Source organism: Nonomuraea sp. NPDC049158 (assembly GCF_040648335.1).
GTDB lineage: Bacteria > Actinomycetota > Actinomycetes > Streptosporangiales > Streptosporangiaceae > Nonomuraea.
In genome coordinates, this window is the sequence record NZ_JBEZDM010000029.1 from 1 (window position 1) to 114,977 (window position 114,977).

Sequence of the window (114,977 nt, forward strand, 5' to 3'; positions counted from 1 at the left end):
CCCCGGCGCCTGAAGCCGCCGCGCCCGCCCCCGCCGAGGTGCCCGCCGCCCGTCCGGTGCGCTGGCGCATCACCGAGCGCGGCGCGGAGCACGAGATCGAGGGATACGCCGACCGCGTCAGCGTGCTGCCCGGCGAGCGGTTCCGGATGCGCGTCTCCACGACCGCGCCACGCTTCACCGCGCGCGCCTTCCGCGTGGGCGCCCACCCGGCGGAGGTGTGGCACTCCGGCCCGCTCCCCGGGGTGCGTCAGGCGCCGCCCCAGACGGTGGAGGGCATGGTCACGGCCGCCCACTGGAAGCCCTCGCTCACCGTCGACACGACCGGCTGGCGGGAGGGCGCCTACCTGGTACGCCTGGACGCCTCCAGCGGCGGCCAGCGCTACGTCCCGATCACCGTGCGCTCGGCCTCGACACAGGGGCGGGTGGTGCTGGTCAACGCGGTGACCACCTGGCAGGCGTACAACCTGTGGGGCGGCCGCAGCCTCTACCAGGGTCCGGCCGGGTTCGACGACCGCTCCCGCAAGGTGACCTTCGACCGGCCCTACGACACCTCGGGCGCGCGGCTCTTCCTCGACTTCGAACTGTCCGCGATCGAGCTGGCCGAGCGGAGCGGGGTGCCGCTGGCCTACCTGACCAGCCTGGACCTGCGGCCCGGCGTGCTCGACGGCGCCAAAGCCGTGGTGTCCCTGGGGCATGACGAGTACTGGTCGCCGGGCATGCGCGCCGCCGTCACCAAGGCCCGCGACGCCGGCACGAACCTGGCCTTCCTCGGCGCCAACGCCGTCTACTGGCGCATCGGGCTGTACGGCCGGATGGTCATGTGCGACAAGGAGAGCCAGTGCCCGCTCTGGCGCGCGTCCGCGCCGGAGAGCGCGCTGGTCGGGCAGGAGTACGACTGCTTCCCCGCGGAGGCGGCCTACGTGCTGCGCAGGCCCGGCCACTGGATCTTCGAGGGCACCCGGGGCAGGCGCTTCCCCGGCCTGGCCGGCGTCGAGACCGACAAGGTGTCCGCCGGCTCGCCCGAGAACATCAAGGTGCTGGCCCATTCGCCGGTCGACTGCGGCGGCCGGGCGACGTCCTCCGACAGCACCTACTACACCGCCCCGGGAGGGGCCGGGGTGTTCGCCTCCGGAACGATGCGCTGGGTGTGCGGGATGCGGGGAAGGCAGTGCGGCCACGGGGTCACCAAGGCCGCCGCCGCCTTCACCCGCCGCGCGACGCGCAACATCCTGACCAGGTTCGCCCAGGGCCCGGCGGGGCGCCCTAAGCCTTCCCCTGGCGCCTGAGCAGGATCTCGGCGAGCATCCGCTGGATCTCGGGCTCGGCGCCCTCCTTGGTCACGCCGAGCCCGTCGAGCGCGGCCACGGCCGTCCCCTCGCCGAGCGACAGCACGCCGAGCAGGATGTGCTCGGTGCCGATGAAGTTGTGGCCGAGTCGCAGGGCCTCGCGCAGCGTCAGCTCCAGGGCCTTCTTGCTCTGCGGGGCGTAGGGCGGCTTGTCGGGCGCGTTCTCGCTCGGCGGGGCGAGCATGGCCGTCATGATCTCCTCGACCCGCTCCAGCGGCGCGCCGAGCGTCACCATGGCCTTGGCCGCCAGCGCCTCCGGCTCGCTCAGCAGCCCGAGCACGAGATGTTCTGGCTCGATGTACTCGCTGCCCGCGCTTATGGCCGCCTGCTCGGACCGCACGATGACCGAGCGCGCCCGGTCGGTGTAGCGGGCGTAGGCGCGGAGCTCTTCGGCCAGCCCGCCCTCCTTGGGGACGAACCGTTTCTGGGCGGCCTGCTTGGTGACGCCCATGCTGCGGCCGATGTCGGTCCAGGAGGCGCCTGAGTGCCGGGCCCGGTCGACGAAGTGGCCGATGAGGTGGTCGGCCACCTCGCCCAGGTGCTCGCCCAGCGTCACCGCGTCGGAGAGCTGGCCCAGGGGGTCGCCGTCGGGGTGACGGCTCTTGATCGCGTTGATGAGGTCGTCGAGACGCACGGTCTGATCCATGAGTCAACCATAGGTTGACGATGCATGGCCGTCAACCCAAGGTTGACGATGGGGGATCCCGCGAAATCGCCTCCCTGAAAGGGGTTTCGCTCGCTACGCTCGCGTTTGGTCTAGACCACTGGCCGCGTGGACGGGCAGAATTACGGTCCAGGTCGTGAAACCGTTCGGAGAATCTTAGTGATCCTCGTGCCGGCTCCATCGGCATGCGCCTCGATCGCCGGGGACATGCGCCGCCTCACGCTGCCTCGAAGGCGGCCCGGAGCGCGGCCCTGGCCCTGCGGGCGGCCGAGCGCCGGCCGTACAACCGGGCGCACAGCGAGGTGAGGACCTCCGCCATGTCGCGCAACAGCTCGTCGTCGACCCGGGCGCCGGCGACGGCGCCGGACTCGGCGGCCTCCGTGTCGTCGGTGACCACGATCCGGCGGCCGGTGGCCTCCAGCGCGGCCGACAACTGCTCCAGCCCGAACCGGGCGAGCCGGTCGCGGCGCTCGACCACGATCACGCCCACGGACGCGTCGCGCAGCAGGCGGGCCAGCTTCGGCCGGTCGCCGTCCATGCCCGAGCCGACCTCGCCGACGACCTCGGTGACCGTCAGGCCCATCGCGGTGGCCGCGCGGACCACGCGGGCCGCCTGCCGATCGAGCTCGGCCAGCTGGTCGGTGCCGGACACCCTGCAGTACGCGACCGTCCGGCCCGTGACCTCGGCCGTCCGATCGAGGACCATGTACCTACCGGTGGCGGTCTTGACCACCGGGACGGGCATCTTCCCGTCCCGCGCCCACTGCCAGGCGGTCTGGTAATGCACGCCGTTCCGCCGCGCCCACTCCGAGAGCTTCACATATCGACAATCTCAGACGAAGACTGAGAAGAGCTGATGTTTTCACTAACGGCAAGAAACCCATAGGAGGAACCCGTCATGCGAATCGGAGTGCTCACCGGGGGCGGCGACTGTCCCGGACTCAACGCGGTGATCAGGGCGGTCGTGCGTAAGGGGGTGAGCGTCTACGGCCACGAGTTCGTCGGGTTCCGTGACGGCTGGCGCGGCCCGCTCGAAGGCGACACGATGCCGCTGGACATCCAGGCCGTACGGGGCATCCTTCCGCGGGGTGGCACGATTCTCGGCTCCTCGCGTACCAACCCCATCAAGATCGAGGGGGGCGTCGACCGCATCAAGGAGAACCTGGCGGCCACCGGCGTCGACGCGCTGATCGCCATCGGCGGCGAGGACACCCTCGGTGTCGCCAGCCAGCTCCACGAGCGCGACGTCAAGGTCGTCGGCGTGCCCAAGACGATCGACAACGACCTGTCGGGCACCGACTACACCTTCGGCTTCGACACCGCCGTCAACATCGCGACGGAGGCCATCGACCGCCTGCACACCACCGCCGAGTCCCACCACCGGGCGCTCATCTGCGAGGTCATGGGCCGGCACGCGGGCTGGATCGCGCTGCACGCGGGCATGGCGGGCGGCGCCAACGTCATCCTGATCCCCGAGCGGCCGTTCGACATCGACCGCGTCTGCGAGTACGTCGAGTCGCGCTTCCGCACCCGCTACTCGCCGATCCTCGTGGTCGCCGAGGGCGCGCACCCGATCGAGGGCCAGATCGCGCTGCAGGCCGGCGAGCTCGACGCGTTCGGCCACGTACGGCTCGGCGGCATCGGCGAGGTGCTGGCCAAGGAGATCGAGAAGCGCACCGGCAAGGAGGCCCGCACCACCGTGCTCGGCCACATCCAGCGCGGCGGCACCCCGACGGCCTACGACCGGGTCCTGGCCACCAGGTTCGGGCTGCAGGCGATCGACGCGGTGCACGAGGGCGACTACGGCAAGATGGTGGCGCTGCGCGGCACCGACATGGTCCGCGTCGGGCTCGACGTGGCGACGGCCGAGCTCAAGACGGTGCCGGTGTCGCGCTACGCGGAGGCCGAGGTGTTCTTCGGCTGATTGAAAGCGGCTTGCAAGCGGGCGGCCGTAGCTTCTGTATCAGCGGGGTTACCGCTACAACCCCCTCAGGGTACGGCTTGCGCCGCGGCGAGTCGGCGGCCCACCACGCGCCGCAAGCCGTACCTATGACATAGCTCAAGAACGGGGCGTGCCGAAGAGATCCACATCCGGCGCGCCCCCGTTTTGTGTCGCCCGGGCACCACCCTGTGGCCGCGGCGGGACGCGTCCCTCCAGCCGGGCGCGGAACTCCGCCTCCCGGTGCAGCTCCTTCTCCGAGGGCGAGAGCATGACGGTGAGCAGCAGGCCCATGGTGATCACGCTGAGCCCCACGATCAGCGGCAGCAGGAAGTCGATGGCCTTCGCGCCGGTGACCGGCCCCGCCGGGCTGTGCGCGTGCACCGACATCCCGTACATCCCCGTGTAATGCATACCGGTCACCGCGACGCCCATGACCAGCGCCGCGCCGCCGATCTTGAGCGCGCCGCGGACCCGCAGGGTGAACCAGAGCGCGACGGTGGCCGCGACGATCGCGATGAGCACCGACAGCGCCACGAACAGCGGGTCGTAGGCGACGTCCCCCGCCATGTTCATCGCGGACATGCCCAGGTAGTGCATGCCGGCCACGCCGATGCCCGTCAGGACGCCGCCGCCGAGCAGGTACGACAGGCGCTCGCCGCCGCTCCAGACCACGAACAGCCCGGCGCCGACCACCACGACCGCGAGCACCGCGGAGGCCGCGGTGAGCGGCATGTCGTAGCGGATCACCGTGCCCCGCACCGCGAAGCCCAGCATGGCGATGAAGTGCATCGTCCAGATGCCGGTGCCGCCGATGGCCACCGCCGCGCCCGCCAGCCAGTACCTGGCCTCCTTGGCGCTGACCAGGCGGGCCCGCGAGGTCAGCAGCAGGCCGAGCATGGACCCGATGCTGGACATGCCGTAGGCGACAAGGAGGGTCAGGGGCCCATACGAGAAGTGGTCAATAGGCGACATACGCACACACGTCCCTTAGAGGTGAATAAGGGAGTATGAGCAGGGCTCAGGTGATTTTGCAACTACCTTCGGCGAGTTTTGGAACGTGGCGAATCTTGCGGGAACCCCTGCTGCCGCGGGGATGTAGGCGCGCCCAAGATCGGTTGCGGCTCGGGGACGGGGGCGCCGAAGACGGGTTGCGGTCGCCGTGCGGGTTGCGGCTGAACGGGCCGTTGCTGGGCGGGCTGCTGTTGGGCGGGCCGCGGGCGAAGGGGAGTGGGGGCGGGGTAGGGCTGCGGCTGCTCGCTGGCGCGCCGGCGCAGCTCCAGCCGGGCGACCAGCTCGGCGTCCTCGGACAGCTCCTCCTCCGACGGCGACAGGATGACCATGAGCAGCATGGTCAGCGTGATCAGGCTGATCACGGTCATGAGCGGCACGAGGAAGTCGAGGGCGTCGGCGCCCGGCACGGCGCTGGGCTCGGCGTCGACCGTGACGAGCATCGCGTACATGCCGGTGTAGTGCATGCCCGAGACGGCCACGCCCATGACCAGCGCCGCGCCGGCGATCCAGATCGCGCGCTTGACCCGCATCGTGAACCACAGGGCCACGGTCGCGGCGATCACGGCGATCGCGACGGAGGCGGCCACCACCTTGCGGTCATAGGAGACGTGCGCGGACATGTTCATCGCGTACATGCCGAGGTAGTGCATGCTGGCCACGCCCAGGCCGGTCAGCAGGCCGCCGCCGAGCAGGGCGAGCAGCCGGCCACCGCCGTACGAGACCAGGAACAGGCCGGTGCCGACGACCACGATGGCCACGACGGCGGAGGCGACCGTCAGCGGCACGTCGTACTTGATCTGGGTGCCCTCGACCTCGAAGCCCATCATGCCGATGAAGTGCATGACCCAGATGCCGGTGCCGCCGATGGAGATGGCCGCTCCGATCAGCCACCGAATCCGCGAGGCGCCTCGTGAGGCGTGCGCCTGAGCGGTCAGCCGCAGTCCGAGCATCGACCCTATGCACGACATCACGTACGCGAGGAGCGGCGTGAGCGGGCCGTGGGTGAAATGGTTAACAGCGGACATTAAGTCAGTTTCCTTGCATTAGGGGTCACCGGATTGTGCCAGCTGGCCTGTCCGAATCACATGGATATCTCGACTATCTGTCAACCTGTAATGTCGGAACGTGAGAAGGGCTCATGGGTATCGAGAGGCCGTTCTGGCGTGCGATCGCGGTCTTCCGCGTCGTTTCGCTGCTGTACGCGGCGGTGTTGATGGCGCAGCACCGGGGCTACGCGGAGCCGCTCACGGGGTGGCTGGTGATCGGCGTCATGGGGCTGTGGACGGCCGCGGCGATCTTCGCGTACTCCGTCGAGGCGCTGCGCCGGTGGCCGCTGCTCGTGCTCGACCTCCTGGTGGCCGTGGCCTGCCTGCTGGCCTCGCCGTACGCGCAGGGCGCCCAGCAGCCCGGTGAGGGCACCATGCCGGTCCCGGCCACCTGGATCGCGGGCCCGGTGCTGGCCTGGGCGGTGCACGGCGGCCGGCGGCTCGGCACGGTGGCCGCGGCCGTCGTGGCGGCGGCGGACCTGTGGCTGCGGATCCACGGGCCCGACGCGCCCGTCCTGATCAACGGCGCGGTGCTGCTGTTCATGACGGGCGTGGTGGTCGGCCACGTGGCGCGGCTGGCCAAGCGGGCGGAGGAACGCATGCAGCGGGCCGTCGAGATGGAGGCGGCGCAGCGCGAACGCGATCGGCTGGCGCGGGACGTGCACGACTCGGTCCTGCAGGTCCTGGCGCTGGTCCGGCGCCGCGGCCAGGAGCTGGGCGGCGAGGCGGCGGAGCTGGGCCGGCTCGCCGGAGAGCAGGAATCGGCCCTGCGCTCGCTGTTCATCCGGCCCGCCTCCCCGCCCGCTGGGGTGGCGGATCTGCGGGCGCTGCTCATGCGGTACGGCTCGGAGTGTGTGACGATCTCGACCCCGGCGACGCCCCTGGCGCTGCCGGGGCCGGTGGCGGAGCAGACGGCGGCGGCCGTGGGGGCGGCCCTGGACAACGTGCGCGCGCACTGTGGGCCGGCGGCGCGGGCGTGGGTGTTCGCCGAGTCGGGGGACGGCACGGTTACGGTCAGCGTCCGCGACGAGGGGCCGGGGATTCCGGTCGGCCGGTTGGAGGAGGTCGCGGCGGCCGGCCGGTTAGGCGTCTCGCAGTCCATCCGCGGGCGTGTCGAGGGTCTCGGCGGGAAGGTCTCGATCACCAGCGTTCCGGGGGAGGGCACGGAGATCGAGCTGACGGTGCCCGCCTAGGACCCCCTCCCGGGGAGCGGAAGAGGACGGTCTGTGGTCGTTGGGTCCTTCGGGAGGATGCCCTCCAGGGAGCGGGAGGAGACGGGTCGTCGTCGCGACCTTAGAGTGGCGGCCATGGTGCGGGTGATGGTGGTGGACGACCATCCGATGTGGCGCGACGGGGTCGCCAGGGATCTGGCCGAGGCGGGCTACGAGGTGGTCGCCGCCGTGGGCGAGGGGCGTCAGGCGCTTCGCGTGGCCGGGGCGGTGCTGGCCGAGGTGGTGGTGCTCGATCTGCGGTTGCCCGACATGTCGGGGGCGGAGGTGGCCGAAGGGCTGGCCGGGATGCCGGTGCCGCCGAAGGTGCTGGTGCTGTCGGCCAGCGCCGAGCAGGACGACGTGCTGGACGCGGTCAAGGCCGGCGCTTCCGGATATCTGGTGAAGTCGGCGAGCCGGGAGGAGTTCCTCGACGCCGTCCGGCGGACCGCGGACGGCGACGCGGTGTTCACGCCCGGTCTGGCCGGGCTCGTGCTGGGGGAGTACCGGCGGCTCGCCGTCCAGTCCGCGCCGGCCGAGGGGCCCCGGCTGACCGAGCGGGAGACCGAGGTGCTGCGGCTGGTCGCCAAGGGCCTGTCCTACCGGCAGATCGCCGACCGGCTCGTGCTCTCGCACCGGACCGTACAGAACCACGTCCAGAACACCCTCCAGAAGCTCCAGCTCCACAACCGGGTAGAACTGGTGCGATATGCGATCGAGCAGGGGCTCGACGCGGACTAAACTCGGTGGGTCGGGGCGTTGGCCTCGGCGCGTCCCCATCACTCCCGGAGGTTCTGCCATGTCGATGTCCGCCCTGGGCGAGCCATGCGTTCTGCTCAAGCTGGGCGAGATCGTCCTCAAAGGTAAGAACCGCGACATTTTCGAACGCCGCCTGGTCGACAACATCCGCGAAGCCGTCAAGGAGCTCGGTCTCAAGCTCGACGTGCGCAAGCGGCACGGCGTCATCGCGATCTTCCTGCCCGACGGCGCCACGGCCGAGCAGTCGGAGACCGTGGCCAAGCGGGTCGCCGACGTGCCGGGGCTGGTCTGGATCCACTCGGCCTGGCGGGTCGCCAAGGACCCCGACGCCGTGCTCAAGGCCAGCCTGGAGCTGGTGTCCGAGCGCGAGGAGGTCAAGCGCGGTGCCACGTTCGCGGTGCGCTCCCGCCGCCGCGACAAGCGCTTCCCGCTGCGCTCCAACGAGCTCGACCGGCTCGTCGGCGGCGCCATCAACGACGAGTACGGCCTGCCCGTCAACCTGAAGAACCCGGAGCTGACGATCTCCATCGAGGTCGACAAGGACGAGGTGTTCGTCTTCACCGGCGGCATCCCCGGCCAGGGCGGCCTGCCGGTCGGCAGCAGCGGCCGGGCGCTGGTGCTCATGTCGGGCGGCATCGACTCGCCGGTGGCCGCCTACCGGATGATGCGCCGCGGCCTGCACGTCGACTTCCTGCACTTCTCGGGCATCCCGTTCACCACGTCCGAGTCGATCTACAAGGCGTACGCGCTGGTCAGGAAGCTCGACCGGTTCCAGGGCCGGTCGCGGCTGTGGGTGGTGCCGTTCGGCAAGGCCCAGCAGTCGATCCGCTCGTCCGGCCAGGACCGGCTCGCGGTGATCGCCCAGCGCCGGCTCATGCTCAAGACGGCCGAGGAGGTCGCGCACCGCATCCGCGCCGCCGCGCTGATCACCGGCGACGCCCTCGGCCAGGTCTCCTCCCAGACCCTGACCAACATCACGGCCCAGGACCACGCGGTCGAGCTGCCGATCCTGCGCCCGCTGGTGGGCTGGGACAAGACGGAGATCATGGCCGAGGCCCGGCGCATCGGCACGCTGGAGATCTCCGAGCTGCCCGACGAGGACTGCTGCACGCTGCTGGCTCCCAAGCGGGCCGAGACGCGCGCGAAGATCGAGGATCTCAAGCAGATCGAGAAGCGGCTGGACGCCGAGGAGCTGGCCGTCCAGCTCGCCGACTCGATCCAGGAATACAAGCTCTGAGCCTGGGCTGAGGCCGGGCCGCCCGTGGGGGACCATTCCGTTGGGCGACCCGGTCTCAGGCTTGTGAGAGCGCCTGCCGCGTCAGGACATGTCAGGACGCGTCCACCCTGAACGGGTCGTGCTCGGCGAGCAGCTTGTCCAGGCGGGCCTGGTCGACGCGGGTGCTGACCCCCGACAGCTCCTGACGGTCGCGGACGACCTTGCTGAGCGTGATGGTCGAGGTGATGACGTACAGGACGCCCAGTGCGAGGAAGGCCCTGATCCACCCGGAGGCCGGGAGGTAGACCAGGGCGAGCACCACGGACGACACGGAGACGCCGAACGACAGGATGGCCTGGACGTAGTAGGCGGTGGTCTGAGTGGGTTGGATGGGCTTCGTCATGTCGACCATCTTCATGCTGGGCGACATGTCGGCACATGGGGTCACGTACTCAAGTTACTCATGAGTACGGCCGACCGGGCGCGGGGTGCCGGCCGTACTCATCCCACGCGGATCAGACCGTCAGCGCGGCGGCGGCGGTCTTGCCGAGCAGCGGCGGGAAGTCCCGCATGATCTGGGCCAGCTCGCCCAGGTCGGTGTCGACCAGCGCCTGCGGCCCGTCAACGATGGCCTGCTCGGGATGCGGGTGCACGTCGATGATGACGCCGTCGGCGCCCACGGCGATCGCCGCCCGCGTCAGCGGCAGCACCAGGTCGCGCCGCCCGCCCGAGTGCGACGGGTCGACGATCACCGGCAAGTGCGACAGCCGCTGCGCCACCGGCACGGCCGAGACGTCGAGGGTGTTGCGCGTGGCGGTCTCGAACGTCCGGATACCGCGCTCACACAGCACGATGTCGAGGTTGCCGCGCTGCGCGATGTACTCGGCGGCCATCAGCCACTCCTCGATCGTCGAGCTCATGCCGCGCTTGAGCATGACCGGCCGGCCCGCCGCGCCGACCGCCTGCAGCAGCGCGAAGTTCTGTGCGTTGCGGGTGCCGACCTGCAGCATGTCCGCGTACGAGGCGACCAGGGCGACGTCCTGCGCGTCGACCACCTCGGTGACGATCGGCAACCCGGTCTCCTCGCGGACGTCGGCGAGGATGCGCAGGCCCTGCTCGCCCAGCCCCTGGAAGGCGTACGGCGAGGTGCGGGGCTTGAAGGCGCCGCCGCGCAGCAGGGTCGCGCCCGCCGCCATCGCCATCCTGGCCGCCTCCAGCGTCTGCTGGGGCGTCTCCACCGCGCACGGCCCCGCGATCAGTGTCACGGTGCCGGGGCCGATCGGCACGCCGCCCACGTGGACCGTGGAGCGTTCGGGATGGTTCTCCCTGCTCACCAGCTTGTAGGGGGTGCTCACCCGCATCACCTCGCGTACCCCCGGCATGCCGCGCAGGCTCGCCTCGTCGAGCTGGGTCACATCGCCCACCAGCCCGACGATCGTGCGCCGTACGCCCCTGCTCACGAATGCCTCTACCCCGGCCGCCTGGACGACCGCGACGATCGACGCGATGTCATCACCGGTTGCCTCCTGGCCCATCACGATCACCATCTGCTGCTCCTTCGATCAAGCGCGGAAAAGCCCTGGAAACGCCGAAAGGCCCCGGGTCCATGAGGACCCGGGGCCTTTCGTTCGCCTGTCTGCTAGCGCAGCGTCAGGTGGCGAACGGACACGGGTCCGTCGCCATACCAAAACACGAACGCTTTACGCATAGTCGCCATCGTAGCGCACCGCACCCGCGCGCAAGGCAGACACGGGCCGATGGCAGGATGGCCCAAGACCACGGAAACCGGCGAGGGGAGTGTACGTGGAGGAATCGCGGCTGCCTCCGGGCCAGTACGTCCCGCGCGGCCGGCCGGTGATCCACTACGGCAGGGTGCCGCAGTTCCGGCCCGAGAGCTGGGACTTCCGCGTCTTCGGAGCCACCGCCTCGGGCGAGGAACACTGCTTCACCTGGCCGGAGTTCGAGAGCCTGCCCCGCACCGGCGTCATCGCGGATTTCCACTGCGTCACCAAGTTCTCGATCATGGGCAACGAGTGGCGGGGCGTCAGCCCGGCGACGATCGTCGCGGCGGCCCCGCCCGACCCGGGCGTGCGACACGTGATGATCTGGGCCGAGTACGGCTACAGCGCCAATCTTCGGATGTCCGACTTCACCGCCTCGGACACGCTGTTCGCCATGGAACTGGACGACAAGCCGATCAGCGCCGACCGGGGCTTCCCCGTACGTGCCGTCGTGCCCCATCTGTACGCCTGGAAGAGCGTCAAATGGGTGCGGGCCATCGAGTATCTCCTCGAAGATCGGCGAGGCTTCTGGGAGGAACGCGGCTACCACAACGTGGCTGACCCCTGGCGCGAGCAACGCTACTCCTACCAGGAAGAACCCGGCGAGGGCCCTCCGTAGGGTTTCCGCCCGAACACGGTCCGTTGTTGGCTACGGTTGCCCGCATGTCGACCACCGCGTGCGTGGTGCTGTCCTGCCTGACCTTCGTCCTCGGCTACGCCGTCGCCCTGGTGTCGCGGGGACGTCGGGAGCCGCGCGAGCCGTCCGATCCGGCCGTTCCTCCCCGGGGTGACTGGAAGGACGAGGCGACGTACACGGCGCTGCACATCGCGGCCCTGGCCGCCCCCTCGCTGCGCGCCGGGCTGAACCGCGACTCGGCCCGCAAGGCCGTACGCCATCTGCACGCCCTGCTCGGCACCTACGCTGTCGCGATCACCTCGACCGAGGCGGCGCTGGCCTGGGACGGCCCGTGCACCGACGAGGTGCTCACCTACGCCCGCACCACGCTGGCCTCCGGGCGGCCGCAGGTGTTCGCCGGGGAGCCGTACGGCGCGGTCGTGGTGCCACTGCTCGTCGACGGCAAGCTCACCGGCACGCTGGCGGCCTTCGACCAGGAGGTGAGCGCGGCGCTGGTGCGTACCGTCACCGAGGTCGGCCGGTGGGTGTCGGGCCAGCTGGAGCTGGCCGAGCTCGACACCTCGCGGCGGCGCGCGCTGGAGGCGGAGATGCGCGCCCTGCGAGCGCAGATCTCGCCGCACTTCATCTACAACGCGCTGACCACGATCGCCTCCTTCGTCCGCACCGATCCGGCGCGGGCCAGGGAGCTGCTGCTGGACTTCGCCGACTTCGCCCGTTACGCGCTGCGCCGGGCGCACGACTTCACCACCCTGGCCGACGAGCTGACCTGCGTCGACCGCTACCTGCTGCTGGAGCGGGCGCGCTTCGGCGACAGGCTGCGCTTCAGCGTGCAGGTGGCGCCGGAGGTGCTGCCGGTGCCGGTGCCGTTCCTGTGCCTGCAACCGCTGGTGGAGAACGCGATCAAGCACGGCATGGGCAGCCGCGGCGGCATCGGCCAGGTCCGCGTGGTGGCCCGCGACGCCGGGCCGGAGGCGCACATCACGGTCGAGGACGACGGCACCGGCATGGATCCCGAGCACGTCAGGCGGGTGCTCGACGACGACCCGAGGCGCGAGGGCAACGGCATCGGCCTGGCCAACGTGGACGTGCGGATGCGCCAGATCTACGGCGACGGCTACGGGCTGGTGGTGGAGACGGCGCTGGGCTCGGGCACCACCGTGCGGCTCCGGGTGCCCAAGACGCGCCTCAGCTCTCTGTAGCCAATTATTCGCGCTGCGTGCTCAAGTGGCTTGTGACCTAGCCGTTATTAAGGCAGCGTGGTGGTCATGCTGCGTGTGCTGGCCGTCGACGATGAGCTGCCCGCTTTGGAAGAACTGGCCTACTTGCTCCGCAAGGACGCCAGGGTGGAGCGGGTCACGACCGCGAGCGATGGCGTCGCGGCCCTGCAGGACATGGTCCAGATGATCGGGACCGGCGAGCGGCTCGACGGGGTGTTCCTCGACATCCGGATGCCCGGCATCGACGGGCTCGACCTGGCCAAGCTCGTCGGCGGTTTCCCCAGCCCGCCCCGGCTGGTGTTCGTCACGGCGCACGAGGACTGCGCCGTGCGGGCGTTCGAGCTGGAGGCCGTCGACTACCTGCTGAAACCGGTCCGGGCCGAGCGGCTGGCCGAGGCGGTGCGCCGGCTGGAGGTGGCCGTGGCGCCGGTCGCCGAGCCGGCCCTCGACGACGTGATCCCGGTTGAGCTGAGCGGGATCACCAGGTTCGTGCCGCAGCAGGCGGTCTGGTACGCCGAGGCGAAAGGCGACTACGTGCGCCTGCACACGGTCGACGGCAGCTACCTCGTACGCATGTCCCTGGCGGCGCTGGAGCGGCGCTGGGCCGACGCCGGGTTCATCCGGGTGCACCGCAGCACTCTCGTCTCCGCCAGGCACGTGAGCGAGCTCAGATTCGAGGGCGGCAGGGTGATGCTGACCGTCGGCACGCAGACGCTCCAGGTGAGCAGGCGGCACAGCCGCCAGGTGCGCGAGCAGCTGGTCCGCCAGCATCGCGGCGCCATCTCCTGACCCGTCGCCGACCCGTTGTGCCGCCCGTTTCCCGGGCGGGGTGGGCGTGAACGCGGGGAGTGTGAACGGCCCCCCGCGCGGTTCGCCGCGCCGGGCGTTTTCTCCGTGATGGTGGCGAGTTCCCTGGTCACACCGGGTCGGGTGTCTCTGTGGCGGCCCGGCGGCCGTCGTGTTGGAGATCGCGGGGCCGCGGAAGCGACCGTTCGTCGTGCTGGAACCGCCGCTCGTCGCATCCGTACGCTCCGTATGGCGATGACTACAGACCGTTCGACGAGCTGTCCGTAAACGGGGGTTCGCCCGCAAGATCGCGACCGTAGTGTTTGCGCATCGGAAGCCACCCGGCGCATCGGGGGGGACGAGCCGAAAGGCTCGCTGATTAGTCTGATGCGTCGGATCCTCCGGTGACCACGCAGGTCACCACGGCTGTCGGGCCCTCTACCGGGGGGCAGGGCCCGCCTGCCGAGCACGTGTGGGACGCCCGCTGTGGCCGCGGAAGGACCGCGATCCGGCCTTACGGGGGTGGCCGGATCGCGAGAGCGGGCGTCCCGACACGTGTGCCAAGGCCGGCCGTTACGGCTCGTCGCGGAGCTTCTTGAGGGTGGCGATGTCCTCGCGGTGCTTGTCGGCCTTGCCCGGCGTCTCGATGCAGATGGGGACGCCCGCCACGGCCGGGTGCCGCATGAGCTCGGCGAACGGCTGTGCGCCGATGTGCCCCGCCCCGATGTTCTCGTGGCGGTCCTTCTTCGAGCCGCACACGTCCTTGGAGTCGTTGGCGTGGATCAGCTTCAGCCGCCCCGGCGCGATCGCGTGCAGCGCGTCGAACGTCTCCTTGACCCCGCTCGCCGCGACCAGGTCGTGCCCGGCCGAGAACGCGTGGCAGGTGTCGAGGCAGATGTTGGCCCGCGGGTGCCAGTCGAGCGCCGCCAGGTAGGGCTCCAGATCCTGCACCGTGGCGCAGAGCATCGCGCCCTGGCCCGCCATCGGCTCCAGCAGCAGGTCGGGGCCGCCCTCGGGGATCTCCTCGAGCAGCGGCAGCAGGTGCTCGCGCAGCTGACTCATCGCGTCGTCGCGCGGCTGCGTCACCGCCGAGCCCGTGTGCACCACGACTCCCTTGGCGCCGACCTCGGCGCCGCGGCGCAGCGTGTAGCGGACGAGCGCGATGGTGCCGGCCACCGTCTCGGGGTTGGGCGAGCCGAAGTTGGCCAGATAGGGGACGTGCACGAAGGTATCGACACCCGACGCGGCCAGCGCGGCGTCCTCTTCGGGCTTGCCCGGCGTCAGCGCCCAGGCGCGCGGGTTGGTGACGAACACCTGGATCATCTCGGCGCCGATCTCGGCCATGTACGCCAGACCGCCCGTCGCCAGGCCGCCCGCGACGGAGACGTGCCCGCCGATGAGAGAGGTTGGGGTCATGATGCCTATCAGTTTAGGCGGGTGGCGGAGCGGACCGGCCGGGCGGGATATGCGGCGAGCTTGGAGCATGACACGAAAAGTCCTAGCCAACCGCTGGGCCACTTGAGAGTTCTTGCGGATGGACCGGGCACCAGGCGGGTGTGTGTACTGCTGCTATGCCCAACACGCTCACCGGTCTGGCCGGGTTCAACGCCCTGGAGGACGCCGAGGCGGAGCTGCTCGCCTGCTGCGCCTCCCGCGCCTTCGCCAGGTCCGTCGCGGCCCGGCGCCCCTACCGTGACCCGGACCAGCTCGCCGCCGCCGCCGACGCGGCCGTGCGCGGCCTGGCCTGGCCCGACGTCCTCGAAGCGCTCAGCGCCCACCCCAGGATCGGGGAGCGCGCCGAGAGCGCCTGGTCCAGGCAGGAGCAGTCGGGCGTCGAGGACGACACGCGCGCCGAGCTGGCCGAGGGCAACCGGGCGTACGAAGACCGTTTCGGCCACGTCTACCTGATCTGCGCCACCGGCCTGACGGGCGCCGAGATGCTGGCCAGGTTGCGCGAACGCCTGCTCCACGACGAGGAGAGCGAACGCGCCACCGTCCGCGACGAGCTGGCCAAGATCACCAGACTGCGGCTGGTCAAGCTGCTGGAGGGGTCCTGATGAGCTTCTCCACGCACGTCCTGAACGCCGTCACCGGCCGCCCCGCCGCCGGAGTGGCCGTACGGCTGGAGTACGAGGGCGAGGTCGTGGCCGACGGCCGCACCGACGCCGACGGCCGGATCAAGGGCTGGAACCCCGGCGCCGGCGTCCACCGGGTGGTCTTCGACACCGGGGCGTACCTGGCCGACACGTTCTACCCCGAGGTCGTCATCACCTTCACCGTGACGGACCCGGCCGCGCACTATCACGTGCCGCTGCTGCTCAGCCCGTACGCCTACTCCACCTACCGAGGGAGCTAGAACGTGCCCGACGTCATCCTGGGCCCCAACCGCTACGGCAAGGCGGAGACCAGGCTCGTCCGCGTCGTCCGGGAGGGCGACGTCCACCACCTCAAGGACCTGAGCGTCAGCTCCTCGCTCTCCGGCGACATGGAGGCCGTCCACCTGACCGGCGACAACGCCACCGTCCTGCCGACCGACTCGCAGAAGAACACCGTCTACGCCTTCGCCAAGAAGCACGGCGTCGACCAGATCGAGGACTTCGCGCTGCTGCTGGCCAGGCACTACGTCGCGTCTCAACCCCCGATCCACCACGCCAGGGTGGAGATCGAGGAGTACGCCTGGGAGCGGATCGGCGGCGACCGGCCGCACTCGTTCGCGCGCAAGGGCGGCGAGGTGCGCACCTGCGTCGTCCACCACGACCGCGACGGCCGCACCACCGTGGTCTCCGGGCTGAAGGACCTGGTCGTGCTCAACTCGACGGGGTCGGAGTTCCACGGCTACATCCAGGACGAGTACACCACGCTGCCGCCGACCACCGACCGCGTCCTTGCCACGGCCGTCGCCGCCCGGTGGCGCCACGCTTCAGAAGGGTCGGCGTACGGCAAGTCGTACGCGGAGGTACGGCGCTGCCTGCTCGAGGCGTTCGCCGACACGCACAGCCTGTCGCTGCAGCAGACGCTGTACGCGATGGGAAAACGGGTACTGGACAGCCGAGGCGAGATCTGCGAGATCAGGTTCGCGATGCCGAACAAGCACCACTTCCTGGTGGACCTCTCGCCGTTCGGCCTGGACAACGACAACGAGGTCTACTTCGCGGCCGACCGCCCCTATGGCCTGATCGAGGGCGGCGTGCTGCGCGAGGACGCCCCTGACGCCGCATTCGCCTGGGAGTAGAGCGATGGAATTCCTGCGCCCCACGACATGGGACGAGGCGCTGGCCGCCAAGGCGGACCGGCCCGGGGCCGTGCCCATCCAGGGCGGCACCGACGTGATGGTCGAGATCAACTTCGACGTGCGACGGCCGGAGGCGCTGCTGGACCTGACCCGCGTGCCCGAGCTGCGTGCCTGGTCCCTGGAGGACGGCCACTACCGGGTCGGCGCCGCCGTGCCGTACACCACGATCATCGAGGAGCTCGGTGGCCCGCTGCCGGGGCTCGCGCAGGCGTCGCGGACGGTCGGCTCGCCGCAGATCCGCAACCGCGGCTCCGTCGGCGGGAACCTCGGCGCGGCCTCGCCCGCCGGGGACAGCCACCCGCCGCTGCTCGCCGCCGGGGCGGTGATCGAGGTGGAGTCGCGCGACGGGGGCGTCAGGATGATCCCCGCGCACGAGTTCTACCTGGGCGTCAAGCGGTCCGCGCTGCGGCCGGACGAGCTGATCAGAGCCGTCCACCTCGAACCCGCCACCGGGCCTCAATACTTCTCCAAGGTCGGCACCCGCAACGCCATGGTCATCGCGGTGTGCTCGTTCGCGGTCGCGCTGCATCCGGAAGAGGGGCGGGTCGGCACCGGCCTCGGCTCGGCCGCGCCCACGCCGCGCAGGGCGCTGGAGGCCGAGGAGTTCCTGGGCCGCGAGCTCGACTGGGGCGCCCGGCTCGACCCCGCCGTGCTCAATCGGTTCGGCGAGCTGTGCGCCCAGGCCGCCTCGCCGATCGACGACGTGCGCGGCACCGCCGACTACCGCAGGCACGCCATCGCCGTGATGGCCCGCCGCACGCTGACCTGGGCCTGGAACGACTACCGAGGAAGGAGGGCCGCCTGATGCGCGTCACCTTCACCGTCAACGGCCGCGAGGAGTGCGCCGACGACGTGTGGGAGGGCGAGAGCCTCCTGTACGTGCTGCGCGAGCGGGTCGGCCTGCCCGGCTCCAAGAACGCCTGCGAGCAGGGCGAATGCGGATCGTGCACGGTCTATCTCGACGGTACGCCGGTCTGCGCCTGCCTGGTCGCCGCCGGGCAGGCCGAGGGCCGTCAGGTGCGTACCGTCGAGGGCCTGGCCGACGGCGACCGGCTCGACCCCGTGCAGGAGGCGTTCGTCGAGAGCGGCGCGGTGCAGTGCGGCTTCTGCACGCCCGGTCTGATCGTGCAGACGCACGACCTGCTCGACCGCGTCGACCGGCCGTCCGACGCGGAGATCCGCGAGGCCCTCGCGGGCAACCTGTGCCGCTGCACCGGCTACGAGAAGATCCTGGACGCGGTACGGCTGGCGGCCGAGCGAAAGGCGGCGACCAGGTGACCTCTCCTACGCAGCCCGGCCCCGGACAGCCCGGCCCCGGACAGCCCGGCCCCGGACAGACCGGCCACGGGCAGAGTGGCCGCGCGCCGTCCGGATCCGCGCAGTCGGGCTCTGCGCAGATCGACAACGTCTACATCGCGCCTGTCGCCGGGCCGGAGATCGAGTCCGGATATATCCGTATCGAGGGTGATCTGATCACTGGCCTCGGCCCCATGGCCGAAGCGCCCGCCACCCCGCCGACCACCCGGATCGACGGCACCGGCTGCCTGGCCACGCCCGGCCTGGTCAACACCCACCACCACCTCTACCAGTGGGCCTCGCAGGGCCTGGCCCAGGACGCGACGCTGTTCGAGTGGCTGGTGGCCCTCTACCCCGTGTGGGCCGCCATGGACGCCGAGGTCGTCAGGGGCGCGGCCGGCGCGGGGCTCGGCCACCTGGCCCTGTCCGGCTGCACCACCTCCAGCGACCACCACTACGTCTTCCCCAAGGGGCGCGGTGACCTGCTCGCCGCCGAGATCGACGCGGCGCGCGAGCTGGGCATCCGCTTCCACCCGGCGCGCGGCTCCATGGACAGGGGCGAGTCGCAGGGCGGCCTGCCCCCGGACGTCGTCGTCGAGCGGCTCGACGAGATCCTCGCCGCCACCGCCGAGGCCATCGACGTCCACCACGACCCGTCGTTCTCCTCGAAGCTGCGGATCGCGGTGGCGCCCTGCTCGCCGTTCTCGGTGAGCGGTGAGCTGATGACCGAGGCCGCCGCCCTCGCCAGGGACCGGGGAGTGCGCCTGCACACCCACCTGGCCGAGACGCTGGACGAGGAGGAGCACTGCCGCGCCCAGTTCGGCATGCGGCCCGTCGAGTACATGGACAAGCTCGGCTGGCTCGGCCCCGACGTGTGGTTCGCGCACGCGGTGCACCTCAGCGACGCCGACATCGGCAAGCTCGCCGCCACCGGCACCGGCTCCGCGCACTGCCCCTCCTCGAACGGCCGGCTCGGCGCCGGAATCGCCAGGGTGTCGGAGATGCTGCGCCGCGGCGCGAACGTCGGCCTCGGCGTGGACGGCAGCGCCTCCTCGGAGCTGACCACGCTGTCCGGCGAGATGCGGCAGGCACTGCTGTTCCAGCGGGCCGTGCACGGTCCCGGCGCGCTGACCGCCCGGCAGGCCCTCGAGCTCGCCACGCTCGGCGGGGCCCGCAACCTCGGCCGTGAGAACGAGCTGGGCACGCTGGAGGTGGGCAAGCTCGCGGACATCGCGCTGTGGCGGGTGGACGAGCCGTTCGCCACGGCGGTGAGCGACCCGGTCTGCCGCCTGGTCTTCGCCACCCGCCAGCCGCCGCTGGCCCGGCTGCTGGTCGGCGGCGAGACGGTCGTCGAGGACGACGAGCTCAGGACCGTCGCCCATGACGCCGTCGGCCGCGCGGGCGCCGAGGCCCACCGCCGCCTGACCCGGCTGGCCGACAAGCACGGCATCACCGCCACGAAGGAGATCCACCGGTGACCACGCCCTTCTGCCGTGAAGCACGCGGCGGGCGCGTGCGTCAGGCGTGGTCGCGCTTGCGCTCGCGATAGGCGCGGACCTTGGCGATGCTGCCGCAGCCGCGTCCGTCCGGGCCGCCCGCGCTCATCGCGCACCATCTGCGGCCGCCGTTCCTGCTGTGGTCGTAAAAGACCCAGGCGCAGTCGGGACACGCCTTCAGCCGCGCCCACTGCCCGGCCCTGACCGCCTCCGCGACCAGCGCCAGGAGGTGCCCTACCGCACTGCCGTCCACCGGACGCAAAATCAGTGCGGGGGCCTCGGGGTCGGCCGAGATCTCGGCCCGCAGAGGGTGGCGGCGGAGCCACCGTTCCAGCGCCACCGGCCGCTCCACGCCGAGTGACTCCCGCAGCGCCGTACGCAACTCCACGAACTCGGCCAGCCCGCCCGAGTCGGCTGCTTGTGCCGGGGGCCGCGGGGTGGGCACGTCGGGGAGGGCGGCGGTCCAGGCTGTGGGTACGGCGATCAGCTCGGGCAGGCGATCCTCGGGCAAGCGCGTGTCGTTGGGCAGGCGCCACGTATTGACGAACTCTCTGACCTGCTCCAGCCCCCCAGGGGCCACACTCTCGACCATGTAACCAGTTTACCTGTTAGCCGGTAACTGTTACCGTCTAAGCGTATGACCGGTAAACACTATTTAGCCGTGTTGCGGGCGCCGGGGATCGGCGTGTGGTTCGCTGTTCTGGTCTGTCAGCGCTTTCCGGTGGCCATGGCGCCGCTGGCGCTGGTCTTCCTCGGGCACGCCGTCACGGGCTCGTACGCGATCGGCGCCCTGCTCGGCGGCGGCCACGCGCTGGCCGAGGCGGTGGCCGCCGGGCCGCTGGGCAGGAGGTTCGACGTCAGACCGCCTGGCAGGGAGGCCGCTCTGGTGCTCGCCGTGGAGGCCGCCGCGTTCGCCGCCCTCGCCATCGTGGCCACGGTCCTCACGGCCGCCCCGGCGCTCGCCGTCGCCTCTTCCGGCGCGGTGGCCACGGTTGCGCTGCTCGGGCTCGCCGCGGTGGGGGGCGGGGTCTCGTCCGGGGCGCACGGTGGTCTCAGGGCGCTGCTGGTACGGCTGGCACCGGCCGAACACCGTGTCGCCGCCCTCAGCCTCGAGTCGGCGGCCAGTACCACGGTGTGGACGGTCGCCCCGGCCCTGGTGGGCGGGCTGGCTCTGCTGGATGCCCGGATACCGGTCCTGGCCATGGCGGCATTGGCGGCGGCCGGTGCCGTCGTGGGGCGGCGGCTGCGCGATCCGGGACAGCCTCCGGCGGTAGCGGCGGCCGGGTGGTGGCGGGCGAGTTGGCCGGCCATGGTGTACGACGGGGGGCTGATGTTCGCGTTCGGCGCCGTCAGCCTGGCGCTGCCGGTGCTGCTGACCGACCTCGGGGCCGGGGCCGGGCTGTCGGGGCCGGTACTGACCGCGTTCGCGCTCGCGGGCGCCGGGGGAGGGCTCGCCTATGGGTCGCGAGCCTGGCGGGGTTCGCCGCTCGGGCACGCGGCGCTGCTGGCGGGCGGTATCGGCCTGGCGCTCGGAGCCGCCGCGCTGGTGCCGGCGCTGGGGGCGGTCGTGGCGCTGTTCGCGGTGGCGGGGCTGCTGGAGACGCCCGCGCTGACGGCCAGGGCGGTGGCGCTTCAGGACCGGTTGCCGCCCTCGCAGTGGGCGGCGGGGTTCTCGGGCATGTACGCGGCGGCCGGGCTCGGCTACGGCGCGGCGGGACTCGCGGTGGCGTGGCTGGTGGACCGGGTGGGCGCGCAGGCCGCGATCGGGTTGTGCGTGCTGATGGGCACCGCACTCACCCTGGGCTCCTCGGCCGCCGAGGCCGCCGGCACCGGACGCCAGTTCGAGGCGCCGTCCGCCGAGATGTGATGATGAATCGTCGCGTCTCCCCGGAGGCGGGGCCGTTCGCCGTTCGTCATCGTGTGGGAGTTCGTAGTGGTTGAGCATGTGCTCGTTGCCCCCGACAAGTTCAAGGGGTCGCTGACCGCCGCCGAGGTGGCGGCCCATGTGTCGGCGGGGCTGGGCGTCCCGGCGGTAGAGCTGCCTGTCGCCGACGGGGGAGACGGCACCGTGGACGCGGTCGTGGCCTGCGGCTTCGCCCGCGTCTCCCGCCAGGTCACCGGGCCCACGGGCGAGCCCGTCCAGGCTTCGTACGCGCGGCGCGGCGAGACCGCCGTGGTCGAGCTCGCCGAGGCGTCCGGCCTGCGCCGCCTTCCCGGCGGGCTCGAGCCGCTCACCGCCACGAGCTACGGCACCGGCGAGCTCGTCGCCGACGCGATCCGCCAGGGCGCCAAGCGCATCGTGCTGGGCCTGGGCGGCAGCGCCTGCACCGACGGGGGCGCGGGCATGGCGCAGGCGCTCGGCGCCCGCTTCCTCGACGCTCAGGGCGACGAGCTCGAGTACGGCGGAGCCGCCCTGGGCAGGCTCGACCGCATCGACATCACCGGTTTCACGGACATGACGGGTATCGAGGTGGTGGTGGCCAGCGACGTCGACAACCCGCTCCTCGGCCCGCACGGCGCCGCGGCGGTCTACGGCCCGCAGAAGGGCGCGACCCTGGAGGAGGTGCCGGTCCTGGACCGGGCGCTCGCCCGCCTCGCCGCCGTCGCCACCCGCACGCACGGTCTCGCGGGCGCCGTCGAGCACGACGACGTACCCCGCCCGATGGGCGTCGCCGGGGCTCCGGGCGCGGGGGCCGCGGGTGGCGTGGGGTTCGCCGCGCTGGCGTTCCTGCACGCCGAGGTCCAGCCGGGCATCGACTACCTGCTCGACCTGCTCGGGTTCGGTGAGCACGTCAAGGGGGCCCGCCTGGTGATCACCGGTGAGGGCTCGCTGGACGAGCAGTCGCTGCGCGGCAAGGCCCCTGTCGGCGTCGCCCAGGCGGCTGCCCGGGCGGGCGTGCCGGTGGTCGCCGTGTGCGGCCGCCGTACCCTGTCCGACGCCGAGCTCCGGGCGGCCGGCATCGAGGCCGCCTACGCCCTCACCGACCTGGAGCCCGACCCGGCCCGCTGCATGGCCGACGCCGCCGCGCTCCTCGAACGCCTGGCCGCCGAGCTCGCCGCCGACCGCCTTTGACCGAACGTACGGCCTTGGAGTGGATATGACCGGCTACGACCTGGTGGTCCGATCGCGCAGGACCGTCACTCCCGACGGCGAGCGGGCCGCCTCGGTGGCCGTGCGCGACGGCCGGATCGCCGCGATCGGCGCGTACGGTGACGCGGTCGAGGCGGCAGAGGACGTCGACCTGCGCGACCTCGCGCTGCTGCCCGGCCTGGTCGACACCCACGTGCACGTCAACGAGCCGGGCCGCACCCACTGGGAGGGGTTCGCCTCGGCCACCAGGGCGGCTGCCGCGGGCGGGGTCACCACGATCGTGGACATGCCGCTCAACTCGCTCCCGCCCACCGTCACCGTGGACGCGCTCGACGCGAAGCTGCGCGCCGCCGCCGGGCAGTGCCACGTGGACGTCGGTTTCTGGGGCGGCGCGATCCCTGGCAACGTCAAGGACCTGCGCCCCCTGCACGACCGCGGTGTCCACGGCTTCAAGTGCTTCCTGTCGCCGTCGGGTGTGGAGGAGTTCCCGCCGCTCAGCCCTTCGGAGGTACGCCAGGCGCTCACGGAGCTCGCCGGGTTCGACGGCTTGATGGTCGTTCATGCCGAGGACCCGGCGCTGCTCGCCGAGCCGACCGGTCCCACGTACCGCGAGTTCGTGGACTCCCGGCCGGGCACGGCCGAGCGCAGCGCGGTCGAGCAGGTGATCCGGCTGGCCAGGGAGACCGGCGCCCGGGTGCACATCCTGCACGTCTCCAGCGCTGACTGCCTGGAGCCGCTGGCCGCCGCCCAGGCCGAAGGGGTGCGCATCACAGCCGAGACCTGTCCCCACTACCTGACCCTGGCCGCCGAACAGGTGCCCGAGGGCGAGACCGCCTACAAGTGCTGCCCGCCGATCCGCTCCGCCGCCAACCGCGACCTGCTCTGGGAAGGGCTGGCGAGCGGCGTGCTGAGCTGCGTCGTCTCCGACCATTCGCCATCGCCGGCCGACCTCAAGGTGCCCTCGTTCGCGGCGGCCTGGGGTGGCATCGCCTCGCTCCAGCTCGGCCTGCCCGCCGTGTGGACCGAGGCGTCGCGCCGCGGTCACGGGCTGGCCGACGTGGTGCGCTGGATGTCCACCCAACCAGCAGCAATGGCCAATATTTCCGGAAAAGGCGCGATAAAGGTGGGCAATGATGCTGATCTGGTGGCTTTCGATGCCACAGCGGTCAGCCCGGTCGACGCGGCCCGGCTCCACCACAAGAACCCGGTGACGCCCTACCACGGCCACCTCCTCAAGGGCGCCGTCCTCACCACCTGGCTTCGCGGCCGGCCCACCGACGGCGTACCGCACGGAACCTTCCTGTTGGGAGAGCAGTAGATGCCCGGCTTCACCGCCCTGCCCGACCTCGCGCTGCGTACCCTCGGCGGCTCCGTGGTCGCCGCCAGCGACGAGTCCTTCGCCGAGAAGGAGAGCCTGATCCGGCCGGGACGCCCCGGCTTCCAGGCGGAGACGTTCGGCAACAAGGGCCAGGTGTACGACGGCTGGGAGACCCGGCGCCGACGCGAGCCCGGCCACGACTGGGCGATCGTCCGGCTCGGCCTGCCGGGCGTCGTACGCGGTGTGGTGATCGACACGGCCTGGTTCAAAGGCAACTACCCGCCCCACGCCTCGGTCGAGGCCGCGGCCGTGGACGGCTACCCGTCGCCCGCCGAGCTCGCCGACGCCGACTGGGTGGAGATCGTGCCGAGGAGCGACCTCAAGGGGGACGCCGAGCACGCTTTCGAGGTGACCGACGAATCCCGTTACACACACGTCCGGCTGAACATGTATCCCGACGGTGGGATCGCCCGGCTGCGCGTGCACGGCGAGGTCCGGCCGGATCTGTCCCTCTACGACGGGCTCAGCCTCGACCTGGCCGCCCTGGCGAACGGGGGGCGGGTCATCGCCTGCTCCAACGAGTTCTACTCGGCGCCCGACAACGTCCTGGCCCCCGGGTCGGCCCGCCACCAGGCGGAGGGCTGGGAGACCGCGCGGCGGCGCGAGGCCGGGAACGAGTGGCTGGTCATCCGGCTCGCCGCGCGCGGCGTCATCCGGCTGGCCGAGATCGACACCACGAACCTGCTGTTCAACGCGCCCGGATGGGTGTCACTGACCGGGTACGACGGTGACCGAGAGGTCGAGCTGCTGGCCAGGACGCGGTTGCAGCCCGACACGCCGCACCGGTTCCGCCTGGAGCACGCCGAGCCGGTCACGCGGGTGCGCGTCGACATCTATCCCGATGGAGGGCTGGCGAGGGTCCGGCTGTACGGCAACCTCGCCTGACAACCGGGTCACTGTGAGAGCCCGACGGTCGGGTTACTGCCAGAGGACCACAACCGCGCCGGGCGGACGTTCGCTGTTGCCCGCCGGGCGCTGGAACCGTACGACTCCATCGCCCGACAGCTTGCGGACCTGCACCCTGAAGCCGAGACGCTGTAACTCGTTCCTGGCGTCGCCGGCGTTCTTGCCCACCACCGACGGGACGAGCTGGAACTCCTGGTCGTCACGCGCCTCGTTGTCCTGATTGTCGCCGCGGAACCAGTCCCAGAAGTCGGTCTGGCACCGGGCCACCGTGATCATGGCCTGGGCGCCCTTGTCGACCTCGGCCTTGGCCTTGGGCGCCTGCGCGATCACCGTGCACGGCTCGGCCCTGTCGTCGACCTCGTTGACCTGCACCTGGAAGCCCTGGGTGCCGAGGTAGTTGGCCGCCTCGTCCTTGGGCATGCCGCCGACGTCGGGCATCACGAGCCCCGCGCTGACGTAGAGGTTGACCTTCGCGTTCTCCTTGACCTTCTCGCCCACGTCGGGCGAGGTGCGGATCACCTTGCCGCGCTCGATCTCCTGGTTGGCCTGCCGGCTGACGCGGTTGACGTCGAGCCCGGCCTTGCCGATCGCGGTGCGGGCCTCGGGCTCGGACATGCCCTCGACGTTGGGCACCAGCACCCGCTTCGGGCCCAGCGAGGGCACCAGCGTGAGGGCCGCGCCCCGCTCGACCTCGACGTTGCGCCCCGGGTCGGTCCTCAGTACGAGGCCCTCGGCCACCTTCTCGTCGTGCTGGCCGGGCGCCGTCTTCACCTGGAAGCCCTGGGCGGAGGCGGCCCTCTGGGCAGCCGCCAGATCCGTGCCGACCAGGTTGGGCACCGGCACGTACGTGGTCTGCGAGAAGTACCAGCCCGTCAGCGCCACCGCCACCACCATGACTGCGGCGAGCGCGACCAGGAACCAGTTGGGCTTGAAACCGGCGCGCCGCGCGGGGAACTCCTCGCGCGGCTGGATCATCGTATGGTTCGGCACCACCTGCGTCATCGCGTGCGGCGCGGTGACGGGTCTGGAGCTCGGCATCGAGTACGGCATGGAGCGCGCCCCGGACGCCCCCGCATGCGGGGGCGGCGTCGTCGTACGGGGCAGCATGCGGTGCGCGTCCACGGCCGCCACCAGCATCGCGGTCGCGTCGGCGGGACGGTCGTCGGGGGAGCGGGCCGTGGCGTGCGTCACCAGCGTGTCGATCAGCGGCGGCACCTCCGGCACCACGGAGGACGGCGGCGGCACGGTGTCGTGGACGTGCCGGTAGGCCACCGACATCGGCGTCTCGCCGTCGTAGGGCTGCTCGCCGGTCACCAGCTCGAACAGCATGATGCCCGCCGCGTAGACGTCGCTGCGCACGTCGGCGCCGCCGGTCATGACCTGCTCGGGCGACATGTAGCCGATCGTGCCGATCATCACGCCGGTGCGGGTCTGGTTGGTCGCCTCGATGGCCCGGGCCAGGCCGAAGTCCACCACCTTGACCCGGCCGTCGTCGGTGAGCAGGACGTTCTCGGGCTTGACGTCGCGGTGCACCATGCCGGCCTGATGGGCCGCGCCCAAGGCCGCGAGCACCGGGATCATGATCTCCAGCGCCTCGCGGGCGGGCAGCCTGCCCCGGTCGCGCAGGGTGTCGCGGAGTGTCCTGCCGGGGACGTACTCCATCGACAGATAGACCACGTCCCCGTCGGTGCCCTGGTCGAAGACGTGCACCACGTTGGGGTGGGAGAGGCTGGCCACAGACTTGGCCTCGCCGATGAACCGCCGCACGAACGCCGGGTCCTCGGCGAGCGAGCGATGCATGACCTTCAGCGCGACCGTGCGGTCAAGCCGGACGTCTAGCGCCAGGTAGACGGTCGCCATACCGCCCCGCGCGATCCGGGACTCGATGCGGTAACGCCCATCGAGCAGCCGTCCGACGAGAGGGTCCGCTGTCGTCGTGTCCACCCCGCTGAGTTTACGGGCGTTTTGCCACTGGCAAGGCCTGACCATCCGAAACCGATGCCGAGCCGTGCTCGTTGGAACGCGCCTATCTGGAACATAACCGGACATATCCCGTCTCGTCCGCTCCGCGTGGCGCTGGTGGCTACGGACCCGTCGGGGCCTCCGCGCGGCTACGGACCCATCCGGGGCCTCTGTACGGCTATGGGCCTGTCGGGGAGGAGGCCTCCGCGTAGCGGCGGCGGGGGATGCGGCCCGCCTGGTGGGCGAACCGGCCCGCCTGGACGGCCGCTCTCATGGCCGTCGCCATCAGCTCCGGCCGCTGCGCCCTGGTGACGGCCGTGGCCAGGAGTACGGCGTCGCAGCCCAGCTCCATCGCCAGGGCGGCGTCGCTGGCCGTACCGATGCCCGCGTCGAGGATCACCGGCACCGAGGCCGCCTCCACGATGAGCTCGATGTTGTGCGGGTTGCGGATGCCGAGGCCCGAGCCGATCGGCGCGCCGAGCGGCATCACCGCCGCACACCCGGCCAGCTCCAGGCGACGCGCCAGCGCCGGGTCGTCCCCGATGTACGGCAGCACCACGAACCCGTCGGCCACCAGCCGTTCGGCCGCGTCGAACGTCTCGATCGGGTCCGGCAGCAGCGTCCGCTCGTCGGCGATGACCTCGAGCTTGACCCAGTTCGTACCGAGCGCCTCCCTGGCCAGGCGGGCGGTCAGCACGGCGTCGCCCGCCGTGAAGCAGCCGGCGGTGTTGGGCAGGACCTTGATGCCGCGTTCGCGCAGCACGTCGAGCACCGAGCCGGGCGCGCCGGGGTCGAGCCGCCGCATGGCGACGGTCGTCAGTTCGGTGCCGGACGCGACCAGCGCCTGATCGAGCACCTCCAGCGACGGCGCGCCGCCGGTGCCCATGATGAGCCGGGAGGAGAACTTCTCTCCGGCTATGAGCAGATCATCCACCTTGCACCGCCGTCAGCACTTCCATCCGGTCGCTGTCGCCGAGCGCCGTCGTCTCCCAGGCGCTCCGCGTCACCACCTCGTCGTTCACGGCCACGGCCACGCCGGTCGTGGCCGTGGTGAGCGTGAGTACGGCCTGCGCCACGGTGGTGCCGTCGGGCACCTCGTGTGGCGCCCCATTGATGGTCACATTCATGAAATATCCCGATACCTCAGCGGCGAGCACAGCTCCGCGAGCTCGCTCTCCTCGCCCAGCAAGATGGCCGCCGTGAGCGGGGCCAGCAGCACCCCGCCCCGGTGATGCCCGGTGGCCAGCACCAGCCCGGGCGTCCCGCTGGGCCCGATGAGCGGGACGTTGTCCGGTGTGCCCGGACGCAGCCCCGCCACCACGTCGGCGATCTCCAGCTCGGTGACGCCCGGCACCAGCTCGTGGGCGTCCCGCAGCAGCTCGTACAGTCCGCCCGCCGTCACCCTCGTGTCGAACCCCAGCTCTTCCTGCGTCGCCCCGACCACCAGCTCACCGTCACCCCTCGGCACCAGGTACACGGGTTTCCCGTGCACCGTCCCGCGTACACACCTGCCGAGCAGGGGCTGGGGGGAACGCAGCCGCATGATCTGCCCCTTGACCGGCCGCACCGGGACATCGGCCAGCCCGGCACTCCACGCCCCAGCCGCCAGCACGACCCGCTCGCCCCGGATCTCGGCGGGGATGTCCGCCTGCGGGAGGCCCTGGTCCGGGGTGGCTGTCCTGTCCGGGGTGGTTGTCCTGTCCGGGGTGGCCGTCTGGTTCGGGGTGGCCGTCTGGTCCGGGGGTGCGAGGCGTACGCCCACGACCTGGTCGCCCATGTCGCCGTCCCGGAGTAGTTCGCTGACGCGAGCCCGGACGATGGGGACGCCCAGGCGGTCGAGTGCGGCTAGGAGCGCGGCGGTGACACGGCGCGGGTCCACCCACGCGTCTCCACGGGCCAGCAGCCCACCGCGTACGGAGGGCGCCAGCATGGGCTCCAGCCGACGGCACTCGCGCCCGGTCAGCCGCTCGACCGGTAGCCCCAGCTTCTCCATGAACGCGGCCAGCTCACCGAGCGCCGCCAGATCGTCGGCCCCGAACGCCACGGCCAGCGTCCCGTCGACCCGGAAGTCCAGCCCGGCCCGCGCAGCCTCGCTGAGCCCGCTCACGACCGCTTCAGGCGCCCTGGCCTCGTCAACTTCAGACGCTCCAGCCTCGTCAAGGCGGGTGGCGGCGGGTCCCGTACCGGCGTCGAGGCCGGCGTCGGTGGCGAGTTCGGAGGCGAAGGACGGCCAGCGGCGCAGTGCGGCGAGGCCCAGTCGGAGCAGCGGCTCCTCCGTGTACGTGACCTCGCTCACCGGCGCCAGCATGCCCGCCGCCGCGTGCGAGGCCCCAGTGGCCGGAGCCGGGTCGACCACGGTGACCGGCCGCCCCGAGCGGGACAGGCGCCAGGCGATGGACAGCCCGACGATCCCGCCGCCTACGACGATGTCCACGTCCGCTCCCTTCGCCGGCATGATCCGGATCAGGTGTCTTGCGGTCGAAGGCCCGGTGCAGCCTTCCTCTCAGCCCGGTAAACGGCCGGACTCCCGCGCGTCTTACGCCTCCACCCTACGGCCTCGGCGCGACGCCCAGGCACGGGCCCCGTTATGGTCTTGAACGTGAATCATGTGGTGGTGGCAGGCGCCGGTCTGGCCGGCGTACGGAGTGTCGAGGCGCTGCGCGCGAAAGGGTTCGACGGCAGGATCACGCTGATCGGGCAGGAGCGGCACCGGCCATATGACCGGCCACCGCTGTCGAAGGCGGTCCTGTCGGGCAGCAGTGACTCCAGCTTCGTCGACGCCGACCTCGCCGTGCTGGAGGTGGACTTCTGGCCGGGCGTCTCGGCCAAGGCGCTGCGTCCCGGCGTCGTCGAGACCACCGAGGGCGAGCTCGCCTACGACGGCCTGGTGATCGCCACCGGAGCCGAGCCGATCACGCTGCCCGGCGACGGCCGCCAGCACGTGCTGCGCACCCTCGACGACGCGCTGGAGCTGCGCGCCCGGCTGGTCAAGGGCGCCGGCGTGGTGATCATCGGCGCTGGTTGGATCGGTGCCGAGGTGGCCACCGCCGCCCGCCGGGCCGGCTGCGAGGTGACCGTGATCGAGGCGGGCCCCACCCCGCTCGCCCAGGCGGTCGGTCCGGAGATCGGCGCCCGCACCCAGGGCTGGTACGAGGGCATCGACCTGCGGCTCAACACCCTGGTCGGCTCCGTGGACGACGGCGGCGTGACGCTGGCGGACGGAAGCCTCATCGAGGCGCACGTGGTCGTCACCGGCGTCGGAGTACGCCCGGCGGTCGGCTGGCTCGCGGGCTCCGGCGTCGACCTGGACAACGGCGTCGTCACCGACGAGCACCTGCGTACGTCCCTGCCGAACGTCGTGGCCGTGGGCGACTGCGCCGCCTGGTGGTCGCGCCGGTTCGAGACCAGGTTGAGGGTCGAGCACTGGGACGCCGCGCTCAACGCGCCCGAGGTGGCCGCCGCCACCCTGCTGGGCGTGGAGGCCGCCTACGACCCAGTGCCCTATTTCTGGTCCGAGCAGTTCGGCCACATGGTCCAGTACGCGGGCCACCACCCGGCCGGAGACCGCCTCCTCTACCGAGGCGAACTCGGCGGGAAATGGTCGGCCTGCTGGCTCACCTCGGACGACACCCTGGCCGCGGTACTCGCCGTGGACCGGCCCCGAGACCTCGTCCAGGGCCGCAGAATCATCGAAGCCGGGCACCGCGTAGACGCCGAACGCCTGGTAGATCCCGACCTCTCCCTACGGGATTGTGTTGTTTGAGCAAGCACGCCATGTGGTAGTTGTGGTTTCGTGACGCTTTCTGTTGCGCAGATCGACCGGGAGACCGACCAACTCGTCGCCGAGTGGCTCACTCTCCCCGAAGTGGCCGCGCGCCTCGACCTCTCGATTGGGCGGGCCAAGCAACTCCTCAAGGATCGGAAACTGCTCGGTGTGCGCCGGGGTGGTGGTGGGCCACAAGTGCCCGCGGTGTTCCTTGATGGAAAGGACGTGATGAAGGGTCTGCCCGGCACACTCTCCGTGCTGCGAGACTCCGGTTACGACGACATCGAGTCGCTTCGCTGGCTCTTCACTCCCGACGACTCCCTGCCCGGCTCGCCCGTCGACGCCATCAGGGCCGGTCGCCATACCGAGGTCAAACGGCGTGCTCAAGCCCTCGCTTTCTGAGGCCCGCCTCTACCTCTGCACGGACGGCCGTCGCGAACGCGGTGACCTGGCCGACTTCCTCGACGCGGTGCTGGCCGCGGGCGTGGACATCGTCCAGTTGCGGGAGAAGGGACTGGAGGCGCGCGAAGAGCTCGCGCTCCTCGAGGTCTTCCGTGACGCCTGCGACCGGCACGGCCGGCTGCTGGCGGTCAACGACCGGGCCGACATCGCGTACGCCGCCCGCCCCGACGTGCTCCACCTGGGGCAAGACGATCTTCCGGTGAAGGTCGCGCGAGAGATACTCGGCGACGACGTCTTCATCGGACGGTCCACCCACTCCGTCGCCGAGGCTTCCGCCGCGGCTGTGGAGGAGGGCGTCGACTACTTCTGCTGCGGTCCCGTCTGGCCGACGCCGACCAAGCCGGGCCGCCACGCGCCGGGGCCGTCGCTGCTCCGGCACGCGGCGTCGCTCGGCAGCGGGCGGCCGTGGTTCGGCATCGGCGGCATCGACCTGGGCAATCTCGACCAGGTGCGGTCGTATGGGGTCGAACGGGTTGTAGTGGTACGTGCCATCACGGACGCCGAGGACCCGGGTGCCGCGGCGGCGGAGTTCGCCAAGCGCCTGGCCCGCTGACAGACGCGCGCGGGCGCCGCCCGGCGCCCGCGCCCTACTCAGCTCGTACGTGCGGCCGCTCAGAGTACGCGTGAGGTCGCTCAGGCGTGCCTGAGAGTGACCGGTTGCGCGTGTGGTGGCTCAGGTTGTGAGTAAGAGTGACCGGTTGGGCGTGTGGTGGCTCAGGTTGCGTGTGAGAGTGATGGTTGGGCGTGTGGTGACCTCAGGTTGTGCGTGAGGTGGCGGCCACCGCCAGGTCCGACAGGGCCGCGCGGGCGTCCGGTGTGATGGGCACCTTGCCGAGGAACGTCAGCGCCTCGCCGAGGTAGTCGCCGATCATGTCCTCGCACTGGCGCAGCGCCCCGGTGCCGTCGATGATGCCCCGCAGCGTGGCCACCCCGTCCTCGTCGAGTCCGGGATCGCCCAGCAGGGCGCGCACCGTCTCGGCGTCGCCGGGTGCGGCCGATGCCAGGGTCCGCGCGATGAGCATCGTCCGCTTGCCCTCGCGCAGGTCGTCGCCCGCCGGCTTGCCGGTCTGCGCCGGGTCCCCGAACACGCCCAGGATGTCGTCGCGCAGCTGGAAGGCGATGCCGACCCGCCGGCCGTACTCCATGCAGAGCTCGTCCATCCACGGCTCCAGGCTGCCGGCGGCGAGCACCAGGCCGAGGCGGAGCGGTTGTTCGACGGAGTATTTGCCGCTCTTGTAGAGGGCGACGCGCAGGGCGGACTCGAAGGTGTTCTCGCCGTGCGCCTGCTCCAGCAGATCGAGATATTGACCACACATCAGCTCGGTACGCATGTGGTCGTGCACCGGCTGGGCCGCCGACAGCGACTCGGGCGGCAGGCCGCTGCTGCGCCACATCTCGCCGGACCAGATCAGCAGCAGGTTGCCCAGCAGGATCGCCGCGCCCTCCCCGAACTGCTCCGCCGAGCCGTGCCAGCCCGACTTCTCGTGGATGGCCTCGAAGCGGCGGTGCGCGGACGGCATGCCCCTGCGCAGGTCGCTCTTGTCCATCACGTCGTCGTGCACCAGCGCGCTGGCCTGGAGCAGCTCCAGCGAGGCGGCGGCGGTGAAGATCCCGGGCACGTCGGTGCCGCCCGCGCCCCGCCAACCCCAGTAGCAGAAGGCCGGGCGCAGCCGCTTGCCACCGGACAGCAGGTCCTCGGCGGCGGCGCGGAGCGGCTCGAGCTCGGTGTCGCCGGGGGCGGGCAGCTGCCGTTGGACGAACGTCCGCAGCGCGGCGTCCACCTTGGCACGCAGGGCGTCCAGGCTCGCGGCGTCAGTGGTCATGCATCTGAGACTAGTGGCCGGGCGGCCAAGCCGGATCTCCAGGGACGACTTGGCCACCAAGCCGGATCTCCAGAGACGGGGCTTGTGGCGGTAGCCTGGGTCACATGGCGCTTGGTCGACCCTCCATCCTGCCCGATCGTGTTCCCACCGTCCGTGAGCTTCTCGCGTCCGGTGGCCGGTCGTTCTCCTTCGAATTCTTCCCACCGAAGACGGACGAGGGGGAACGGCAGCTGTGGCGGGCGATCAGAGAGCTCGAGTCGCTGCGGCCGACGTTCGTGTCGGTGACCTACGGCGCGGGCGGCTCCAACCGCGACCGCACCGTGGACATCGTCGAACGGCTGGCCCACGACACCACGCTCACCCCTGTGGCGCATTTCACCGCGGTCAACCACTCGATCCGCGAGCTGCGCCACCTGATCGGCCGCTTCGCGGACGCGGGGGTGCGCAACATCCTCGCCGTGCGGGGCGACCCTCCCGGCGACCCGACAGGCGAGTGGGTCCAGCACCCCGAAGGCGTCCTCTACGCCGAAGAGCTCGTGCGGCTGATCCGGCAGGTGGGCGACTTCTGCGTGGGCGTGGCGGCGTTCCCGTACAAACACCCGCGCTCGCCGTCGATCGAGTCCGACACCGACTTCTTCGTACAGAAGTGCCGGGCCGGCGCCGACTACGCGATCACCCAGATGTTCTTCCAGGCCGACGACTACCTGCGGCTGCGCGACCGGGTGGCGGAGCAGGGGTGTGACACGCCGATCATCCCGTGCATCATGCCGGTCACGCAGATGAGCACGATCGCCAGGTCGGAGCAGCTGTCGGGGGCGCCGTTCCCGGCGGACCTGGCGGCCCGCTTCGAGGCGGTGGCCGACGACCCGGCGGCCGTGCGGCGGCTGGGCATCGACCACGGGGTGGAGCTCTGCCAGCGGCTGCTCGATGAGGGCGCCCCGGGCATCCACTTCATCACGTTCAACCGATCCAGCGCGACGCGAGAGGTGTTCGAGCGGCTTGCTCCGGCCGAGGCGCTGTCCGCGTAACCCGGCGCATCCTGGCCTTCTAGATCCTTTGGTGCGACCCCTGTGACGGTCCGGCGGAGTGGAGGAAGGCGTCCGTCGCGGTCGGGGTCCCTGGGGAGGGATAGCTCTTTCGTGGGAGAAGAAGAACGACCCTCGGTGAGGGGACCTCGTGCCGGTGCTCCGCCCGCAGGGGGATCGGGCGGATGGCCGGTTGCCCTACGTAGTGAAGATTGCCCAGAGTGACGGGTGGCAAACCACAAGTCACGAGACGGCCAATGACACGCCGGTTCGTTCTCCGGCCTAGTCGAAGAACTGCCAGATGCTGAACCTGCGCACGTAGAGAGGCACGGCATCCCGGCCGAGCACCCTGATGCGCCTGATGCGTGTCTTCTGGTTCATCTTGACCTTCACGCACTTCAGGTGCGCGCCATGGAACCCAGGCAGGGCGGAGTAGGAGATGGACACGGCGCGGTGCGCCAGACCCCGGTCGGAGAGTCCCAGCCCCACCTCCCGGTAGAGGCGCCTCGAACCCTTCAGGGCGAACGCGGTGGAGCCGATGAGCGCGTGATTCGCCTTCGGCGGGCAGTGCACGAAGATCCGGACGTGGCTGGCCTGACGGGGATCCCAGGGGAGGACGCGGAGCGACGGGACGTTCTTCAACTCCGGGGGGATGGCGGTCTTGGAACTCTTCTTGTTGGTGCTCGCGGTCGACGTGGGTGTGGGCGTAGGTGTGGGGGTGGGGGTCGGCTCGGGTGGGGTGCCCTGGCTCACCAGGAGAGTGGCGGCCACTCCGATTCGTGTGACGAGACGCATAGGTTCCTCCTGCCGGACGTCCGGGTGGTGTGACGTGGGCGTCGGTGCAGGGGGAGGTGCCCGGGATTGACGCGGATGGGGGCGCCAGGTTGATCGTCTTTATTATGTCGGTGGCGCGGCGAACAGGGCGGAGCCGCGCTGGTACGAACCTGGAACGAACCGGGTCAGGGCCGCGCTGGGGTCAAGCCGCCGTGGTCAAAAGCCGTCGTGGTCAAAAGCCGTCGTGGTCACAGGGGGAGGGGTCTGCCCACGATCGCGTACTGCTCGTAGCCGCCCGGGAAGAGGAATGGGCTCAGCAGGTCGGTGAAGCCCATGCTGGCGTACAGGTGGCGGGCCGTGGTGGGGCGGTCGTGGGTGGACAGCACCGCCGAACGCTCGCGGCGGCCCGCGCACAGCGTGGCGATCATCGCCCGGCCGATGCCCTTGCCCTGGTAGTCGGGGTGCATGTGGATCTCGGCCAGCTCGAACGCGTTACCCAGCCACGCGTCGGCGACCTCCCTGCCCGCCTGGCTCTCCAGCGCGCGGAACACGACATCGTGCCACCACTGGCCCGGCGCGCCCCGGAAGCCGTAGGCGAAGCCGACGATCTTCGGGGGGTACGCTTCCGGCTCCTCACGCAATTCAGCGAAATAGCACTGGAAATATGGGTATGTCCCGTGATTCCGCATGATGGCCTTGCGGCCGGTGATCTGGTCCGCGGGCGGGCGCATGGCGGCGGCGTAGATGCCGATCACCGTGTCCAGGTGTTCGGTGAACTCCGCCTGTCCCGCCCCACGAAACTCGATCACGCGTCGCACACTACTCGACGTCGACGGGGGTGCCACCGGTGATCCGCACCAGCTCATCGAATGTGGTGGGAAAGACCGTGAGCGGATGCCCGCCGGCGGCCCATACGACCTCGTGCTTGCTCAGCCAGTTGTCCACCAGGGTCCGCACCGGGGCCGGATGCCCGACGGGCGCGACGCCGCCGATCGGCTGGCCCGTCGCCGCCCTGACGAACTCCGGCGTCGCCCGCCGTACCTTCTCGACCCCCGCCGTGCGGGCGATCAGCTCGACGTCGACGCGGTGCGCGCCGCTGGTCATGACGAGGAGCGGCGTGCCGTCCGCGTCGAAGATGAGGCTGTTGGCGATGGCGCCGACCTCACAGCCGACCTGCGCGGCGGCGGTGGCCGCAGTGGGCGCTTTTTCCGGCAATACGATGATTTCTCCCTCCGCGCCTAGCGCGCGAAGCGCGGTTTCCACCAGAACGGCGTTGGCAGGCAACTTCTCAGGCATGGGCACACTCTAAACAGGTTGACCATTGCATTAACCTGACATGGTCCTTTGATCAGAATGTTCATGGTTTGAGAGGTGGTACGGGTGGGGGACCGACGGCTGCCCGGCGTGGCTGCTCTCTTGACGGCTGGCGCCCTAGTCCTGACAGGGTGCGGTACGACCGTCACCCATGCGCGGTCGGCGGCCGCGCCCGCGATCGTTTCCATCACAACAACACCCATCACAACAACACCCACCGCGGCGCCGCCGACTGTGGCGGCCTCCGAGGCCGGGCCCACCACGACCGTCGCCGCGCCCAAGAAGACGCTCAAGCTGGGCTCCAAGGGCAAGGCGGTCACCTGGCTGCAGACGCGCCTCAAGGAGCTCGGCTACCGGCCGGGCCGGGCCGACGGCAGCTACGGCGGGTCCACGATGACGGCTGTCTGGGCCTTCCAGAAGGTCAACGGCATCCGGCCCACCAGCACGATCGCCAAGCGCACGTGGACCGCGCTGGAGAACCCCAGGACCCCCAAGGTCCTGGTCAAGAACGGCAAGCCGACCCGCGCCGAGGTCAACCTGACCAAGCAGATCATGGTCCTGTACGTCGACGGCCAGGTGAAGCTGATCACCCACATCTCGTCCGGCAGCGGCGTCCCGTACTGCGAGACGGCGAAGTGGCAGGGCAAGAGCCAGCGCTTCTGCGGCTCGGCCAGGACGCCCACGGGCGACTTCAAGACGACGTGGCGGGCCAAGGGCTGGCACAGGTCGTACCTGGGGCAGCTGTACAACCCGATCTTCTTCAACGGCGGCATCGCCTTCCACGGCGCGCTGTCGGTGCCGCTGTACCCGGCGTCGCACGGGTGCGTGCGGATGCCGATGAACGTGGCCGTCGAGCTGCCCGGGCTGCTCGGCAAGGGCGTGCCGGTGCACGTACGCCGCTAGCCTCGCCGGTGACAGGTCCGTGAGCTTCGGGACGTTCCCGTCCGGAGTTCGCGGACCTTTCGGCATCCGGGTCCGGCGCTTACGACGGCCCGCGCCCGTCAGCGGGGGAGCCGGGGGCGACCAACCCCGTCTCGTACGCGAGCACGACCGCCTGAACCCGGTCCCTGAGGCCGAGCTTGGACAGGATGCGCGCCACGTGGGTCTTCACCGTCGTCGGGCTGAGGCTCAGCCGGTCGGCGAGTTCGGCGTTGCTCAGCCCGGTGGCGAGCAGGCGCAGCACCTCCAGTTCCCGGGGTGTCAGCTCCGACAGGTCGCGGTGAACGGCGGCCCTGGCCTCGTCACGGCGGGCGAAGCGTTCGACCAGGCGGCGGGTGATCGACGGGGCGAGCAGGGCGTCACCCGCGCGGACCAGGCGCACCGCGGCCACCAGGTGCTCGGGTGTGACGTCCTTGAGCAGGAACGCGCTGGCCCCCATGGTGAGCGCCGCATAGACATAGTGATCGAGGTCGTAGGTGGTCAGGATGAGGACGCGGGTCTCGTCCGAGGCGCCTGCCATGATCTGGCGGGTGGCTTCGAGGCCGTCCATCTCCGGCATCCGGATGTCCATCAGCACGACGTCGGGCCGGGTGCGGCGGACCGCGGCGACGGCTTCGGCGCCGTTGGCCGCCTCGGCCACCACCTCGATGCCGTCGGCGGCGAGGATCATCCCGAACCCGCCGCGTACCAGCGCCTGGTCGTCGGCGATGACCACGCGCAGAGGCTTGGTCACGTCCATGGAAGCCTCGCCTTGGTCTGGTAGCCGCCGCCGCTCCTTGGTCCCGCCTCCAGGGTGCCGTCGTAGAGCGCGAGCCGCTCGCGTAGCCCGATCAGCCCCCTGCCCTGGCCGTCTCCGGCGCGCGTCGCCTGGCTGCCGCCGGTGTCGGTGATCTCGATCTCCAGCCAGTCGCCGCTGTGGCCGATCGTGACGGACGCCGCGGCGCCGGCCGCGTGCTTGATGGTGTTGGTCAAGGCCTCCTGCACAACGCGGTACGCGGCCAGGTCCACCCCAGGCGGCAGCGGGCCGGGCGGTGGAGAGACCTCGACGCTGACCGGTATTCCGGCTTCGCGAACCCGTTTGATCAAGGAGTCCAGCTGGTCGAGTCCCGGTTGTGGTTCGAGCCCGTCGGCGCTGCTCACCGCCCGCGCGCTTTCCGTGCCGGCGAGTAGGCCCATGACGTGGCGGAGTTCGGCCATGGCGGCCCGGCCGCCGGCTTCGACCGCCAGCATGGCCTGCTTCGACCGATCCGGGGCCGTGTCCATGACCTTGCGCGCCGCTCCGGCCTGAATGACCATCACGTTCACATTGTGGGTGACGACGTCGTGGAGTTCGGCGGCGATCCGGGAGCGCTCCACCTCGACGGCCCGGCGCATGGCCTCCTCCTGAGCCTGCCGCAGTGCGTCGATCTGCTGCCTCCAGAACCGGCCGAGACTCGCGGCGACTCCAGCGCTGAGCAGTACCACGAACGGGCCCAGCCAGCTCGGCAACGGCGGTAAGGAGTCCTGGAAGGCCGCGCCGGCCAGGACGGTCGCGAGGACGAGGCCGCCCATCGCCGGCGCCCGGTGACGACTGTGGGCCACGGCGCCATAGGCGGCGATGGCGAACGTCAGCACGGTGATCCAGGTCGCGTCGTCGGCGGTGGCCAATGCCGCGACCAGCACCACCCCGAAGGTGATCAGCGGATAAAGCCGCCGTACCGCCAGCGGCAACGCGGTCAGAACCACCAGAAGGGGAAGCGGGCCCTGGTCGGCGGGGGGAGTGACCGGCCGGACCAGACCGTCGGGCCGGTTGTCGCTACTTCGTGGCTGAGGAGAGGGCCGCGGTTTCACGGGCTCCATCAGTTTCAAGGGCGCCAGCAGGGAGTGTTGTCGCACGTCGAGGCGGTGGAGAGCACCGTCGGTCGTGCTGGCCGTAGCGGCCACCGCGATAGCGGTCAGGAGGATCGCGAGCAGCAGGTCGGCGAGGAGCGACCGGCGCGAGGGCCGGGCGGATTCCTGCTCAGGACGCAGCACATTCAGCCCGAGCCGCCACCATCCACGTCGTTCGCTCACCGTCACTGATGCATTGTCCCGACTGCACGGCAGGTCCCGCGTCCGCCTCGGTGACCGGGCCCGACGTCCTCCAGGAGTACATCGCAGGGATGACACGGCTGGGGGTCGTCCCGAAGAAGGGGTCTATATCGGCATAACAGAGGACGCGGGCGAATCTCCGCGGCGCATAGCTTGCTTGCTGCCATCGGCCGCCCGTGGAGACTCCATCGAGGCGGCCGCTCCGATTCGGAAGGACAACAGTTGATGGGTCATGTGATAAATCCGACGCTGCGCCGAGGCGTCATCGCCGTCGCAACCCTGCTCGCCTTCGTGGCCGTCACCTCCTGCGCTCCCGCGTCCGCGACCGGGCCGGCCCGGTCCGACGGCCCCTCGCGCACGCCGTCGCCGAACCCTGCCAGGCCCGCCTCCGCCGCTCTGACGTCTCTCCGGAGCGGTACGCCGTACCTCCCCAAACCGACAGGGTCCCAGCCGGTCGGCACCACGTCCTTGTACCTCAAGGACACCTCCCGCGCCGACCCCTGGGTGCCCAGCGTGAAGGCGAGGGAACTCATGGTCTCCCTTTGGTATCCGGCGAAAGCCCGCGGCCGGAAGCCGGCTCCGTACATGACCGCCAAGGAATCAGAACTCCTCATGAAAGACGGGGAGATAACCGGTCTGCCGCTCGATCTGCTCAGCAAGACGCGGACCAACGCGACCACCGACGCCGAACCCGCCGGTCATCGGCGCGGGCTGCCGCTGGTGGTGCTCTCCACTGGCTTCACCGAGCCCCGGAGCTCGCTCACCGCACTGGCCGAAGACCTGGCGAGCAGGGGGTACGCGGTGGTCTCCATCGGCCACACGTACGAGAGCGCGACGAGTTTCCCCGGCGGACGGATCACCACCTGCGTGGCATGCGAGGTCAAGGAGAAGGACCAGGCATTCTGGGACAAGGTTGGCGCGACCAGGGCGGCCGACGTCTCCTTCGTGCTGGACGCTCTGACGCGCGCACATCCCCAATGGAAGAGCGCCGCGCTGATCGACCCGTCCAGAATCGCGATGGCCGGTCACTCGGCGGGCGGCGCGAGCGCCGTGGGTGCCATGCTCAAGGACTCGAGGGTACGCGCCGGGATCGACATCGACGGCACCGCGTTCGTCCCGGTTCCGGAGAGCGGGTTGCCGCGGCCGTTCCTCTTCCTGGGCACGCAGGCGAAGCACAGCCCGGGCGGAAAGGACGTCTCATGGGATGGCGTCTGGCAGAACCTGACGGGATGGAAGCGCTGGCTCGTGGTGGCGGGGGCGGAGCACGTCTCGTTCACCGACATCGCCGTGCTGGGCGAACAGATCGGCATCTACCGGAACACCGACCTGCCCCCTGCCCGTTCCATGGGGATCACCCGCACGTACGTGGCGGCGTTCTTCGACCTGCACCTGCGCGCGAAGCCGCAGCCGCTGCTCAACGAGCGATCACCCCGTTTCCCCGAAGTCAAGCTGTGTGACGTCGAGCAGAAGACGTGCGCCTAGACCCCCTACTCAACCCCTACAGATGCGGTGCGGAGGGCTTTTTCCGCCGCTGTGCCCCCTAAATATCCCGACTTCCCTGGCCGAAATCACCGCAGGCGTCCTGTCATGGAAGGCGCCGAGGGGGCAGGCCGCCGTTCCGGTGCTCGCCCACACCCCAACGAGAGGTGCTGTGCCATGCGGAGACGCCTGCGTGCCGGAGCGGCGCTGGCCGCCGTCCTTGTGCTGAGCCTGACCGCGCCGCCGGTGGCGGCGCAGTCACGGCAGGCCGCGGACCAGGTCGTCCCCGGGCTCAGGCAGCCGGTCGAGCTGATCGTCGACGAGTGGGGTGTTCCGCACATCTACGCCCAGAACACCGACGACCTCTTCCTGGCCCAGGGATTCAACGCGGCCAGGGACCGGCTGTTCCAGATCGACCTCTGGCGGCGTCGCGGCCTGGGCGAGCTCTCCGCGGTCTTCGGCTCCGCCTACCTGGAGCAGGACAAGGCGACAAGGATGTTCCTGTACCGCGGGAACATGGACCGGGAATGGGCGAGCTACGGCCCCGGAGCCAAGCAGGCGGCGACCCGTTTCACCGAGGGCGTCAACGCCTACGTACGGTGGCTCGAGCGGAACCCCGACAGCATGCCGCCCGAGTTCCGGCAGCTCGGATACGCGCCCGCGCTCTGGCGGCCGGAGGACGTGGTGCGGATCAGAAGCCACGGCATCTCCAAGAACGTCTTCAGCGAGGTGCTCCGCTCGCTCATCGTCTGCGCGGGCGGAACCGAGGACGCCGGAGCCCTGTGGCAGCTGGAACCCCAACACACCACAACTCTGCCCAAAGGGTTCGATCCCTGCTCCGTGCCCGTGGACGTACTGCGGACCTACGATCTGGCCACGCGGGGCGTGGTCTTCCAGAACGGCGCGCTACGCCTGGCCCCTGCCGACCCGGGGGCCGGCGAGGGCAGCAACAGCTGGGCGGTCTCGCCGGGCCGCTCCGCGACGGGCCGTCCCATCCTGGCCAGCGACCCGCACCGGTCGCTGACGGCGCCCTCCCTGCGCTATATGGCCCATCTGTCGGCGCCCGGGATCGACGTCATCGGGGCCGGTGAACCCGCGCTTCCGGGGATCTCGATCGGGCACAACGGCACCGTCGCGTTCGGCCTGACCATCTTCGGCACCGACCAGGAGGACCTCTACGTCTACCAGCTCGATCCCGCCGACCCGGGCAGGTACCGGTACGGCGACGGCTGGGAGCGCTTCACGACGATCACCGAGAAGGTGCCGGTCGCGGGCGGCTCGCCGGTCAACGTGGAGTTGCCCTTCACCAGGCACGGCCCCGTGCTCAAGATCGACAAGCAGCGCAACCTCGCGTACGCGCTGCGCACCACCTGGTTGGAGCCCGGCACGTCGCCCTACTTCGGCAGCCTGACGTACATGGGCGCCCGCGACTTCAAGCAGTTCGCCGCGGCCATGAGCACCTGGGGCGGCCCGCCCGAGAACCAGGTGTACGCCGACACCTCCGGCAACATCGGCTGGGTGCCCGGCGGTCTCACCCCCCGGCGCAACGGCTATGACGGTCTGTTGCCCGTGCCGGGCGACGGCCGCTACGAATGGAAGGGCTTCTACGACGGCGCCCGCCTGCCCCGCTCCTACAATCCGCCGCGAGGGGCGATCTCTTCGGCGAACGAGTTCGACCTGCCCGCGAACCACCCGGTCCAGGTGGGATTCGAGTGGGATCCTCCCTACCGCAAGCAGCGGATCGACGAAGTGCTCGCGGCGAGCCCACGGAGTTCCCTCGACGACTCGATCCGCCTGCAGGCCGACAAGGTGTCCAAGCCCGCCCAGCGGATCGTACGCCTGCTCGCCGGTCTGACGAGCGCGGATCCGGACACCCAGCGGGCGCTGACGCTGCTCCGGCCCTGGGACGGGGCGACGGACGCGGACTCGCCGGAGGCGGCGCTGTTCGAGCCGTGGTTCTCGCGTCATCTCGGGCCCGCCTTCCGCCGCGCGGTGCTGCCGCCGGCGGTGGCGGACTCCATCCCCGTCCTCGATGTCCGCGTGCTGATCGACGCGTTGGAGAACCCGGAACGCTGGTTCGGGACCGGAGGTAAGGCCGTGCGGGACGACCTGCTGGCCACGACACTGGCCGCCGCCTATCGCGAGGTCGCCGGGCGGCTCGGTGCCGACCCGCGGCTGTGGACGTGGGGCGCGCTGCAGTACACGGAGTTCGCCAGCCCCGTCGGCGCGAACGTGGGTCCCTTCCCCAGGGGCGGCTCGGCGTACACGGTGGACGCCTCCTCCTACAACGCCGCCACCTACCAGCAGACGTCCGGAGCGTCGTTCAAGATGGTGCTCGACGTCGGCAAGTGGGACGACTCCCGCGCGGTCAACGCTCCCGGCCAGTCCGGCGACCCGCGCAGCCCGCATTACCGGGATCTGGCGGAACGCTGGCGGTCGAGCGACTACTTCCCGCTCCTGTACAGCCGGGCCCAGGTGGCGCGGCACGCCGAAAGCACGATCAAGCTCCTCCCGCAGCGATAGCTTTGCGTGTCATGTCGTTCAACCACAATGACCACTATCATCCGCTTCTGCTCAAACAGATTCCCCAGGGCGCCGGGACCGCGCTGGACGTCGGCTGCGGGACCGGGCGGTTCGCGCGGCGGCTGGCCGCGAAGGGGCTGGTGGTCGACGCGATCGACTCCTCCGCCGAGGCCGTCGAGGCGGCCCGCTCGATCCCGGGTCCCGTACGGTACGAGCAGGCCGACATCGCGGTGGCGGAGCTACCGCGTGGAAAGTACGACTTCGTCTCGTGCCTGGCCAGCATCCACCATGTGCCCTTCGAGACGGTCAGCCGGTTACGCGGATCGCTCGCTCCCGGCGGGGTGCTCGCGATCCTGGGCTGCTATCGGGAGAGCATGCCCGCGGACTACGCGGTCAGCCTGTGCGCGGTGCCGGTGAACGCGGTCGCGCGTCTCCTTTCGGCGGCCCGGCCGCAGGAGGCGGAGGCTCCCACCGAGATGGTGGTCGCCAAGGCCATGATGACGTTGCCGGAGATCACCGCCGAGGCGGCGACGCTGCTGCCCGGCGCCTCGATCCGCCGCCTGCTGTTCTGGCGCTACCTGCTCGTCTACAAGGAGCCGATCAGCTAGGTCCCAGGTCCTGCCACAGGGCGTCGGGTACGGGATGGCGCAAGGCGGCCAGGTTGGCGGTGATCTGAGCCGGTTCGTGGGCGCCGACCAGGATCGAGTGCACGGCGGGATGCCGGAACGGGAACTGCAGGGCCGCGGCCGTGATCGGGACCTCGTGCTCCTGACACGCCGCCGCGATCCGCCGCACCTCCTCAGAAGCGTCGGCCGTCGGGTCGGCCAGCTCGCCGCGGTGCAGCAGGCTGGCCGCGACGACGGGGATGGCGCGTTCCTGGCACAGGGGCAACAGCTCCTCGAACGCCGACCGGCGCAGCAGTGTGCACTGGTTGGCGGCGAGCAGGAGGTCCGGGTCGGCGCGCTTGACGAAGTCGACGAGCATCCGCGACTGGTTCATGCCGACGCCGATCGCGCGCACCACCCCCTGGGCGCGCAGGTCGGCCAGGGCGGGGTAGGCCTCGTCCAGGGCCTGCGGCCAGTGGTGGTCGGGGTCGTGGATGAGCAGGATGTCGATCCGGTCCAGGCCGAGGCGCTCCAGGGAGTCCGAGACGCTGCGCAGGACGCCGTCGCGGGTGAAGTCCCACTCGACGTGCCGATCGTCGGGCACCGCGAAGATGCCCGCCCCGGGCGACCCGTTGGAGCCGGGCCGGACCAGGCGGCCGACCTTGGTCGACAGGAGGTACTCCGACCGGGGGCGGTCGCGCAGCGCCTTGCCCAGGCGCTGCTCGGCCAGGCCGAAGCCGTAGAAGGGGGCGGTGTCGAAGTAGCGGACCCCGGCCGCCCAGGCCGTGTCGATGACGGCCTGGGCCTGGGCGTCGGAGATGGGATGGAGGTAGTTCCCGAGGGGTCCGCCGCCCAGGCCCACCCTGGGGAGGGCTATCACGCCGGCGCCAGATGAAGCCTGCTACGCATCGACACCCGCTTCCTTGGCGGCTCGGTCGATCTGGGACAGTTCGTCGTCGGTGAAGTCGAGCCGGTCGACGGCCGCGACGTTCGCCGCCAGCTGCTCGGGACTCGACGCGCCCACGAGGACCGACGTGATGCGCGGGTCCCGCAGCGCCCAGGCCAGCGCCAGCTGGGCCACCGACTGCCCGCGGGCCGAGGCCACCTCGCCCAGCGCGCGGACGAAGGCCAGCACTTCGGGCGTGACTCGGTCGGTGGTGAGGAAGCGCCCCTCGGCCGCCCGCGAGTCCGCCGGGATGCCGTCCAGGTAGCGGTCGGTCAGCAGGCCCTGCGCCAGCGGCGAGTAGACGACGCAGCCGACGCCCTCCTGCTCCAGCACGCCCAGCAGCGACTCCTCGATGCGCCGGTTGAGCAGGGAATAGGCGGGCTGGTGCACGATCAGCGGGGTGCCGAGCTCGCGCAGCAGCCGGGCGGCCTCCGCCGTACGCTCGGGGGAGAAGTTGGAGACCCCGGCGTAGAGGACGCGGCCGGTGCGCACCATGTGGTCGAGCGTGCTCACCTGCTCTTCCAGCGGCGTCTCGGCGTCGTCGCGGTGCAGGTAGTAGATGTCCACGAAGTCCAGGCCGAGCCGGTCCAGGGAGCGGTCGAGCGTGGCCAGCAGGTGCTTGCGCGAGTTGCCCTTGCCGTAGGGGCCGTCCCACATGGGGTTGCTGCCCTTGGTGGTGACCACGATCTCGTCACGGAGGCCGCGCAGGTCCTGGCGGAAGATCGTGCCGAACGTCGACTCGGCGGCGCCGAGCGGCGGACCGTACCGGTCGGCGATGTCGAAATGGGTGATGCCTAGGTCGAGCGCCTTGTGCAGGATCGCCCGCTGGCTGTCCAGCGGCTTGCCGCCGCCGAAGTTGTGCCACAGGCCCAGCGAGACCGCGGGCAGTCGCAGACCGCTGCGGCCACATCTCCTGTACGGCTGGCGTTCGTAGTTCAAACAGCTCACCTTCCTGCGATTCCGGTCAGCGTCACGCCCCGGATGAACGTTTTCTGGGCCAGGAAAAAGACGATAAGGATGGGCATCATGGAGATGATCGCGACGGCCATCATCTGGTTGTACTGAGTAACGTACTGGCCGCTGAACATGCCCAGCCCCTGCGCGAGGGTGATCTTATCCATCGACCGGAGGTAGATGGAGTTCTCCAGATACTGGTTCCAGTTCCCGACGAAGGAGAACAGGCAGATCGCCGCGATCGCCGGCCTGGCCAGCGGCAGCATGACGCTCCACAGGATGCGCAGTTCCGAGGCGCCGTCGATGCGGGCGGCGTCGATGAGCTCCTGCGGGATCGTGGTGAAGAACTGCCGCAGCAGGAAGATGTAGAGCGCCACGCCGAAGAACTCCGGCACGATCAGCGGCAGATAGGTGTCCACCCAGCCGAGCTTGGAGAACATGATGAACTTCGGCACCAGGGTGATCTCACGCGGGATCATCATGGTCGCCATCAGCGCGCCGAACATGATGCCGGCCGCCGGCGCCCGCATCCTGGCGAAGGCGTAGGCGGGCAGCACGCAAGAGAGGAGGTTGCCGGCCATGGACAGCGCGGTGATCACGATGGTGTTCAGCAGGAACCTCGTGAACGGCAACGAGCCCGACCAGCCCTTGACGTAATTCTCGACGTGGAAGGAGTCAGGCAGCCACTGCGGCGGGAAGGCCAGGTTGTCCGCGTCGGACTTCAGCGAGGTCGTCAGCATCCACAGGAACGGCAGCAGGAACACCGCCGAGCTGACGATGAGCAGGACGTAGGCGCCGGTGCGCCGGATCCGCCTGATCCGATCGGCCTGCTCCGAGGTCAGGGGCGGCCCCTGCCTGGTGCGCGCGGGCGCCCGATCATGCGCCGCGGTCTCGACGAGCATCGGCGTACCTCACTTGAATTCGTAGTGCACCCAGCGCCTGGCCAGGCTGAACTGGATCGCGGTCACGGCGATGACCAGCACGAACATCGCCCACGACAGCGTGGCCGCGTAGCCCATGTCGAAATAGACGAAGGCGTGCCGGTAGATGTAGAGGCCCAGCACCATCGTGGCGTTGCCGGGGCCGCCCTCGGTCATGACGAGGATGAGCACGTAGCTCTGCAGCGCGGCGATGAACCCGGTCACCACGTTGAAGAAGATGACCGGCGACATCATCGGCACCGTCACGCTCCAGAACCGCCGCCACCACCCGGCGCCGTCGATCTCGGCCGCCTCGTAGAGCGTCTTCGGGATGCCCTGCAGGCCGGCCAGGTAGATGACGATCGTGTTGCCCGCGCCCCACACGCTCATCAGCACGAGCCCGGGGATGGCCCACTCCTGCGAGGCCAGCCACCCGGGTCCCTGGATGCCGATCGAGGCCAGCACCTTGTTGATCAGCCCGTAGTCGGGGTGCAGGATGTTCAGCCACAGCAGCGCGGTGGCCAGGCCCGACACCACCGAGGGCAGGTACATCACGGTACGGAACAGGCCCTGGAAGCGCAGCGGCTGGTTGAGCAGCAGCGCCAGCAGGAACGTGAACGTCACGCCGAGCGTCACCGCGCCCACGCCGTACTCCACGGTGTTCCCGATCGACTCCCAGAACTCGGGGTCGTTGAACATGCGCTCGTAGTTGGCCAGGCCCACCCAGGTCGGCGACTGGAGCAGGTTCCACTTCATGAAGCTGAGCACTACCGCGGCCAGGATCGGACCCACGCTGAAGATCACGAACCCGATCGTCCACGGCGAGGTGAACAGGTAGAAGCGCCGCGCCTCCCTGCGGGCCAGAGTGCCGCGGGCGCTCACCGCGGTCATGCGATCTTGTTCTCGCTGAGGACCGGCGTGACCTTGTCGGCCATCTCCTTCAACGCGTCGTCCACGCCGATCTTGCCGAGCTGCGCCCGCTCCCAGATCGGTATGGCGGTGTCCACGACCTTCTTGTTGGCCGGCAGCCGCAGCACGCCGTCGTCCGAGGCGTAGTCGGCCATGATCTTCTTGACCAGGTCCGCCTGCTCCGCCGGGATACCGAGCGCCTTGGCGTTGTCCTCCCACGCGGACTGGCGGGCCGGCGCGGCGATCCGGCGGAACTTGTAGCCGGAGGCGGACAGGAACTCGTGCATGTAGATCCAGGCGGCGTCCTTGTTCTGCGACGAGGCCGCCATCACCAGCGCGCTGCCCACGGCCGGAGTGGTGCGGCCCTCCGGCCCCTTGGGCACCTGCGTGGCGCCCCACTTGAACGCCTTCTGCTTGGACAGCTCCAGCATGACCCACGCGCCGTTGAGGAACAGGGCCGCGTGCCCGGACTTGAACGGATCGACCTTCTCCAGCAGCTGCAGCTCGGCCAGGCTCGGCACCGCCTTGTCCTTGAGCAGCAGGTCCAGCCAGCGGGCCATGACGTCCCTGGCCTTCGGATCGGTGATCAGCACCTTGGACTCGGCCGCGTCCAGGAACCGCCCGCCGTACGGCATCAGGTAGACGGAGCTCAGGTCCGGCGCGGGTTTGGGCATCGGTGAGACGCCGTAGATCTTCTCCGCCCCCGACCCGCTGGTCATCTTCTTGGCCGTCTCGAAGAGCTTGTCCCACGTCCAGCTCTCGTCCGGGTAGTCCAGCCCGGCCTTGTCGAACAGGTCCTTGTTGTAGAAGAGCAGCTTGGGCGCCATGTCGGTGGGCAGTCCGTACAGTGCGCCGTCCCGCTTGAAGTAGCCGAGCCCGCGCTGCGGGATGTCGTTCATGTCGAACTCGGGCGTCTTGGCGATGTAGTCGTCCAGCGGCTGCAGGACCTTGTTGGCGATGAGGTTCTGCGTCCAGGAGTAGTGGTTGTAGAGCACGTCGGGCAGCGTGCCGCCGGCGGCCTGCGCCATGTACTTGGTGAGGAACTGGTCGAACGGCGCCGACTCGCGCTTGATCTCGATGTTCGGGTGGCGTTTTTTGAAGAAGAAGTCGAACTGCGCGTTGCGTACCTCGGTGACGGCGTCCGTGGTGAACCCCAGAGTGATCACGACCTTGGACGCCGGGTCGGGAACGTCCGTCTTCGGCCAGGTCAGCGAGTTGTTGAGCTGCTCGGCCTCCTCGAACGGCCAGTCATCGCTGGCCGGCCGGTTCGGGTCGATCACTTGCGCGCCCGACTTGACCGGGGCTGCGGCCTGCTTCGACTGACGGCTGTCGCCGCAGGCGGACAGCGCGGGCATGGCCGCGGCCGCCACTGCCAGGGCCAGCATCTGGCGCCGGTTCATCTCCATGGGGGGTGGGCCTTTCAGAGAAAGAGCTCGATCACTGCTATCGCCACGTCTGGCGCTGGAATTCGGCCAGCCGAGCGGGATAGATCCGATGTGTGGATCCGTCATCGTCCGATGCGCGGGGCATGGCCGTACCGTAGACCTGGTAATTAACTTCGTCAAGAATTGAATTGCAAGCGCTTGCAACCTAGGCTCAGGCACGTTGTGAGGAGCTCAGTGGGGTCGGCGTCGGTCGCCCTGCCCGAGCCGGCGGGCCCGAGCGGGTTGTCGATGAGTTCGGCTCACTCCTCCTATCTCTGCTTGGAGGGCCCTGTGTCGCAATGGACGCTCAGTGACGAAGACCTGGAAGTCGAGATCGCGCTCTCGGCCGATGGCGAGCCGACCCTGGAGGTGCGGCGCGACGGCCGGGTGGTGGTGCGGCCGTCCAGGCTGGGCCTGCGGGCCGCGCACGAGGACCTGAGCGCCGGCCTGGCCTTCGAGGGGATGTCGTCCAGGCAGGTGACGGAGTCCTATGACACGGTGACCGGCAAGCGGCGCGAGCACCGGTACACGGCCAAGGAGTGGACGCTGTCGTTCACCAAGGGCGCGCACCGGCTCGACCTGGAGGTGCGGATCGGCGGCCACGGTGTGGCGTACCGGTACGTGGTGCCGTGGACCGGACCGGTGACCGTAATTGACGAAATTTCGGAGTATGTGGTGCCGGGGGAGGCCCGTGCGGTGCTCCTGCCGTACGAGAACGGGCGCTGCGACTACGAGGAGATCCACCGGCACGGTCCGGTGGCCGACGCCGAGCCCATCCTGTACGGCTACCCGTCGCTCTTCCAGATCGGCGACACCTGGCTGTTCGTCACCGAGTCGAACCTGGACAGCGGCTACGCGGGCACCCGGCTGCGCTTCGACGGCCACGCCTTCCACCTCGACCTGCCCGACCCGTACGTGACGGCGGCCAGCCCGCTCGTCACGCCGTGGCGCACGATGATCATCGGTGAGCTGGCCACGATCGTCGCCAGCGACCTGGTGACCAGCCTGGCCGCGCCCTCGGCGGTGGCGGACACCTCGTGGATCCGGCCCGGCGCGGCGGCCTGGTCGTGGTGGTCCGACGGCCCCTCCACGCGTGACCTGGACGAGCAGAAGCGCTGGGTGGACTTCGCCGCCGCCAACGGCTGGCCGTACGTGCTGGCCGACGCCGGATGGAACAAGCAGTGGATGCCCGAGCTGATCGCCTACGCCGCGGCCAGGAACGTCGGCGTCTGGCTCTGGTCGCACTGGCAGCACGTCGACACCGAGCTGGAGCACCGCGAGAAGCTCGCGCTCTGGAAGGAGTGGGGCGCCGTCGGTGTCAAGATCGACTTCACCGAGTCCGACGGCCAGGACCGGATGCGCTGGTTCGACGCCATCCTGGCCGCCACCGCCCGGCTGCAACTCATGGTCGTCTTCCACGGCGGCACGATCCCGCGCGGCACCGAGCGCACCTGGCCGCAGTTCATGACCGCGGAGGCGGTCAAGGGCGCCGAGTGGATCAAGCCGAAGCCCGGCAAGCTGCCGCTCTACCCGCCCGCGCACTACCTGTCGCTCGCGTTCACCCGCAACGTGCAGGGCCCGATGGACTTCACCCCGTGCACCTTCACCGCGGTCCGCACCATCTCCGCCGGATTCGAGCTCGCGCTGTCCGTGATCTTCGAATCGGGCGTCCAGCACTTCGCCGACGGCATCGAGGCCTACGAGGCCAGGCCGGAGGCGCTGCGGCTGCTGTCCGGCGTCCCCACCGCATGGGACGACACGCGGCTGCTGTCCGGCGACCCCGCCGACCACATCCTGCTGGCCAGGAGGAGCGGCGGCGAATGGTACGTCGGCGCGGGCGTGTCGGGCGAGGCCCGCACGCTCACCGTGCCGCTCGACTTCCTGGACGAAGGGGAGTGGACGGCCGAGATCTACCGGGACGCCCCCGACGACGGCATCCTCGCCGAGACGGCGACGGTGTCGGCCGGGGGCAAGCTCGACCTCGCCGTATCCCCCAACGGCGGGTTCACCCTCCATCTGAGGAGACAGACCTCATGATCAAGCGCCTGAGCGGCACCCTCGCCGCCGTCACCCTCGTCTCTTTATCGGCGATACCCGCCTCCGCCTCGACCTCCACCGCCGCGGCCGTCTGGACGCAGCGCTGGAACCCGAACCCGGCCAGTCAGACGGTCGCCCAGGCCTTCGAGGGCATCGAGGACGACCGCTCCGACTCCCACTCCGGCGTCACCCACATCTACGTCTCCGGCGACGCCTACCGCTTCGACATGCACACCCAGGACCGCGACGGTGACGACCGGCAGCGCAACGAGGTCAAGGGCATGCGCACGAGCAGCAGCTCGTACATCAAGATCCTCAAGAACCAGGTCTGGCGCATCTCCTACCAGCTGTACATCCCGACCTCGCTCGACGCGACCAGCTCCTTCACCCACATCGCGCAGATGAAGGTGCCCGGCTCCGGCGCGCCCCTCTACACGATGTCGCTGCCCATCTCGGGCGGCACCCCGAAGATCAACGTCCGCTACTGGGACGAGGACGAGCAGACGCACGAGGTCGGCAACACCAACCTGAACCCGATCCAGGGCAAGTGGCTCGACACCACCTTCGAGTTCAAGGCCGCCGACAACGGCTACCTGCGCTGGACGCTCAAGGACGGCTCGACGACGCTGGTCGACAAGCGCCTCGACAACACCGACCTCTGGCGCGCCGACACCGACTACCTCCGGCCCAAGTGGGGCATCTACCGCAGCATCAAGAGCTCCGGCCTGCAGAACACCTACCTGCTGGTCAGAAACCTGCGCGCCGAACAGCAGACCGCCGGCGCGGCCGACACCGACGAGGTACCCAACCCGTGAAGACGTACGGCATCCGCCTCGCGGGTGCGCTCGCCACGCTCGCCCTGATCGCGACCGCCACCCCCGCGGTGGCGGCCCGCACTCCCACCCCGTCGGAGGGGCCGTCGCAGACCCAGACGGCCCGGCCGCCGCGCTGGGATCTGCGCTGGGACCCGAGCGTCAAGAAGGACGGTGTCCAGGCGTTCGAGGCGCTGGAGGACGACCGGCGCGGCTCCCACCCCGAGGGCCTGCCGCACGTCTCCACCGACAAGGACGCCTGGCGCTTCACCGCCCACCTGGAGGACCGCGACGGCTCCGACCGCATGCGCAACGAGGTACGCGGCATGCGCGACGACAAGGGCGCCCCGCTGGAGATCCGCAAGGACGAGACCTGGCGGATCAGCTACCGCATGTACATCCCGGACACCCTCGACGCGACCACCTCCTTCACCCACATCTGGCAGCTCAAGAACTCCGACGTCGGCACCCCGATAGCGCAGATCTCGCTGCCGGTCATCGGGGGCGTGCAGAAGATCGCGGCCCGCTACTGGACGCTCCCGGACAACACCTCGCACGACTTCGCCACCGCCGACCTGGAACCCATCCAGAACAAGTGGGTGACCACCACGCTGGAGTTCAAGTCGAGCGACGACGGCTACATGCGCTGGACGCTGGCGGACGGCCGCCGGACGATCGCCGACCAGAAGATCGAGCACATCGACCTGTGGTGGACCCAGGAGCAGTACAACCGGCCCAAGTGGGGCATCTACCGCAGCATCAAGAGCGCCGGGCTGCAGGAGACGTACCTGCTGGTCAAGGACCTCAAGGCGTGGCAGCTCGGCCCGGCGACGCCGCCGGTCAAGCTCCCGGCGCCGGACCGGAGCCCGGGCGCCTACGAGGCCGAGCGGGTGGGCAACGTGTGGGAGGGCGCGGCCGAGCCCGCCTACTGCGCGGTCTGCTCGGGCGGCCGGAAGGTGATCCTCATCGGCGGCAACGTCTACGACTACGCCGTGGTCAAGGGTGTGCTGTCGGAGACCACCGGCACCCGGCGGATGACCGTGCACGCGCTGGTGGACGGCGCGCAGACGTTCGCGGTCAGCGTCAACGGGGCCGACTCCATCCAGGTGCCGATGACCGGGACCAAGGACACCGTGACGACCACGACCGTGCCGGTGGATCTGGTGGCCGGGGTCAACACGATCCGGTTCTTCGGCCTGACGGCCAGGGGCCCCGAGCTGGACAAGATCGTCATCAGCTGAACCCGTACGGCCCGCGCCCCGCTTGGGCGTGGGCCGTAGCACCCCCTAAGGACGGAATCAGGCCACATGGCACACGACCTCAGCAGACGCGGTTTACTCGTGGCGGGCGGCGCGCTGGCCCTCGCGGCGGCGACCGGCGTCCAGCCCGCAGCCGCCGGCACGTTCTGGCAGTCCAAGCTGCTCTCCTACGACCGGCGCGGGCGCCTGACCTACGCACAGGACGCCGAGGGCAACCGGTTGCCGGACTTCAGTCACGCGGGATACCGCAACGGCGAGCGGCCGATCCCGTGGGCGCGGGTGGTCAAGGCCATCCGGCCGGTCGAGGGCGACAACACCGCGCACATCCAGGCGGCCCTCGACGAGATCGCGGCACTGCCCCGCGAGCGGCGCGGCGCGCTGCTCCTGCTGCCCGGCCTCTACCCGGTCGCCGGAACCCTGTACGTACGCGCCGACGGCATGGTGCTGCGCGGCAGTGGCGACGGCGAGGACCCGGCGGGCAACACGATCATCAAGGCCACCGGCAACAACCCCAAGGACCGCGACGTGATCGTGGTCGGCGGCACGGCGGCGGGCGGCTGGGCGGGGGAGGTGCCGGGCACCCGTACCGACATCACCACGGACTTCGTGCAGGTGGGCGCGCGCGAGTTCGAGGTGGCGAACGCCGGGTCGCTGCGGCCCGGCGACAACATCGTGATCTACCACCCGTGCTCGGAGGGGTGGCTCAAGGCCATCGACTACGGCGGCCACGACGTGGGCCCGGCCTGGCAGGTGGGCGAGCACCCGATCATCTACAACCGCTACATCCGGGAGATCTCCGGCAACAGGCTGAAGATCGACGTGCCCGTGTTCAACCACCTGAACCGGGCGCTGTCCCAGTCGTCGGTCTACAAGTGGGACCGGGCCGGGCTCGTCACCCAGGTGGGCGTCGAGCGGCTGCGCGTGGACATCGAGTATCACGGCGACCCCGAGCAGGACGAGGACCACGCCTACAACGCGATCGTGCTGCTGCGCACCGAGGACTCGTGGGTACGCGACTGCACGATGCTGCACTTCACCCAGGCCGGGGTGGCCACCCAGGAGACGACCCGCGCCACGGTCGAGAACTGCCGGGCCATCGACCCGGTCAGCATCGTCACGGGGAGCAGGCGGTACAACTTCAACACCTACGTCTACTCCCAGCAGGTGCTCTTCCGCGACTGCCATGCCTACAAGTCGCGGCACGCCTTCGTCTCCAACGGGCACAGCACGGTCTCGGGCGTGGTGTTCCTGCGCGGCACGGCCGAGTACGCGCTGAACTCCAGCGAGGGCCACCGCCGCTGGTCCCAGGGCCTGCTGTACGACGGGCACCGCGACATCGACCCGCACTACGACTACACCCTGGGCCTGTACAACCGGGGCCGCTACGGCACCTCGCACGGCTGGTCGGCGGCGCACTCGGTGGCCTGGCGCTGCGACGTGTCGACCAGCAGGCTCATCGTCCAGAAGCCGCCGACGGCCCAGAACTACGCGATCGGCTGCCTGGGGACGGTCACCGGAGACGGCCCCTTCCAGCAGCCCGCCGGGTACATCGAGGGCACCGGCCAGCCGGGTCTCCTGCCGCCCTCGCTGTACGAGGCGCAGTTCCTCGACCGGCTACGCGGCATAACCGCCGCATAACCACTTCTGGTGACAGAGGGGTTATCGGGACTCTGGTGAGCTCCTGATCCGACGCCGGGAACGCCCCGGCGCCGGATCAGGGGGAGTCCATGGCCATCGTGCCCGCAGTCCGCGCTCGTGCGCACCCACCCGCCGTCCGAGCCCGGCCCGCGTCCCGCCACCGATGGTTGTCCTGGTTATTGGCCGGCGGGTGGATCGCGCAGGTGGCGATCCGGCTGTGGCTGTTCAGGTATCACGCGGGGCCGGTGGCGAACCCGGACGAGACGGGCTACCTCATCGCGGCACGGTGGCTGGCGGGCGGGCCGGGGGCCGACTTCAGCGGGTCCACGCTGTACCAGGGCGGCTATGCGCTGCTGCTGGTGCCGGTGTACTGGGTGACCTCCGATCCGGCCGTGGTCTACCGGCTCGTGGTCGCGGTCGGGTCGATGGCGGCGGCCGGGGCGTTCCCCCTGGCGTATCTGCTGCTGCGGCGCCTGGAGATGGGCAGGCGCGCGGCGCTGGCCGTCGCGTTCGCAGCGGGGCTCGCCCCGGCGTTGCTGCTGTTCTCGGGGCTGGCGCTGGTCGACGCGATCCTGCCCACGCTGGTGCTCGGCTGGCTGCTCGCCGTGCACGACCTGGCCGGGAAGGGATCGGCGTGGGCGGGGGCGGCCGGGGCCGGGCTGTCGGCGTTCGCGATGGCGGTGCACCTGCGGGGTATGGTCATCCTGGCGGTGTTCGTGCTGCTGGTGGCGGTTCTGCTGGTCGCCAAGCGCCTGCCGCGGCGGGCCGGGCTGGCGGCGCTGGCTGTCGCGGGCGCGGTGGCTCTGGCGGGCATGTCGCTCAACGGCGCGCTGTCCGCGGAGCTGTACCCGGGCGGGCCGCGCGATCTCGCGGGCCTGCTGATCTCCCGCCTCACCAGCCTCGACGGGCAGGCGTGGGCCGTCTCGGGGGCGATCGGCCAGCTCTGGTACCTCATCGCGGGCACGTGGGGCCTCGCGGGCGTCGGCCTGGCGAGCGCGGCGGTGGCCGTCGCACGACGGAGCACCCCGCACGGCCATCGGATCGTGGCCGCCACACTGCTGCTGACGACCCTCGGCATCGCCTACGCCTCCTCGGCGGCCCTGCCGGACGAGCACCGGGTCGGCAACTACGTCTACGGCCGCTACCTCGCGTGCGTCGCGGTGGCCTGGATCCTGGCCGGGGTGATCGCGCTGGCCCGCGCCCGCCGTGTCACGGTGCTGCGCCACGGGCTGACGGCGGCGACCCTGCTGGCCGCGACCGGTGGCCTGGCCGCCTGGTACGCCGCCGACAGGCTGCGCACCTACGCCTTCATCGCCTTCGACTTCCCCGAGGCGTCGTACCTGAGCGGAGTCCGCGACGCGCTGGACATGACGGCCACTTCGACGGCGGCCCTGATCCTGCTCGCCTGCCTGACGGCCGTGTCACTCCTGCCGCGCCGTCACCGGCTCCCGGCGCTGGCGGCGGTGCTCGCGGCGATCAACATCGCCTTCGCCGCGGACCTGGCGCCCAAATCGGCTCCCGCGCCGGGTAAGGACTGGCTTCCCTACCCGCCGCCCGGCCGCGTGGCGGTGGACCGCCAGGTGAAGTGGCACGTCAGGGTGCCCCTCACGTACCGCGTCTGGTGGACCCGGCTGGAGATGTACGACAGCACGCCTCCCTCGGGCGCCTGCACCGCCATCGTCCCCGCCGAGGCGGGGCCGCCGCCCACGCCGTGGATCCCCACCGGCGAGGGCGGGGTGCGGATGGGCTGGGTGAGCTGGTCCAACCCGTCCTGTCGCTCATGAGGCTCGGCGCAGATGGAGCAGGCCGCCGGTGGGGACGGTGATCGCATGGAGGCCGGAGGAGAGGTCCAGGGTGGCCGAGGACACCGTGCGGCCCCGGCAGTCGGTGACCGTGGCGTGGGCCGTACCGGGATCGGCGACCTGGAGGAACACGTCGGGAGAGGCGTCGGCGTTGGCCAGCCACAGCGTGCCGGTGGCGGGCACCGCGACCGGCAGCGGCGCGTAGCGGGCGGTGATCACGGTTTCCTCCCCGCGAGCGGTCACCTGTGGGTAGACCAGGTCGGGACGGGCCGGCTCGAACGCGCCGCGCTGCAGCACCTCGGCGTGCTCTTTGACGAAGCCCAGCCAGAACCGCAGCACCTCCAGCTGTTCGGGCGTCTGCGTGGTGAGGTCCACCGAGATCTGCGGGACCGCGAACAGCACGTTGACCAGCTGCGCCGCGACCCGCTCCGGGGTCTCGTCCGGGTGCCACATCAGCATGTCGGCGTGCACGGCCAGCGGCCCGGCGATCAGGCGCAGGTCCACCGTGCGCTGGCGGTTGTGCGCGGGGCTGAGCGGGCAGTCCGAGGCGCGGACCATCGTCGCGTACGGCCACAGCCCCGGGCTCACGTACGGCTGGCGCAGCTCCACCAGGCAGTCGCGGGGGAGCATGGCCAGCAGCCTGCGCACGCCCTCGTTGACGGTCGCGCAGTCGGCCTCGGGTCCCGGCTCGGGCGGGTCCTCCACGGCGAACTGGTCGATGAAGTCGATCTTCAGGCCGTCCATGCCCCATTCCTGGACCGCGCGGGTCAGGTGGCCGGCGAGCAGCTCGCGGATGTAGGGGTAACGCGGGTCGACGATGACCGCGTTCATGTGCTCTTTGTAGGCCAGCGAGTAGGGCTGTACGCGGTCCCAGAGCGCGGTGTGGCGGCCGACGAACGGCAGGGCGTACCAGAGCAGGTAGGCGAGCCCCGCCTGCTTGACCGCCGCCACATGTCCCGAAATATCGGGAAAAGATGTGGCGGACGGCTCCCACTCGCCGACGTGCCCGTAACCGCGCCCGCGGTCGTCGCTGTGCCAGCCGTCGTCCACGATGATCGCCTCGCAGCCCAGCTCGGCCGCCGGGGCCGCCTGCCGCTCCACGCCGGCGGCGTCGACGTGCTGCTGCATGGCGTACCAGGTCGAGTAGGCGGGCATCCGCGCCACCTCGGGCACCTCTCCCGCCACGCCGGGCACCGCTCCCGCCGAACCGCGCCACCACGCGGCCACGTCGGCGAGCGTGCGGGCGAAGGGCCGTCCGGTGAGGTCGAGCCGGAGCGCCAGGCCGGTGCCTGGCTCGGCGTCGTGCTCGGCCCAGAAGCCGAAGTCCCCGGTCTCCTCCACCACCCCGGTACGGATGTGCACCGGCCGCACCACCTCGCCGACGGCGTACGTGCACAGCGACACGTCACCGGCGCCCACCAGGCAGCCCACGGGGGCGTTCTTCTCCAGGGCGGCCACCCGGGGCTTGCGCCAGAACGGCGGCAGCCCTCTGTGCTCGCCGCCGTCGGGCGCCCAGAACGCCGTGGCGGCCAGGCACGGCACCCGCCACGCCACGCGGACGGAGGCCGGCCGGTCCGGGGTGATCCGCACCTCGTGCACGCCCTCGGCGTCCTCGGTGACGGTCCACGTCAGCTCGGCCGCCGCCGTCGCCGTCAGCTCCGTCGGGCCCGCGTGGAGGCGTACCTCGCGGGTCTCGCCCGGAGCGCGGTCGTGCGGCTGCCAGATCCCGGTCGTCGCGGTCACTGCCACTCCTGAAGGGGGGTCACTGTCGCTCCTGGAGGGTGAAGAAGGTCTGGATGGCGACCGAGGCCGCGCCGCGCGCCCACTGCTCGAAGGGCCGGGGGCGCAGGAAGATCCGGCAGTCGGCCGCCGCCCCGAACGCCTGGCTCGCGAACGACCGGCTGATCTGCTCCTCGAACAGGTCGTAGGCCGCCAGTCCCTGCACGTCGCCGGTCACGATGATGCGCTCGGGCCCGATGAGGTTCGCCATGGCCGCCATGGCCAGCCCGATCGCGTGCCCCGCCCTGGCGAACACCTCGCGCGCCGCCACGTCGCCCGCGTGGGCGGCGTCGATGGCCGCGTCGATGGTCAGCGACGCGTCGCCGGTGGCCTCGCGGATCGCGGCCACGATGGGCGCGGTCCCGGCGATCGCCTCGACGCAGCCGCGTCCCCCGCAGTGGCACTCGGGCTCCTCGCCGCCGACCGGGACGTGCCCGATCTCCCCGGCGACGCCGTGCGAGCCGGCCACGATCCGGTCGTTCACCACCAGCCCGCAGCCGATCCCCACCCCCACCGTGACCACCGCGAACGACGACGCGCCGATGCCCTCGCCGAACCACTGCTCGGCCACGGTGAGGGACTTGACGTCGTTCTCGAGGGTGACCCGCAGGCCCGTCGCCTCGGCGGCCAGCCGGGCCAGCGGCACCTGCCGCCAGTTGAGGAAGGGGGAGTAGCGCACCACGCCGTGCGCCTTGTCCACGTCGCCCGACACGGCCAGGCCCAGCGCGTGGCAGCGCTGCCGGTAGGCCGGGTCGGCGGCGAGCAGCTCGGCCACGAGGTCGGCCAGCGTCGCCACCACCTCCTCGGGCGAGGAGGCCGTCAGGGGGCGGTGCGCGCCGACGAGCACCTGGGCGCGCAGGTCGGTGACGACGCCGATGAGCTCGTCGTCGGTGATCTTCACGCCGGTGAAGAACTCGCGGTCCTGCTTGATGGCCAGCGGGCTGGCCGGACGGCCCGCGCCGGGGCCCGGCCGGTCGGTGGCCTCCAGCTCTTCCAGATAGCCCGCCTCGATGAACGGGCGCGCCGCCTTGGTGACGGCGGCGGACGACAGCCCCGTCCGCCTGGCGATCTCCACCCGGGAGACCGGCCCCTGCGTCAGGACCATGGTGAACACGGTGGCCGCCGCGGGAGTGGTGAGCGGTGCAGGCATGATGGGCATCGTAACACTAATTAACTTCGTTAAGAATTGATTCGAAGGGCCCATCGATCTAGGCTCCGGGACATGCCTTCGGTGACCTTCGACGCGGCCAGCCGTACGTATCTGCTGCCTACCTCAACCACCAGCTACGTCCTCGGGCTCGACGCCGACGATACCCCCGTCCACCTGCACTGGGGACCCCTTCTGACCCAGGAGCAGGCGGCGTCGCTGCCTCGTCCGGCGGCACCCGCCGCGAGCAGTTTCGACGGCGCCGGACCGGCCGAGGAACTCGGCACCGAGGCGGGCGCGCGCTTCGGGACTCCGTCGCTGCAGATCGCCTTTCCGGACGGGGCCCGGGGCGTCGACTGGCGTCATCTCGGTCACACGATCGACGGGGAACACCTGACGATCCACTTCCGGGACGCCGTGCAGCCGTTCGAGGTGGACCTGCACTACCGGGTACGCGGCGACGTCGTGGAACGGTGGACCGCGCTGCGCTCCGAGGTGCCCGTGACGATCCTGCGCTGCGACTCGGCCGCGTGGAGCGTTCCGCCGCTGCCCGGTTACCGGCTCAGCCACGCCGTGGGCGGGTGGAGCGCCGAGCACGGGCTGCGCCGTACCGACCTCACCGTGGGTGAGACGACGCTGACCAGCAGGCGGGGGCTGAGCAGCCACCACGCCAACCCGTGGCTCACCGTCGACGGCGGCGACGCGGGCGAGCGCCACGGCGAGGTGTGGAGCTGCGCGCTCGCCTGGAGCGGCAGCTGGCGCGTCACGCTCACCCGCGACCCCTCGGGGAGCGTGGGGTGGACGGGCGGGTTCGGCCACGAGGGCCTCACCTGGCACCTGGAGCCGGGGGAGGAGTGGGTGACACCGGTGTTCGCCGGCGTGTACGCGCCCGACGGGTTCGGCGGGGCCAGCCGCCGCTGGCACGACCATGTCACCGGGTACGTGCTGCCCGAGCCGGACGAGCTGCGCCCGGTGGTCTACAACGCCTGGGAGGCCGTCGGGTTCGAGGTGGCCGAGTCGAACCAGAAGGAGCTGGCCGCGCTCGCCGCCCGCGCGGGGGTGGAGCTGTTCGTCATGGACGACGCCTGGTTCGGCGGGCGCACCGGCGACAGCGCCGGGCTCGGCGACTGGTGGCCGAACCCGGACCGCTTCCCCTCCGGGCTGGCCCCGCTCATCGACGAGGTGCACGGGCTGGGCATGCGGTTCGGCCTCTGGGTGGAGCCCGAGATGGTCAACCCCGACAGCGACCTCTACCGCGCCCACCCCGACTGGGTGCTGCACATGCCCGGCCGCCCGCGTACGCTGCTGCGCAACCAGCTGGTCCTCAACTTCGCCAGGCCCGACGTATCGGACTGGGCGCACAAGTGGCTGCACCGGCTGGTCGGCGAGCACGGCGTGGACTTCCTGAAGTGGGACTTCAACCGGGCCTTCACCGAGGCGGGCTGGCCCGGCGCCGCCGACCAGGACCGGCTCTGGATCGACCACGTGCGAGCCGTCTACTCGATCATGGACCGGCTCCGCGCCGACCATCCGCACCTGCGCATCGAGGCGTGCGCGGGCGGCGGCGGCCGTACCGACCTGGGCATGCTGGCCCATACCGACCAGGTGTGGACCTCCGACAACACCGACGCCCACGACCGCATCGCCATCCAGCACGGCTTCAGCCAGGTCTACCCGGCCCGCGTGATGGCCGCCTGGGTGACCGACAGCCCGAATCCGCTCACCCGCCGCGTCACCCCGCTCAGTTTCCGCTTCCACGTCGCCATGGCCGGCGCGCTCGGCCTCGGCGGCGACCTGCTGAAGTGGAGCCCGGCCGAGCTGGCCGAGGCCGCCGCGCTGGTCGCCGTCTACAAGGACATCAGGCCCGTCGTCCAGCTCGGGCGGCAGGACAGGCTCGAGTACGGCGTGCAGTACACCCACGGCGACCGGACGGTCGTACTCGCCTGGCGGGGGCCCGTGGCGCACGGGACGCCGCTCGTGCCGCTCCGCCTGGCCGGGCTCGACCCGCTGGGCCGCTACCGCGACGAGGACACCGGGCAGCTGCACCATGGAGCTCTGCTGATGTCGGCGGGTCTGCTGCCGGACCTGCCTCCGGGCGACTACGCCAGCGCCCTGATCCGCCTGCGCTCGGTGTAATCGGCCCTAGTTGTATCCGACTTATCCGGTTGGCGACGGGGACTTATCCGATTGAGGAAAGGCCGCGCAGAGCGAGCTGGGCGGCGCGCACGGCCGACTCCTCCGCCTGCTCCAGCGACCCGCCCCGGTTGATGGTGGAGATGACCGCGAGCTTGGTGGCACCGATCAGCGCGCCCACGGCCGCCGCCGCGTCCACGTGGTCGAGCTCGCCGGGAAAGGCGTCCTCCAGCGCCCGCGCCAGCTGGAGCTGGCTGTCGAACAGCAGATGCAGCGCCCGCGCCTGCAAGGAGGGGACGGTCATGATGAGCCGCATCCGCAGGGGCGCGTCCAACACTCGGAAGTCGTCGTCGCTCGCCCACTGCAGGCTCGTCCGTACGAGCCGCAGCAGCAGGTCGGCCACGTGCTCGCCGGGCGTCCTGGACGAGATCATCTCGATGGCCCGCGCTATGCGCGCCGCGCTGTCGAAGAACAGCACGTCCTCCTTACTGGCGAAGTAGCTGAAGAACGTCCGCGTCGACACCTCGGCCTCGGCCGCGATCTCGGCCAGCGTGGTCTCCTCGAAGCCTTTCTCGTCGAACAGCCGGAGCGCGGCCTCGATCAGCGCCCGGCGTGTGCGCTGCTTCTTGCGCTCCCGTAGTCCCACCATGCCGGGAACTGTACCGCCAAACTTGGTGATTTTCATCCATTGAAGTTTTGCAGCGAATGAGGTTTTCTGGTGGAGTTGACCAAGCGAAAGGAGCCACACCATGTCGGATCTGACCCTCACCACCACCCGCCAGCGCCCCTTCGATCCACCTGACGAAATCGCCGAGCTACGAGAACAAACACCGATCCACCGCATGACCTACGCCGACGGGCACCTCGGCTGGATCGTGACCGGCTACTCCGCCGCCCGCGCCGTGCTCGCCGACGCGCGCTTCAGCAACCGCCCCGAGCTCATCCACCCGCCGATCCCGGCCCGGCTGCAGCTCGCGAAGGAGCAGGGTTTCCGGGTGCCGCCCGGGTTCTTCCTGCGCATGGACGCCCCCGAGCACACCCGCTACCGCAAGCTCCTCACCGGCCAGTTCACCGTGCGCAGGATGAAGGAGCTGGAGCCGAGGATCGCCGAGATCACCGACGCCTGCCTGGACGCCATGGAGGCCGCGGCCAAGCCGGTGGACCTGGTGCAGGAGTTCGCGCTGCCGATCCCGTCGCTGGTCATCTGCGAGCTGCTGGGGGTGCCGTACGAGGACCGGGCGCAGTTCCAGGAAGACACCAAGGTGCTCGTCAACCTGGAGATCAAGGCCGAGGAGGCCATGGCCGCGGTGACGCGCATCTCCGCGTATCTGTACGGGCTGATCCAGCGCAAGCGCGCCAAGCCGGAGGACGACCTGCTCAGCGGGCTGATCGAGGGCGGCGAGCTGAACGACGAGGAGCTCACGGGCGTCGCGTTCCTGCTGCTGGTGGCCGGCCACGAGACGACCGCGAACATGCTTGGCCTCGGCACGTACGCGCTGCTCGCCAACCCCGCCCAGCTCGCCCTGATGCGTGACGACCCGTCCACGGTCGAGAACGGCGTCGAGGAGCTCCTGCGCTACCTCACGATCATCCACCTCGGCCCGGTCAGGAGCGCCTTGGCCGACGTCGAGATCGAGGGCCAGCTGATCAAGGCCGGCGAATCGGTCGCGATCCACCTCCCGGTGGCCAACCGCGACCCCTCCCGCTTCCCGGACGGCGACGCGCTCGACCTGGCCCGGCCCGCCACGGGCCACCTCACGTTCGGCCACGGCATCCACCAGTGCCTCGGCCAGCAACTGGCCCGGGCCGAGATGCGCATCGCCTACCCGGCGCTCCTGGGGCGCTTCCCCGGCCTACGCTTGGCCGTATCACCGGAGGAGGTGCCGATGCGCTCGGATATGAGCATCTATGGTGTGCACCGCCTCCCTGTCACCTGGTAGGTCAATGATGGAGATCAAGGCAGACACAACGGTGTGCATCGGTGCGGGCATGTGCGCGCTGACGGTGCCGGCGATATTCGACCAGAGCGAGGAGGAGGGGACCGTGGTGGTCCTTGACTCCACCCCACCGGCCGAGCTGGAAGAAGCCGTCCACCGCGCCGTGACGCTGTGCCCGTCAGGCGCCATCTCGGTGGTCTGATTTCGATTTTCTGGGTCCTTCGCGTTTCTGGGTCCTTCGCGTCGACGGCGGGTGCCTTCTGTCGTACCGGTCTGGCCGTCTTACGGCTCGCCCAGCCCGAACCTTCCCCGCCGTCGCCGCGACCGTCTTCTGGGGCGCTCGTCTTTCGGGCTGACCCTCTACTGGGCCGACCGCCTATCGGCCGACCATCTATCGGGCTGACCGTCTGCCGGATGCCCGCCCCACGGGCTTGATCGCCCCACCGGCCCTCGGTTGCAGACACCCAGCGCGGATGCGCCAGTTTCGCGGACCTGCTGAGGCGCCCACCAGTTGGCCGCGGACCGCTGCTCCCAGGCCTCCGGATGGTCCTTGAGCGCGCTGCCCGTTCCTGCGGACCTCCGCTCCCAAGACCTCAATCCCCTTTCTGGACCTTCACGGCCCTCTGGGGACCTCCGCAGGGGCGGCCCGGGCGCCGGATCTCCGCTGATCGAATCTGTGTTCGTAGAACAGGTTGACACCGAGCGTGATCGAAATTATGTTCGACCTAGTGACGTGAGGCTCGCGGCTCACGTCGTAGGACCTGGTCGCGGGCCGTTCGCTTCCCCCAAGCGAGACCCGCGATCAGGCTCCAGGGCGAAGGGCGTGTCCTCGTCGTCGGCGGAGACGAGTGGGCGCGTCCTGGCCGGACGGGGTGCGGGGAAGCTCCTCGTCCGGCCAGCCCGGCGGAATTGTCGGTGGGGTCTGCGAACCTTGGCTTCACCGGCGGAGACGCCGGGAGCCGCCATGACTCCAAGGAGGCGCGCAAGATGGCACCAAGGCTCAGCGATACGCAGGGGCCCCGGCTGTCGCCCGCAGTTAGGGCGCACCTGACGGATTCACATTCCTGCCTGGCGGAGGCGGCAGCCGCTCGCACCCCGGCATCCCGATACGTGGCAGCGCACCTGGCAGCCCTGCGAGCGGCGGCGGCGATCCTGGCCGCCCGCCCACGCCCCATGGAAGGCCGCAGGCGCCGCCTGCGCAGCGCCTGGGAGCTGCTCCCGGAGGCGGAGCCCAAGCTCGCGGAATGGGCCGCCTACTTCTCGGTGAGCGCCGCCAAGCGCGCCGCCGCCGAGGCCGGCATGGTCCGTGGCGTCAGCGCGGCCGACGCGGACGAGCTTTTGGCTGAAGCCGACACCTTCGTCGCCGTAGTCCAGGACATCCTGGGCGTCCCCGCTCAACCCCAACTCCCGGTCGAGGTCCCCCTGGCCGGCTGACCACACCGCTCGCGCCGCCGACGCCGGCGGCGAGTGGGCAGCCGGACAACTCGAACACGAGCGAACACACCGACCCAGGCGAGGGCCAGCAGACCATCCCGACCAAGGACGACCCCGCCAAACCGGTGGAAGCAGAGCGCGACGCCTGAAGCATGCCCAAAGACGCCGCATGCAGGCGATCGAACGCCCCGAACCTGGGCGGCCAGGGGGTCGAGGAGGGTCTCCGCAGAATTGAACGGCAGGCCAGGGGCCTTGTGGTCCCTCGGCAGAGGAACATCAGGCCGTCCAGTTCTCAGCCGTCCAGTTCTCAGCGTTGATCGCGCTGCTGCCGCCTTCGGGCAGCTCGATGATCTGCGCGATGGACAGGATCTTGCGGAACCTGTGGCCAATCCGTTCCTCCATGGTCGTGCGGCCATGCTCCAGGATGTCTCTGGCATCATCCGGCTGCCGGACCAGACTCTGACCTGAGCAGGACTCCTGATGAGTTGTGAGGCGGCCGGTGAGGCTGCGATACCCCTGCGTGTCGATCTGGACCAGGTCTCCGGTACGAAGCCGGCCGTCGGGGGCAGCAACGTCTTTGCGGCCTGGGGATCGGCCAGATAGCCGGGACCGGTCTGCCGGTCACGGGCCTCGCGTGGTCACGGGCCCCGCCCGGCCACGGTCCCCGCGTGCCACCGCCGGGCCGTGTCAGGCCGCGGCCACTGCCGGGCCGTGTCAGGCCGAACACATCGGATGGGGGCCACTCGCCCGCTACCGGGGAGACTCCTCGGCCCTTATCCGAGCTCGTCAGGACCGTGCTACGCCACTTGTGGCGGACTGGGGCGGCATTTCCGCCGTGTCTCCTCCGTGTCTCCTCCGTGTGCGCTAAGTCTCATCCGCGGGCTGTTACACCGGATGCGCGGCTGGTGTCTCCATGTCGAGTTCACAACACGAGGGAGACATGATGAACGGGAACGTCGCGGTGGTCGTGGTCGGTGGCGGGTACGGGGGCGTGACGGCGGCCAATCGCCTGGCTCGGCGCGATGGCGTGTCGGTGACCCTGGTCAATCCGCGTCCCGACTTCGTCTCGCGGATCCGCCTGCACCAGCTCGTGACCGGCTCCGATGACGCGGTCGAGGACTTCGGTGAGGTTCTGGGTGGGAACGTCCGGCTGGTGGTCGACACCGCGACCCGGATCGACGCCGCCGAGCGACGAGTGTCGCTGGCGGGCGGTGGCACGCTCTCCTACGACTACCTCGTCTACGCGGTGGGCAGTGGCGCCGCCGATCCCGGCGTGCCCGGAGCGGCGGAGTTCGCTCATTCGGTGTCGACCCTCGAGGGAGCGCGACGACTGCGGTCGGCCCTGGCCGCGACGCCCGCGACGGCTCCGGTGACCGTGGTCGGGGCCGGCCCGACCGGCCTGGAGACCGCCGCCGAGCTGGCCGAACTGGGTCGCAAGGTCACCCTGGTCTGCGGCAATGTGCTGGGCCCCTACCTGCATGCCCGGGTCCGCCGCCTGGTCGCTCGCCGGCTCGCCGAGCTGGGTGTGACCGTCCTCGAAGGTCCCCGCGCTCGGGTGACGGAAGTGACACGTGAGGCGATACGGCTCGACGACGGCCGCCGGTTGCCCAGCGCGGTGACGATCTGGACCGCGGGATTCCGTGTCCCGGACCTGGCCGCCCGCAGCGGGCTGCGCACCGACGCCGAAGGCCGCCTGCTCACCGACACGACGCTGACCAGTGTGGACGACGTGCGCATCGTCGCCGCGGGGGACGCGGCGGCGATGACGGACCGGCCATTTCGGATGAGCTGCCAGGCCGCCGTACAGCTGGGCCCGGGGGCAGCCACCACGATTCTGCGACGGATCTCGGGGAAAACACCCGCTCCCGTCCGGTTGCTGTTCGCCGGGCAGTGCCTCAGCCTCGGCCGAAACGAGGGCGTCACCCAGTTCTCCTACCTGAACGACAGGGTGAACGCGCTCCACTTCAGCGGGCGGCTCGGTGCCCCCGTCAAGGAGATCGCCTGCCGGTTCACCCTCAATCAGTTGGTGTCCGGGGCACGCAAGGCCACCTCGCGCGCATCCCACCTGACCTGATCAGCGGGGAGGCCGCTGCCGACGACCCCGTCTTTGGACTGGGTACATTTCCCCGGTCTGCTTCCGGCATGTGAGGCTGACCACGAGAGAGTGAAGCGCACGACATGAACGACCACGTCACCGACCCCGCGACCAAAGCCTTCGTCGCCCACCGAGACCTGCTGTTCACCGTCGCCTACGAGATGCTCGGATCGGCGGCGGACGCCGAGGACGTCCTCCAGGAGGCCTGGCTGCGGTGGGCGAAGGTCGACCTGGCGCAGGTGCGGGACCAGCGCGCATACCTGGTACGGATCACGACCCGGCAAGCACTCAACCGGCTACGGACCCTCCAACGGCGCAAAGAGGCCTATGTCGGCCCCTGGCTGCCCGAGCCCCTGCTCACCGCGCCGGACGTGGCCGAGGACGTCGAACTGGCCGAGAACCTGTCGCTGGCACTCATGTTCATCCTGGAAACCCTCTCACCGACCGAACGCGCCGTCTTCGTGCTGCGCGAGGTCTTCGACATCGGCTACGACGACATCGCGGCCGCGATCGGCAAGAGTCCCGCCGCCGCACGCCAGATCGCCTACCGCGCACGCCGGCACGTCGACGCCCGCCGGCCGTCCACACCGGTTTCCCCGGAAGAAACCCGGGCGGCGCTGAATTCGTTCCAGTCCGCGCTCGTGACCGGGGACCTGCGGGGGCTGCTTGACGTACTCGCCCCGGATGTTGTCTTCGTCAGCGACGGCGGCGGCCTCAAGCTGGCGGCTCTGCGGCCGGTCGTCGGCGCGGACAAGGTGCTCAGTTACATGGCCGGCAGCCTCGGCAAGGCCGGCGGCACCTTCACCAGTGAGCCCACGACGGTCAACGGCAACCCCGGACTCATCCTGCGGCTGGACGACGTGATCGACGGCGTGCTGGCCTTCCGCGTGGACAACGCCCGCGTCACGGGCCTCTACTACGTCCGCAACCCCGAAAAACTCACCCGCGTCGAGTCCGAAACCCCCCTCACCTCCCGCTGACCCTCCGCCGACGCGGCAGAAGATACCCATCACGATCAGCCGGACGACCAGCACGAGCACCCCGCCCCCGGCTTACAACAGCCCCACTGACCAGCGCTTTTTATGGGAGCCCAGGCAAGTGCCACCTGCCGAAGGGGCGAGGAGAGTCTTCCCCCTCCCACCGGCCGCTCCCCCTAGAGGAAGTAAGAGCAGACGCATGTCCCACACCCACCGCAACGCTGTCATCCCCGAGCGAGTCGTGAACCTGGACGAGGCCCGACACCGGCATGGTGCGATGGCCGACCACGCGGCCCAGATGGTCATGGCCGGAGACCCGCTTGCCGACGCCGTGATCGCCGAACTCGACCAACTGGGCAAGGAAGGCCGTCACATCCTCAACCGGGGACTCACCGACGGTCTTGCCAGCCTGGGCGAACAGCCGCCCAGCGCCATCGAGGCACTGCTGCGGCAGTTGGAGACGGTGCCTTCCTGGGTCGATCCCGCACAGATCGACCGTGGTGAGGTCGCCCTGCTGTCGGTGCCCCAGCCGTGGTTCGAGATCTGCGCGATCAGCAGCGCCCTGGTGCACACCTATGCCTCGCCCGCCATCGCCCGGCTGCTGGCGCAGACGGGACAGCTGACGAAGATGGCTTCCCGCCGACTCGTCGAGACCGGGATGTGGGGGCGTCAGAGCACGCTGCCCGGAGGTCTTCACCGAGGAGCTTCCGGCTATATCAGCACCGCGCAGGTCCGACTGCTGCATGCGCGGATACGAGCCACCGCTCTCCAGCACGGCTGGGACACGGCCGTCTGGGGCCTTCCCATCGGGCAGACCGACATGGCCCGTACATGGCTGGACTTCACGCTCACCCCCTTCACGGCTCTCGCGGCAGTCGGTATCGAGCTGAGTGCCGAAGAACAGAAGAGCTTGTACCGGTATTGGTCCTACACCGCCTATCTGCTCGGGATCGATGAACGCTTCTACCAGGGCGTCACGGACCACGCTGGCGCTCGTCGTCTGCAGAACCTGCTGGACATGACGAACGCTGAGCCGGACGACAACTCACGTGCGCTGACCGCGGCCATGGTCAGCGCCACGGCCGGCGCCATGGCCTGTGCGCCCAACCCCCTGATGGCCGAGGACCGGCTCCGCGACCTCCTCCACGGCCTGCTGCGGCGTGCCTTCGGCAGCGAACTCTCCGACCACCTGGGCATCCCTGAATCGGACGCCACTCCGCTGCTGCCTCTGATCGCTCTCCTCAACAGCCAGGCCAGGCGCTGGCAGACCTTCACGGCTGACTCCGCCGAGACGGCCCGCCGCGAGAACGCGCAAAGTCCCGGCCCCGATGAAGCCTTCCGCCTTCCCGGCGGCACCTTTTACGAGCAGAACATCGCCGTGCCCACCACGGCATGAACGATCCTCGCGCGATCTGCCCGCACCGAGTGCTCAGATCCGCTCCACGCGCCTCAACATGCTCGCTCCGCGGGGCCCGGCCCGCTCGGAGTGCGAGTCCCGGCCGGGCCGCCCGCACGTCCTCAGCGGCGCGTCAGGAGGTGGTTCACATCGGATCGCACAGCGGTACGGTGCTGTAATCCTCGCCCGTCACCGGCCGGATGTCCTGCCAGCGCACCCACCGGGCCTGGCCCATGTGCTCGGTGCCGTCGTCGGTGTTCAGCGTCTGCGGGGGCCATAGCAGGAATCCCCACCGCTCTCCCTCCGTATCGCCCCAAGCCAGCAGATAACGCGCCTCGCCGCCGCAGTCGGTGGTCGAGAACGTCGTCGCGGCATGTTCGACGATCGGTGGCCGCCACAACCCTGGTAGGCCTTTCATGTCGAGATGCATTGGTCCATTATACGAACTGGTATTCGATATCGCTAGGCGAACGCGCCCTTTCCCGGGCCCATCTGGGCGAACGCGGTGGGTACTTGGACGGCCAGACTCCGCTGGACCTGCGTGGCCGACCTGCGTGTGCGTGTGTGGGCGTGCGGGCACGGTGGGAGTGCGGCGTGTGGGCGGCGGGGGCGGCTGGGCCTGCGCTGTGAACGCGCCCGGATGGGCGTGGGCGTGCGGAGGGGGTGTTCGGCGGGCTTGTGCGGGGGCGTGCCGCTGGCCCCGCGGCGGTGCGCGCGAAGGGCTATGGGGTCGCGTAAGGCCTACGATTGCCGGAGGTGTGCGGCGGGATCCGCGTGAGGGACCTGTACGGCAGGACCACGGGCCTGGAGGCGTGCGGAAAGGGCCGCCCTACTGGCGGTCCTCGGCCTGGCGGGCGGGTGGCGGGGTGCCGTGCGTGCCCGGACAAAGCCCGTCCTCATGCTCCCGTACGGAGGTTCACCGTGCCGCCGTACGCGAGCACCAAGACGAAAAAGCGGGACGCGCCCGTCACATGGCGCGCCCCGAAAAACAGGAGCGGTCAGAAGGACTCGACGGCGCGGCGGGCCTCCGCGTCGAGGACGCCCCAGCTGATGAGCTCCTCCGTCAGCTCGCTCGGCGACTTGTCGTAGATCACGGCCAGGGAACGCAGGTCCTCCTGGCGGATCGACAGGACCTTCCCGTTGTAGTCGCCACGCTGGCTCTGGATGGTGGCCGCGTAACGGGCGAGTGCCCCGGCCTTCTCCTTCGGCAGCGTCGCAAGACGTTCCAGGTCGATGACAAGCTTCGGTGTCGGGCCGAGCGGGCTCGGCGCGGCACCGCCGGGCAGCAGCTCGGAGACGGGCACCCCGTAGAAGTCGGCAAGCTCGGCAAGTTTCTGAACCGTTACAGCACGGTCGCCACGCTCGTACGAGCCCACGACCACGGCTTTCCACCTGCCACGCGACTTCTCTTCGACTCCGTGCAGGGACAGGCCCTGCTGGGTGCGGATGGCGCGGAGTCGTGCACCCAGCGACTTTGCGTACTCAGACGGCATCGTGTGGCCCCCCGGCTCTCGTATGTAGCGCTCTCAGTAGATTGTGCTCCCTTGCGACGAATGCCCCGGCCACCGGGGGGTGTGTGCCTTGTTAGGCACCATCGGTAGCCATGGCTCTGGGTTTACCCCATAACGCCGCGCAGTGTGGTTACGCACAGTGACGGTAAAGGGGCGGACGCCGAAGGTCAAGCTGATTGGAAAAAAGATGCCGAATCCGATCCGGGATGGAACGACTTAATAGCCCCTCTTGTCCCATGAGTAACAATACTTCGTCACTGTTTGTCCGGTGACATGCATGGTGGAAATCGCCGCTAAACCCATGTCAGTGATCGCGTAGAGGCCGAGGTGGGAGGCACTGAGAAGGGCTGGGGAGGGCCATCCAGGAGCGCGGGGACGGTCGGAGGAGCCGGCGGTGGGCGGGCCGTGTGGCGCTGGGTTCAGTGTTGACGGGTTAGGATCATGACCGGACACGTGGCCGCACGGACGATTTTGAGCGACGTGTCCCCGAGGAACACCCGCCGCAACGGCCCCGCGTTGCTGGAGGCGCAGATGAGCAGTTCGCCCGGCGACCACGACGTCTGGCCCATGGCCTGTGCCACATCGCGGCCCTCCAGGATCTCGAACTCCGCCCGGATGTGCCGTTGCTGCCCGCTGGCCGCCTCCTGCAGGTCGTTCGCCACCTGGTCGCGCAGCCGCGTGAGCATGTCCTCCTCGATCTTGGCGCGGCGGGCGCCGCGGATCAGCAGGGTGACCAGCCGCAGCGGCACGTCGAGGATGACCGCGGCCTGGGCGGCGTCGCGCACCGCGGCGTCGGCGCAGGGGCCGCGGCGGTAGGCGACGGTGATCCGCTCGACGGCCACGGGCAGCGCGTCCGCGTAGCCGCGCGGGGCCAGCATGACCGGCACCGTCGAGGAGTGCAGCAGCTGGTCGGCGGTGCTGCCGACGGAGATGCGGCCCCTGCCGCCGCCCGGCGCGGAGCCGATCACGACGACGTCGGCCGCGCGTTTGCGGGCCAGGTCCACCAGCCCGCGCCCGCTGCCTTTGTTGGTGTGGACGACGTAGTCGGCCTTGTCGCCGGTGAGCGCCCGGGCCTGCCCGAGCGTGGCCTGCGCCTGTTCCTGCAGATACGTGCGCCACTCGGTCAGGTCGGCGCGCGCGGGCCCCGGGGTGGTCCACACGGGCGGCTGCACGTACGCCACCGTCAGCTGCCCCTTGACCTGCCCGGCCAGGAGCACGGCCAGCGCCAGCGCGTCACGTCCTCTCGGCTCGGGGATGAATCCGGCCAGTACGTTTTCGAGCTTCATCGGGGCACCTCGGTGTTCAACCGCGAGTGGCGATAGCCGTACAGGAAGTAACAGATCAGGCCCACCAGCATCCAGAGGCCGAACGCCTGCCAGGTGACGCCGGCCAGACCGGCCATCACGATGACGCAGAAGATCGTGCCGAGGATCGGCGTGGCGGGGAAGAACGGCGTGCGGAAGCTGCGCGGCAGCTCGGGGCTGCGGTAGCGGAGCACGAGCACGCCGATGTTGACGATGGCGAAGGCGAACAGCGTCCCGATGCTCGTGGCCTCGGCGAGCTGGCCCAGCGGCACCAGCCCGGCCAGTACGGAGATGAACGCCGCCACGATGAGCGTGTTGGCGACGGGCACCTGGTGGCGCGGGTTCACCTTCTGGAAGATGTGCGGGATGAGCCCGTCGCGGGACATGGCGAACAGGATGCGGGTCTGGCCGTAGATGACGGTCAGGACGACGCTCGCGATGGCCACGACGGCGCCGAAGGAGACGATCAGGCCCGGCCAGGTGGCGCCGGTGGCGAGGTTCACGATGTAGGAGAGGCTGGCTTCGGTGCGCTCCGGGTCGAAGTCGGTCCACGGCATGGCGCCGATCGCGGCCACGGCCACCAGGACGTAGACGACCGTGACGATGGCCAGCGACAGGATGATCGCCAGGGGCAGGTCGCGCTTGGGGTTCTTGGCCTCCTCGCCGGCGGTGGAGGCGGCGTCGAAGCCGATGTAGGAGAAGAACACCTGCGAGGCGGCGGCCGTGACGCCCGCGACGCCCATGGGCGCGAACGGCGAGAAGTGCCCGGCCCTGAACGCGCTGAAGGCCACCACGCAGAAGAAGACCAGCACGGCGACCTTGATGAGCACGAACACGGCGTTGGCCGTGGCGCTCTCCGACGCCCCGCGCAGCAGCAGCCAGGTGGCCAGCAGCACGATGAGGATCGCGGTGACGTTGACCACGCCGCCGTCCTGGCCGGGGGAGTGGGTGATCGACGCGGGCAGCTCCCAGCCGAACAGGCCCTTCAGGAAGGAGTTGAGGTATTCGCCCCAGCCGACGGACACCGCCGCGACCGACACCGCGTACTCCAGCATGAGGCACCAGCCGCAGATCCAGGCGACGATCTCGCCCAGCGTCGCGTACGCGTAGGAGTAGGACGAGCCGGACACCGGGATCGTGCCGGCCAGCTCCGCGTACGACAGCGCGGAGAACAGCGCCGTGATCGCGGCCAGCACGAAGGCCAGCACGACGGCGGGACCCGCCTTCGGCACGGCCTGGCCGAGGATGACGAAGATGCCGGTGCCGAGCGTGGCGCCGACGCTGAACAGCGTGAGCTGCCACAGCGACATCGTGCGGCGCAGCTCACCGCCCTCGCCGTGGCCGCCTTCGGCCACGATCTGGTCGGTGGGCTTGATGCGGAAGAGCCGTTGGGCGAGTGCCATCGAAACCTCCTAGAGCCCTAAAGCGTGCTGGTCAGCGGCCAGCGGGCGTTCGGCGTGACGATCGTGCCCGCGGTGCCTTCCAGGATCTGCTCCGCCTGCCCGAGCTCGCCGATGGCCGCCATGTCGCCGGTGGTCTCCACGAAACGGCAGACCGCTTCCACTTTCGGCCCCATGGAGCCCGCTGGGAAGTCGAGGGCGCGAAGTTCGTGCGGGGTGGTGTTCGCGAGCTCGCTCTGGTGGGGCGTGCCGAAGTCCTTCAGTACGCGCGGCACGTCGGTCAGGATGAGGAAGGCGTCACATTCGAGCGCCTCGGCCAGCATCGACGCCGTGGAGTCCTTGTCGATGACCGCCTCGACACCGGACAGGCGGCCGTGCTCGTCGCGGATGACCGGGATGCCGCCGCCGCCCGCGCAGATCACCACGACCCCCTCGCGGACCATCTTGCTGATCAGCCGTGTCTCCACGACGCGCTGCGGGGTGGGAGAGGGGACGACGCGCCGCCAGTCGTGGCCGTCGGCGGCGACCGTCCAGCCGTACTCCTTGGCCAGCTTCATGGCCTCGTCCTGGTCGTAGACCGGGCCGACGAACTTGGTCGGGTTGTCGAAGGCCGGATCGACCGCCGACACGAGCGTCTGGGTGACCATGGCCAGGACCTGCCGGCCGGGCAGCGCGTTCTGCAGGGCCTGCAGCATCCAGTAGCCGATCATGCCCTGCGTCTCGGCGCCGAGCGTGTCGAACGGGTAGGGCCTGGTCAGGCGGGGGTCGTTGGCGCTCTCCAGCGCCAGCAGGCCCACCTGCGGCCCATTGCCGTGGGTGATGATCAGCTCGTGCTTCTCCGCGAGCTTGGCCAGCGTCTTGGCCGCGTTGGTGACGTTGGCGATCTGCGGCTCCACGTCCGCCCGCTGGCTGCGCCGGAGCACCGCGTTGCCCCCCAGGGCGACGATGACCCTCATCTCTCAGATGCCGTCCCGCTCGAGGGGGCAGCTCATGCAGCGCGGCCCGCCGCGCCCCCTGCCGAGCTCGCTGCCCCGGATCGTGATGACCTCGATGCCGTTGTCGCGCAGGAAGTTGTTGGTCGTGGTGTTGCGCTCGTAGGCGACGACCACGCCCGGCTCGATGGCCAGCGCGTTGCAGCCGTCGTCCCACTGCTCCCGTTCGGCGGCGTAGACGTCCTGCGTCGGGATGAGGACCTTGATGTCGTCCAGGTCCAGGGCCCGCGCCATGGCCCGGTGCATGTCCTCCGGCGGGTGGTCGGTGACCTTGAGCTCCTTCTCGGTGTCGCCCGGCTCGATGGTGTACGAGGGCAGCATGCCCAGCCCCGCGTACTTGGTGAACACGCCCACGTCCACCATCGTCATCACGGTGTCGAGGTGCATGAACGCGCGGGCCTTCGGCATGTTCAGCGCGATGATCTTCCGCGCGGAGCCGGCCTGGAACAGCCGCTGCGCGAGCATCTCGATGGCCTGCGGCTGGGTGCGCTCGCTCATCCCGATCAGCACCACGCCGCGCCCGAGGACCAGCACGTCGCCGCCCTCCAGCGTGGCCGGGGCGATCGACTGGCCGGGCAGCCACACGTTGTAGCCGCCCTTCTGCGGACGGCCGAACCCGTCGGCGAAGGTCGGGTGGAACTCGTAGACGGCCTCCATGTTCACCGTCTCGCGCATGCGCGCCTTCTTCTTCATCGCGTTGATCGAGACGCCGTCGAACACCCAGCAGGAGGTGTCGCGGGTGAACAGGTGGTTCGGCAGGGGCGGCAGGATGAAGTCGTCGTCGCCGGCCGCGTGGTAGGACATCGACTTCGGATCGCAGCCCGCCGCGACCATCTCGCGTTTGGTGATGCCGCCTGTCAGGTACACCTGCAGGGTCTTGGAGTCCATCGTGTCGAGGGTGTTGCGGATGTCGTCGACGGCCAGCGGGCCCATGAAGCGCTCGTCGAGGATCCCGTCGAGGATGTGCTTGCGCGCTTCGGGGATCTCGATCGTCTCCCTGAGCAGGTCCGCCAGCATGTGGACCTTGACGCCGCGCTCCCGCAGCACCTGCTGGAACTCCTCGTGCTCCTCCATCGCGCGCTGCACCCACAGCACGTCGTCGAAGAGGAACGCGTCCTTGTTGGTCGGGGTGAGCCGCTTGAGCGCCAGGTCGGGCTTGTGCAGCAGCACCTGGTAGAGCTTGCCCACCTCGGAGTCGACATGGAAGGTCATTGTCCCTGTATCCCCTCGAAGCAGGCGGACGTCAACGCGCTGGCACCGCCCGCGGTGCCCGTCACGTGCCCCGTGCGGACGGTTCCGACACGGAAGGGGCGGGGAAATTACCCAACCGTGGTCAGCCATGGGGAGTAGGTGGCAAGAGTTCTGGCTGGTAGCCCCTGGTACTGTGTGTCACGACCAACACCCTTTTAAGACCCGTCCCGTGAGGCGGGAAAGGTGGTGAGTTCTGCCGTGTCCGAATCCCCAACGTCCGACCAGACGCCCCTCTCAAGGGCCGTCCTGGAGGGCCCGGACATCCACCGGGCGCTGACCCGGATCGCACACGAGATCCTCGAACGAACCAAGGGCGCCGACGGCGTCGTCCTCCTCGGCATCCCGACCCGCGGCGTCACTCTGGCCCGCCGGCTGGGTGACCGCATCGAACGCTTCGAAGGCGTCAAGATCCCCGTCGGCTCGGTCGACATCACGATGTACCGCGACGACCTCCGGCTCCGGCCCGCCCGGCCGCTCGGCCACACCGAGCTGCCGCCCGACGGCATCGACGGCAGGATCGTGGTGCTGGTGGACGACGTCCTGTACTCCGGCCGCACCGTCCGCGCGGCGCTCGACGCGCTCAACGACCTCGGCCGCCCGACCGCCGTACAGCTGGCCACGCTGGTCGACCGGGGCCATCGCGAGCTGCCCATCCGCGCCGACTACGTAGGCAAGAACCTGCCGACCGCCAAGAGCGAGAAGGTGAAGGTCTACCTGGAGGAGACCGACGGGCGCGACGCCGTGCTGCTGATGAAGGAGGAGGCCAAGTGAACCGCCATCTCATCTCCGCGGGCGACCTCAGCAAGGACGACGCCCTGCTCATCCTCGACACGGCCGAGGAGCTGGCGAGGGTCTCGGAACGTTCCATCAAGAAGCTGCCGACGCTGCGCGGCCGTACGGTGGTCAACCTGTTCTTCGAGGACTCCACCCGCACCCGCATCTCCTTCGAGGCGGCGGCCAAGCGGCTGTCGGCCGACGTCATCAACTTCTCCGCCAAGGGCTCCAGCGTCTCCAAGGGCGAGTCGCTGAAGGACACGGCGCTGACGCTGGAGGCGATGGGCGCCGACGCGGTCGTCATCCGCCACGGCGCCTCCGGCGCGCCGCACCGCCTGGCCAACTGGGTGCACGGCAGCGTCGTCAACGCCGGCGACGGCACCCACGAGCACCCCACGCAGGCGCTGCTCGACGCCTTCTCCATGCGCCGCCGTCTGGGCGGTCTGGACGGCCGCAAGGTCACGATCGTCGGCGACGTCCTGCACAGCAGGGTCGCCCGCTCCAACGTGCTGCTCCTGGCCACGCTCGGCGCCGACGTCACGCTGGTGGCGCCGCCCACGCTGCTGCCGGTCTCGATCGACACCTGGCCGTGCGCGGTCTCCTACGACCTCGACGCGGTGCTGCCCAAGTCCGACGTGGTGATGATGCTGCGGGTGCAGAAAGAGCGGATGAACGCCGCCTACTTCCCGAGCGAGCGCGAATACTCCCGCCGCTACGGCCTCGACCGCGACCGGTTCGCCAAGATGCCCGACGAGGCCATCGTGATGCACCCCGGCCCGATGAACCGGGGCATGGAGATCGCCGCCGAGGTGGCCGACTCGCCGCGCTCGACCATCGTCGAGCAGGTCGCCAACGGTGTGACCATCCGCATGGCCGTCCTGTACCTGCTGCTCGGGGGAGAGACTTCGTGATCATTCGCAACGTACGGATCGTCGGCGGCGAGCCCGTCGACATCCGGATCGAGGACGGGGTGATCGCCGAGATCGCCCCGCGGATCGAGGGGGAGGCGGCGATCGACGGCGGCGGCGCGATCGTGCTGCCCGGCCTCGTCGACCTGCACACCCACCTGCGCGAGCCCGGCCGCGAGGACGCCGAGACCGTGCAGACCGGCACTCAGTCGGCCGCCCGCGGCGGCTACACCGCCGTGCACGCCATGGCCAACACCTCGCCCGTCGCCGACACCGCCGGCGTGGTCGAGCAGGTCTGGCGGCTGGGCCGGGAGTTCGCCCACTGCGACGTCCAGCCGGTCGGCGCGGTCACCGTCGGCCTGGAGGGCAGGCAGCTGGCCGAGCTCGGCGCGATGGCCGACTCCGCCGCCCGGGTCCGCGTCTTCTCCGACGACGGCAGGTGCGTCGACGACGCCGTGCTGATGCGCCGCGCCCTGGAGTACGTCAAGGCGTTCGACGGCGTGATCGCCCAGCACGCCCAGGAGCCCAGGCTGACCGGCGGCGCCCAGATGAACGAGGGCGTCGTCTCCGGCCGGCTCGGCCTGACCGGCTGGCCGGCGGTCGCCGAGGAGGCGATCATCGCCCGCGACTGCCTGCTGGCCGCGCACGTCGGCTCCCGGCTGCACGTCTGCCACGTCTCCACGGCCGGCTCGGTGGAGATCCTGCGCTGGGCCAAGTCCAAGGGCTGGAACATCACCGCCGAGGTCACCCCGCACCACCTGCTGCTCACCGACGACCTCGTCGAGGACTCGCCGGTCGGCGCCTACAACCCCATCTACAAGGTCAACCCGCCGCTGCGCACCCGCGCCGACGTCGAGGCGCTGCGCGCCGCGCTGGCCGACGGCACGATCGACATCGTCGCCACCGACCACGCGCCCCATCCGGTCGAGGACAAGGAGACCGAGTGGTCGGCCGCGGCCATGGGCATGGTCGGTCTGGAGACCGCGCTCAGCGTGGTGCAGGAGGCCATGGTCGACACCGGGCTGCTCGACTGGGCGGGCGTCGCCGAGCGCATGTCGATCGTGCCCGCGCGTATCGGCCGCCTTTCGGGGCACGGGCAACCGATCGAGGTGGGCGTACCGGCCAACCTCACGTTGTACGACCCGTCCGTCCGAACCAAGGTGGATCCGTCCGCCTTCGCGTCGAAGAGCCGCAACACGCCGTACGAGTGCATGACGCTCCCCGGCCGGGTCGTGGCGACCTTCCTGCGCGGCAAGCCGACAGTACTTGAAGGGAAGCTGGTGTGACTTCTGCGCTGCTCGTTCTGGAGGACGGTCGCGTCTTCCACGGAACCCCGTATGGCGCCGCGGGCGAGACGTTCGGCGAGATGGTCTTCAACACCGGCATGACCGGCTACCAGGAGACCCTCACCGACCCGTCCTATCACCGGCAGATCGTCGCGATGACGGCCCCGCACATCGGCAACACCGGCGTCAACGACGAGGACCCCGAGTCGGGCCGCGTCTGGGTCGCCGGCTACGTCGTACGCGAGCCGTCCCGCGTGGTCTCCAACTGGCGGGCCAACCGCTCGCTGGAGGACTACCTCAAGGAACAGGGCGTCGTCGGCATCGCCATGCCCGGCACCCGCGCGCTCACCCGCCACCTGCGCGAGCGCGGCGCCATGCGCGCCGGGATCTTCACCGATCCGTCCGCGCCGGTCGAGGAGCTCGTCCAGCGCGTACGCCGGGCACCGGCCATGAAGGGCGCGAGCCTGGCCGCCGAGGTGGCCACGGCCGAGCCGTACGTCGTGCCCGCCATCGGCGCGAAGCGGTTCACGGTCGCCGCCGTGGACCTGGGCATCAAGGGCATGACGCCGCACCGGATGGCCGAGCGCGGCTGCGAGGTGCACGTGCTGCCGGCCACCGCCACGTTCGAGCAGATCATGGCGGTGAAGCCGGACGGGGTGTTCTTCTCCAACGGCCCCGGCGACCCGGCCACCGCGGACGTCTCCGCGCTGCGCGGGGTGCTGGAGGCGAAGGTGCCCTTCTTCGGGATCTGCTTCGGCAACCAGCTGTTCGGCCGGGCCCTGGGCCTGTCCACGTACAAGCTGCGCTACGGCCACCGGGGGGTGAACCAGCCGGTCCAGGACGTACGGACCGGCAAGGTAGAGATCTCCGCCCACAACCACGGCTTCGCGGTCGAGGCGCCGCTCGGCGAGCCGTTCGACACCCCCTACGGCCGGGCCGAGGTCAGCCACGTCAACCTCAACGACCGCTGCGTGGAAGGGCTGCGCCTGCTCGACGGGCGCGCCTTCAGCGTGCAGTACCACCCGGAGGCCGCCGCAGGTCCCCACGATGCCGCCTACCTTTTCGACGAGTTCTGTGAGGTCATGAACCGTGCCCAAGCGTGATGACATCAGGTCCGTCCTGGTGATCGGCTCGGGGCCGATCGTGATCGGTCAGGCGTGCGAGTTCGACTACTCCGGCACCCAGGCCTGCCGCGTGCTGCGCGACGAGGGGTTCCGTGTGATCCTCGTCAACAGCAACCCGGCGACGATCATGACCGACCCCGAGTTCGCCGACGCCACCTACGTCGAGCCGATCACCCCCGAGTACGTCGAGAAGATCATCGCCAAGGAGCGCCCCGACGCGCTGCTGCCGACCCTGGGCGGCCAGACCGCCCTCAACACCGCCGTCGCGCTGCACGAGTCGGGCGCGCTGGAGCGCTACGACGTCGAGCTGATCGGCGCCGACTTCGACGCCATCCAGGCGGGCGAGAACCGCGAGCGGTTCAAGGAGATCGTCGCCAAGGTCGCCCGCGAGCACGGCCTGAACGCGGAGTCGGCCAACTCGGTCGTCTGCCACACGATGGACGAGTGCCTGGCCGCCGTCCCCGAGCTGGGCTACCCGCTGGTCGTGCGGCCCTCCTTCACGATGGGCGGCGTCGGGTCCGGGTTCGCCTACGACGAGTCCGACCTGCGGCGCATCGCAGGCGCCGGGCTGGACGCCTCGCCGACCACCGAGGTGCTCCTGGAGGAGTCGATCATCGGCTGGAAGGAGTACGAGCTCGAGGTCATGCGCGACAAGCATGACAACGTGGTCATCGTCTGCTCCATCGAGAACATCGACCCGATGGGCGTCCACACCGGTGACAGCGTCACCGTCGCCCCCGCGCTGACACTGACCGACCGCGAATACCAGAACATGCGTGACGTCGCGATCGCGGTCATCCGCGAGGTCGGCGTCGACACCGGCGGCTGCAACATCCAGTTCGCGGTCAACCCGGCGACCGGCCGCATGATCGTCATCGAGATGAACCCGCGCGTGTCCCGGTCGAGCGCACTGGCCTCGAAGGCCACCGGCTTCCCGATCGCCAAGATCGCCGCCAAGCTGGCCATCGGCTACACCCTCGACGAGATCCCCAACGACATCACCAAGGAGACCCCGGCCTCCTTCGAGCCCACGCTCGACTACATCGTGGTCAAGGTGCCGCGCTTCGCCTTCGAGAAGTTCAGGGGCGCCGACCAGACCCTCACCACGCACATGAAGTCGGTGGGCGAGGCCATGGCCATCGGCCGCTCCTTCCCCGAGGCGCTGCAGAAGGCGCTGCGCTCGCTGGAGAAGAAGGACTCCTCCTTCACCTGGACCGGCCCCCAGCGGCCGAAGGCCGAGCTCATCGAGGAGTCCCGCGTCCCGCACGACGGCCGGCTGCGCACCGTGCAGCAGGCCATCCGGGCCGGCGCCACCGCCGAGGAGCTCTTCGAGGCCACCCACATCGACCCCTGGTTCCTCGACCAGCTGTTCCTGCTGGACGAGGAGGCGCGGGCCCTCGGCGAGGCCACCGAGCTGACCGCCGAGGTGCTGGAGCGGGCCAAGCGCCACGGCTTCAGCGACGCGCAGATCGGCGAGATCCGCGGCATCGACGAGGCCCGCGTACGCGACCTGCGCCACGCGCTCGGCCTGCGGCCGGTCTACAACACGGTCGACACCTGCGCCGCCGAGTTCGCGGCCAAGACCCCCTACCTCTACTCGGCCTACGACGAGGAGAGCGAGGTCCCGTACGGCGAGCGGGAGAAGGTCATCATCCTCGGCTCCGGGCCGAACCGCATCGGCCAGGGCATCGAGTTCGACTACGCCTGCGTGCACGCCTCCTTCGAGCTGTCGCGGGCCGGGTTCGAGACCGTCATGGTCAACTGCAACCCGGAGACGGTCTCGACCGACTACGACACCTCCGACCGGCTCTACTTCGAGCCGCTCACGCTGGAGGACGTGCTGGAGGTCGTCCACGCCGAGCAGCAGACGGGCCCGGTCGCGGGCGTGATCGTGCAGCTCGGCGGGCAGACGCCGCTCGGCCTGGCGCAGGCGCTCAAGGACGCGGGCGTGCCCGTGGTCGGCACCTCGCCCGAGTCGATCCACCTGGCGGAGGAGCGCGGCGCGTTCGGCCGGGTGCTCGCCGAGGCGCAGCTGCCCGCGCCCAAGCACGGCACCGCGACGACCGTCGCCGAGGCGCTGGCCGTGGCCGAGGAGATCGGCTACCCGGTGCTCGTCCGGCCCTCGTACGTGCTCGGCGGGGCCGGCATGGCCATCGTCTACGACGACGCGACGCTGACCACCTACATGGCGGCCCAGGAGGGCGGCCATCCGGTGCTGGTCGACAAGTTCCTCGACGAGGCCATCGAGATCGACGTGGACGCCCTGTTCGACGGCGAGGAGCTCTACCTGGGCGGCGTCATGGAGCACATCGAGGAGGCCGGGATCCACTCCGGCGACTCGGCGTGCGCGCTGCCGCCGATCACGCTCGGCAGCAACGACATCAAGCGCATCCGCGCCGCCACCGAGGGCATCGCCCGCGGCGTCGGTGTCCGCGGGCTGCTGAACGTCCAGTACGCCATGTCGGCCGGCGTCCTGTACGTCCTGGAGGCCAACCCGCGCGCCAGCCGTACCGTGCCGTTCGTCTCCAAGGCCACGGCGGTGCCGCTGGCCAAGGCGGCGGCCCGCGTGATGCTGGGCGCCTCGATCGCCTCGCTGCGCGAGGAGGGCATGCTGCCCGCCACGGGCGACGGTGGCACCCTGCCGCTGGAGGCGTCGATCGCGGTGAAGGAGGCGGTGCTGCCGTTCAACCGCTTCCGCGGCGTCGACATCGTGCTCGGGCCCGAGATGCGCTCCACGGGCGAGGTCATGGGCATCGACGAGTCCTTCGGCGTCGCCTACGCCAAGTCGCAGGCGGCCGCGTACGGGGAGTTGCCCATCAAGGGCCGGGCGTTCGTGTCCGTGGCCAACCGGGACAAGCGTGCGATGATCTTCCCGGTACGGGCGCTCGCCGACCTCGGGTTCGAGATCCTGGCCACCGAGGGGACCGCTGAGGTGCTGCGCCGCAACGGTGTCCATGCCAAGATCGTGCGAAAGCAGAGCGAGGGGCCCGGAGCCGGAGGTGAGCCCACGAGTGTCCAGTACATCCTCGACGGCGAGATCGACCTGATCGTCAACACGCCGTTCGGCAGTCCGGGCCAGTCGGGCCCGCGGCTCGACGGCTACGACATCCGCACCGCCGCCGTGCTGCGCGGCATCCCGTGCATCACCACGGTCGCCGGCCTCGCCGCCGCGGCCGCGGGCATCCAGGCCATCGTGCGGGGCGACGTCGGCGTACGGTCCCTCCAGGAGCACGGGCGGGCGCTGCGGGCGGCAGGGGCGTAGGGCTCGATCGACGGCAGGCTCCCGCGGGAGGTGAAGAGGACTGGCCGGCACTCCGGTGCAGGTGACGGGCACGGTGCTGACGACGCGCCGGGTCGACGCCTACCATGCCCTCACCGTGGTGGCGCCCGGCATCGCCGAGCGCTACCGGCCCGGCCACTTCGTCTCCGTCGCCGTCGGCGGGGCCCACACGTCCATGGTGACGCGGCGGGCCTTCTCCATCCACGACGTCAAGCCCGACTACGGCGGCACGGTGGAGCTCGTCTTCACCGTGCGCGGGCCCGGCACCGCGTGGCTGGCCGAGCGCCGGGCGCGTGACACGATCGACCTCGTCGGGCCGCTCGGCCGGCCCTTCCCGCTGCCCCGCGACCCGGTCCACTGCGTGCTGGTCGGTTCCGAGTACGGCTCGGCGGTGCTGTTCCCGGTGGCCGACCAGCTCATCGAACGCGGATGCCGGGTCGACTTCGTGCTGGGCGGCGCCAGCGCGGACCGGGTGTTCGGCGCCATGCGGGCCAGGCGGATGGCCCAGACCACCACGCTCACCACCGAGGACGGCTCGCTCGGGTTGCGCGGCCGGGTGACCGACGCGCTGCCCGCGGTGATCGCCGACACGCGGGCGGACGTGGTCTACGCGTGCGCGCCCATGGAGACGCTGCGGGCGGTCACGGCGGTGGCGATGGAGTTCGACATCCCGGTTCAGGTGGCGGTGGAAGAGGCGATGGCCTGCGGGATCGGGGTCTGCATGACGTGCGTGCTGCCGGTCATCGGCGACGACGGGGTGACCCGGATGGTGCGGGCCTGCGCCGAGGGGCCGGTGTTCCGGGGGGAGCGGGTGCGGTTCGAGGATGTGGGGACGATCCCGTTCGACGCGCTGGGGGCGCCTGGGGGCGCGGGCGGTGCTCGCCATGCGGGCTGAGACTGACTGCCCGCTTTTTCCGCCGCGTCCTGCGCGATCTGGTGGCGCGGCGCCTGTCTGTGGCTGTTTTTCTGCGGCTTCTCTGCGGCGGGTGAGCTGACGTGTCGGTAGATATGCGGACTTTTCTGGCGCATGTGGAGCTCGCCAACCCCATCACCACCGCCGCCGGCTGCGCCGCCTCCGGCCGCGAACTGGCCCAGTTCTTCGACCTCCACCGCCTGGGCGCCCTGACCACCAGCTCGATCACCATGGCCCCGCGCGCCGGCCGCCCCACCCCCCGGATGGCCGAGACCCCCTCGGGCATGCTCAACGCCGTCGGCCTCCAGGGCCCCGGCATCGACGCCTTCCTCGAACGCGAGCTGCCCTGGCTGGCCCAGCGCGGCATCAGGACCATCGTGTCGATCGGCGGCGGCACGGTGGCCGAGTACTCGGCGCTGGCCCGCAGGCTGGCCGACGCGCCCGGCGTCACCGCCCTGGAGGTGAACCTGTCCTGCCCGAACATCGAGGACCGCGGCCGGGTCTTCGCCCGCGAGGGCAGCGCCGCCGCCGAGGTGATCGCCTCGGTGCGCTCCATCATGCGGTACGACGTCCCGGTGGTCGCCAAGCTGGCGCCCGACGTGGCCGACATCGTGGCGGTCGCCCGCGCCTGCGTGGATGCCGGGGCCGACGCGCTGTCCATGATCAACAACCCGCTCGGCATGGCCATCGACACCGAGGCGCTGCGGCCCTCGCTCGCGGCCGTGACCGGCGGGCTGTCGGGACCGGCCATCCTGCCTCTCGCCGTACGGTGCGTGTGGCAGGTGCACGCCGCCCTGCCCGGGGTGCCGTTGATCGGCGTCGGCGGCGTGACGACCGGCAGGGACGCCTTCCAGCTCATCCTGGCGGGCGCCTGCGCGGTCGGAGTGGGGACGGCGCTGTTCCACGACCCCTACGCGTGCCTGCGCATCGAGCGAGAGCTTGAGGACCTGCTGCGGGCACGCGGCTTCCAGCGGCTGGCCGACGCGGTCGGCCTGGCCCATCGTCCGCCGGGGAGCGCCCCCCGGCACCTGCTCGTCGACTCCGAGGAGAGCTCCCCTTGACGCCCGCACCCATCGCCGTCGCCCTCGACGCCCCCGACCTGGAGACCGCTGCCAGGTGGGCCGCCCTGGTGACCCCGCACGTCACCACGGTGAAGATCGGGCTGGAGCTCTATCTGCGCTACGGCCCCGACGTGATCGCCTCGATCCGGGGCGCGAGCGGCGTACAGGTCTTCCTGGACCTCAAGCTGCACGACATCCCCAACACGGTCGCGGCGGCGGCCAGGGCGGTCGCCCGGCTGCGCCCGGCCATCCTCACGGTCCACGCGGCCGGCGGCCCCGCGATGATCCGCGCGGCCGTCGAGGCGGCCCCGGACACCCAGATCGCGGCGGTCACGGTGCTGACGTCGCTGTCGGAGGCCGACCTGAGCCGCATCGGGCTGGCCGGCCCCGCCTCGGACGCGGTCCGCCGTCTGGCCGTCCTGTCGGTCGAGTCGGGCGCCAAGGCCCTGGTGTGCTCGCCGCACGAGGTCGTCGAGCTGCGCTCTGAGGTCGGTCCGGAGATCACCCTCATCACGCCCGGCGTACGCCCTGCCGGGGCGGACAGCCAGGACCAGGCGCGGGTGGCGACACCGGAGCAGGCACTGGCGGACGGCGCCGACCTGCTGGTCATCGGCCGCCCGATCACCGCCTCCCCGGACCCGGGCGCCACGGCCGCCGCCATCGCGTCCTCCTTGCGGCGCACGACCCCCTTCTGAGGGGGTTCGCGCCCCTTGGGGCCGTTCCGTCGTACGCGGACATCGCGCCTGTGCAGGCCCATCGCGTCCGCTCGGCCCGTCGCGCGGCGGGCCGAGTGGTTGGTCGGGCCCGTGTGTGGCGGGCGGATGTGCCGTGAGTCCAGCCGTCGTCACCCGGCCGTAGTGGAACCGCTCCCATGAGTACACGTCACGGCGGGTGGCCGTGTACGCACGGTGAGCGCTTCCCCGGGGGGACGCCGACCCCAGAACGGCGTCCCGCGACGACCCGCGCACGGTCGTCAGAACACCCCCGCAGGGCATACGGATGCCCACCTCGGGCGGGGTTTCGGACGCAAAACCACGCACGTTTCGGACACCGTTCCCTGGCGGGTGGGTGATCATCATCGTACCCCCACGGCGCTTCCTGTGTGTAAGGAAGAAGTGGGAAGTGGAGGCGATTTGATCAGCACTCTGTAGTTTTACATGTACGGAGAGTGATGAAGTGGATTTTGTGAGGGGAGAAACCGCCATTGACGTTGCTTAGGGGGCGATGACCAGCTAGTTTCCCTTCCCGTCCGAGTACATCGACAGAAATTCGAGGTGACCCGGCGTGGCTCTTCCTCCCCTGACCCCTGAGCAGCGCGCCGCAGCCCTGCAAAAGGCTGCCAAGGCCCGTAAAGAGCGTGCCGAGGTCAAGAACCGGCTCAAGCATGGCGCGGTTTCTCTGGCTGAGGTGCTCAAGGATGGGCAGACCGACGACGTCATCGGCAAGATGAAGGTGTCGGCCTTGTTGGAATCGCTCCCAGGCGTGGGCAAAGTCCGCGCCAAGCAGCTCATGGAGCGGCTTGCCATCGCCGAGTCCCGCCGCGTGCGGGGTCTCGGTGCGAACCAGAGGGCATCCCTCGAGCGCGAGTTCGGTGGCAACGAGAGCTAATCTCGGTTCCACACGAAAGCGCAGGTTCAACGGGGGGTAGGAAGTGACCGACAGGTCCAGGTCCGGCAGTGTTTGGGCCCATGAGGCAGTCGGATCTGGAACGAGGGTCGGCGACTTCCTCCCCTCGAGCGAGCGGCGCCTGACGGTCCTGTCCGGACCGTCGGGCGTCGGTAAGTCAACGGTCGTCGCCGAGCTCCGGCGGGCACACCCCGAGGTGTGGCTGTCGGTCTCGGTGACAACCAGGAAGCCCCGGCCCGGCGAGGTGCACGGGCTGCACTACTTCTTCGCCGACAACGAGGAGTTCGACCGGCTCGTGGAGTCGGGTGAGCTGCTGGAGTGGGCGGAGTTCGCGGGCAACAGGTACGGCACGCCGCGCGCCCCGGTGCTCGACCGGCTCGCCGCGGGCATGCCCACGCTGCTCGAGATCGACCTGGAAGGCGCCAGGCAGGTGCGGCAGAGCATGCCGGAGGCCCTGCTGGTGTTCCTGGCCCCGCCCTCCTGGGAGGAGCTGGAGAAGCGGCTGCGCGGCCGCGGCACCGAGCCGGAGGACGTCATCGCCCGCCGCCTTGAGGCCGGGCACGTCGAGATGGCGGCCGAGAAGGAATTCGACCTCACGCTGGTGAACACGAGTGTCAATGAGGTGTGCCGCCGGCTGATAGCCTTGATGACTGACCCTCAGGGGGTCATCAAAACCACCAACCGAGAGGTCTGACAATCGTGGCAGGAATTGCCCCGGTCGCAGAGGGCATCACCAACCCGCCGATCGACGCGCTGCTCGACATCGTCGACAGCAAGTATTCCCTGGTGATCATGGGTGCCAAGCGCGCCCGCCAGATCAACGCCTACTACTCCCAGCTGGGCGAGGGCCTGCTCGAATACGTCGGGCCGCTGGTCGAGACGCACGCGCAGGAGAAGCCGCTGTCCATCGCGCTGCGCGAGGTGGCCGAGGGCCTGCTCAACGCCGAGCCCATCGAAGGCGCGGTCTGACCCTCTAGATGAAGAAGGTCGTCCTGGGCGTCAGCGGGGGCATCGCCGCGTACAAGGCGTGTGAGCTGTTGCGCCTGTTCACCGAGTCCGGGCACGAGGTGCGGGTCGTCCCGACCCGCGACGCCCTGCGGTTCGTGGGCGAGCCCACCTGGGCGGCGCTGTCCGGCAACCCGGTGACGACCGACGTGTGGGAAGACGTTCACGAGGTGCCCCACGTACGGATCGGCCAGCGGGCCGACCTCGTCGTGGTGGCGCCCGCGACCGCCGACGTGCTCGCCAAGGCCGCTCACGGCCTGGCCGGCGACCTGCTCACCAACACGCTGCTGACCGCGCGCTGCCCGGTGGTCTTCGCGCCCGCGATGCACACCGAGATGTGGCAGCACCCCGCCACCCGGGCCAACGTCTCGACGCTGCGCGAGCGGGGCTCCGTGGTGATCGATCCCGCGGTCGGGCGCCTCACCGGCGCCGACACCGGGCCCGGGCGCCTGCCCGATCCCGCCGAGATCTTCCAGATCTGCCTGCGCGTGCTGGCCGACCGCCCACGCGACCTGACCGGGCGGCGGGTCGTCGTCTCGGCCGGCGGCACCCGTGAGGCCATCGATCCGGTCCGCTACCTGGGTAACCGGTCCTCCGGGCTGCAGGGATACGCCCTGGCCCGCACGGCCGTCGCCCGTGGGGCCCAGGTGACGCTGGTGGCCGCCAATGTGTCCCTGCCCGATCCGGCCGGAGCCGACGTGGTGCGGGTGGAGTCGGCGGCCGAGCTGCGCGAGGCGGTGCTGACCGCCTCGGCCGCCGCCGACGTGGTGGTGATGGCGGCGGCCGTGGCCGACTTCCGGCCCGCCGCGCGGCAGGACTCCAAGATCAAGAAGTCCGATGGCGACCCCGAACCCCTCTATCTGGTGAAAAATCCAGACATCCTGGCCGAGCTGGGCGAGCGCCGACACGCCGCGGGGCCGCACCCCGGGGTGGCCGCCTGGCCGCACCCCGAGGTGATCGTCGGGTTCGCGGCCGAGACCGACGACGTGCTCGCCAACGGGCAGGCCAAGCTCGCCCGCAAGGGCTGCGACCTGCTCGTCGTCAACCAGGTCGGCCCCGACCTGGCCTTCGGCACGCCCGACAACGCGGCGACCGTGCTGGTCGCGGGCGGCGAGCCGGTGGAGATCCCGCGCGGTCCCAAGGACGACGTCGCCGACGCGGTCTGGGATCAGGTCGCCAAGCTGTTGCGGCATCCCCGAACGCCTGCCGATACTTAAGACATAAGGGGGCAAAAGGGGGCGGGGAATGCCGGTGAGTTCCACTGTCAGAGATCGATGCAGAACGTTGCTCGGCGATCAGGGGGCGATCCGCTACGTTTTCCCGGCGCTCTCCCTGGGCCCGCCGGGCACGGCCAACTTCCTGATCGTGGTCACCGACACGGCCATCTCCGTCCTCGCCACCAGGATGCTCCGCAGCGACCGCCCGGTCTCCGTACACGCGACGTTTCCCCGCCACACGAGGCTCGGCCCGATCATGCACGCTTCCGGGCCGGTGATCGAGCTGGGCGTGATGGCGTTCGAGTTCGAGGAGGAGTACGCCGCCGTGGTCGCCGCCGCCGACGCCGAGATCTTCGCGCCGGAGACGCTGCCCCCCGACCCCCTGCCCGACCTGTGAAGCGCCCGTTTCGCGACCCGCCGTCGAGTAGGGCTAGACTGCGGCGAGGCCCTGGCCGGGGTACAGTCGCCGGAGCCCGCACGTCCGTCAGCAGCCGCTGCATGAGGAGCCACTGAGTTGTCACGTCGCCTGTTCACCTCCGAGTCGGTCACTGAAGGCCACCCGGACAAGATCGCCGACCAGATCAGTGACGCGATTCTCGACACCATGCTCAAGGACGACCCCAAGAGCCGGGTCGCCGTCGAGACGATGATCACTACCGGCCAGGTCCATGTCGCAGGCGAGGTCACGACCGAGACCTACGTCGACATTCCCGGCGTCATCCGGGAGAAGATCCTGGAAATCGGCTACGACGCCTCCCACAAGGGCTTCGACGGCGCCTCCTGTGGCGTGTCGGTGTCCATCGGGGCGCAGTCGCCCGACATCGCCCAGGGCGTCGACGACGCCTACGAGCACCGGGTCGACGGCGACATCGACGAGCTCGACCGCCAGGGCGCGGGCGACCAGGGCCTGATGTTCGGCTACGCGTGCCGCGAGACGCCCGAGCTGATGCCGCTGCCGATCACGCTCGCGCACCGGCTGGCCCAGCGCCTGTCCGAGGTGCGCAAGTCCGGCACCGTTCCTTACCTGCGGCCCGACGGCAAGACCCAGGTCACCATCGAGTACGACGGCGACCAGCCGGTCCGTCTCGACACCGTGGTCGTCTCGACGCAGCACGCGGCCGAGATCGACCTCAAGGAGATGCTGACGCCCGACATCAAGGAGCACGTGGTCGACCCCGTGCTCGCGGGCCTCGACATCGACATCGAGGGCTACCGCCTGCTGGTCAACCCGACCGGCCGGTTCGAGATCGGCGGCCCGATGGGCGACGCCGGCCTCACCGGACGCAAGATCATCATCGACACCTACGGCGGCATGGCCCGCCACGGTGGCGGCGCCTTCTCCGGCAAGGACCCGTCCAAGGTCGACCGCTCGGCCGCCTACGCGATGCGCTGGGTCGCCAAGAACGTCGTGGCCGCCGGTCTCGCCGACCGCTGCGAGGTCCAGGTCGCCTACGCCATCGGCAAGGCCCAGCCGGTCGGCCTGTTCGTCGAGTGCTTCGGCACCGAGAAGCTGCCGGTCGAGAAGATCCAGGCCGCCGTGCTCCAGGTGTTCGACCTGCGCCCGGCCGCGATCATCCGCGACCTCGACCTGCTGCGCCCGATCTACTCGGAGACCGCCGCTTACGGCCACTTCGGCCGTGAGGGCTTCTCCTGGGAGTCGACCGACCGCGCCGAGACGCTGAGGTCCGCCGCCGGTCTGTGACCGTTCCCGTCAGATGCCGCACCCCGGCTGTTGGGGTGCGGCATCTGCGTGTTCACGGCCGGTCGGGCGGGGGCCGTTCTCTGAGGGGGGCCATGGAGACGTAACGTGGTCTCCTTGGATCTTCCGGAAACTGGGGAATGGATCATGTCATGGCGTGCCACGGCGACCAGCTTCGTGGGTCGCCGTCAGGAGCTCGCTGACGTCCGGCGGATGCTCCAGCGCAGCCGCCTCGTCACCGTCACCGGCATCGCCGGAGTGGGCAAGACCCGCGTGGCCGTACGGGCGGCGCAGCTCATGCGGCGGGCCTTCACCGACGGCAGCCGGTTCGTCGAGCTGGCCGGGCACACCGACCCCGAGTCCCTCGAAGAGGTCATCGCCCAGACCCTCGACGTCACCGGTGACCTGACCACGCAGCTGTCGCGCCGCCGCCTGCTCCTGGTGCTCGACACCTGCGAACACCTGACCGACGCCTGCTCGGCCCTCGTACAGTCGCTGCTGCGCGCCGCTCCCGGCCTGCACGTGCTGGCCACGAGCCGGCAGGCGCTGCGCGTCCCTGGCGGGCACACGGTCATCGTCCGGCCGCTGACCGTACCAGGCGGGGAGTCGGCGCCCGCCGACGTGGCACGTGTCGAGTCGGTGTCGCTCCTCCTCGACCGGGTCGCGGCCGTGGATCCCGGCTTCGACCCCGGCTTCGAACTCACCGACCGGAACGCGGCGTCCGTCGCCGAGCTCTGCCGCCGCCTGGAGGGCATCCCGCTGGCTATCGAACTGGCCGCCGTCCACGTCCGCCGGTCGCCCGTGGACGAACTGCTCGCGCAGATGAACGCGTACGGCGGCCCACTCGGCCGCCCGGATCCGCTCGGCCACGTGGACCCGCTTGGCCGTCCGGACCCGGATCGCCGTCCAGACCTGCTCGGCCGCCCGGGCGGGCACCTGGTGGCGCCGGAGGACAACGGGCGGCGGGCTACGTATGCAGCGGACGCGGGTGGCCTTCGGGGGAGGCGTTCGCCGGACGCGGGTGCGCAGCGGAGCGGGGACGCGACCACGCAGGCCGTGATCGCGTGGAGCCATGGGCTCTGCTCGCCTGAGGAGCGCCTGCTGTGGGAGCGGCTGACCGTGTTCGCGGGGACGTTCGAGCCGGCGGCGGCCGAGGCGGTCTGCGCCGGTGGCCCACTGCGCGCCGCGCGGGTGCGTCCCACACTGGCGGCGCTGGTCGAGAAGTCGATCGTGACCAGGGAGCAGGACGAGGGGCAGGCGGCGTACCGCATGCCCGACAGCGTGCGTGAGTTCGCCGCCGCCCGCCTGGCGGGCACCGTCGAGCGGAAACGGCTGCGGGCACGCCACCGCGAGCACTACTACGCGCTCGCCGAGGCAGCGGGCCCTGAACGGGGTGCGGAGATCGTCTGGGGCAGGGCCGAGTGGGCCGACCTGCGGGCCGCGCTCGAGTCCTTCGCCGCCGACCCGGCCGCCCGTGAGCGCGGGCTGCGGCTGGGCCTGCGGTTGGGCCGGCTGTGGACGTTCGGGGGCATGGCCCGGTACGGGCGCCGCTACTTGGAACGCTTGCTGCCCATCACCTCCTGCCCCGATCCCGTACGGCTCGACGCCCTGCTGCTGCTCGCCCACCTGGCGGCCGGCGGCGGCGACCTGGGGGCGGCCCGTAAGGCGCTTGAGGAGGCCGAGGCACCTGCGGCCCGTCTGGGCCCGCGCGGCGCCCTCCACCTCGCCAAGGCGCGCGGCACGGTGAGCCTCCGCGCGGGCGACCTGCCCGCGGCCGAACACCACCTGACCCGGAGCATCGACGGCCTGTCCGGGGAAGGCGTCCATCCGCTCGACGCCACCGTCGAACTGGGCCTCACGCTGCTGCTCACCGGCCGTACCGGCGAGGCGGAGGAGGTTCTCGCCCGGGCCCGCGCGCTCGGCCGGGAAGCGGGCGACGGCGCCACCGCCGCCTGGACGGGGCTCGCACTCGCCCTGGCACGGCGAACGGCGGGGCAGTACGCGGAGGCGGACACCCTCGCCAGGACGGCACTGCGGACGCAGGTGTCGCTGCACATGACGTTCGGGCGGGCGCTCTGCGTCGAGCTCCTCGGCCGGCTCGCCGCCGACCAGGACCGGCCCGCCCGCGCCGCCCGGTTACTGAGCGCGGCGCAACGGTTGTGGGGGTACGAGGTGAGCCCCCTGCTCGGCGCGCCGATCCTCGCCGCCGAGCGCGACAGCCACCACCGGGTACTACGCGAGACCCTCGGCAGGCAACACGGCAAGGCCATCGCGGAGGGCCGCGCCATGTCGGAGGAGGAGGCGATCGCCGACGCGCTCGCGCCGGGCGGCACGCCTCCTGCCCCGGCCGTGCCGTTCTGGGCACCGCTCACCCCGCGCGAGGCGGATGTCGCCGAACTGGTCGCCGCCGGGCTGACCAACCGGCTGATCGCGCAGCGGCTGGTCGTCGCCCGGCGCACGGTGGACTCTCACATGGAGAACATCCTCGCCAAACTCGGATTCTCCGGGCGGAGCCAGGTCGCCGCCTGGGTGATCGGGCGACGGCAGCGCGAGCAAGGCTGAGCCCTGTTGCGGCTTGGGGACCGGGCAGGCGTGGGGCCCAGGGATCGGGTGAGCGCGGGGCTTGAGGCCCGAGAGGCGTATGGCTTGGGGGTCGGGTGGGTGTGGGGCTTGGGCCCGAGAGGCGTGCGGGCGTTGCCGGTGGTTCGGGTCTGGTAGACGTAATGCGTGACCGACTCCGATGCCCTCCTGCCGCTCGACGCCGTGCGGAGGGTGGAGCCGTCCAAGCCCGCCAAGGGGGCGCCGGTACCCGCTCCTTCGCGGCCGGTGGCCCGGGTCGCGGTCGACAATCCGCTGCCGCATCTCGACCGGCCGTTCGACTACCTGGTGCCCGCGTCGATGCACGAGACGGCCGAGCCGGGGGTGCGGGTGCGGGTGCGGTTCGCCGGTCAGCTGGTGGACGGGTTCGTGCTCGAACGGGTCGAGGAGAGCGACCATACGGGCAAGCTCACCGCCCTCGAACGGGTGGTGTCGAGCGAGCGGGTGCTGACCGGGGAGATCGCGGGCCTGGCCAGGGCGGTCGCCGACCGCTACGCGGGCACGCTCGCCGACGTCCTGCGCCTTGCCATCCCACCCCGCCACGCCAGGGCCGAAGGGAGCCCCCCAAGACCCGCCGAAACGGCCACCGCGCCAACCGAGCCGGTTCCCGGTTCGCCCGGAGATGCGGCGACCGGCACGCCCACCCCTCCGACTACCGACACGGCCGGAGGCGCTCCCGCCCCGGCGGACGGCGCGTCCGCCGGGCCCTGGGACGACTACCCGATGGGGCCGTCGTTCCTCGACGCGCTGCGCAACGGCAGGATGCCCCGGGCCGTATGGTCGGCCCTGCCGGGGGCCAAGGGCTGGGCCGGGGCGGTGGCCGAGGCGGTCCGCGCGACGCTCGACGGCGGGCGGGGCACGGTCGTCGTGGTGCCCGACGGCAAGGACGTGGCGCTGGCCGACGCCGAGCTCACCCGGGTGCTCGGTGACGGGCGGCACGTGGCGCTCACCGCGGACCTGGGTCCGGCCGAACGCTACCGGCGCTGGCTGCGCGTCCTGAGAGGGCAGGTACGGGCGGTCGTGGGCACCCGGGCCGCCGTGTTCGCCCCCGTGGCCGCGCTCGGTCTGGTGGCCATCTGGGACGACGGTGACGACCTTCACGCCGAACGGCTGGCCCCCTACCCGCACGCCCGCGAGGTTCTCGCGCTGAGGGCCCATCGCACGGGCGCGGCCATGCTGATCGGTGGCTACACGCGTACCGCCGAGGCCACGCAGCTCATCGCCAGCCGCTGGGCCAGGCCGATCGTCGCCGCCCGCACCACGATCAGAGGCCTCGCGCCCCGCGTACATCCCGCCGGAGAGGACGCCGAACTCGCCAAGGACCAGGCCGCCCGTCAGGCGAGGCTGCCCAGCCTGGCCTGGCGCGCGCTGCGCCAAGGGCTGGAGTCCGGTCCGGTGCTGATCCAGGTGCCCCGGCGCGGTTACCTGCCCGCACTGGCCTGCCAGAACTGCCGCGCCCCTGCCCGCTGCGAGCTCCCCCCTACTCGCCTCAGCGCCCTCGCGGCTCCCGGAGGCGCGGTGAATGACCCCAACGCCGACATCCCAGGCCTGGCCATGGCGGCGACGACCAGCCGCGGGACGAAGCAAAACGGGACGACGCAGGGTGGGACGACGCACGGTGGGACGACGCACGGTGGGCTGAGGCTTGGCGGTGACCCCACTTCCGTGGAGCCCCTGTCGTGTCATGGCCCGCTCGCCCTGCGCGGCGGTCACGCCGCCCCCTACTGCCGCTGGTGCGGCCGGGTGGACGCCGGCTGGCGCTGCCCGAACTGCGGTGGTCGCCGCCTGCGAGCCGTCGTCGTGGGCGCCCGCCGTACCGCCGAGGAGCTGGGCCGGGCCTTCCCCTCGGTCCCGGTACGCACCTCGGGGCGCGACGGTGTCCTGGCCACCGTGCCCGCCACGCGGGCCCTGGTCGTCGCCACGCCCGGCGCCGAGCCGGTGGCCGAGGGCGGCTACGCGGCGGCCGTGCTGCTGGACGCGTGGGCGCTGCTCGGCCGGCCGGACCTGCGCGCCGCCGAGGAGGCGCTGCGCCGCTGGACGAACGCCGCCGCCCTGCTCCGGCCCGGTGCCGAGGTGGTGGTGCTCGCCGACGCCGCGCTGCCGGTCGTACAGGCGCTGCTGCGCTGGGACCCGATCACCCACGCCGAGCGTGAGCTGGCCGAACGCGCCGAGCTGGGCTTCCCGCCCGCGGTACGGATGGCGACGCTCACGGGTAGCGCCGCCGCGGTCCGGCAGATGCTCGACGAGACGCGCCTGCCCGACGGCGCCCAGGTGCTCGGCCCCGTGCCGGTGGACGAGGCGGGCAGGGAACGCGCCATGATCCGCGTTCCGCGCGGCGGTGGCGCCGCGCTGTCCGCCGCGCTCAAAGGGGCCAGTGGGGTACGTGCGGCCCGTAAGGCACCTGATGTCGTCCGGGTGAGTGTCGACCCGCTCGACCTGATTTAAGCGGTTTCCCCGATTCGCTCATCTGTAAGCCAGCCATTAGCGTGCCCCTGTGTCGATCGAATGGGTGAACCAGGCCATCGACGACCTCCGTGCCTGGGGGCGCGCGCGGGGTGTCGTGGTGGACGCGGACGAAATCCGCTTGCTCTGCGACTACGCCAGCGACTATCTCAACGTCAACGAGCTGGGCGACTTCATTCCCGCGACCTTCGACGAGCTGCTGCTGTCCATCTACCCTCGCAAGGTCATCGCACCGCCGGAGAGCGCGCCGGAGACGGTGGCCGCCGCCCGTACCCTCGTCGATTTCCTGCAACAGGCGGGCGCGGTCGGCGAGGAGATCGCGGCGGCGATGCGCGAGGAGCTGGCCGGCATCGAGCCGAGGATGCCCGAGGCGCTCGCCGACACGGCCAACTTCGGCATGGCCAAGAGCCTGTTCAGCTCCATCGGTCCCGAGTCGCTGGAGCAGTCGGTCGCGATCCCGTCGGGCGAGCTGCCCGACCTGGGGGAGGCGCCGTGCGACTGCCCGGGGTGCGCGCCTTTGCCGGCCGTACGACTGGCGGAGCCCGACACGCTCGTGGCGGAGCTGGCGAACGTGCCGCTCCTGGCCGCGAAACCCGGAAAGGCGGCAAAGTACCGAGATCTGGAAGAGGAGCTGCGGCGCGACGTCGGCGACGACCCGCTTCAGGCGTGGGCCGACATCGTCGCCCACATCGTCGAACGCGACACCCGCGGCACGGTCACCGGCTCGGCCGAGCTCGACGAGGAGCTCTACGACCTGTTCGACATGCTCTACCGGCTGCGGGCGCCCGTGCCCGTCACCGTGATCGGCGACTACCTGGAGGAGGTCGCGGACGCGGGCGGCGCCGATCTGGGCGCGGTGCTCGACCGGCTGGCCTGGTGCGGCATGGTCGCGGTCGAGGGCGAGGCCGCCGGGCTCACCCCGCTGGCCGTGTGGGGGCTGCGCGAGCACTACCTGGCGCTCGGCCTCGACGCGCCGCAGGCCGGTGACCTGGCCGAGGCCGACGCGACGGGGCTGATCGAGGGCCTGCTCGACGGCATGCCCACCGAGCTGGCCGAAGAGGACATCAGCCGGTGGCTGGCCGGCCGCAGCCCGGTCACGGCGGCGGGCGAGCTGCTCGCCGCCGCGTCCGGCGCCCCCGCCGTGGCGCGCGGCATCGCGGTGACCATCGTCGACCGGCTGGGCGCCGAGGCCGAGCCCGAGGTACGCGCCTGCCTGGAGGACCAGGAGCTGCGCCCGCACGCCATCCACTGGCTGACCGCCCGAGGGCTGGCCGCCCCGCAGCTCAGCCAGGAGGAGCTGCTGTGGGTCAGCATCGACATGCTCGCCCTGGCGCTGCCCGCCGCCGAAGAGGCCCCCGAGATCTTCGCCGAGAACATGGCCGCCTCCGGCCCGCCCGCCCACCTCATCGAAGAGATGTGGCGCGTGGACCACCCCGACGTCGTAGACGTGCTGGAGCTGCTCGGACGCTCGCTGCCCGACGGTACGGTGGCCAAGGCGGCGCGCAAGGCCGCCTTCAAGGCGCGCTCCCGAGCCATCCGTTGAGTACGCTCATGTGACTCGTGTGCAGTAAGTTTCGTGGGGTGGCAAACAACGTCTTCGACCTCGCCGAGCTGCGCAAGCTGATCGATGAGCAGTCCGCCGTGCCCCCACGGCCACCCGAGGAGACTCCCGTGGCGGAGCAAGAGGCGTTGACGTTCCCGCCTGTCCTGCTGGCTGCCGACGCCGAGCTGGCCGGGATCGTGCCCACGGTGCCGCTCGTCGCCGACGCCATCCGGCTCATGAGCTGGACCGGCACCCGCGAGGTCACCCCGGAAGGGCTGCCGGTCGAGGCCGACGCCCATGCCGCCGCCGCCGAGCTGGGCCTCGACGCCGTCCGGCTCCGCCTGGTCTGGATCGTCGCCGTCAACACCGGGCTGCTTCAGATCTCCGGCGGGCGCGCTTCGCGAGGGCCGCTGCCGGAGCGGCTCTCGGTCGAGGCGACGCTGGAGTTCTGGGACGGCGTGGTCATGGACGTGCTCGACCGCGCCGACGAGGGCCTGACCGGCTCGGCCGTCGTCGACGAGCACCTGGCGGAGATGCTGGCCACCGTCTACTCCGTACGTTCCGGCGTCGCGATCGCCAACCTCGCCCGGGGCATCCTGCAGTCGCACGAGGTCGCCTGCGAGCCCGGCGCCATCGAGATGCGCAGACTGGCCGCCTCGCTGCCCGCCGAGCTGCTCGACGCGCTGTCGCTGCTGGCCTACTGCGGCCTGGTCGAGCAGACCGCGGCCGGCCGCACCGCGCTCACCTCGCTCGGCGTCTGGGCCGTACGCAGGGACCTGCTGCGCGAGGGGCACGACGCGCCGACGACGGCCGAGGTCGAGGTGTTCGCCGACCTGTCAGCCGCCGAGCTGGTCGAGGCCCTGGTCAAGGGCGCCGCCACGCAGAGCGCCGTCGCCGGCTGGCTGGAGCGCCGGCCGCCCGCGCAGGCCGCGCACGACCTCATCGAGATCGCGGCGGAGGGCACCGCGGGGCAGCGCGGCGCCGTCGGCGCCATCCTGGAGGAGCTGGGGCCCGAGGCCGAGGCTCCCGTCCGCGAGGCGCTCGACCGGCCGCTGATGCGCCGCTACGCCGCGTCCTGGCTGCACATCCGCGACCTCGCAGCCCCCACGCTCAGCCCCGACGACCACACCTGGATCGCGGTCGACTCGCTGGCCGCCCTCATGCACCTGTCCGGCCCCGCCACGGGCCGGCTGGACCCCGAGCCGGGCGAGGACCTGATCCGGCTCGTCGGCCAGATGCCCGCCGTCGGCCACCCGGACACGATCGCGGTGCTCGACATGCTCGCCACCGCGCACGACGACAAGGCCGTCGTCAAGGCAGCCCGCAAAGCCGCGATGAAGGCCCGATCGCTGGCGCACACTAAACTGGGCTGACCCACTGACGAAACGGAGTGACCCTTTGGCGATCCAGTCGATCCGCCTGTTCGGAGACCCGGTGCTGACCACCGCGGCGGCGCCGGTCGTCGACTTCGACAAGGAGCTCCGCAAGCTGGTCAAAGACCTCACCGACACGATGATGGACGCGCCCGGTGCCGGGCTCGCGGCCCCGCAGATCGGTGTCGGGCTGCGGGTGTTCACCTACTACGTCGACGAACAGCTCGGCCATCTGATCAACCCCGATCTCGACCTGTCCGCCGAGATCGACGAGGAGGGCGAGGAGGGCTGCCTGTCCTTCCCCGGCCTGTCGTTCCCGACGCCGCGGGCCATCCGCGCCGTCGCCAAGGGCTTCGACATGTACGGCGAGCCGGTCACGCTGGAGGGCACCGACCTGATGGCCCGCTGCTTCCAGCACGAGACCGACCACCTCGACGGCATCCTGTTCATCGACCGGATGGACGCCAAGCAGCGCAAGCTGGCGATGAAGGCCGTCCGCGAGGCGGAGTGGAGCGGGCTGTCCGTCCCCATGGTCAAGTTCTCCCCGCACACCATGGGCGGGAAGGCACTCTGACGATGCGCCTGGTCTTCGCGGGTACACCCGAGACGGCGCTGCCGTCACTACGCGCACTGATCGACTCGCCGCGGCACGAGGTCGTCGCGGTCGTCACCCGGCCCGACGCCCAGTCGGGGCGCGGTCGCAAGGTGCACCCGTCGCCGGTGGCCGAGCTGGCCGAGGAGGCGGGCATCGAGGTGCTGCGCCCGGCCAAGGCCGGCGACCCCGAGTTCCTCGACCGGCTGCGCGGGCTGGAGCCCGACTGCTGCCCCGTGGTCGCCTACGGGGCGCTGCTGCCGCAGTCCGCGCTCGACGTGCCGCCGCTCGGCTGGATCAACCTGCACTTCTCGATCCTGCCCGCCTGGCGGGGCGCCGCGCCCGTCCAGCACTCGATCCTGCACGGTGACGAGATCACCGGCGCCTCGACGTTCCAGATCGTCAAGGAGCTCGACGCCGGGGCGGTCTTCGGCGTCGTCACCGAGGAGATCCGTCCTGACGACACCAGCGGTGCCCTGCTCGACCGCCTGTCGGTCTCGGGCGCCGAGCTGCTGTCGGCCACGCTCGACGGGGTGGCCGACGGCAAGCTGCAGGCGGTTCCCCAGCCGGCCGACGGGGTCAGCATCGCGCCCAAGATCAACGTGACCGACGCCCGGGTCGACTGGTCCGCGCCCGCCATGCGGGTCGACCGCCTGATCCGCGCCTGCACGCCCAACCCGGGCGCCTGGAGCGAGTTCCGCGGCCACCGGCTGAAGCTCGGCCCGGTCCGGCTCGCCCCCTCGGCCGGGCCACTGGCCCCCGGCGCCATCGCCGCCACCAAGAACACCGTGCTGGTCGGCACCGCGACCCACCCGGTCGAGCTGGGCGAGCTCCAGCCGCAGGGCAAGCGGCTGATGAGCGCGGGGGAGTGGGCGCGCGGTGTGCGTCCTGAGAGCGACGACAGGTTCGAGTGAGAAACGACATGGGACAGGGCCCACGCCGCCAGAACGACGGACGGCCGACCGGGACCGGACACGGCAGCGGCGGCCGGGGCGGTCAGGGCGGGGGTCGTGGCGGCGGCCGGGGCCGATTGAGGGGTCCCGCGCGTGACCAGGCGCGCAATGCCGCCTTCGACGTCATGCGGGCCGTCGACGAGCGTGACGCGTACGCCAACCTGCTGATGCCGCGCCTGCTGCGCGAACGCGGGGTGAAGGGGCGTGACGCAGCGCTGGCGACCGAGCTGGCCTACGGGACGCTGCGCGGGCTCGGGACCTACGACGCGATCATCGAGATGTGCGTCGACCGGGCGCCCGACTCCGACGTGCGCGACGCCCTGCGGCTCGGCGCCCACCAGCTGCTCAAGATGCGCGTTCCGCCGCACGCAGCGGTCGGCACGACGGTCGATCTCGTACGGCTGCGCATCGGGGCGGGCGCCGCCAAGTTCGTCAACGCCGTGCTGCGCAAGATCGGGTCACGGACCATCGAGGAGTGGGTCCCGATCGTGGCCCCCGACGAGGCCCACGACCCGGCCGGGCATCTGTCGGTGGCCTACAGTCACCCGCGGTGGATCGTGAGCGCGTTCCGTGACGCCCTGGGCAGCCGGGCCGACGAGGTCGCCGACCTGCTGGTCGCCGACAACGCGCGGCCGCTGGTGACGCTGGTCGCCCGGCCCGGCCGCAGCTCGGTCGAGGAGCTGGCCGACAGCGGCGCCGAGCCGGGCCGCTACTCGCCGTACGCCGCCTATCTGCCGGAGGGCGACCCTGGCAGGATCCCGGCGGTCGCCGAGACCCGCGCGGCCGTCCAGGACGAGGCCAGCCAGCTCGTGGCGCTCGCCCTCACCCGCGTGCCGCTCGACGGGCGTGATGAGCTGTGGCTCGACATGTGCGCCGGACCGGGCGGCAAGGCGGGCCTCCTCGACGCCATCGCCACCTACGGCGACCTCGCGGCTTCCGACGACCGCTACCTTGCCGGCCGCGGGGGCGTCGCGGCCTCTGACGACCGCTACTTTGCCGATCGGGGAGACGGTGCGGTCTCTGACGACCGTTATCTCGCCGATCGCGGCGATCACGCTGCCGTCGGAACTCCCGCCTCTTCCGGCGATCGGGAGGACCAGGAAGACCGGGACCGAGATGACCGGGACGGCCGGAATGACCGGGACCGGAACGATCGGGACTGGGACGGTCGGGACCGGAATGATCGGGACTGGGACGGTCGGGATCACCGGGATGGCCAGGATGATCGGTCGGGTCGGAGGGTTCCTGTGGGGCTCGGGGTTCGGGCGGTGGCCTATCCGGGTGGGGCCCGGCTGCTGGCCGCCGACGTGCAGTATCACCGGGCGCGACTGATCTGGCAGACCACCCGGGACGCCGCCGTGGTCACCGCCGACGGGACCAAGCCGGCCTGGCGGCCGGGTGCGTTCGACCGGATCATGCTGGACGCGCCCTGCACCGGGCTCGGAGCGCTGCGCCGTCGCCCCGAGGCGAGGTGGCGGCGCGATCCCGCGGACATCGCCGAGCTGGGCCGGTTGCAGCGGCGCCTGCTCGACGCCGCGCTCGACGCCGTACGGCCCGGCGGTGTGGTCGCGTACGTCACCTGTTCGCCGCACCTGGCCGAGACCCGGGTCGTCGTCGGTGACATCGCCGGTCGGCGGGGCGACGTGGAGCAGCTCGACGCGCGCGACTACCTGCCGGAGATCGACGGGCTGGGCGACGGTCCGCACGCGCAGTTCTGGCCGCACCGTCACGGCACCGACGCGATGTTCCTCGCCCTGCTTCGCAAGCGCCCGCTCTGAGCGGATCATGTTCGCGTTTCCTGGCGTGATGGGCGCTGGGAATCAGGCCTGCTCGTCCTTCACCGGGGAGCTGAGACTGGTTACCTCCTCCAGCAGGCTCTCGAGGAGCGGGACTCGGCGTTCGGTGTGGTCGTTGAGCGCGAGGAGAGCCACGCACAGGTCCAGGTCGGGCACTCGGGCGTGCAGGGCACGCAGGCCTGTCCAGCCTCCTCCGTGCCGATAGACACGGTGTCCGGCGTGTGATCGGACGCCGATGCCCCAGGCGTAGTCGAGCGGTGTTCCGTCATCGAGGCGTCCAGGAGTCTGCAGGAGCCCCGAGATGCCGAGTTCATCGGCGTTGAGCGCCTGGCCCCAGCGCAGCAGATCGTTGAGAGTCGTCCATACTCCTCCGTCACCCAGGGACAGCGGGGCGGGATGAAGGCGGGCAAGCGGCGCGCCGCCCGGGGGCGTTGGGTCAGGCCCGGGCCAGTAGCGGGTGTCCGCCATCGCCAGCGGGACGAAGAGATGGCGCTCGGCAAAGTCGGGCAGCGGCATGTCCGCGGCTCGTTCCACCACCGCGGCCAGGCAGACGTACCCGGCGTTGGAATAGACGTGTTCGCTGCCCGGCCGGTGGTCCAGGTCCGGGAACTGGGCGAGTGCTCGGATGACGCCTGGGGTGGTCCGGTCGGCGTCGCCGGTGATGAGGGCATCGATCTCGGCGTCTGCGGGAAGGGCGGCTGTGTGATGGACCAGGTGCCGGAGCCGGATGCCGCCGGCCCACGCCGGTAGCTGGGGCAGCCAGCGTGACAGGGTCGATTCCATGTCCAGTACGCCATCTCGGGCCAGCAGCGCCGCGCAGGCCGCGGTCATCTGCTTCGACAGTGACGCCGCGTAGGCGAGCGTCGTGGCGGTCACCGACACCCCTTGGGCGAGGAGTACGGGTGGCTCGCCGCCTTGCCGCATCCCGACCACGATCGGTTCGTCGCTGCGGTAGCCGGCTTCGGAGACGAGGGTTGTCATGCGTTGGTGCGTCTGGGACACGAAATGATCCTTCGAGCTGCCCCGCTAGCGGCCTGGACGGGGGAGCAGGGCGTCAACGATCAGGTCGAGGAGCCGGCCGGTCTGCTCGGGGGTGTCGCGGGCCGCCGTGGCGAGAAAGACGCCCAAGAGCATCGTGGCGACGTCGTCGGGGTCGACGTCCGCACGGAGTGAGCCCGTGTCGGCGCCCTTGGCGAGGATGGCCGCGATCGCGGCGGTGATGCGTTCCCTGGTGATGGCTGTCGGGATGCGGCCTGAGGCCTGCCCGGCGCGCAGTGCGTCGGCCATGCCGCGTTTCATCGCGGCGAACGCCCCGTAGCGGTCCAGCCAGGCACGCAGCGCGAGCTGCGGCGGGAGTTGTTCGAGCAGGGCCGGGACGCTCGTGGTGATGTTGTCGAGCTCGGCGGCGTAGACCGCCTCCACGAGCGCTTCGCGGGTGGGGAAATGGCGATAGAGGGTGCCGATCCCCACGCCCGCCTCACGGGCGATGCTTTCGAGCGGGACCGTGTCGTCGGCGGCCGCGAAGGCGGTCCGGGCGACGGCGATGAGCTTGTCCCGGTTGCGCTGGGCGTGGGCGCGGAGCGGACGCTGTGTCGTGGCCGGCTGTTCCGCGGAGGTGCCGGCGGACGCCGGTTCGGTCGAAGTCAAAGTGGAGGTACCTCCGATATTGCTCTATAGTCGGTCAGAGATACCGGAGGATCCTCCGATATCTGCCGCATCTTACCTGGACGGGATTCTCATGACCTCCAGCAACACCCTTTCCGCCGGGCCGGTCAATGCTCCTCGGCCCGGCGGCACCGCTCAGTTCGCCGGCCGTACCGTGTCCCGCATCGGATATGGCGCCATGCAGCTCGCGCGCCTGCACGACGATCGTGACGCGGCCCTGGCGGTCCTGCGCCGGGCGATCGACTCCGGCGTCGACCACATCGACACCGCCCAGTTCTATGGCAACGGCTTCGTCAATGAGCTCCTGCGCGAGGCGATCCGGCCGGAGGACGATGTCATGGTCGTCAGCAAGGTCGGCGCCACCCCCGATCCCGGCGGTCCGATCCCGCTGCGGCTCGCACAGCGGCCCGAAGAACTCCGCGCCAGCGTCGAGGACAACCTCATCAGCCTCGGCCTGGAGCAGATCCCGGTCGTGAACCTGCGCCGTCCCGACTCCGGTCCCGGAGTGCGGGCCACGGGCGATCAGGCGGTCGACATCGACGACCAGCTCGCCGTGATGACGGCGATGCGCGACGAGGGCAAGATCGGCGCGATCGGGCTGGGCAGCGTCACCCTCGACGGGCTGCGCCGAGCGATCCCCGCCGGCATCGTCTGCGTGCAGAACGCCTACAGCCTCGTCACCCGCGACGACGAAGCCGTCCTCGAACTGTGCCGGAGTGAGGACATCGCCTGGGTGCCCTTCTTCCCTCTGGGCGGCGCCTTCCCCCAGATGCCGAAGGTGACCGACGAAGCGGCCGTCCTCGCCGCCGCGGCCTCACTCGGCCGCACACCCGCACAGGTCGGCCTCGCCTGGCTGCTGCACCACGCGCCCCACGTCCTGCTCATCCCCGGCACCGCCAGCACCGCGCACCTCGAAGAGAACATCGCCGCCGGTGCGATCACCTTCGACCGCGACATGCTCAACACGCTCGACGCCGTCCCCTCCCGCTCGGCAGAGGTCTCGCTCGGCTGATCACTCCGCGCCGTGGCGCGCTTCGCTGCAACCCGCCGCGGCCCGCCGGTGTTCCTCTCGCTGTCGGCTCGCTCACGGGCCGCGATCGATCCTCGCGAACCCGTGATCGAGCCCTCCGGCGTAAGAGAGCATCAGGCGAGAGGAACACCATGACGGAGCTCGACTCCACGCTCGATTCCAGCAGGCAGGCGCGGGACAAACCCATCGAGACCCAGATGACGTCCCGGCACAAGCTGATCCTGGTTCTCCTGCTCGGCGCCCAGTTCATGCTCGCGGTCGACTTCTCGGTGCTCAACATCGCCGTGCCGACGATCGGCTCCGAGCTCGGCTTCGAGCTGAGCAATCTGCAGTGGATCATCACGGGATTCATGCTGCCCGCCGCGGGCTTCACCCTGCTGTTCGGCCGTGTCGCCGATCTGTTCGGCCGGCGCAACCTCTTCCTGGCTGGAATGCTGCTCCTCGGCGTGGCGTCGCTGGTCGGCGGCCTCGCGCAGTCGCCGGGCATGCTCCTGGCCGGGCGTATCGGGCAGGGGCTGGCCACCGCGATGGCGACACCCGCCGCGATGTCGCTGCTCACCACGTCCTTCCCGGAAGGCCCGCTCCGCCGGCGCGCCCTCGGGCTCAACGGCACCCTGCTGACCGGCGGCTTCGCGCTCGGGTCGGTGCTCGGCGGCGTGCTGACCGAGCTGCTGAGCTGGCGCTGGGCCTTCCTGATCAACCTGCCGGTCGTCGCGCTCATCGTGCTCATCACCCCGCGCGTGCTGAGCGACACCGGCGAGCGGATGCGCAGCCGCCTCGACATTCCCGGCGCGGTCACGGTCACCGGCGGCCTGGTGAGCCTGGTCTACGGCATCTCCGCGGCCGAGCGGAACGGCTGGGGCGACCCCGTCGTCATCGGCTGCCTGATCCTCGCCGCGCTCCCGCTGGTCGCGTTCTGGTTCATCGAACTGCGCAGCCCGCACCCGCTGGCGCCGGTCAGCGTGCTCAAGCGGCCCACCGTCCGCTGGGGCAACTTCGCCGGGATCCCCGGCACCCCGGCCAAAAGCTGAGACCGTGCGAGGTAGAAGTTCATGTCCGGATTCACCGCGAACGCTACGGCTGACCCGCATCCCACCAGCCTGGGCTTAGCGCGGAGGTGTTTGCGGTAGAGCCATCAGGAGTTGGTCCAGTTTGGCGTCAACCTGACCGAAGCGCGCTTCGGTCAGGTCTTTCAGGTCGTTCAGGCGATCGTTCAGGCGCTGCTCAAGCTGGTCCAGCTGCTCCTTCGTGGCCGGCGAAGCGTTGCCCGCCATGATTTTCTCGAAGACCGGCTCGATGTATTCGAGGACCTCCTGGCGGATCGTGTGCGGGAGTTGGTCCACCGCGTCCTTGATGTCCCCCAGGTCGAAACCGAGCGTGAAAGCGGCCGCTTCGAGCCGTTGGACGCGGTCGGCGAGTTGCGCGCGGTGCTGGGGAGCGGTCATGCGGTGATCGTGGTCCGCGACTCATCCTGTGCCGCGGGGCTTCGGGGAACCGCATGCTCAACTGATTGTCGCACGTCAGGCATACCGCAGCCATCCGGGCGTGGACACGGGCGCGATCGAGATGGCGGGTCAGGAGGGTGTCGTGGCCGTGGGGGAGTCGGTGGGTTGGGCCCGTGGCGCGGAGGCTTCCGCGGGCTTGGACCTCGCCAGCCACAGGCCCGCGAACACGGCGCCGGCCAAGGTGACGGCGCCGGCCGCGATGAAGGCGCTGTTGAGGCCGGCCTCGAAGGAGGCGCCACCGGATTCCCGGGTACGGACGATGGCTCCGAGCACCGCCACGCCGAGCACAGCGCCGATCTGCCGGGTGGTGCTGCTGATGCCCGACGCGAGGCCGCCCTCCTGCGGACTGACCGCCTGGATGGCGGCGCCGGTCAGCGGGGACATGGTCAGAGCGAAACCGATGCCGACGATCGCCAGCCGCCACCACACGTTCCCATAGCCGGTTTCCGCGTGGACGAAGCCCAGCGCCAGCAGCCCCAGCCCGGCCAGTGCCAGGCCGATGGTGACCACGATCCGGAAGCCGTATCTGGCGGCGAGCCGGCCCGCGTACGGGCTGACGATCACCATGGCGAGGGAGGCGGGCAGGGTCTGCAGGCCGGCGCGCAGAATCGAACTGCCCTGGACGTACACGAAGAACTGGGAGAAGAAGAAGGCCGAACCCATGAGCGCGAACCCCACCACGACCATCGCCGTGTTGGACACCGTGAACAGCCGCTGCCGGAACAGCCGCAGCGGCAGCATCGGCGTCGAACCACGTCCTTCGACGACGACGAAGACGGCGAGCAGCACCACTGCGGCGGCGAAGCTCCCCAGGATCACCGGCGAGGTCCAGCCACGCGAACCGCCCTCGATCAGCCCGTAGGTCAGCGCCCCCACGCCCAGGACGGACAGGACCGTCCCCGGGATGTCGATCGCCGGCGCGCCGGGATTGCGGGACTCGCCCAGGATGCGCAGACCGGCCAGCAGCAGGACCGCGCCGATGGGCAGATTGACGAGGAATATGGCGGGCCAGCCGAAGGAGTCCACCAGAATGCCGCCGGCCAGCGGGCCGGCGGCCAGGCCGATTCCGCTGTATCCGGCCCACAGCCCGATCGCCTTGACGCGTTCCTGCGGAACGGGGTACGCGGCGGCGAGCAGGGCCAGCGAGGCGGGGCTCAGCGCCGCGGCCCCGATGCCCTGCACCACCCGGCCGGTGATCAGCCAGCCGATCGAGGGCGCGACGGCGCACAGCAAGGACGCGACGGTGAACACCGCGACGCCGGCCAAGAACACCCGCTTGCGGCCGAAGCGGTCGGCGAAGACGCCGCCGGACAGCAACAGCATGGCGACCAGTAGGACGTAGGCGTCGACGATCCATTGCAGGCCGCTCAACTGGATGTGTAACCGGTGCTGCATGTCGGGCAGCGCCGCACCGACGATCGTGCTGTCGAGCAGCACCATGAACTGACCCAGGCAGGTCACCGTGAGCAAGGCCGCTCGGCTCGATCCAGCCCTCGTCGCGTCTTCGTGTGCGGTCAACGCTGTTTCCTCTCGTGATGTGGATGCTCCCGCACGCCATAGTTCCATAATTCCGAACTATCGAACAGTCCGGTATCGTCGAGGCATGCGACCGCTACCCCAGCCCGCCCGCGAGGCGCTGAAGCTCGCGCCAGTGCTGCACGCGCTCAGTGATCCGGTTCGCTTGGAGTTGGTACGGCGGGCCAGGGGCAATCCCGAGTCGACCTGTGCCGTTCTGGCCGACGGGTTGGATGTGCCGATATCGACGCTGTCCAACCACTGGCGGATCCTGCGCGAGGCCGGGCTGATCACCATGACCGTCGATGGCCGGCATCGGCGGATCCGGCTGCGCTCCGACGATCTACGCGACCGCTTCCCGGGTCTGCTCGACCCGATCCTGCGCCTCGCCGCCGCCGAGTCGCCCGACAGCGGCCCGCTGTGAGGCTGCCCGCTCAACCGCTGATCCCAGGTGGCCAGAGCCGGAAGGCCCCGCACCGCTGCGGGTGTGGGTGCCGTTCAATAGACTCTGACCATCATGGCCCTACAGATCTCGCCCAGCATCCTGTCCGCCGACTTCGCCAGGCTCGCCGACGAAGCCGCGGCCGTCACCAATGCCGACTGGCTGCACGTGGATGTCATGGACAACCACTTCGTGCCCAACCTGACCCTCGGGCTGCCCGTGGTCGAGGCGCTGCGCAAGGCGACCTCCATGCCGCTCGACTGCCACCTCATGATCGACGACCCCGACCGCTGGGCCCCGCCCTACGCGGAGGCGGGCGCGGGCAGCGTCACGATCCACGTGGAGGCGGCGAAGTCGCCGGTGCGCACGCTGCGCGAGATCCGGTCGCTGGGCGCGCGGGCGGCCATCGCGTTCAACCCGGCCACGGCGATCGAACCCTACGAGGATCTGCTGGGTGAGATCGACATGCTCCTGCTGATGACGGTCGAGCCGGGGTTCGGGGGGCAGAAGTTCCTCGACATGGTGCTGCCCAAGATCCGCCGGGCCCGCGCCCTGATCGAGCGGCACGGCGGTCAGATCTGGCTCCAGGTGGACGGGGGAGTGGACGCGGACACCATCGAGCGCTGCGTGGTGGCCGGCGCGGACGTCTTCGTGGCGGGCAGCGCCGTCTATGGCGCCTCGGACCCGGCGGCAGCGGTCGACGCCCTCCGGTTCCAGGCCGAACAAGCTCAGGCCGTACAAGAAAAACGGTTGTGAAAGACGTCCGGCCCGCCGCGAGAAGCACGGCGGGCCGGATGGTCGGTCAGAGCAGGATGATCACGCCAGCGCGGGGTCCAGCACCACGTCGTCGCCCTGAGTGGTGGGGGCCTCGGGGAAGTGGCAGGCGGTCAGGTGGCCGTCGTGGTTGCCGGACAGCCGCGTCAGCGGCGGCTCCTCCACCGCGCACTTCTCCTGCGCCTTCCAGCACCGCGTACGGAAGCGGCACCCCGACGGCGGGTTGAGCGGCGACGGGACGTCCCCCGCCAGCCGGATCCGCTGCCGCGCCGGCCCCTCCACGTCCGCGTCCGGCACCGCCGACAAAAGCGCGTGCGTGTACGGATGGCGCGGCCGCTCATAGAGCGAGTCCCGGTCCGCGATCTCGACGATCTTCCCCAGGTACATGACCGCGACCCGCTGCGAGAAGTGCCGGACCACCGCCAGGTCGTGCGCGATGAACAGGAACGCGATCCCCATGTCCCGCTGCAACTGCTGCAGCAGGTTGATCACCTGAGCCTGGATCGAGACGTCCAGCGCGGACACCGGCTCGTCGGCCACGATCAGCCGGGGCTCCAGGGCCAGGGCCCTGGCGACGCCGATGCGCTGCCGCTGGCCGCCGGAGAACTCGTGCGGGAAGCGGTTGTAGTGCTCCGGGTTCAGGCCGACGATCTCCAGCAGTTCCCTGGCGCGGGCCTCCCGGCCGCCGGGTGGGTTGATGTCGTTGATGTCCATCGGGCCGCGGATGATCGAGCCGACCGTGTGCCGCGGGTTCAGCGAGGAGTATGGGTCCTGGAAGACCATCTGGATCTCGGGCCTGATCGGCTTGAGCTCGCGGCGGCCCGCGTGGGTGATGTCGCGGCCGTCATAGGTGATGCGGCCGCCGGTCGGCTCCAGCAGCCGGGCCGCCAGCCGTCCGGTCGTCGACTTGCCGCAGCCCGACTCACCGACCAGGCCGAGCGTCTCGCCCGCGTGCACGGTCAGGTCGATGCCGTCCACCGCGTGCACCACGCCGACCTGGTGCTTGACCAGGAAGCCGCCTCTGACGGGGAAGTGCTTCGCCACCCCGGACAGCTCCAGCAGCTTCTCCGTCACTTCGTCTCCTCAACTGGTCGCCTGAGCTGCTCCGCCTTCTGTTTGAGCGTCAGGAAGCACGCGTCGCCGTGGCCGTGTGCGGGCGACAGCTCGGGCCGGTCACCGGCACACACCTCCTTGCCCAGCAGCTTCATGTAGTCGCAGCGCGGGTGGAACGGGCAGCCGGACGGCAGGTTGATCAGGCTGGGCGGGGTGCCGCGCACCGGCTCCAGCGGCAGGTCCACCGGGCGGCGCAGGCTGGGCATCGAGCCCAGCAGCCCCCAGGTGTACGGATGGCGCGGCTCGCGCAGCACCTCGTGCATCGTGCCCCGCTCCACGGCCCGCCCGGCGTACATGACCAGCACGTTGTGCGCGGTGTTGGCCACCACGCCCAGGTCGTGGGTGATCAGGACGATCGCCGTGCCCGACTGCTCCTGCAGCTCGCTCAGCAGGTCGAGGATCTGCGCCTGTACGGTGACGTCGAGCGCGGTCGTCGGCTCGTCGGCGATCAGCAGCCCGGGGTCGCAGACCAGCGCCATGGCGATCATCGCGCGCTGGCGCATGCCCCCGGAGAACTGGTGCGGGTAGTCGTCGACGCGGACCTTCGGCTGCGGGATGCCGACCCGGTCCAGCATCTCGATCGCCCGGTCCCGCGCGGAAGACCGCGAGACGCCCTTGTGCTTGCGGTACACCTCGGCGATCTGCGCGCCGATCGTGTGGAACGGCGACAGCGACGTCAGCGGATCCTGGAAGATCATCGCGATCCGGTCGCCGCGCAGCTTCTCCATCGTCGACCTGGACGCGCCGATCAGCTCCTGGCCGTCGAAGGTGATGCTGCCGGAGATCTTCGCCGTCTCCGGGTTGTGCAGGCCGAGCACGGCCAGGTTCGTCACCGACTTGCCCGAGCCCGACTCTCCCACGATGCCGAGCGTGGTCCCCTGCTCCACCTGGAACGAGAGCCGGTCCACCGCGTGGACCACGCCGTCCTCGGTGTGGAAGTCGACGGTGAGCTCGTTGACCTCAAGGAACATCAGCTCAGCCTCACGCGGGGATCGATGACGGCGTACAGGGCGTCGACGACGATGTTCATCACCACGATCGCGCCCGCCGCCACCAGGACGGTGGCCATCAGGGTGGGCAGGTCGGAGTTGTCGACCGCGCGGACCGACAGGCGGCCGATCCCCTGCAGCCCGAACGTGGTCTCGGTGATGATCGCGCCGCCGATGAGCTGGCCCAGGTCCACGCCGAAGATGGTGACGATGGGGGTCAGCGTGCCGCGCAGGGCGAAGCGCAGCACCACGCTCCTGCCGGACATGCCCTTGGCCCTGGCGGTTCGTACGTAGTCCTCGGCCAGGTTCTCCACCATCGTGGAGCGGGTCATCCTGGTGTAGTTGGCGGTGAAGATGATCGCCAGCACGATCCAGGGCAGGAGCAGCCCCCCGAACCAGCCGAGCGGATCCTCGGTGATCGGGATGTACTTGGGCTGGGGGAAGATGTGCGCCTGGTAGACGAAGAAGTACATGGCCAGGGTGCCGACGAAGTAGATCTGCATCGAGGCGCCGACCAGCGACGAGATGCTGGCGATCTTGTCGAGCGGCTTGCCCTGGCGCAGCGCGGCCAGGATGCCGGTGGCCACGCCGAACGTCAGGAAGATCACCGAGGCGCCGATCGTCAGCGCGATGGTGACGGGCAGCCGGTCGATGATGGTCTCGAAGACCGGGGCGCGGTTGACGAAGGAGTAGCCGAGACAGGGCGCGGGGCAGGTGCCGAGGCCCTCGAAGTTCCGGCCGAAGAAGATCCCCCCGAGCCACGACACGAACTGCACCACGACCGGCTGGTCGAGGCCCAGGTTGTGCCTGGCCTGCGCCAGCGTCTCCGGCGGGCAGACCTTGCCGCACGCCAGTCGAGCCGGGTCGGCGGGGATCACGAAGAACAGGAAGAAGGTCACCCCCGAGATGATCACGAGGATGACCGCGGCGCCGATGACGCGGCGGGTCAGGAATCGAAGCACGAGATCTCCAAAAGGGTGCTCCGGGCGCCGCGACGGCGCCCGGAGCGGCGGTGCTACTGCTTCACGAAGATGGTGTTCGGCGAGACGATCCACTGCTGCGGATCGATCTCGGCGCCGCCCACCTTGGAGCCGTGCAGGAAGGTGCCGATCCGGTTCTCGGCCACGACCAGCGGGGTGATGGTCTCCTGGATCTGCTTGTCGAGGTTCATCCAGGCCTCGTTGGCCGCGTTGATGTCCGGGTTTTCCGAGATCTTCTTCATCTCGGCCTTGACCGTCGGGTCGTTGAGGTGGCTCATGTTCTGCCCGCCGTCGGAGACCGGGCCGAAGATGATCGGCATCACGGTGGAGCCGGACGGCCAGTCGGCGCCCCAGCCGCCCCAGTACAGGTCGAACTCGTTCTTCGTCTGGCTGATCGAGTCGTAGTACGTCTTACGGTCCAGCGACTTGGCCACGACCTTGATCCCGGCCTTCTCCAGGGCGTTCTTGATCACCAGGGTGACCGGTTCCTGGGTGGGCAGGTTGTTGTAGGCGTAGACGATGGTCGGGTGCGGGTTGCTCGACTCGGCCAGCAGCTGCTTGGCCTTCTCGATGTCACCCTCGGGCTTGGCCGTCTTGCCGAACAGGTCGTACGGCTTGTAGCCGACCGTGGTGTTCTCGTTGAGGATCGTCGTCGGCAGCGCCACGGCCTGCGGGCCGCCCAGGGCCTGCTGGATCTGCTTGGCCGGCCAGGCGTAGTTGATCGCCTGACGGATCTTCTGGTCCTTCACCCGGTCGAGGTTGAAGTAGTAGTAGTTGCCGTACGGCGACGGGCTGATCATGCGGCGGTCGGCCAGGCTGGCGTCGCCCAGCACCTGCTGCAGCCGCTCCGCCGGGGTGTTGGAGTAGAACGTGAACGCCGTCTGGTCGGGGCCTGAGTCGGCCACGAACCGGTCGGTCACCTGAGTGGCCTCCTGGCCGAACTCCATCTTCCACACGTCCGGGTACGCGCCGCGGATCGGGTCGGTGGCGGCGTCCCAGTTGGGGTTGCGGGCCAGTTCGAGGGACTTGTCGACGACGTGCGACTTGATGATGTACGGACCGGAGGAGACGGGCTCCTTGTCGTACTTCTCCTTGGTGTCCTTGGCCTTGGGCACGATGTTGTAGCCCGCCATGGCGAAGGCGTAGTTGGCGTCGGCGTGCGGCGAGTTGAACTTGAAGACGACCGTCTTGTCGTCAGGGGTCTCGATGTTGTCGAGTTCCTTGCCGCCGTACGGGCCGGGGTAGGCCTTCTTGTAGTCCTCGGAGGTGAGCCACGTCTGAATGTAGTTCGGCCCGAACGTGACGAAGGGGGCGAACATCCGCTCGACGGACCACTTCACGTCGGCTGAGGTGATCGGGCTGCCGTCCTGCCACTTCACCCCGTCCTTGAGGGTGAACGTCCAGGTCTTGCCGCCGTCGGACGGCGTGCCCGCGTCGGTGGCCAGGTCGCCGACCAGCTTGTAGTCGCCCTTGGCGATCCGCTTGTAACCGGTCAGGCCGCGGCTGATGAGCAGGCCGAAGTTCGCGTCGGTGTTCACATAGATCTGGGCCGGGTCGAAGTGGGCGAAGTCGTCCCGGTCGATCATGGTGACGGTGCCGCCCTTGACGACGCCCTCCGGCGGGATGGCGGGGCCCTTGGAGTCCTCCGCGGTGCCCAGGGTGATCGTCGGAGGCTTGTACGCTTCCGCCGCCGGCGCAGACGAGGCGCCCGCGCTCGCGGGGGCGCTCGACGGAGCGCCCGCGTTGCCCGGCGCGCAGGCGCCGACCAACGCCAGCGAGGCCGCCGCGGCAACCGCGAGAGCCGACCGTTTGCGGTGATTCATTTCTCTCCTCTAGCGCTTGATCTTGGGGTCGAAGGCGTCGCGGACCGAGTCACCGAGCAGGTTGAAGGCGATGACGAAGATCAGCAGTGCGACGCCGGGGAAGATGAGATAGGTGATGTCGTTCTGGTACACCTGCGTGGCCCGCAGGAACATCCGGCCCCAGTCGGGGACCTGCTCGCCCATCCCGACCCCCAGGAAGGACAGCGCCGCCTCGGCCGTGACCAGGGCGGGCAGCAGCAGCGTCGACTGGATGAGGATCGGGGTCCAGAGGTTGGGCAGCAGTTCCTTGAACACGATCCGGGCGGGGGAGGCGCCGGTGACCTTGGCGGCCTCCACGAACTCACGCTCGCGCATCGACAGCACCTGGCCGCGCAGCAGCCTGGCCAGCCCGGCCCAGCCGAAGACGGTGAGCAGGATGGTCAGCGTGACCGCCCGCAGCCACACCGGCGTCTCCTCGTTGGAGGGCACCAGCAGCTGGTCCACCACCGGCGTGAACGCGATGATGAACAGGACCTGCGGGAACGACAGCATCAGGTCGATGATCCGGCCGATGAAGAAGTCGGTCTTACCGCCGGCGTACCCGGCGATGATGCCGACCACGATGCCGATCAGGGTGGTGAGGATCGTCGCCACCACCGCGATCAGCAGCGAGGTCCTGATCCCGTATACGAGCTGCATGAACACGTCACGGCCCAGGTTGGGCTCGATGCCGAACCAGAATTCCGAGCTGATCCCGCCGTTGGGCGCCATCGCGTAGCCGAAGTCGTTGAGCAGCCCGGGGCGGTCCTGGCCGTACAGGGTGTACGGGTCCTTGCCGTACACCAGGGAGATGACGGGCGCGAGGATGGCGACCAGGAAGAAGAGGATCACGATCGCGGCGGAGATGACCCCGGTGCGGTCCCGGCGGAAGCGCAGCCACATGAGCTGGCCCGGCGAGCGGCCTACCGCCTCCGGTGCTTCGGTCACGGACGTCGCGTCGATCTCTGGTGCGGTGGACGTCGGTGTGGTCATCTAACAGGACTCCCAAGGAACATGCCAGAACGGGAAGTTTCAGGCCAT

The 114,977-nt window shown here is 70.5% G+C and carries 106 protein-coding genes and 1 riboswitch; of the genes, 63 read left to right on the top strand and 43 right to left on the bottom strand.

Translation table 11 applies throughout. The features are described from left to right. Positions 1-1,286 (top strand): N,N-dimethylformamidase beta subunit family domain-containing protein (locus AB0B61_RS41980; RefSeq protein ID WP_358444701.1); only part of this gene is annotated, 1,286 nt, incomplete at its 5' end. On the opposite strand, the gene AB0B61_RS41985 is transcribed toward AB0B61_RS41980, so the two are convergent. Beyond that, positions 1,264-1,992, bottom strand: coding sequence for a Clp protease N-terminal domain-containing protein (locus tag AB0B61_RS41985; protein WP_358444703.1), 729 nt, complete (start codon positions 1,990-1,992; stop codon positions 1,264-1,266). The genes AB0B61_RS41980 and AB0B61_RS41985 overlap by 23 nt on opposite strands. Positions 1,993-2,227: 235 nt before the next feature. Beyond that, the gene (locus AB0B61_RS41990; RefSeq protein WP_358444706.1) at positions 2,228-2,830 is read right to left on the bottom strand and encodes an IS607 family transposase; all 603 of its coding nucleotides are present in this window, start codon (positions 2,828-2,830) and stop codon (positions 2,228-2,230) included. Between the two features lie 78 nt (positions 2,831-2,908). Here AB0B61_RS41990 and AB0B61_RS41995 point away from each other — a divergent pair, with 78 nt between their 5' ends. Next, entirely contained in the window at positions 2,909-3,934 is a 1,026-nt protein-coding gene (locus AB0B61_RS41995; RefSeq protein ID WP_358444708.1) for a 6-phosphofructokinase, read from the top strand. A 135-nt stretch (positions 3,935-4,069) separates the two neighbouring features. On the opposite strand, the gene AB0B61_RS42000 is transcribed toward AB0B61_RS41995, so the two are convergent. Then, positions 4,070-4,867 carry an MHYT domain-containing protein gene (locus tag AB0B61_RS42000; protein WP_358444711.1) on the bottom strand — a complete coding sequence of 266 codons (798 nt, stop codon included), beginning with the start codon at positions 4,865-4,867 and terminating at the stop codon, positions 4,070-4,072. A gap of 119 nt (positions 4,868-4,986) precedes the next feature. After that, positions 4,987-5,988: an MHYT domain-containing protein gene (locus tag AB0B61_RS42005; RefSeq protein ID WP_358444714.1), complete on the bottom strand. Its 1,002-nt coding sequence runs from the start codon at positions 5,986-5,988 to the stop codon at positions 4,987-4,989. A gap of 113 nt (positions 5,989-6,101) precedes the next feature. On the opposite strand from AB0B61_RS42005, the gene AB0B61_RS42010 reads away from it, so the two are divergent. The 3 genes from AB0B61_RS42010 to thiI all read left to right on the top strand — a co-directional run bounded on the left by AB0B61_RS42010 (position 6,102) and on the right by thiI (position 9,213). Continuing rightward, positions 6,102-7,202, top strand: a complete 1,101-nt coding sequence (locus AB0B61_RS42010; protein WP_358444717.1) for a DUF5931 domain-containing protein — start codon at positions 6,102-6,104, stop codon at positions 7,200-7,202. Positions 7,203-7,316: 114 nt separating this feature from the next. Then, positions 7,317-7,958 carry a response regulator transcription factor gene (locus tag AB0B61_RS42015; RefSeq protein ID WP_358444720.1) on the top strand — a complete coding sequence of 214 codons (642 nt, stop codon included), beginning with the start codon at positions 7,317-7,319 and terminating at the stop codon, positions 7,956-7,958. Between the two features lie 58 nt (positions 7,959-8,016). Continuing rightward, entirely contained in the window at positions 8,017-9,213 is a 1,197-nt protein-coding gene (thiI, locus tag AB0B61_RS42020; protein WP_358444723.1) for a tRNA uracil 4-sulfurtransferase ThiI, read from the top strand. Positions 9,214-9,304: 91 nt separating this feature from the next. Here thiI and AB0B61_RS42025 read toward each other — a convergent pair whose 3' ends face one another. Further along, positions 9,305-9,595, bottom strand: a complete 291-nt coding sequence (locus tag AB0B61_RS42025; protein ID WP_357945114.1) for a YiaA/YiaB family inner membrane protein — start codon at positions 9,593-9,595, stop codon at positions 9,305-9,307. Positions 9,596-9,707: 112 nt separating this feature from the next. Next, positions 9,708-10,739, bottom strand: coding sequence for a 3-deoxy-7-phosphoheptulonate synthase (aroF, locus tag AB0B61_RS42030; protein ID WP_358444725.1), 1,032 nt, complete (start codon positions 10,737-10,739; stop codon positions 9,708-9,710). A gap of 256 nt (positions 10,740-10,995) precedes the next feature. Here aroF and AB0B61_RS42035 point away from each other — a divergent pair, with 256 nt between their 5' ends. From AB0B61_RS42035 to AB0B61_RS42045, 3 genes are all read left to right on the top strand, one after another. Continuing rightward, positions 10,996-11,592 (top strand): sulfite oxidase-like oxidoreductase, encoded by a 597-nt coding sequence (locus tag AB0B61_RS42035; protein WP_358444728.1) that lies wholly within the window; start codon positions 10,996-10,998, stop codon positions 11,590-11,592. A gap of 44 nt (positions 11,593-11,636) precedes the next feature. After that, entirely contained in the window at positions 11,637-12,809 is a 1,173-nt protein-coding gene (locus tag AB0B61_RS42040; RefSeq protein WP_358444730.1) for a histidine kinase, read from the top strand. Between the two features lie 66 nt (positions 12,810-12,875). Then, a complete protein-coding gene (locus AB0B61_RS42045) occupies positions 12,876-13,616 on the top strand; it encodes a LytTR family DNA-binding domain-containing protein (RefSeq protein WP_358444732.1) in 741 nt (246 codons plus the stop codon). A gap of 570 nt (positions 13,617-14,186) precedes the next feature. Here AB0B61_RS42045 and AB0B61_RS42050 read toward each other — a convergent pair. Next, positions 14,187-15,029 (bottom strand): deoxyribonuclease IV, encoded by an 843-nt coding sequence (locus tag AB0B61_RS42050; RefSeq protein WP_358444735.1) that lies wholly within the window; start codon positions 15,027-15,029, stop codon positions 14,187-14,189. Positions 15,030-15,184: 155 nt separating this feature from the next. On the opposite strand from AB0B61_RS42050, the gene uraD reads away from it, so the two are divergent. From uraD to AB0B61_RS42080, 6 genes are all read left to right on the top strand, one after another. Then, complete coding sequence (uraD, locus tag AB0B61_RS42055) at positions 15,185-15,670, top strand: 2-oxo-4-hydroxy-4-carboxy-5-ureidoimidazoline decarboxylase (RefSeq protein ID WP_358444737.1); 486 nt, start codon at positions 15,185-15,187, stop codon at positions 15,668-15,670. Continuing rightward, positions 15,667-15,969 (top strand): hydroxyisourate hydrolase, encoded by a 303-nt coding sequence (gene uraH / locus AB0B61_RS42060; protein WP_358445018.1) that lies wholly within the window; start codon positions 15,667-15,669, stop codon positions 15,967-15,969. The genes uraD and uraH overlap by 4 nt, the downstream gene beginning before the upstream one ends. A 3-nt stretch (positions 15,970-15,972) precedes the next feature. Further along, the gene (gene pucL / locus AB0B61_RS42065) at positions 15,973-16,845 is read left to right on the top strand and encodes a factor-independent urate hydroxylase (protein ID WP_358444740.1); all 873 of its coding nucleotides are present in this window, start codon (positions 15,973-15,975) and stop codon (positions 16,843-16,845) included. Between the two features lie 4 nt (positions 16,846-16,849). Further along, entirely contained in the window at positions 16,850-17,710 is an 861-nt protein-coding gene (locus AB0B61_RS42070) for a xanthine dehydrogenase family protein subunit M (protein WP_358444743.1), read from the top strand. Beyond that, the gene (locus tag AB0B61_RS42075) at positions 17,710-18,183 is read left to right on the top strand and encodes a (2Fe-2S)-binding protein (protein WP_358444746.1); all 474 of its coding nucleotides are present in this window, start codon (positions 17,710-17,712) and stop codon (positions 18,181-18,183) included. Before AB0B61_RS42070 ends, AB0B61_RS42075 begins: the two co-directional genes overlap by 1 nt. A gap of 119 nt (positions 18,184-18,302) precedes the next feature. Then, positions 18,303-19,679: an 8-oxoguanine deaminase gene (locus AB0B61_RS42080; RefSeq protein WP_358445020.1), complete on the top strand. Its 1,377-nt coding sequence runs from the start codon at positions 18,303-18,305 to the stop codon at positions 19,677-19,679. A gap of 40 nt (positions 19,680-19,719) precedes the next feature. Here the strand turns inward: AB0B61_RS42080 and AB0B61_RS42085 are convergent, their stop codons facing one another. Further along, a complete protein-coding gene (locus tag AB0B61_RS42085) occupies positions 19,720-20,289 on the bottom strand; it encodes a CGNR zinc finger domain-containing protein (protein WP_358444749.1) in 570 nt (189 codons plus the stop codon). Positions 20,290-20,334: 45 nt separating this feature from the next. Here AB0B61_RS42085 and AB0B61_RS42090 point away from each other — a divergent pair, with 45 nt between their 5' ends. The 4 genes from AB0B61_RS42090 (at position 20,335) to alc (ending at position 25,051) form a co-directional block, all read left to right on the top strand. Continuing rightward, the gene (locus AB0B61_RS42090; RefSeq protein WP_358444752.1) at positions 20,335-21,564 is read left to right on the top strand and encodes a hypothetical protein; all 1,230 of its coding nucleotides are present in this window, start codon (positions 20,335-20,337) and stop codon (positions 21,562-21,564) included. Between the two features lie 66 nt (positions 21,565-21,630). Next, positions 21,631-22,770: a glycerate kinase gene (locus tag AB0B61_RS42095; RefSeq protein ID WP_358444755.1), complete on the top strand. Its 1,140-nt coding sequence runs from the start codon at positions 21,631-21,633 to the stop codon at positions 22,768-22,770. Between the two features lie 25 nt (positions 22,771-22,795). Continuing rightward, entirely contained in the window at positions 22,796-24,106 is a 1,311-nt protein-coding gene (gene allB / locus AB0B61_RS42100) for an allantoinase AllB (RefSeq protein WP_358444758.1), read from the top strand. Then, on the top strand, positions 24,107-25,051 hold the full coding sequence (gene alc / locus AB0B61_RS42105) for an allantoicase (RefSeq protein ID WP_358444760.1): 945 nt from the start codon (positions 24,107-24,109) through the stop codon (positions 25,049-25,051). 33 nt (positions 25,052-25,084) lie between these two features. Here the strand turns inward: alc and pknB are convergent, their stop codons facing one another. The 4 genes from pknB to AB0B61_RS42125 form a co-directional block, all read right to left on the bottom strand. Then, positions 25,085-27,016: a Stk1 family PASTA domain-containing Ser/Thr kinase gene (pknB, locus tag AB0B61_RS42110; RefSeq protein WP_358444763.1), complete on the bottom strand. Its 1,932-nt coding sequence runs from the start codon at positions 27,014-27,016 to the stop codon at positions 25,085-25,087. 196 nt (positions 27,017-27,212) lie between these two features. Continuing rightward, on the bottom strand, positions 27,213-27,968 hold the full coding sequence (locus tag AB0B61_RS42115; protein ID WP_358444765.1) for a thiazole synthase: 756 nt from the start codon (positions 27,966-27,968) through the stop codon (positions 27,213-27,215). Beyond that, the gene (gene thiS, locus AB0B61_RS42120; protein WP_225298594.1) at positions 27,961-28,161 is read right to left on the bottom strand and encodes a sulfur carrier protein ThiS; all 201 of its coding nucleotides are present in this window, start codon (positions 28,159-28,161) and stop codon (positions 27,961-27,963) included. The genes AB0B61_RS42115 and thiS overlap by 8 nt, the downstream gene beginning before the upstream one ends. Then, on the bottom strand, positions 28,158-29,468 hold the full coding sequence (locus tag AB0B61_RS42125; RefSeq protein ID WP_358444769.1) for an FAD-dependent oxidoreductase: 1,311 nt from the start codon (positions 29,466-29,468) through the stop codon (positions 28,158-28,160). Before AB0B61_RS42125 ends, thiS begins: the two co-directional genes overlap by 4 nt. Beyond that, positions 29,458-29,575, bottom strand: a riboswitch (TPP riboswitch). Its footprint overlaps the gene before it by 11 nt. A 58-nt stretch (positions 29,576-29,633) precedes the next feature. On the opposite strand from AB0B61_RS42125, the gene AB0B61_RS42130 reads away from it, so the two are divergent. The 3 genes from AB0B61_RS42130 to thiE are packed head-to-tail and all read left to right on the top strand — an operon-like array spanning position 29,634 to position 31,815. Further along, the gene (locus AB0B61_RS42130; protein ID WP_358444772.1) at positions 29,634-30,797 is read left to right on the top strand and encodes an FAD-dependent oxidoreductase; all 1,164 of its coding nucleotides are present in this window, start codon (positions 29,634-29,636) and stop codon (positions 30,795-30,797) included. A gap of 30 nt (positions 30,798-30,827) precedes the next feature. Continuing rightward, complete coding sequence (locus AB0B61_RS42135; RefSeq protein WP_225298599.1) at positions 30,828-31,202, top strand: Rv2175c family DNA-binding protein; 375 nt, start codon at positions 30,828-30,830, stop codon at positions 31,200-31,202. After that, positions 31,180-31,815 (top strand): thiamine phosphate synthase, encoded by a 636-nt coding sequence (thiE, locus tag AB0B61_RS42140; RefSeq protein WP_358444774.1) that lies wholly within the window; start codon positions 31,180-31,182, stop codon positions 31,813-31,815. Before AB0B61_RS42135 ends, thiE begins: the two co-directional genes overlap by 23 nt. Before the next feature lie 202 nt (positions 31,816-32,017). Here thiE and AB0B61_RS42145 read toward each other — a convergent pair whose 3' ends face one another. Beyond that, the gene (locus AB0B61_RS42145; RefSeq protein ID WP_358444777.1) at positions 32,018-33,085 is read right to left on the bottom strand and encodes a polyprenyl synthetase family protein; all 1,068 of its coding nucleotides are present in this window, start codon (positions 33,083-33,085) and stop codon (positions 32,018-32,020) included. 104 nt (positions 33,086-33,189) lie between these two features. Between AB0B61_RS42145 and metF the strand changes: the two genes are divergently transcribed. Beyond that, on the top strand, positions 33,190-34,113 hold the full coding sequence (metF, locus tag AB0B61_RS42150) for a methylenetetrahydrofolate reductase [NAD(P)H] (RefSeq protein WP_358444778.1): 924 nt from the start codon (positions 33,190-33,192) through the stop codon (positions 34,111-34,113). Between the two features lie 279 nt (positions 34,114-34,392). Here the strand turns inward: metF and AB0B61_RS42155 are convergent, their stop codons facing one another. From AB0B61_RS42155 to AB0B61_RS42165, 3 genes are all read right to left on the bottom strand, one after another. Further along, on the bottom strand, positions 34,393-34,905 hold the full coding sequence (locus tag AB0B61_RS42155) for a hypothetical protein (protein ID WP_358444781.1): 513 nt from the start codon (positions 34,903-34,905) through the stop codon (positions 34,393-34,395). Between the two features lie 227 nt (positions 34,906-35,132). Further along, positions 35,133-35,693 (bottom strand): GNAT family N-acetyltransferase, encoded by a 561-nt coding sequence (locus AB0B61_RS42160; RefSeq protein ID WP_358444784.1) that lies wholly within the window; start codon positions 35,691-35,693, stop codon positions 35,133-35,135. Positions 35,694-35,703: 10 nt separating this feature from the next. Beyond that, positions 35,704-36,180, bottom strand: a complete 477-nt coding sequence (locus AB0B61_RS42165) for a YbaK/EbsC family protein (protein ID WP_358444787.1) — start codon at positions 36,178-36,180, stop codon at positions 35,704-35,706. Between the two features lie 252 nt (positions 36,181-36,432). Here AB0B61_RS42165 and AB0B61_RS42170 point away from each other — a divergent pair, with 252 nt between their 5' ends. Further along, complete coding sequence (locus AB0B61_RS42170; protein ID WP_358444789.1) at positions 36,433-37,101, top strand: L,D-transpeptidase family protein; 669 nt, start codon at positions 36,433-36,435, stop codon at positions 37,099-37,101. Between the two features lie 79 nt (positions 37,102-37,180). On the opposite strand, the gene AB0B61_RS42175 is transcribed toward AB0B61_RS42170, so the two are convergent. The 3 genes from AB0B61_RS42175 to AB0B61_RS42185 form a co-directional block, all read right to left on the bottom strand. Beyond that, positions 37,181-37,876, bottom strand: a complete 696-nt coding sequence (locus AB0B61_RS42175; protein ID WP_358444792.1) for a response regulator transcription factor — start codon at positions 37,874-37,876, stop codon at positions 37,181-37,183. Beyond that, positions 37,867-39,189: a histidine kinase gene (locus AB0B61_RS42180; RefSeq protein WP_358444794.1), complete on the bottom strand. Its 1,323-nt coding sequence runs from the start codon at positions 39,187-39,189 to the stop codon at positions 37,867-37,869. The genes AB0B61_RS42175 and AB0B61_RS42180 overlap by 10 nt, the downstream gene beginning before the upstream one ends. Before the next feature lie 248 nt (positions 39,190-39,437). Then, positions 39,438-39,740 carry a hypothetical protein gene (locus AB0B61_RS42185; protein WP_358445034.1) on the bottom strand — a complete coding sequence of 101 codons (303 nt, stop codon included), beginning with the start codon at positions 39,738-39,740 and terminating at the stop codon, positions 39,438-39,440. Here AB0B61_RS42185 and AB0B61_RS42190 point away from each other — a divergent pair. From AB0B61_RS42190 to AB0B61_RS42200, 3 genes are all read left to right on the top strand, one after another. Further along, positions 39,676-40,689 carry an alpha/beta hydrolase gene (locus tag AB0B61_RS42190; protein WP_358445022.1) on the top strand — a complete coding sequence of 338 codons (1,014 nt, stop codon included), beginning with the start codon at positions 39,676-39,678 and terminating at the stop codon, positions 40,687-40,689. The genes AB0B61_RS42185 and AB0B61_RS42190 overlap by 65 nt on opposite strands. Positions 40,690-40,863: 174 nt before the next feature. Further along, complete coding sequence (locus tag AB0B61_RS42195) at positions 40,864-43,209, top strand: penicillin acylase family protein (protein ID WP_358444797.1); 2,346 nt, start codon at positions 40,864-40,866, stop codon at positions 43,207-43,209. Positions 43,210-43,220: 11 nt separating this feature from the next. Continuing rightward, positions 43,221-43,817 (top strand): class I SAM-dependent methyltransferase, encoded by a 597-nt coding sequence (locus AB0B61_RS42200; protein ID WP_358444799.1) that lies wholly within the window; start codon positions 43,221-43,223, stop codon positions 43,815-43,817. Here AB0B61_RS42200 and AB0B61_RS42205 read toward each other — a convergent pair. The 5 genes from AB0B61_RS42205 to AB0B61_RS42225 are packed head-to-tail and all read right to left on the bottom strand — an operon-like array spanning position 43,810 to position 48,943. Next, on the bottom strand, positions 43,810-44,694 hold the full coding sequence (locus AB0B61_RS42205) for an aldo/keto reductase (protein WP_358444801.1): 885 nt from the start codon (positions 44,692-44,694) through the stop codon (positions 43,810-43,812). The two genes, AB0B61_RS42200 and AB0B61_RS42205, sit on opposite strands and share 8 nt — an antisense overlap. Positions 44,695-44,715: 21 nt before the next feature. Further along, the gene (locus tag AB0B61_RS42210) at positions 44,716-45,699 is read right to left on the bottom strand and encodes an aldo/keto reductase (protein WP_358444803.1); all 984 of its coding nucleotides are present in this window, start codon (positions 45,697-45,699) and stop codon (positions 44,716-44,718) included. A gap of 5 nt (positions 45,700-45,704) precedes the next feature. Beyond that, positions 45,705-46,616: a carbohydrate ABC transporter permease gene (locus tag AB0B61_RS42215; RefSeq protein ID WP_358444806.1), complete on the bottom strand. Its 912-nt coding sequence runs from the start codon at positions 46,614-46,616 to the stop codon at positions 45,705-45,707. Between the two features lie 9 nt (positions 46,617-46,625). Next, complete coding sequence (locus AB0B61_RS42220) at positions 46,626-47,525, bottom strand: sugar ABC transporter permease (protein WP_358444809.1); 900 nt, start codon at positions 47,523-47,525, stop codon at positions 46,626-46,628. Then, the gene (locus AB0B61_RS42225; protein ID WP_358444811.1) at positions 47,522-48,943 is read right to left on the bottom strand and encodes a sugar ABC transporter substrate-binding protein; all 1,422 of its coding nucleotides are present in this window, start codon (positions 48,941-48,943) and stop codon (positions 47,522-47,524) included. The genes AB0B61_RS42220 and AB0B61_RS42225 overlap by 4 nt, the downstream gene beginning before the upstream one ends. Before the next feature lie 315 nt (positions 48,944-49,258). Here AB0B61_RS42225 and AB0B61_RS42230 point away from each other — a divergent pair, with 315 nt between their 5' ends. The 5 genes from AB0B61_RS42230 (at position 49,259) to AB0B61_RS42250 (ending at position 56,497) form a co-directional block, all read left to right on the top strand. Then, the gene (locus AB0B61_RS42230) at positions 49,259-51,004 is read left to right on the top strand and encodes a glycoside hydrolase family 97 catalytic domain-containing protein (RefSeq protein ID WP_358444814.1); all 1,746 of its coding nucleotides are present in this window, start codon (positions 49,259-49,261) and stop codon (positions 51,002-51,004) included. Next, positions 51,001-51,819, top strand: a complete 819-nt coding sequence (locus AB0B61_RS42235) for a hypothetical protein (RefSeq protein WP_358444816.1) — start codon at positions 51,001-51,003, stop codon at positions 51,817-51,819. The genes AB0B61_RS42230 and AB0B61_RS42235 overlap by 4 nt, the downstream gene beginning before the upstream one ends. Further along, positions 51,816-53,057, top strand: coding sequence for a hypothetical protein (locus tag AB0B61_RS42240; protein ID WP_358444819.1), 1,242 nt, complete (start codon positions 51,816-51,818; stop codon positions 53,055-53,057). The genes AB0B61_RS42235 and AB0B61_RS42240 overlap by 4 nt, the downstream gene beginning before the upstream one ends. Before the next feature lie 66 nt (positions 53,058-53,123). Continuing rightward, entirely contained in the window at positions 53,124-54,713 is a 1,590-nt protein-coding gene (locus AB0B61_RS42245; protein ID WP_358444822.1) for a hypothetical protein, read from the top strand. A 203-nt stretch (positions 54,714-54,916) separates the two neighbouring features. After that, positions 54,917-56,497 carry a hypothetical protein gene (locus AB0B61_RS42250; protein ID WP_358444825.1) on the top strand — a complete coding sequence of 527 codons (1,581 nt, stop codon included), beginning with the start codon at positions 54,917-54,919 and terminating at the stop codon, positions 56,495-56,497. Here the strand turns inward: AB0B61_RS42250 and AB0B61_RS42255 are convergent. Then, positions 56,492-58,258, bottom strand: coding sequence for a glycoside hydrolase family 36 protein (locus tag AB0B61_RS42255; RefSeq protein WP_358444828.1), 1,767 nt, complete (start codon positions 58,256-58,258; stop codon positions 56,492-56,494). The genes AB0B61_RS42250 and AB0B61_RS42255 overlap by 6 nt on opposite strands. A gap of 19 nt (positions 58,259-58,277) precedes the next feature. Beyond that, positions 58,278-59,444, bottom strand: a complete 1,167-nt coding sequence (locus tag AB0B61_RS42260) for an ROK family transcriptional regulator (RefSeq protein WP_358444831.1) — start codon at positions 59,442-59,444, stop codon at positions 58,278-58,280. A 72-nt stretch (positions 59,445-59,516) separates the two neighbouring features. Between AB0B61_RS42260 and AB0B61_RS42265 the strand changes: the two genes are divergently transcribed. After that, positions 59,517-61,577: an alpha-galactosidase gene (locus AB0B61_RS42265; protein WP_358444834.1), complete on the top strand. Its 2,061-nt coding sequence runs from the start codon at positions 59,517-59,519 to the stop codon at positions 61,575-61,577. Between the two features lie 43 nt (positions 61,578-61,620). Here AB0B61_RS42265 and AB0B61_RS42270 read toward each other — a convergent pair whose 3' ends face one another. After that, the gene (locus tag AB0B61_RS42270; RefSeq protein ID WP_358444836.1) at positions 61,621-62,223 is read right to left on the bottom strand and encodes a helix-turn-helix domain-containing protein; all 603 of its coding nucleotides are present in this window, start codon (positions 62,221-62,223) and stop codon (positions 61,621-61,623) included. A gap of 100 nt (positions 62,224-62,323) precedes the next feature. Between AB0B61_RS42270 and AB0B61_RS42275 the strand changes: the two genes are divergently transcribed. From AB0B61_RS42275 to AB0B61_RS42285, 3 genes are all read left to right on the top strand, one after another. Continuing rightward, positions 62,324-63,514, top strand: a complete 1,191-nt coding sequence (locus AB0B61_RS42275; RefSeq protein WP_358444839.1) for a cytochrome P450 — start codon at positions 62,324-62,326, stop codon at positions 63,512-63,514. 7 nt (positions 63,515-63,521) lie between these two features. Next, entirely contained in the window at positions 63,522-63,713 is a 192-nt protein-coding gene (locus AB0B61_RS42280) for a ferredoxin (protein ID WP_358445025.1), read from the top strand. Between the two features lie 785 nt (positions 63,714-64,498). After that, positions 64,499-64,945 carry an SAV_6107 family HEPN domain-containing protein gene (locus AB0B61_RS42285; RefSeq protein ID WP_358444842.1) on the top strand — a complete coding sequence of 149 codons (447 nt, stop codon included), beginning with the start codon at positions 64,499-64,501 and terminating at the stop codon, positions 64,943-64,945. Positions 64,946-65,221: 276 nt separating this feature from the next. On the opposite strand, the gene AB0B61_RS42290 is transcribed toward AB0B61_RS42285, so the two are convergent. Then, positions 65,222-65,347 carry a hypothetical protein gene (locus AB0B61_RS42290; RefSeq protein WP_358444845.1) on the bottom strand — a complete coding sequence of 42 codons (126 nt, stop codon included), beginning with the start codon at positions 65,345-65,347 and terminating at the stop codon, positions 65,222-65,224. A gap of 538 nt (positions 65,348-65,885) precedes the next feature. Between AB0B61_RS42290 and AB0B61_RS42295 the strand changes: the two genes are divergently transcribed. From AB0B61_RS42295 to AB0B61_RS42305, 3 genes are all read left to right on the top strand, one after another. Continuing rightward, a complete protein-coding gene (locus AB0B61_RS42295; protein WP_358444847.1) occupies positions 65,886-67,019 on the top strand; it encodes an FAD-dependent oxidoreductase in 1,134 nt (377 codons plus the stop codon). Between the two features lie 104 nt (positions 67,020-67,123). Further along, on the top strand, positions 67,124-68,020 hold the full coding sequence (locus AB0B61_RS42300) for an RNA polymerase sigma-70 factor (protein WP_358444850.1): 897 nt from the start codon (positions 67,124-67,126) through the stop codon (positions 68,018-68,020). Between the two features lie 238 nt (positions 68,021-68,258). Further along, on the top strand, positions 68,259-69,413 hold the full coding sequence (locus AB0B61_RS42305; protein ID WP_358444853.1) for an oxygenase MpaB family protein: 1,155 nt from the start codon (positions 68,259-68,261) through the stop codon (positions 69,411-69,413). A gap of 145 nt (positions 69,414-69,558) precedes the next feature. On the opposite strand, the gene AB0B61_RS42310 is transcribed toward AB0B61_RS42305, so the two are convergent. The 6 genes from AB0B61_RS42310 to AB0B61_RS42335 form a co-directional block, all read right to left on the bottom strand. After that, positions 69,559-69,843, bottom strand: a complete 285-nt coding sequence (locus tag AB0B61_RS42310; RefSeq protein ID WP_358444856.1) for a hypothetical protein — start codon at positions 69,841-69,843, stop codon at positions 69,559-69,561. 568 nt (positions 69,844-70,411) lie between these two features. Continuing rightward, positions 70,412-70,906, bottom strand: a complete 495-nt coding sequence (locus AB0B61_RS42315) for a transcriptional regulator (RefSeq protein WP_026214021.1) — start codon at positions 70,904-70,906, stop codon at positions 70,412-70,414. Positions 70,907-71,343: 437 nt separating this feature from the next. Next, the gene (locus AB0B61_RS42320) at positions 71,344-72,210 is read right to left on the bottom strand and encodes a universal stress protein (RefSeq protein WP_358444859.1); all 867 of its coding nucleotides are present in this window, start codon (positions 72,208-72,210) and stop codon (positions 71,344-71,346) included. Next, positions 72,207-73,631, bottom strand: a complete 1,425-nt coding sequence (locus AB0B61_RS42325; protein WP_358444862.1) for an amino acid permease — start codon at positions 73,629-73,631, stop codon at positions 72,207-72,209. Before AB0B61_RS42325 ends, AB0B61_RS42320 begins: the two co-directional genes overlap by 4 nt. Positions 73,632-73,648: 17 nt before the next feature. Further along, complete coding sequence (gene arcC, locus AB0B61_RS42330; protein ID WP_358444864.1) at positions 73,649-74,584, bottom strand: carbamate kinase; 936 nt, start codon at positions 74,582-74,584, stop codon at positions 73,649-73,651. A gap of 3 nt (positions 74,585-74,587) precedes the next feature. Continuing rightward, positions 74,588-75,832 (bottom strand): arginine deiminase, encoded by a 1,245-nt coding sequence (locus AB0B61_RS42335; RefSeq protein WP_358444866.1) that lies wholly within the window; start codon positions 75,830-75,832, stop codon positions 74,588-74,590. A 237-nt stretch (positions 75,833-76,069) separates the two neighbouring features. Here AB0B61_RS42335 and pyrR point away from each other — a divergent pair, with 237 nt between their 5' ends. From pyrR to AB0B61_RS42440, 21 genes are all read left to right on the top strand, one after another. Continuing rightward, positions 76,070-76,642 (top strand): bifunctional pyr operon transcriptional regulator/uracil phosphoribosyltransferase PyrR, encoded by a 573-nt coding sequence (gene pyrR / locus AB0B61_RS42340; RefSeq protein WP_358444869.1) that lies wholly within the window; start codon positions 76,070-76,072, stop codon positions 76,640-76,642. After that, positions 76,639-77,556, top strand: coding sequence for an aspartate carbamoyltransferase catalytic subunit (locus AB0B61_RS42345; protein ID WP_358444872.1), 918 nt, complete (start codon positions 76,639-76,641; stop codon positions 77,554-77,556). The genes pyrR and AB0B61_RS42345 overlap by 4 nt, the downstream gene beginning before the upstream one ends. Next, entirely contained in the window at positions 77,553-78,839 is a 1,287-nt protein-coding gene (locus tag AB0B61_RS42350) for a dihydroorotase (RefSeq protein ID WP_358444875.1), read from the top strand. The genes AB0B61_RS42345 and AB0B61_RS42350 overlap by 4 nt, the downstream gene beginning before the upstream one ends. Then, positions 78,836-79,942, top strand: a complete 1,107-nt coding sequence (gene carA, locus AB0B61_RS42355; RefSeq protein WP_358444878.1) for a glutamine-hydrolyzing carbamoyl-phosphate synthase small subunit — start codon at positions 78,836-78,838, stop codon at positions 79,940-79,942. The genes AB0B61_RS42350 and carA overlap by 4 nt, the downstream gene beginning before the upstream one ends. Then, a complete protein-coding gene (carB, locus tag AB0B61_RS42360) occupies positions 79,929-83,225 on the top strand; it encodes a carbamoyl-phosphate synthase large subunit (protein ID WP_358444881.1) in 3,297 nt (1,098 codons plus the stop codon). The genes carA and carB overlap by 14 nt, the downstream gene beginning before the upstream one ends. 55 nt (positions 83,226-83,280) lie before the next feature. After that, positions 83,281-84,138 (top strand): dihydroorotate dehydrogenase electron transfer subunit, encoded by an 858-nt coding sequence (locus tag AB0B61_RS42365; protein ID WP_357639722.1) that lies wholly within the window; start codon positions 83,281-83,283, stop codon positions 84,136-84,138. 113 nt (positions 84,139-84,251) lie between these two features. Next, positions 84,252-85,217 carry a dihydroorotate dehydrogenase gene (locus AB0B61_RS42370; protein WP_358444884.1) on the top strand — a complete coding sequence of 322 codons (966 nt, stop codon included), beginning with the start codon at positions 84,252-84,254 and terminating at the stop codon, positions 85,215-85,217. Continuing rightward, positions 85,214-85,912: an orotidine-5'-phosphate decarboxylase gene (gene pyrF / locus AB0B61_RS42375; RefSeq protein WP_358444887.1), complete on the top strand. Its 699-nt coding sequence runs from the start codon at positions 85,214-85,216 to the stop codon at positions 85,910-85,912. The genes AB0B61_RS42370 and pyrF overlap by 4 nt, the downstream gene beginning before the upstream one ends. Positions 85,913-86,501: 589 nt before the next feature. Then, positions 86,502-86,825, top strand: a complete 324-nt coding sequence (gene mihF / locus AB0B61_RS42380) for an integration host factor, actinobacterial type (protein ID WP_214637712.1) — start codon at positions 86,502-86,504, stop codon at positions 86,823-86,825. 139 nt (positions 86,826-86,964) lie between these two features. Then, positions 86,965-87,537, top strand: a complete 573-nt coding sequence (gene gmk, locus AB0B61_RS42385) for a guanylate kinase (RefSeq protein WP_358445028.1) — start codon at positions 86,965-86,967, stop codon at positions 87,535-87,537. 5 nt (positions 87,538-87,542) lie between these two features. Next, positions 87,543-87,812 carry a DNA-directed RNA polymerase subunit omega gene (gene rpoZ / locus AB0B61_RS42390; RefSeq protein ID WP_214637710.1) on the top strand — a complete coding sequence of 90 codons (270 nt, stop codon included), beginning with the start codon at positions 87,543-87,545 and terminating at the stop codon, positions 87,810-87,812. Positions 87,813-87,820: 8 nt separating this feature from the next. Beyond that, complete coding sequence (coaBC, locus tag AB0B61_RS42395; RefSeq protein WP_358444890.1) at positions 87,821-89,065, top strand: bifunctional phosphopantothenoylcysteine decarboxylase/phosphopantothenate--cysteine ligase CoaBC; 1,245 nt, start codon at positions 87,821-87,823, stop codon at positions 89,063-89,065. Positions 89,066-89,132: 67 nt separating this feature from the next. Further along, a complete protein-coding gene (locus tag AB0B61_RS42400) occupies positions 89,133-89,462 on the top strand; it encodes a hypothetical protein (protein ID WP_358444892.1) in 330 nt (109 codons plus the stop codon). Positions 89,463-89,579: 117 nt separating this feature from the next. Further along, positions 89,580-90,767, top strand: a complete 1,188-nt coding sequence (gene metK / locus AB0B61_RS42405; RefSeq protein ID WP_219532887.1) for a methionine adenosyltransferase — start codon at positions 89,580-89,582, stop codon at positions 90,765-90,767. Positions 90,768-90,911: 144 nt separating this feature from the next. Next, positions 90,912-93,326, top strand: a complete 2,415-nt coding sequence (locus tag AB0B61_RS42410; RefSeq protein WP_358444895.1) for a LuxR C-terminal-related transcriptional regulator — start codon at positions 90,912-90,914, stop codon at positions 93,324-93,326. Positions 93,327-93,491: 165 nt separating this feature from the next. Then, a complete protein-coding gene (locus AB0B61_RS42415; RefSeq protein WP_358444898.1) occupies positions 93,492-95,807 on the top strand; it encodes a primosomal protein N' in 2,316 nt (771 codons plus the stop codon). Between the two features lie 49 nt (positions 95,808-95,856). Further along, on the top strand, positions 95,857-97,368 hold the full coding sequence (locus AB0B61_RS42420) for a hypothetical protein (RefSeq protein ID WP_358444900.1): 1,512 nt from the start codon (positions 95,857-95,859) through the stop codon (positions 97,366-97,368). Positions 97,369-97,406: 38 nt separating this feature from the next. Further along, positions 97,407-98,741: a hypothetical protein gene (locus AB0B61_RS42425; RefSeq protein ID WP_358444903.1), complete on the top strand. Its 1,335-nt coding sequence runs from the start codon at positions 97,407-97,409 to the stop codon at positions 98,739-98,741. Between the two features lie 25 nt (positions 98,742-98,766). Beyond that, the gene (def, locus tag AB0B61_RS42430; RefSeq protein WP_358444906.1) at positions 98,767-99,315 is read left to right on the top strand and encodes a peptide deformylase; all 549 of its coding nucleotides are present in this window, start codon (positions 98,767-98,769) and stop codon (positions 99,313-99,315) included. A 2-nt stretch (positions 99,316-99,317) separates the two neighbouring features. Beyond that, complete coding sequence (gene fmt / locus AB0B61_RS42435; protein ID WP_358444909.1) at positions 99,318-100,247, top strand: methionyl-tRNA formyltransferase; 930 nt, start codon at positions 99,318-99,320, stop codon at positions 100,245-100,247. Between the two features lie 8 nt (positions 100,248-100,255). Next, positions 100,256-102,064 carry a transcription antitermination factor NusB gene (locus AB0B61_RS42440; RefSeq protein ID WP_358444912.1) on the top strand — a complete coding sequence of 603 codons (1,809 nt, stop codon included), beginning with the start codon at positions 100,256-100,258 and terminating at the stop codon, positions 102,062-102,064. A 42-nt stretch (positions 102,065-102,106) separates the two neighbouring features. On the opposite strand, the gene AB0B61_RS42445 is transcribed toward AB0B61_RS42440, so the two are convergent. Both AB0B61_RS42445 and AB0B61_RS42450 read right to left on the bottom strand, forming a co-directional pair. Beyond that, positions 102,107-103,084 carry a serine hydrolase domain-containing protein gene (locus AB0B61_RS42445; RefSeq protein WP_358444915.1) on the bottom strand — a complete coding sequence of 326 codons (978 nt, stop codon included), beginning with the start codon at positions 103,082-103,084 and terminating at the stop codon, positions 102,107-102,109. A 24-nt stretch (positions 103,085-103,108) separates the two neighbouring features. After that, positions 103,109-103,729, bottom strand: coding sequence for a TetR/AcrR family transcriptional regulator (locus AB0B61_RS42450; protein ID WP_358444917.1), 621 nt, complete (start codon positions 103,727-103,729; stop codon positions 103,109-103,111). A gap of 91 nt (positions 103,730-103,820) precedes the next feature. Between AB0B61_RS42450 and AB0B61_RS42455 the strand changes: the two genes are divergently transcribed. Together AB0B61_RS42455 and AB0B61_RS42460 are read left to right on the top strand one after the other, a co-directional pair. After that, complete coding sequence (locus AB0B61_RS42455) at positions 103,821-104,759, top strand: aldo/keto reductase (RefSeq protein WP_358444920.1); 939 nt, start codon at positions 103,821-103,823, stop codon at positions 104,757-104,759. 149 nt (positions 104,760-104,908) lie between these two features. After that, positions 104,909-105,808 carry an MFS transporter gene (locus tag AB0B61_RS42460; protein WP_358444923.1) on the top strand — a complete coding sequence of 300 codons (900 nt, stop codon included), beginning with the start codon at positions 104,909-104,911 and terminating at the stop codon, positions 105,806-105,808. Between the two features lie 75 nt (positions 105,809-105,883). Here AB0B61_RS42460 and AB0B61_RS42465 read toward each other — a convergent pair whose 3' ends face one another. Both AB0B61_RS42465 and AB0B61_RS42470 read right to left on the bottom strand, forming a co-directional pair. Beyond that, positions 105,884-106,222: a hypothetical protein gene (locus AB0B61_RS42465; RefSeq protein WP_358444925.1), complete on the bottom strand. Its 339-nt coding sequence runs from the start codon at positions 106,220-106,222 to the stop codon at positions 105,884-105,886. A gap of 129 nt (positions 106,223-106,351) precedes the next feature. Further along, the gene (locus tag AB0B61_RS42470; protein WP_358444928.1) at positions 106,352-107,800 is read right to left on the bottom strand and encodes an MFS transporter; all 1,449 of its coding nucleotides are present in this window, start codon (positions 107,798-107,800) and stop codon (positions 106,352-106,354) included. Between the two features lie 85 nt (positions 107,801-107,885). Between AB0B61_RS42470 and AB0B61_RS42475 the strand changes: the two genes are divergently transcribed. After that, on the top strand, positions 107,886-108,221 hold the full coding sequence (locus AB0B61_RS42475; protein WP_358444931.1) for a helix-turn-helix domain-containing protein: 336 nt from the start codon (positions 107,886-107,888) through the stop codon (positions 108,219-108,221). Positions 108,222-108,314: 93 nt separating this feature from the next. Continuing rightward, positions 108,315-108,995 carry a ribulose-phosphate 3-epimerase gene (rpe, locus tag AB0B61_RS42480; RefSeq protein ID WP_358444933.1) on the top strand — a complete coding sequence of 227 codons (681 nt, stop codon included), beginning with the start codon at positions 108,315-108,317 and terminating at the stop codon, positions 108,993-108,995. Positions 108,996-109,055: 60 nt separating this feature from the next. Here the strand turns inward: rpe and AB0B61_RS42485 are convergent, their stop codons facing one another. From AB0B61_RS42485 to AB0B61_RS42505, 5 genes are read right to left on the bottom strand one after another with little or no spacing between them, the layout of a single operon-like run. Next, positions 109,056-110,087 (bottom strand): dipeptide ABC transporter ATP-binding protein, encoded by a 1,032-nt coding sequence (locus AB0B61_RS42485; protein WP_358444935.1) that lies wholly within the window; start codon positions 110,085-110,087, stop codon positions 109,056-109,058. Continuing rightward, positions 110,084-111,097: an ABC transporter ATP-binding protein gene (locus AB0B61_RS42490; protein ID WP_358444938.1), complete on the bottom strand. Its 1,014-nt coding sequence runs from the start codon at positions 111,095-111,097 to the stop codon at positions 110,084-110,086. The genes AB0B61_RS42485 and AB0B61_RS42490 overlap by 4 nt, the downstream gene beginning before the upstream one ends. Beyond that, positions 111,097-112,077 (bottom strand): ABC transporter permease, encoded by a 981-nt coding sequence (locus AB0B61_RS42495; RefSeq protein WP_358444941.1) that lies wholly within the window; start codon positions 112,075-112,077, stop codon positions 111,097-111,099. Before AB0B61_RS42495 ends, AB0B61_RS42490 begins: the two co-directional genes overlap by 1 nt. 53 nt (positions 112,078-112,130) lie before the next feature. Continuing rightward, entirely contained in the window at positions 112,131-113,918 is a 1,788-nt protein-coding gene (locus AB0B61_RS42500) for an ABC transporter substrate-binding protein (protein ID WP_358444943.1), read from the bottom strand. Positions 113,919-113,927: 9 nt separating this feature from the next. After that, entirely contained in the window at positions 113,928-114,929 is a 1,002-nt protein-coding gene (locus tag AB0B61_RS42505; RefSeq protein ID WP_358444946.1) for an ABC transporter permease, read from the bottom strand. Positions 114,930-114,977: the final 48 nt, after the last annotated feature.

Excerpts from the sequence above, each read along its gene's own strand:
- AB0B61_RS42145 (WP_358444777.1), bottom strand. The coding sequence starts at position 33,085 with ATGACCACTGACGCCGCGAGCCTGGACGCCCTGCGTGCCAAGGTGGAC.
- AB0B61_RS42310 (WP_358444856.1), bottom strand. The coding sequence starts at position 69,843 with ATGCATCTCGACATGAAAGGCCTACCAGGGTTGTGGCGGCCACCGATC.
- AB0B61_RS42075 (WP_358444746.1), top strand. The coding sequence starts at position 17,710 with ATGCGCGTCACCTTCACCGTCAACGGCCGCGAGGAGTGCGCCGACGAC.
- AB0B61_RS42465 (WP_358444925.1), bottom strand. The coding sequence starts at position 106,222 with ATGACCGCTCCCCAGCACCGCGCGCAACTCGCCGACCGCGTCCAACGG.
- AB0B61_RS42185 (WP_358445034.1), bottom strand. The coding sequence starts at position 39,740 with ATGAGTTCCCTCGCCTTCACGCTGGGCACCCAGGGGTCGGCGCGGGAG.
- AB0B61_RS42335 (WP_358444866.1), bottom strand. The coding sequence starts at position 75,832 with ATGACCTTCCATGTCGACTCCGAGGTGGGCAAGCTCTACCAGGTGCTG.
- AB0B61_RS42090 (WP_358444752.1), top strand. The coding sequence starts at position 20,335 with ATGACCGGTAAACACTATTTAGCCGTGTTGCGGGCGCCGGGGATCGGC.
- AB0B61_RS42270 (WP_358444836.1), bottom strand. The coding sequence starts at position 62,223 with ATGGTGGGACTACGGGAGCGCAAGAAGCAGCGCACACGCCGGGCGCTG.
- allB (WP_358444758.1), top strand. The coding sequence starts at position 22,796 with ATGACCGGCTACGACCTGGTGGTCCGATCGCGCAGGACCGTCACTCCC.
- AB0B61_RS41995 (WP_358444708.1), top strand. The coding sequence starts at position 2,909 with ATGCGAATCGGAGTGCTCACCGGGGGCGGCGACTGTCCCGGACTCAAC.
- aroF (WP_358444725.1), bottom strand. The coding sequence starts at position 10,739 with ATGGTGATCGTGATGGGCCAGGAGGCAACCGGTGATGACATCGCGTCG.
- coaBC (WP_358444890.1), top strand. The coding sequence starts at position 87,821 with ATGAAGAAGGTCGTCCTGGGCGTCAGCGGGGGCATCGCCGCGTACAAG.
- AB0B61_RS42225 (WP_358444811.1), bottom strand. The coding sequence starts at position 48,943 with ATGAACCGGCGCCAGATGCTGGCCCTGGCAGTGGCGGCCGCGGCCATG.
- AB0B61_RS42005 (WP_358444714.1), bottom strand. The coding sequence starts at position 5,988 with ATGTCCGCTGTTAACCATTTCACCCACGGCCCGCTCACGCCGCTCCTC.
- AB0B61_RS41985 (WP_358444703.1), bottom strand. The coding sequence starts at position 1,992 with ATGGATCAGACCGTGCGTCTCGACGACCTCATCAACGCGATCAAGAGC.
- AB0B61_RS42215 (WP_358444806.1), bottom strand. The coding sequence starts at position 46,616 with ATGCTCGTCGAGACCGCGGCGCATGATCGGGCGCCCGCGCGCACCAGG.
- AB0B61_RS42455 (WP_358444920.1), top strand. The coding sequence starts at position 103,821 with ATGACCTCCAGCAACACCCTTTCCGCCGGGCCGGTCAATGCTCCTCGG.
- AB0B61_RS42235 (WP_358444816.1), top strand. The coding sequence starts at position 51,001 with ATGATCAAGCGCCTGAGCGGCACCCTCGCCGCCGTCACCCTCGTCTCT.
- AB0B61_RS42070 (WP_358444743.1), top strand. The coding sequence starts at position 16,850 with ATGGAATTCCTGCGCCCCACGACATGGGACGAGGCGCTGGCCGCCAAG.
- AB0B61_RS42195 (WP_358444797.1), top strand. The coding sequence starts at position 40,864 with ATGCGGAGACGCCTGCGTGCCGGAGCGGCGCTGGCCGCCGTCCTTGTG.
- AB0B61_RS42260 (WP_358444831.1), bottom strand. The coding sequence starts at position 59,444 with ATGCCTGCACCGCTCACCACTCCCGCGGCGGCCACCGTGTTCACCATG.
- AB0B61_RS42325 (WP_358444862.1), bottom strand. The coding sequence starts at position 73,631 with ATGGCACTCGCCCAACGGCTCTTCCGCATCAAGCCCACCGACCAGATC.
- AB0B61_RS42200 (WP_358444799.1), top strand. The coding sequence starts at position 43,221 with ATGTCGTTCAACCACAATGACCACTATCATCCGCTTCTGCTCAAACAG.
- AB0B61_RS42370 (WP_358444884.1), top strand. The coding sequence starts at position 84,252 with ATGCGGACTTTTCTGGCGCATGTGGAGCTCGCCAACCCCATCACCACC.
- arcC (WP_358444864.1), bottom strand. The coding sequence starts at position 74,584 with ATGAGGGTCATCGTCGCCCTGGGGGGCAACGCGGTGCTCCGGCGCAGC.
- AB0B61_RS42315 (WP_026214021.1), bottom strand. The coding sequence starts at position 70,906 with ATGCCGTCTGAGTACGCAAAGTCGCTGGGTGCACGACTCCGCGCCATC.
- AB0B61_RS42175 (WP_358444792.1), bottom strand. The coding sequence starts at position 37,876 with ATGGACGTGACCAAGCCTCTGCGCGTGGTCATCGCCGACGACCAGGCG.
- uraD (WP_358444737.1), top strand. The coding sequence starts at position 15,185 with ATGCCCAACACGCTCACCGGTCTGGCCGGGTTCAACGCCCTGGAGGAC.
- AB0B61_RS42220 (WP_358444809.1), bottom strand. The coding sequence starts at position 47,525 with ATGACCGCGGTGAGCGCCCGCGGCACTCTGGCCCGCAGGGAGGCGCGG.
- AB0B61_RS42500 (WP_358444943.1), bottom strand. The coding sequence starts at position 113,918 with ATGAATCACCGCAAACGGTCGGCTCTCGCGGTTGCCGCGGCGGCCTCG.
- AB0B61_RS42290 (WP_358444845.1), bottom strand. The coding sequence starts at position 65,347 with ATGGAGGAACGGATTGGCCACAGGTTCCGCAAGATCCTGTCCATCGCG.
- AB0B61_RS42280 (WP_358445025.1), top strand. The coding sequence starts at position 63,522 with ATGGAGATCAAGGCAGACACAACGGTGTGCATCGGTGCGGGCATGTGC.
- AB0B61_RS42490 (WP_358444938.1), bottom strand. The coding sequence starts at position 111,097 with ATGTTCCTTGAGGTCAACGAGCTCACCGTCGACTTCCACACCGAGGAC.
- thiS (WP_225298594.1), bottom strand. The coding sequence starts at position 28,161 with ATGAATGTGACCATCAATGGGGCGCCACACGAGGTGCCCGACGGCACC.
- AB0B61_RS42155 (WP_358444781.1), bottom strand. The coding sequence starts at position 34,905 with ATGCGTCTCGTCACACGAATCGGAGTGGCCGCCACTCTCCTGGTGAGC.
- AB0B61_RS42010 (WP_358444717.1), top strand. The coding sequence starts at position 6,102 with ATGGGTATCGAGAGGCCGTTCTGGCGTGCGATCGCGGTCTTCCGCGTC.
- AB0B61_RS42295 (WP_358444847.1), top strand. The coding sequence starts at position 65,886 with ATGATGAACGGGAACGTCGCGGTGGTCGTGGTCGGTGGCGGGTACGGG.
- AB0B61_RS42015 (WP_358444720.1), top strand. The coding sequence starts at position 7,317 with ATGGTGCGGGTGATGGTGGTGGACGACCATCCGATGTGGCGCGACGGG.
- AB0B61_RS42460 (WP_358444923.1), top strand. The coding sequence starts at position 104,909 with ATGACGGAGCTCGACTCCACGCTCGATTCCAGCAGGCAGGCGCGGGAC.
- AB0B61_RS42285 (WP_358444842.1), top strand. The coding sequence starts at position 64,499 with ATGGCACCAAGGCTCAGCGATACGCAGGGGCCCCGGCTGTCGCCCGCA.
- AB0B61_RS42165 (WP_358444787.1), bottom strand. The coding sequence starts at position 36,180 with ATGCCTGAGAAGTTGCCTGCCAACGCCGTTCTGGTGGAAACCGCGCTT.
- rpe (WP_358444933.1), top strand. The coding sequence starts at position 108,315 with ATGGCCCTACAGATCTCGCCCAGCATCCTGTCCGCCGACTTCGCCAGG.
- AB0B61_RS42440 (WP_358444912.1), top strand. The coding sequence starts at position 100,256 with ATGGGACAGGGCCCACGCCGCCAGAACGACGGACGGCCGACCGGGACC.
- AB0B61_RS42025 (WP_357945114.1), bottom strand. The coding sequence starts at position 9,595 with ATGACGAAGCCCATCCAACCCACTCAGACCACCGCCTACTACGTCCAG.
- AB0B61_RS42300 (WP_358444850.1), top strand. The coding sequence starts at position 67,124 with ATGAACGACCACGTCACCGACCCCGCGACCAAAGCCTTCGTCGCCCAC.
- alc (WP_358444760.1), top strand. The coding sequence starts at position 24,107 with ATGCCCGGCTTCACCGCCCTGCCCGACCTCGCGCTGCGTACCCTCGGC.
- AB0B61_RS42275 (WP_358444839.1), top strand. The coding sequence starts at position 62,324 with ATGTCGGATCTGACCCTCACCACCACCCGCCAGCGCCCCTTCGATCCA.
- AB0B61_RS42050 (WP_358444735.1), bottom strand. The coding sequence starts at position 15,029 with ATGACCCCAACCTCTCTCATCGGCGGGCACGTCTCCGTCGCGGGCGGC.
- AB0B61_RS42320 (WP_358444859.1), bottom strand. The coding sequence starts at position 72,210 with ATGAAGCTCGAAAACGTACTGGCCGGATTCATCCCCGAGCCGAGAGGA.
- AB0B61_RS42410 (WP_358444895.1), top strand. The coding sequence starts at position 90,912 with ATGTCATGGCGTGCCACGGCGACCAGCTTCGTGGGTCGCCGTCAGGAG.
- metF (WP_358444778.1), top strand. The coding sequence starts at position 33,190 with ATGGCGCTTGGTCGACCCTCCATCCTGCCCGATCGTGTTCCCACCGTC.
- AB0B61_RS42475 (WP_358444931.1), top strand. The coding sequence starts at position 107,886 with ATGCGACCGCTACCCCAGCCCGCCCGCGAGGCGCTGAAGCTCGCGCCA.
- AB0B61_RS42265 (WP_358444834.1), top strand. The coding sequence starts at position 59,517 with ATGCCTTCGGTGACCTTCGACGCGGCCAGCCGTACGTATCTGCTGCCT.
- fmt (WP_358444909.1), top strand. The coding sequence starts at position 99,318 with ATGCGCCTGGTCTTCGCGGGTACACCCGAGACGGCGCTGCCGTCACTA.
- AB0B61_RS42045 (WP_358444732.1), top strand. The coding sequence starts at position 12,876 with ATGCTGCGTGTGCTGGCCGTCGACGATGAGCTGCCCGCTTTGGAAGAA.
- AB0B61_RS42085 (WP_358444749.1), bottom strand. The coding sequence starts at position 20,289 with ATGGTCGAGAGTGTGGCCCCTGGGGGGCTGGAGCAGGTCAGAGAGTTC.
- AB0B61_RS42040 (WP_358444730.1), top strand. The coding sequence starts at position 11,637 with ATGTCGACCACCGCGTGCGTGGTGCTGTCCTGCCTGACCTTCGTCCTC.
- AB0B61_RS42000 (WP_358444711.1), bottom strand. The coding sequence starts at position 4,867 with ATGTCCAGCATCGGGTCCATGCTCGGCCTGCTGCTGACCTCGCGGGCC.
- AB0B61_RS42505 (WP_358444946.1), bottom strand. The coding sequence starts at position 114,929 with ATGACCACACCGACGTCCACCGCACCAGAGATCGACGCGACGTCCGTG.
- thiI (WP_358444723.1), top strand. The coding sequence starts at position 8,017 with ATGTCGATGTCCGCCCTGGGCGAGCCATGCGTTCTGCTCAAGCTGGGC.
- AB0B61_RS42245 (WP_358444822.1), top strand. The coding sequence starts at position 53,124 with ATGGCACACGACCTCAGCAGACGCGGTTTACTCGTGGCGGGCGGCGCG.